Source organism: Pontibacter populi (assembly GCF_040278685.1).
Taxonomy (GTDB): domain Bacteria; phylum Bacteroidota; class Bacteroidia; order Cytophagales; family Hymenobacteraceae; genus Pontibacter; species Pontibacter populi.
The window spans coordinates 1-104692 of sequence record NZ_JBEOKT010000015.1 but is presented as its reverse complement, the minus strand read 5'-3'; the positions used below and the strand labels follow the sequence as shown (position 1 = coordinate 104692).

At 45.8% G+C, this 104692-nt stretch carries 78 protein-coding genes and 1 rRNA gene; 52 read left to right on the top strand and 27 right to left on the bottom strand.

Annotated features, from left to right (window positions below; all coding sequences use genetic code 11):
• The 3 genes from ABS362_RS15195 to ABS362_RS15185 all read left to right on the top strand — a co-directional run.
• The coding region (locus ABS362_RS15195; RefSeq protein ID WP_350413390.1) for a complex I subunit 4 family protein at positions 1 to 1416 on the top strand (1416 nt) is incomplete at its 5' end.
• A 38-nt stretch (positions 1417 to 1454) separates the two neighbouring features.
• Positions 1455 to 2837, top strand: coding sequence for an NADH-quinone oxidoreductase subunit N (locus ABS362_RS15190; protein WP_350413388.1), 1383 nt, complete (start codon positions 1455 to 1457; stop codon positions 2835 to 2837).
• An 864-nt stretch (positions 2838 to 3701) separates the two neighbouring features.
• Entirely contained in the window at positions 3702 to 4370 is a 669-nt protein-coding gene (locus ABS362_RS15185; protein ID WP_350413387.1) for a dioxygenase family protein, read from the top strand.
• Between the two features lie 198 nt (positions 4371 to 4568).
• On the opposite strand, the gene aspS is transcribed toward ABS362_RS15185, so the two are convergent.
• Complete coding sequence (gene aspS, locus ABS362_RS15180; protein WP_350413385.1) at positions 4569 to 6338, bottom strand: aspartate--tRNA ligase; 1770 nt, start codon at positions 6336 to 6338, stop codon at positions 4569 to 4571.
• Positions 6339 to 6715: 377 nt separating this feature from the next.
• Between aspS and ABS362_RS15175 the strand changes: the two genes are divergently transcribed.
• The 7 genes from ABS362_RS15175 to ABS362_RS15145 all read left to right on the top strand — a co-directional run bounded on the left by ABS362_RS15175 (position 6716) and on the right by ABS362_RS15145 (position 17190).
• Entirely contained in the window at positions 6716 to 7627 is a 912-nt protein-coding gene (locus tag ABS362_RS15175) for an ABC transporter ATP-binding protein (RefSeq protein WP_350413383.1), read from the top strand.
• A gap of 56 nt (positions 7628 to 7683) precedes the next feature.
• Positions 7684 to 11316: a M1 family aminopeptidase gene (locus ABS362_RS15170; RefSeq protein ID WP_350413382.1), complete on the top strand. Its 3633-nt coding sequence runs from the start codon at positions 7684 to 7686 to the stop codon at positions 11314 to 11316.
• A gap of 198 nt (positions 11317 to 11514) precedes the next feature.
• The gene (locus ABS362_RS15165; protein ID WP_350413381.1) at positions 11515 to 12066 is read left to right on the top strand and encodes a hypothetical protein; all 552 of its coding nucleotides are present in this window, start codon (positions 11515 to 11517) and stop codon (positions 12064 to 12066) included.
• A gap of 134 nt (positions 12067 to 12200) precedes the next feature.
• Positions 12201 to 12656 carry a nucleoside deaminase gene (locus tag ABS362_RS15160; protein WP_350413380.1) on the top strand — a complete coding sequence of 152 codons (456 nt, stop codon included), beginning with the start codon at positions 12201 to 12203 and terminating at the stop codon, positions 12654 to 12656.
• Between the two features lie 88 nt (positions 12657 to 12744).
• On the top strand, positions 12745 to 13353 hold the full coding sequence (locus ABS362_RS15155) for a superoxide dismutase (RefSeq protein ID WP_350413379.1): 609 nt from the start codon (positions 12745 to 12747) through the stop codon (positions 13351 to 13353).
• Between the two features lie 155 nt (positions 13354 to 13508).
• Positions 13509 to 15947 (top strand): DUF2339 domain-containing protein, encoded by a 2439-nt coding sequence (locus ABS362_RS15150; protein WP_350413377.1) that lies wholly within the window; start codon positions 13509 to 13511, stop codon positions 15945 to 15947.
• Positions 15928 to 17190: a hypothetical protein gene (locus ABS362_RS15145; RefSeq protein WP_350413375.1), complete on the top strand. Its 1263-nt coding sequence runs from the start codon at positions 15928 to 15930 to the stop codon at positions 17188 to 17190. The genes ABS362_RS15150 and ABS362_RS15145 overlap by 20 nt, the downstream gene beginning before the upstream one ends.
• A gap of 92 nt (positions 17191 to 17282) precedes the next feature.
• Here ABS362_RS15145 and ABS362_RS15140 read toward each other — a convergent pair whose 3' ends face one another.
• Complete coding sequence (locus tag ABS362_RS15140) at positions 17283 to 19487, bottom strand: protein-disulfide reductase DsbD family protein (RefSeq protein ID WP_350413374.1); 2205 nt, start codon at positions 19485 to 19487, stop codon at positions 17283 to 17285.
• A 671-nt stretch (positions 19488 to 20158) separates the two neighbouring features.
• On the opposite strand from ABS362_RS15140, the gene ABS362_RS15135 reads away from it, so the two are divergent.
• A complete protein-coding gene (locus tag ABS362_RS15135) occupies positions 20159 to 20386 on the top strand; it encodes a hypothetical protein (protein ID WP_350413372.1) in 228 nt (75 codons plus the stop codon).
• Positions 20387 to 20575: 189 nt separating this feature from the next.
• Positions 20576 to 21910 (top strand): hemolysin family protein, encoded by a 1335-nt coding sequence (locus ABS362_RS15130; RefSeq protein WP_350413370.1) that lies wholly within the window; start codon positions 20576 to 20578, stop codon positions 21908 to 21910.
• Between the two features lie 68 nt (positions 21911 to 21978).
• On the opposite strand, the gene ABS362_RS15125 is transcribed toward ABS362_RS15130, so the two are convergent.
• Together ABS362_RS15125 and ABS362_RS15120 are read right to left on the bottom strand one after the other, a co-directional pair.
• On the bottom strand, positions 21979 to 22497 hold the full coding sequence (locus ABS362_RS15125; RefSeq protein ID WP_350413368.1) for a gamma carbonic anhydrase family protein: 519 nt from the start codon (positions 22495 to 22497) through the stop codon (positions 21979 to 21981).
• 76 nt (positions 22498 to 22573) lie between these two features.
• Positions 22574 to 23554: a radical SAM protein gene (locus tag ABS362_RS15120; RefSeq protein WP_350413367.1), complete on the bottom strand. Its 981-nt coding sequence runs from the start codon at positions 23552 to 23554 to the stop codon at positions 22574 to 22576.
• 134 nt (positions 23555 to 23688) lie between these two features.
• On the opposite strand from ABS362_RS15120, the gene ABS362_RS15115 reads away from it, so the two are divergent.
• Positions 23689 to 24108, top strand: coding sequence for a RidA family protein (locus ABS362_RS15115; protein WP_350413365.1), 420 nt, complete (start codon positions 23689 to 23691; stop codon positions 24106 to 24108).
• A gap of 462 nt (positions 24109 to 24570) precedes the next feature.
• Here the strand turns inward: ABS362_RS15115 and ABS362_RS15110 are convergent, their stop codons facing one another.
• The gene (locus ABS362_RS15110) at positions 24571 to 26100 is read right to left on the bottom strand and encodes an AbgT family transporter (protein ID WP_350413363.1); all 1530 of its coding nucleotides are present in this window, start codon (positions 26098 to 26100) and stop codon (positions 24571 to 24573) included.
• 155 nt (positions 26101 to 26255) lie between these two features.
• On the opposite strand from ABS362_RS15110, the gene ABS362_RS15105 reads away from it, so the two are divergent.
• From ABS362_RS15105 to ABS362_RS15080, 6 genes are all read left to right on the top strand, one after another.
• Positions 26256 to 27149 (top strand): S66 peptidase family protein, encoded by an 894-nt coding sequence (locus ABS362_RS15105; RefSeq protein WP_350413361.1) that lies wholly within the window; start codon positions 26256 to 26258, stop codon positions 27147 to 27149.
• A 614-nt stretch (positions 27150 to 27763) separates the two neighbouring features.
• Positions 27764 to 28276 carry a hypothetical protein gene (locus ABS362_RS15100; protein WP_350413359.1) on the top strand — a complete coding sequence of 171 codons (513 nt, stop codon included), beginning with the start codon at positions 27764 to 27766 and terminating at the stop codon, positions 28274 to 28276.
• A gap of 128 nt (positions 28277 to 28404) precedes the next feature.
• Entirely contained in the window at positions 28405 to 30798 is a 2394-nt protein-coding gene (locus tag ABS362_RS15095) for a TonB-dependent receptor (protein ID WP_350413358.1), read from the top strand.
• 179 nt (positions 30799 to 30977) lie between these two features.
• A complete protein-coding gene (locus tag ABS362_RS15090) occupies positions 30978 to 31898 on the top strand; it encodes a hypothetical protein (RefSeq protein WP_350413356.1) in 921 nt (306 codons plus the stop codon).
• Positions 31899 to 31917: 19 nt separating this feature from the next.
• Positions 31918 to 32445 (top strand): GNAT family N-acetyltransferase, encoded by a 528-nt coding sequence (locus tag ABS362_RS15085; protein WP_350413354.1) that lies wholly within the window; start codon positions 31918 to 31920, stop codon positions 32443 to 32445.
• 53 nt (positions 32446 to 32498) lie between these two features.
• Positions 32499 to 32882, top strand: coding sequence for a hypothetical protein (locus ABS362_RS15080; protein ID WP_350413352.1), 384 nt, complete (start codon positions 32499 to 32501; stop codon positions 32880 to 32882).
• 12 nt (positions 32883 to 32894) lie between these two features.
• Here the strand turns inward: ABS362_RS15080 and ABS362_RS15075 are convergent, their stop codons facing one another.
• Positions 32895 to 33602, bottom strand: coding sequence for an endonuclease III domain-containing protein (locus ABS362_RS15075; protein ID WP_350413351.1), 708 nt, complete (start codon positions 33600 to 33602; stop codon positions 32895 to 32897).
• Between the two features lie 207 nt (positions 33603 to 33809).
• Here ABS362_RS15075 and ABS362_RS15070 point away from each other — a divergent pair, with 207 nt between their 5' ends.
• The gene (locus ABS362_RS15070) at positions 33810 to 34502 is read left to right on the top strand and encodes an MBL fold metallo-hydrolase (protein WP_350413350.1); all 693 of its coding nucleotides are present in this window, start codon (positions 33810 to 33812) and stop codon (positions 34500 to 34502) included.
• A gap of 199 nt (positions 34503 to 34701) precedes the next feature.
• Here the strand turns inward: ABS362_RS15070 and ABS362_RS15065 are convergent, their stop codons facing one another.
• Positions 34702 to 36024 (bottom strand): alkaline phosphatase D family protein, encoded by a 1323-nt coding sequence (locus tag ABS362_RS15065; RefSeq protein ID WP_350413348.1) that lies wholly within the window; start codon positions 36022 to 36024, stop codon positions 34702 to 34704.
• A gap of 125 nt (positions 36025 to 36149) precedes the next feature.
• On the opposite strand from ABS362_RS15065, the gene ABS362_RS15060 reads away from it, so the two are divergent.
• Complete coding sequence (locus ABS362_RS15060) at positions 36150 to 36791, top strand: DUF2238 domain-containing protein (protein WP_350413346.1); 642 nt, start codon at positions 36150 to 36152, stop codon at positions 36789 to 36791.
• 569 nt (positions 36792 to 37360) lie between these two features.
• Here ABS362_RS15060 and ABS362_RS15055 read toward each other — a convergent pair.
• The 7 genes from ABS362_RS15055 to ABS362_RS15025 form a co-directional block, all read right to left on the bottom strand.
• Positions 37361 to 37492 carry a hypothetical protein gene (locus ABS362_RS15055; protein WP_350413345.1) on the bottom strand — a complete coding sequence of 44 codons (132 nt, stop codon included), beginning with the start codon at positions 37490 to 37492 and terminating at the stop codon, positions 37361 to 37363.
• Positions 37493 to 37592: 100 nt separating this feature from the next.
• The gene (locus tag ABS362_RS15050; RefSeq protein ID WP_350413343.1) at positions 37593 to 38258 is read right to left on the bottom strand and encodes a YiaD family glycine zipper/OmpA-like lipoprotein; all 666 of its coding nucleotides are present in this window, start codon (positions 38256 to 38258) and stop codon (positions 37593 to 37595) included.
• Between the two features lie 310 nt (positions 38259 to 38568).
• Positions 38569 to 39327 (bottom strand): YiaD family glycine zipper/OmpA-like lipoprotein, encoded by a 759-nt coding sequence (locus ABS362_RS15045; RefSeq protein WP_350413341.1) that lies wholly within the window; start codon positions 39325 to 39327, stop codon positions 38569 to 38571.
• A gap of 260 nt (positions 39328 to 39587) precedes the next feature.
• Positions 39588 to 40484, bottom strand: a complete 897-nt coding sequence (gene accD / locus ABS362_RS15040; RefSeq protein WP_350413393.1) for an acetyl-CoA carboxylase, carboxyltransferase subunit beta — start codon at positions 40482 to 40484, stop codon at positions 39588 to 39590.
• A 158-nt stretch (positions 40485 to 40642) separates the two neighbouring features.
• A complete protein-coding gene (locus ABS362_RS15035) occupies positions 40643 to 41701 on the bottom strand; it encodes a class I fructose-bisphosphate aldolase (protein WP_350413339.1) in 1059 nt (352 codons plus the stop codon).
• Between the two features lie 273 nt (positions 41702 to 41974).
• On the bottom strand, positions 41975 to 43189 hold the full coding sequence (locus ABS362_RS15030; protein WP_350413338.1) for an amidohydrolase family protein: 1215 nt from the start codon (positions 43187 to 43189) through the stop codon (positions 41975 to 41977).
• A gap of 85 nt (positions 43190 to 43274) precedes the next feature.
• Positions 43275 to 44576: an amidohydrolase family protein gene (locus tag ABS362_RS15025; RefSeq protein ID WP_350413336.1), complete on the bottom strand. Its 1302-nt coding sequence runs from the start codon at positions 44574 to 44576 to the stop codon at positions 43275 to 43277.
• A gap of 173 nt (positions 44577 to 44749) precedes the next feature.
• Between ABS362_RS15025 and ABS362_RS15020 the strand changes: the two genes are divergently transcribed.
• Positions 44750 to 45433, top strand: a complete 684-nt coding sequence (locus ABS362_RS15020) for a hypothetical protein (protein WP_350413334.1) — start codon at positions 44750 to 44752, stop codon at positions 45431 to 45433.
• A gap of 188 nt (positions 45434 to 45621) precedes the next feature.
• Here ABS362_RS15020 and ABS362_RS15015 read toward each other — a convergent pair whose 3' ends face one another.
• From ABS362_RS15015 to ABS362_RS15005, 3 genes are all read right to left on the bottom strand, one after another.
• Positions 45622 to 46641: a M28 family peptidase gene (locus ABS362_RS15015; RefSeq protein ID WP_350413333.1), complete on the bottom strand. Its 1020-nt coding sequence runs from the start codon at positions 46639 to 46641 to the stop codon at positions 45622 to 45624.
• On the bottom strand, positions 46631 to 48121 hold the full coding sequence (gene cysS, locus ABS362_RS15010) for a cysteine--tRNA ligase (protein ID WP_350413332.1): 1491 nt from the start codon (positions 48119 to 48121) through the stop codon (positions 46631 to 46633). Before cysS ends, ABS362_RS15015 begins: the two co-directional genes overlap by 11 nt.
• Positions 48122 to 48225: 104 nt before the next feature.
• Positions 48226 to 49341, bottom strand: a complete 1116-nt coding sequence (locus ABS362_RS15005; RefSeq protein ID WP_491568582.1) for an endonuclease/exonuclease/phosphatase family protein — start codon at positions 49339 to 49341, stop codon at positions 48226 to 48228.
• Between the two features lie 332 nt (positions 49342 to 49673).
• On the opposite strand from ABS362_RS15005, the gene rimP reads away from it, so the two are divergent.
• The 3 genes from rimP (at position 49674) to infB (ending at position 54580) form a co-directional block, all read left to right on the top strand.
• Positions 49674 to 50147, top strand: a complete 474-nt coding sequence (rimP, locus tag ABS362_RS15000) for a ribosome maturation factor RimP (RefSeq protein ID WP_350413329.1) — start codon at positions 49674 to 49676, stop codon at positions 50145 to 50147.
• 7 nt (positions 50148 to 50154) lie between these two features.
• Positions 50155 to 51408, top strand: a complete 1254-nt coding sequence (nusA, locus tag ABS362_RS14995; protein ID WP_350413328.1) for a transcription termination factor NusA — start codon at positions 50155 to 50157, stop codon at positions 51406 to 51408.
• 121 nt (positions 51409 to 51529) lie between these two features.
• The gene (infB, locus tag ABS362_RS14990; RefSeq protein WP_350413326.1) at positions 51530 to 54580 is read left to right on the top strand and encodes a translation initiation factor IF-2; all 3051 of its coding nucleotides are present in this window, start codon (positions 51530 to 51532) and stop codon (positions 54578 to 54580) included.
• Between the two features lie 80 nt (positions 54581 to 54660).
• On the opposite strand, the gene ABS362_RS14985 is transcribed toward infB, so the two are convergent.
• Complete coding sequence (locus ABS362_RS14985; RefSeq protein ID WP_350413325.1) at positions 54661 to 55011, bottom strand: hypothetical protein; 351 nt, start codon at positions 55009 to 55011, stop codon at positions 54661 to 54663.
• A gap of 173 nt (positions 55012 to 55184) precedes the next feature.
• Positions 55185 to 55604: a large-conductance mechanosensitive channel protein MscL gene (gene mscL, locus ABS362_RS14980; protein ID WP_350413324.1), complete on the bottom strand. Its 420-nt coding sequence runs from the start codon at positions 55602 to 55604 to the stop codon at positions 55185 to 55187.
• A 175-nt stretch (positions 55605 to 55779) separates the two neighbouring features.
• Between mscL and ABS362_RS14975 the strand changes: the two genes are divergently transcribed.
• From ABS362_RS14975 to ABS362_RS14885, 19 genes are all read left to right on the top strand, one after another.
• On the top strand, positions 55780 to 56562 hold the full coding sequence (locus tag ABS362_RS14975; protein ID WP_350413323.1) for an enoyl-CoA hydratase/isomerase family protein: 783 nt from the start codon (positions 55780 to 55782) through the stop codon (positions 56560 to 56562).
• 31 nt (positions 56563 to 56593) lie between these two features.
• Entirely contained in the window at positions 56594 to 58093 is a 1500-nt protein-coding gene (locus tag ABS362_RS14970; protein WP_350413321.1) for an oligosaccharide flippase family protein, read from the top strand.
• A 13-nt stretch (positions 58094 to 58106) separates the two neighbouring features.
• Positions 58107 to 58556 carry a dUTP diphosphatase gene (gene dut / locus ABS362_RS14965; RefSeq protein ID WP_350413319.1) on the top strand — a complete coding sequence of 150 codons (450 nt, stop codon included), beginning with the start codon at positions 58107 to 58109 and terminating at the stop codon, positions 58554 to 58556.
• Between the two features lie 81 nt (positions 58557 to 58637).
• Positions 58638 to 58943, top strand: a complete 306-nt coding sequence (locus ABS362_RS14960; protein WP_350413318.1) for a DUF8617 domain-containing protein — start codon at positions 58638 to 58640, stop codon at positions 58941 to 58943.
• A gap of 90 nt (positions 58944 to 59033) precedes the next feature.
• Positions 59034 to 60041, top strand: a complete 1008-nt coding sequence (locus tag ABS362_RS14955) for a sugar phosphate nucleotidyltransferase (protein WP_350413317.1) — start codon at positions 59034 to 59036, stop codon at positions 60039 to 60041.
• 7 nt (positions 60042 to 60048) lie between these two features.
• The gene (locus ABS362_RS14950; RefSeq protein ID WP_350413315.1) at positions 60049 to 61809 is read left to right on the top strand and encodes a tetratricopeptide repeat protein; all 1761 of its coding nucleotides are present in this window, start codon (positions 60049 to 60051) and stop codon (positions 61807 to 61809) included.
• The gene (gene lolB1 / locus ABS362_RS14945) at positions 61802 to 62545 is read left to right on the top strand and encodes a lipoprotein insertase outer membrane protein LolB1 (RefSeq protein WP_350413313.1); all 744 of its coding nucleotides are present in this window, start codon (positions 61802 to 61804) and stop codon (positions 62543 to 62545) included. Before ABS362_RS14950 ends, lolB1 begins: the two co-directional genes overlap by 8 nt.
• An 82-nt stretch (positions 62546 to 62627) precedes the next feature.
• Positions 62628 to 63860: a murein hydrolase activator EnvC family protein gene (locus tag ABS362_RS14940; RefSeq protein ID WP_350413312.1), complete on the top strand. Its 1233-nt coding sequence runs from the start codon at positions 62628 to 62630 to the stop codon at positions 63858 to 63860.
• 661 nt (positions 63861 to 64521) lie between these two features.
• Positions 64522 to 64734, top strand: a complete 213-nt coding sequence (locus ABS362_RS14935; protein ID WP_350413392.1) for a Sec-independent protein translocase subunit TatA/TatB — start codon at positions 64522 to 64524, stop codon at positions 64732 to 64734.
• A 22-nt stretch (positions 64735 to 64756) separates the two neighbouring features.
• On the top strand, positions 64757 to 64975 hold the full coding sequence (locus tag ABS362_RS14930) for a Sec-independent protein translocase subunit TatA/TatB (RefSeq protein WP_350413311.1): 219 nt from the start codon (positions 64757 to 64759) through the stop codon (positions 64973 to 64975).
• Positions 64972 to 66408 carry an Asp-tRNA(Asn)/Glu-tRNA(Gln) amidotransferase subunit GatA gene (gene gatA / locus ABS362_RS14925; protein ID WP_350413309.1) on the top strand — a complete coding sequence of 479 codons (1437 nt, stop codon included), beginning with the start codon at positions 64972 to 64974 and terminating at the stop codon, positions 66406 to 66408. The genes ABS362_RS14930 and gatA overlap by 4 nt, the downstream gene beginning before the upstream one ends.
• A 7-nt stretch (positions 66409 to 66415) precedes the next feature.
• Complete coding sequence (locus tag ABS362_RS14920) at positions 66416 to 67954, top strand: lytic transglycosylase domain-containing protein (RefSeq protein ID WP_350413308.1); 1539 nt, start codon at positions 66416 to 66418, stop codon at positions 67952 to 67954.
• A 210-nt stretch (positions 67955 to 68164) separates the two neighbouring features.
• The gene (locus ABS362_RS14915) at positions 68165 to 70438 is read left to right on the top strand and encodes an NADP-dependent malic enzyme (protein WP_350413306.1); all 2274 of its coding nucleotides are present in this window, start codon (positions 68165 to 68167) and stop codon (positions 70436 to 70438) included.
• Positions 70439 to 71035 (top strand): Holliday junction branch migration protein RuvA, encoded by a 597-nt coding sequence (gene ruvA / locus ABS362_RS14910; protein WP_350413304.1) that lies wholly within the window; start codon positions 70439 to 70441, stop codon positions 71033 to 71035.
• Positions 71036 to 71047: 12 nt separating this feature from the next.
• On the top strand, positions 71048 to 78211 hold the full coding sequence (gene sov, locus ABS362_RS14905; protein ID WP_350413303.1) for a T9SS outer membrane translocon Sov/SprA: 7164 nt from the start codon (positions 71048 to 71050) through the stop codon (positions 78209 to 78211).
• A 62-nt stretch (positions 78212 to 78273) separates the two neighbouring features.
• Complete coding sequence (gene gcvH / locus ABS362_RS14900) at positions 78274 to 78654, top strand: glycine cleavage system protein GcvH (RefSeq protein WP_350413302.1); 381 nt, start codon at positions 78274 to 78276, stop codon at positions 78652 to 78654.
• Between the two features lie 15 nt (positions 78655 to 78669).
• Positions 78670 to 79044 carry a VanZ family protein gene (locus ABS362_RS14895; protein ID WP_350413300.1) on the top strand — a complete coding sequence of 125 codons (375 nt, stop codon included), beginning with the start codon at positions 78670 to 78672 and terminating at the stop codon, positions 79042 to 79044.
• 40 nt (positions 79045 to 79084) lie between these two features.
• Entirely contained in the window at positions 79085 to 80359 is a 1275-nt protein-coding gene (locus ABS362_RS14890) for a M28 family metallopeptidase (RefSeq protein WP_350413299.1), read from the top strand.
• Positions 80360 to 80505: 146 nt separating this feature from the next.
• Entirely contained in the window at positions 80506 to 83160 is a 2655-nt protein-coding gene (locus tag ABS362_RS14885; protein ID WP_350413298.1) for a S8 family serine peptidase, read from the top strand.
• 926 nt (positions 83161 to 84086) lie between these two features.
• On the opposite strand, the gene ABS362_RS14880 is transcribed toward ABS362_RS14885, so the two are convergent.
• From ABS362_RS14880 to ABS362_RS14870, 3 genes are all read right to left on the bottom strand, one after another.
• Positions 84087 to 84890, bottom strand: coding sequence for a M57 family metalloprotease (locus ABS362_RS14880; protein WP_350413296.1), 804 nt, complete (start codon positions 84888 to 84890; stop codon positions 84087 to 84089).
• 602 nt (positions 84891 to 85492) lie between these two features.
• Positions 85493 to 86296 carry a M57 family metalloprotease gene (locus ABS362_RS14875; RefSeq protein ID WP_350413294.1) on the bottom strand — a complete coding sequence of 268 codons (804 nt, stop codon included), beginning with the start codon at positions 86294 to 86296 and terminating at the stop codon, positions 85493 to 85495.
• Between the two features lie 306 nt (positions 86297 to 86602).
• Positions 86603 to 87484, bottom strand: coding sequence for a YicC/YloC family endoribonuclease (locus tag ABS362_RS14870; protein ID WP_350413293.1), 882 nt, complete (start codon positions 87482 to 87484; stop codon positions 86603 to 86605).
• A gap of 129 nt (positions 87485 to 87613) precedes the next feature.
• Between ABS362_RS14870 and purQ the strand changes: the two genes are divergently transcribed.
• The gene (purQ, locus tag ABS362_RS14865) at positions 87614 to 88306 is read left to right on the top strand and encodes a phosphoribosylformylglycinamidine synthase subunit PurQ (RefSeq protein WP_350413291.1); all 693 of its coding nucleotides are present in this window, start codon (positions 87614 to 87616) and stop codon (positions 88304 to 88306) included.
• Positions 88307 to 88542: 236 nt separating this feature from the next.
• A complete protein-coding gene (locus ABS362_RS14860; protein ID WP_350413290.1) occupies positions 88543 to 90081 on the top strand; it encodes a SulP family inorganic anion transporter in 1539 nt (512 codons plus the stop codon).
• A gap of 40 nt (positions 90082 to 90121) precedes the next feature.
• Here ABS362_RS14860 and ABS362_RS14855 read toward each other — a convergent pair whose 3' ends face one another.
• Genes ABS362_RS14855 through ABS362_RS14840 form a run of 4 tightly spaced genes read right to left on the bottom strand, consistent with a single transcriptional unit; the run spans position 90122 to position 96203 of the window.
• Positions 90122 to 90745, bottom strand: coding sequence for a hypothetical protein (locus ABS362_RS14855; protein WP_350413288.1), 624 nt, complete (start codon positions 90743 to 90745; stop codon positions 90122 to 90124).
• A 6-nt stretch (positions 90746 to 90751) separates the two neighbouring features.
• The gene (locus ABS362_RS14850) at positions 90752 to 91897 is read right to left on the bottom strand and encodes a serine hydrolase domain-containing protein (protein WP_350413286.1); all 1146 of its coding nucleotides are present in this window, start codon (positions 91895 to 91897) and stop codon (positions 90752 to 90754) included.
• Between the two features lie 9 nt (positions 91898 to 91906).
• Entirely contained in the window at positions 91907 to 95107 is a 3201-nt protein-coding gene (locus ABS362_RS14845) for a hypothetical protein (RefSeq protein WP_350413284.1), read from the bottom strand.
• A gap of 4 nt (positions 95108 to 95111) precedes the next feature.
• Entirely contained in the window at positions 95112 to 96203 is a 1092-nt protein-coding gene (locus ABS362_RS14840; protein ID WP_350413283.1) for an NAD(P)/FAD-dependent oxidoreductase, read from the bottom strand.
• A gap of 78 nt (positions 96204 to 96281) precedes the next feature.
• Here ABS362_RS14840 and ABS362_RS14835 point away from each other — a divergent pair, with 78 nt between their 5' ends.
• The 6 genes from ABS362_RS14835 to ABS362_RS14810 all read left to right on the top strand — a co-directional run bounded on the left by ABS362_RS14835 (position 96282) and on the right by ABS362_RS14810 (position 104336).
• Positions 96282 to 96917 carry an MBL fold metallo-hydrolase gene (locus ABS362_RS14835; protein ID WP_350413282.1) on the top strand — a complete coding sequence of 212 codons (636 nt, stop codon included), beginning with the start codon at positions 96282 to 96284 and terminating at the stop codon, positions 96915 to 96917.
• Between the two features lie 24 nt (positions 96918 to 96941).
• Positions 96942 to 97637, top strand: coding sequence for a CDP-diacylglycerol--serine O-phosphatidyltransferase (gene pssA, locus ABS362_RS14830; RefSeq protein ID WP_350413281.1), 696 nt, complete (start codon positions 96942 to 96944; stop codon positions 97635 to 97637).
• 2 nt (positions 97638 to 97639) lie between these two features.
• On the top strand, positions 97640 to 97891 hold the full coding sequence (purS, locus tag ABS362_RS14825; protein ID WP_350413279.1) for a phosphoribosylformylglycinamidine synthase subunit PurS: 252 nt from the start codon (positions 97640 to 97642) through the stop codon (positions 97889 to 97891).
• A 104-nt stretch (positions 97892 to 97995) separates the two neighbouring features.
• The gene (porU, locus tag ABS362_RS14820; RefSeq protein WP_350413277.1) at positions 97996 to 101862 is read left to right on the top strand and encodes a type IX secretion system sortase PorU; all 3867 of its coding nucleotides are present in this window, start codon (positions 97996 to 97998) and stop codon (positions 101860 to 101862) included.
• A 50-nt stretch (positions 101863 to 101912) separates the two neighbouring features.
• Entirely contained in the window at positions 101913 to 103031 is a 1119-nt protein-coding gene (gene porV / locus ABS362_RS14815) for a type IX secretion system outer membrane channel protein PorV (protein ID WP_350413276.1), read from the top strand.
• Between the two features lie 18 nt (positions 103032 to 103049).
• Complete coding sequence (locus ABS362_RS14810) at positions 103050 to 104336, top strand: M16 family metallopeptidase (protein WP_350413275.1); 1287 nt, start codon at positions 103050 to 103052, stop codon at positions 104334 to 104336.
• Between the two features lie 279 nt (positions 104337 to 104615).
• Here ABS362_RS14810 and rrf read toward each other — a convergent pair.
• A 5S ribosomal RNA gene (gene rrf / locus ABS362_RS19170) occupies positions 104616 to 104692 on the bottom strand; the annotation flags it as partial.

Below are 104692 nucleotides of genomic sequence, written 5' to 3'. Positions count from 1 at the left end.
GTGTTGCTGATAAAAGGACAAGGTGCCAAGAAAGTGGCTTTTGTGGCAGCACTTGTTGAGTTTGCCATAGCTATAGTTGCAACTACAGGTTTTAACGCAGCCGACGGCAGCACACAGTTCGAACTGAACACGCCGTGGGTAGAAAGCGCCGGTATCGGTTTCCATATTGGTATGGATGGTATCAGCTTACTTATGGTGTTGCTGACCACATTCCTGGTTCCGCTGATCATACTTTCGGCTTTCAAACACGACTACAAGAACCCGAACGCTTTCTACGCGCTGATCCTGTTCATGCAGACCGGCCTAATTGGCGTATTTGTGTCTTTAGATGCGTTCCTGTTCTATTTCTTCTGGGAAGTTGCTCTTATTCCAATCTACTTTATTGCGGCTATCTGGGGTGGTGTTAACCGCATTCCGGTTACGTTCAAGTTCTTTGTGTATACTATCTTCGGTTCGCTTTTCATGCTGGCCGCGTTTGTATACTTATACTTCCAGACTGCTGGTACAGGTGTAGCAGCACACTCTTCAGATGTGCAGGCGTTCTACCAACTGGCCTTAAGTGCTGAGTCGCAGAGCTGGATCTTCTGGTTCCTATTCATTGCTTTCGCTATTAAAATGCCGGTGTTCCCGTTCCATACCTGGCAGCCCGATACCTATACCGAGTCGCCTACACAGGCAACGATGTTGCTTTCCGGTATCATGCTAAAAATGGGTATTTATGGTGTGCTGCGCTGGTTATTGCCAGTTGTACCGATGGGTGTTAGCCAGTGGGTTGAGGTGGTGCTAGTTCTTTCCATCATCGGTATCGTTTACGCATCTGTTATCGCCATCCGCCAGCACGACCTGAAACGCCTGATCGCATATTCATCTATCGCACACGTTGGCCTTATTGCTGCTGGTATCTTTACCCTGAACGAGCAAGGTTTACAAGGTGGCGTTATCCAGATGCTGAGCCACGGTATCAACGTAACGGGTCTGTTCTTTATCATCGACATCATTTATAGAAGAACAAACACAAGAGAAATTACCAGCCTGGGTGGTATCACGCAGAATGCCAAAGCACTTTCGATCTTCTTCATGATCCTGTTGCTGGGTTCTGTGGCGCTGCCGCTTACAAATGGCTTCGTGGGTGAGTTCCTGTTGCTGATGGGCGTTTACCAATACAATGCCTGGTTTGGCGCTGTAGCTGGCTTAACTATCATACTGGGTGCGGTTTATATGCTGCGCATGTTCCAGGGTGTGATGTTCGGTACAAAGTCGGAGGTAACAGAAGCTTTCACCGACCTTACATTTAACGAAAAGGCTGTTCTTATCCCGCTGGTAATTATGGTGTTCTGGATTGGTTTGTTCCCGAACACGTTCCTGAGCATTTCGGAACCTGCCGTGATGAACCTGCTGACGATCATTAACCGCTAAGCGGATTTAAATAAAGAAATTACAGGAAATAAGACGACATGACCTCGATCATACTTCTTTCAGTTTTCGGCATCGTTAACCTCTTTGTAGGTTTCCTGAAGTCTAAGAAAATTTTATTGCCGCTGGCCCTGCTGTTCCTGATCATTGTGTTCGGCACAAACCTGCTTGGCTGGAACAATACCCAGACCTACTTCAACAACATGCTAACCATCGATAATTATGCGGTGGCTTTTACAGGCATTATGGTCTTAACGACCTTATTCATCCTACCGTTCTCGCAGCGTTACATTGATGCCGAAGACGATAACCTGGCAGAGTATTACTCTCTCCTGTTGTTCTCGCTGGTTGGTGCTATCATGATGGTGGCTTACGAGAACATGATCATGCTGTTTATCGGTATTGAGATTATTTCTATTGCCATGTATGTGCTGGCAGGTAGCAACAAACGTAGCCTGCGCTCAAACGAAGCCGCTCTGAAGTACTTCCTGATGGGGTCTTTCTTTACAGGTGTGCTGCTATTTGGTATAGTACTGATCTACGGTGCGACTGGTACATTTAACATTGCAGAGATAAGTGCAGCTAATGTGATGGCTGATGGCACCACCAACACCATGTTCACGCTTGGCCTGCTGATCTTAGTAATCGGTATTTCATTCAAAATTGCAGCTGCTCCTTTCCATTTCTGGACACCGGACGTGTACGAAGGTACTCCTACCCTGTTCACGATGTTTATGGCAACAGTTGTAAAGACTGCTGGTGTAGCGGCCTTCTACAAACTGATGCACGCAGCCTTCGGCGCGTCGTTCACAGCCTGGTTCCCGACACTTATTGCTATAACCGTACTCACACTTATAGTTGGTAACATTGGCGCAGTCATACAAACAAGCGTGAAGCGTATGCTGGCCTACTCGTCTATCTCGCATGCGGGTTACCTGCTGATGACGCTGGTGGCTTTCAATGAGCTATCACAAAGCGCGATCTTCTTTTATTCGCTGGCTTATGCCGTAGCTTCAGTTATGTCTTTTGGCGTGCTTAAGTTAGTTTCGGATGAGCGTAAAGACGAGACTTTTACAGCCTTTAACGGCTTAGGCAAAACAAACCCATTACTTGCTTTTGTGATGACGGTTTCGATGCTTTCCTTAGCTGGTATTCCGCTCACAGCTGGTTTCTTTGGTAAGTTCTTCGTGTTCTCGGCTGTAGTAGCAACCGGAAACCTGATGTGGCTGGTCGTGTTAGCTGTTATTTTGGCTGCAGTTGGTATTTACTACTATTTTAAAGTGGTTATCGCCATGTACCTGCAGCCAGCCGGTGAAAACACAAAAGTACCGGTAAGCGGCTTCGCTACATTGGTTCTGATCATCTGTACTGTACTTACTATCCTGTTCGGTTTAGCGCCGGGCTTGGTAAGCAATATCCTGTAACAGGAAACTATAGTTATTAGAAAGGCTGCTCTGATAAAGGGCAGCCTTTTTTTGTTGGTATATATCTTATAGTTTCTGCTCCGTCATCCTGAGTTGAGCCGAAGCATCCTAAGTGTCCTCTACTTTCCATTTGTCATTTCGAGCCTAAGCGAGAAATCTATCTCAGCTTATAATTGTAGTCTGTTCTAACTTGAACTAAGCTATCCTTTCAAACCACTCTTTATCCTGGGAGCTTTATTCACGTATAGTTTCATCTCTGGCTTTGGTGCGCTCACGGCCGCGAGGGCCCGTCTTTGGGCATCGCGCGGTGCGAATCTCTTTTGCTCGTTCCTCGCAATGCCTGACGGCACCAGATATTCACAAGGCGCTCAACCCAAAGACTGAGAAATTTCTCATAGCCACCTTTGTCTATAGTTTGAACTGTTAAGCTTTGATCTTTCTCGTGGTTAAAATTCCGTAGGGACAGGTCGAGACCTGTCCGCCCAATAACGTGAACTATAGAACAATAAAGCCAACTATACCTATAGAAGAAGTATCCCCTTGAGGGGAATATAGGGGTGTTAAATCACCAACAATAAAACTATAAGGAAAACTATAGCAAAGGCCGAAAAGCTCCCCGCCTTGGACTACCGAGAAGAGATTTCGAAGGTAGCGAGCGTAGCTCTGAGGGGTTGGGGGTGGTTGGACAAACGCTAACTATAAAACAGTAAATCCAAACTATAATAGTAGCAGCCGAAACTCCTCCACAATCTAAAGCTCACCTATAGCTCTCCCAGAAATAATATACCAACACACACAATCTATCGCCGAAAGACTTAACTAATTTAAATCTAACAAAGTACAACTATACAGAGCCTATTCCAGATGCTGTACTTCAGAATTATATTGCCATTTATTTTGCTGCTGACCAACTGCAACGGCAAGGTACAAGTAGATGTGCCAACAGGGTCAGAAGTTCGGGAACAAACTACGCCAAGAGTAGGTGGCCATTGCGAAACCTGTGAGCTGATTTATGTAGGGATGCCTGAAACTATAAATGCAACCGATACCAGTGCCGGCTGGCAACTGCCAGGACCAAAGCTTATAGTAACAGGCACTGTTTACAAACCAGACAAGAAAACGCCGGCACCTGATATTATACTTTACTACTGGCAAACTGATAACAAAGGCATTTATGCCAACAAGGAAGGACTTGACCCAAAAGCTGAAAGGCACGGCTACATCCGGGGCTGGGTGAAGACGGATAAGAACGGCAAATATACCATTTACACCAACCGCCCTGCATCCTACCCAAGCAGGAACGCCCCCGAACATATCCATATGCTGGTAAAAGAACCAACTATAGATAATGAATACTACATCGATGACATCATGTTTATGGATGATCCACTGCTGCCAAAAGGCACAAGAGATGCTGCTACTATAAAAGGTGGAAGTGGAGTTGTAAGAGTTACCAAACAGGATGGTGTGCAACGAGCAACACGGGACATTATACTTGGACAGAATATCAGCAACTATCCAAAGCAGAAGTAAAAAACTATAGTTAGGACGTTCTAACTGTTCTAATAGGCTATAGTCCACCCAGATCTCACCTATTGTCGAGATGACAACGATTAAAAGATAAAATGAACCCTGTCAAACCTTAACTCCTGTAAATCCAGATTCAGACAAAAACAAAAAAGCCTGTAACATTACTGCTACAGGCTTTTTTGTTAAACTATAGTTGTATTACTACTTCTTCTCAGGTGTAGCAATATTTCTCATTTTAATATGCAGCTCATCTAACTGTGCATCCGCAATCGGAGAAGGTGCATCGATCATTACATCGCGGCCTGAGTTGTTCTTAGGGAAGGCAATGTAATCGCGGATAGAGTCGGAGCCACCGAAGATGGAGCAAAGTCTGTCGAAGCCGAAGGCAATACCACCGTGTGGCGGCGCACCATATTCAAATGCTTCCATCAGGAACCCGAACTGTGCTTTTGCTTCGTCGTTGGAGAAGCCTAACAAACGGAACATCTGCTCCTGCAAACGGCGGTCGTGGATACGGATAGAGCCACCGCCCACTTCTACGCCATTGATTACCATGTCATAAGCATTCGCACGGATATCACTCGGGCGATCATCAATCAACTCCATATCTTCCGGCTTAGGCGACGTGAACGGATGGTGCATGGCATGGAAACGGCCAGACTCTTCATCCCACTCCAGTAACGGGAAATCTACTACCCATAGCGCTGAGAAGGTATCTTTATCACGCAGGCCAAGTCTTGTTCCCATCTCCAGGCGAAGTTCGTTCAGGGCTTTACGGGTTTTGTCTTTACCGCCAGCCAATACAAGCAGCAGGTCGCCAGGTTTGGCGTTGAAAGCCGCAGCCCACTCAGCCAGGTCTTCCGGAGAGTAGAACTTATCTACAGATGATTTAACAGAGCCATCTTCGTTTACACGTGCATACACCAGACCGGTAGCACCAATCTGCGGACGTTTCACAAAATCTGTCAGCTCATCCAGTTGCTTGCGGGTATAGCTTGCAGCTCCTGTGGCATTTATACCAACTATAAGCTCGGCATCATCAAATACTTTAAAGCCTTTGTTCTTTACCAGGCTGTTCAGCTCCACAAACTGCATCCCGAAGCGGGTATCCGGCTTATCGGAACCGTACAAACGCATCGCATCAGCATAAGTCATGCGTGGCATCTTCGGCAGGTTCACGCCTTTCACTTTCTGGAACAGGTGGTGGATCAGCCCTTCAAATGTATTCAGGATGTCTTCCTGGGTTACAAACGAAAGTTCGCAGTCTATCTGGGTAAATTCCGGCTGGCGGTCGGCACGTAAATCTTCATCTCTAAAGCATTTTACGATCTGGTAATACTTATCGAACCCAGACACCATCAGCAACTGCTTAAACGTTTGCGGCGATTGCGGCAGGGCGTAAAACTCGCCTGGGTTCATGCGGCTTGGCACTACAAAATCGCGGGCACCTTCCGGTGTAGATTTAATAAGTACAGGGGTTTCTACTTCGATGAAATAATGGCCGTCCAGGTAATTGCGGGTCTCGCGCATAACACGGTGGCGCAGCTCCAGGTTACGACGAACCGGGTTACGACGCAGATCCAGGTAGCGGTACTTCATGCGCAGGTCGTCACCGCCATCGGTCTCGTCCTCTATCATAAACGGAGGCACTTTGGCAGCGTTAAGTACTTCCAGCTTGGTAGCTTTCAGCTCTATCGCACCGGTTGGTATCTTATCGTTCTTAGATTCGCGCTCAATAACTTTACCAACTACTCTTATCACATACTCCCGGCCCAGCTCACGAGCCTGATTCAGCAGGGCTTCCGGGGTTCGGCCTTCTTCAAAGCTTAACTGAGTTATACCATAACGGTCGCGCAGGTCTATCCAGAGCATGCCGCCTTTGTCGCGCAGGCGCTGTACCCAGCCAGTCAGGATAACTTCTTCGCCTACATTGTCTATTCGTAGTTCGCCGCAAGTATGAGTTCGGAGCATAGTAGTATTTCTAAGTATATAGCGCAAAAGTAATAATTGTTACGTTAGGTTGCAGCTAAAATAGCAGGAGCTTGCCAGATCTTAGTGAGTAAAAGTATACGCAGCTATAGTAAATCAGGGTCTCCCCTATTTTCAATACCAGTTTATTAGAGCAGTTAACAATAGCTCTTAACTATAAACCTACTCATCCTCAAAACTAATGGCCTATAACCCACAATAAATTAACAAGATACAACCAAACTATAGTTACTTAAAGCTGATAAGGCAACTATAGGTTAGGTTTGTCGGGAAAAAGGGGGCTTTAGTATAGTTTATTTTGAATAGGTGAACAGATTGATTTTATTTATATACAGTTATTTCACCTTAAAGTATAAACTATGGAGCTCGTAATACAGAATCTTTCTAAAACCTACCCGAACGGCACACAAGCGCTAAAGAACATTAACCTGACCATACCGAAAGGAATGTTTGGTTTGCTTGGTCCTAACGGTGCCGGAAAATCATCGCTGATGCGAACTATAGCTACGTTGCAGGAAGCAGATACCGGAAGCATTATGCTGGGCGACCTGGATGTGTTGCGCCAGAAAGAAGAAATGCGGAAGGTGCTGGGTTACCTGCCACAGGAGTTCGGGGTTTACCCTAAGGTGAGTGCTGAAGAAATGCTGGACCACTTTGCAGTGCTGAAAGGCATAAGCGATAACAAAGAACGCAAAGAAGTGGTAGCTGCCCTGCTGCAGCAAACTAACCTGTACGATGTGCGCAAGAAAAACCTAGGTGGTTACTCGGGTGGTATGAAGCAACGTTTCGGTATTGCGCAGGCGTTACTGGGTAATCCGCAGTTGATTATAGTTGATGAACCAACTGCCGGCCTCGATCCTGCGGAGCGTAACCGTTTCCATAATTTGCTAAGCGAGATCGGAGAGAACATCATCGTGATCCTTTCTACACACATTGTGGAAGACGTAACCGACCTTTGCCGCAATTTTGCCATCATCAACAAAGGCGAAGTACTTTTAACCGGCGACCCACTGGAAGTGATCAACAAACTGAATGGCCGCATCTGGCGCAAGTTCATCCATAAATCGGAACTGGCGGCGCACCAGCAACAGCATGATGTTATTTCATCACGTTTGTTTGCCGGCAAAACTATCATACACGTGCTCAGCGATGTGCAGCCGGGTATGGATTTCGAGCCTGTTAACTCAGACCTGGAAGACGTGTACTTCAGCAAGATACACGAAGCGAGCCGACAGCAGAAAGAGAATACAGAAGAACTTGTTGTGAATTAGAAACTGGCCTATCCCCATTTCTAATTTTTATTTTCTAATTCATAATTAAAAGATCCATGTTCAAGGAAATCTTCTTATTCGAACTCAAGTACCGGATGAAGCGTCCGGCTACCTATATATACTTTTTCATCCTGTTCCTGATGGCGTATCTGGCCATGCTGGCAATTGGTGGCGCTTTTGGCGGTGGTGTGGTGATCGGTGATGCCAGCGGCGGAAAAGTATTTGCCAACTCCCCTTACCAGATCAACTGGATCGTAACGCTGCTAAGCTGGTTTGGTGTGCTGATCACTTGTTCTATGATGGGCACGCCTATTTTCCGGGACTTTGAGCATAAAACACATTCGCTGTACTATACCACGCCTATTTCAAAAGCAGGTTATATTTTTGGCCGTTTTACAGGTTCGTTCCTGGTAACGTTGTTTGTATTTACAGGTGTGGCGCTTGGAGCCATGTTTGCCACTATTATGCCGTGGATGGAGCCTGAAAAAGTAGGCCCGTTCAATTTGATGTGGTACATACAGCCGTACTTAACCATCATCATCCCGAACCTTATACTTACCGGTGCTATCTTTTTTACACTGGCAACGCTTACCCGCAGTGCACTTTCTATTTATGTAGGCGGCGTTATCTTCTTAGTGATGTACGGTATTGCCAGCAGTCTTACCAGCGACCTGGATAACGAATTCATCGCCAACCTGACTGATCCGCTGGGCGCATCAGCTATCTATTTTACACAACGCTACTGGACAACCGTCGAGCGTAATACCCTGATGCTGCCTTTCAGCGATTACCTGCTCATCAACCGTGGGTTCTGGCTAACTATAGGTTTAGGTTTACTAGCGTTCTGCTACTATAAATTCAGTTTCTCGTTTGCCAATGCAGGTATAAAGTTATTCCGTCGTAAAAACAGCGCCGAAGCAATTGGTGCATTTGTGCCATCTGAGCGCCTGAACCTGCCAAAAGTAGCGCAGCATTTCTCGTTTAACCTGAGTCTGAAGCAGTATTTCAAACTGAGTAAACTGGAGTTCAATGGTATCATCAAAAGTGTTTACTTTATAGCTATAGTTACAGCAGGCATTATCTTCCTGTTTGTGTCCGGGGCGCAGGTGGGCAAGATGTACGACACCAATACCTTCCCGGTAACGTCGGAAGTGGTGCAGGTGCTGAACGGTACTTTTGCACTGTTCTTCCTGATCATCATTACCTTTTACTCCGGCGAACTGGTGTGGCGCGAGCGCGATAACCACTTGAACCAGATCTACGATGCGCTGCCAATCCCGAACTGGGTGCCGTTTGCTTCTAAAATGACTGCTTTAATGCTGGTGCAGGTAATATTGCTTTTCGTGATCATGATCTGCGGTATCATCATCCAGACGTTTAAAGGTTATTATAAGTATGAGCTGAATGTATACCTGCAAGGCTTGTTCGGCATTAACCTGATAGACTACTTGCTGCTGTGCGTGCTGGCGATGCTGATACAAGTGATCGTGAACAATAAGTTTATCGGCCATTTTGTGATGGTGGTGTATTACCTGCTTAACATCTTTAAAGGTCAGTTAGGCTTCGAGCACACGCTTTACTCCTATAGTTCCGACCCAGGCATCACCTACTCGGCCATGAACGGCTACGGGCACTTTGTGTGGCCATTTACGATCTATAAAATTTACTGGGGAGCTTTTGCTTTGCTGCTGGCTATAGTTGCCAACATGCTATGGTCGCGCGGTTCGGAAAATATGCTGAACTGGCGCCTGAAACTGGCTAGCATGCAGCTTACAAAATCTACGCTTTTCGTAACAGCAGCCGGACTTATCGTTTTCCTGATAACAGGTGGTTTTATTTTCTACAACACCAACATCCTGAACAACTATAAAACATCTGACGAACAGGAAGAACGCCAGGCTAACTATGAGAAGACTTACAAAAAGTACGATGGCATTCCGCAGCCCCGCATTACCGATGTAAACCTGAACGTAGATATTTACCCGGAAGAGCGTATTTTCGACTTTAAAGGTTATTTCTGGATAAAGAACACACATAACCAACCTATCGATTCGGTGCATATTAACCTGTCGGATGAAGCGGAAGTGCGCAAGCTGGAATTTGAGCAGCCAGCCAAACTTGCCCTGAACGATGAAGACTTTGGTTACCGCATTTACAAACTGGCTAAACCATTGCAACCCGGTGACTCTACGCGCTTGCTCCTGGACCTGCACTATGCAACCAAAGGCTTCCGGAACAGTGGTTCTAATACCGGTATCGTTTACAATGGTACATTCATCAACAGCCAGTATCTGCCAACTATAGGTTACAACTCCAGCGCTGAGCTGAGCGAAGATGACCTGCGCAAAGAGCACGACCTGAAACCTAAACCACGCATGGCTGATGTGAATGATTCTGTAGCCCGCATGAACACTTACATCAGTAAAGACGCCGACTGGGTGAATTTTGAAGCTACTGTAAGCACCATCCCAAGCCAGATCGCGATAGCCCCAGGCTATTTGCAGAAAGAGTGGACAAAAGACGGCCGCCGTTATTTCCACTATAAAATGGATGCACCTATCCTTAACTTTTACTCTTTCCTGTCTGCAGATTACCAGGTAAGGAAAGACCACTGGAAAGGTAAGAATGGACAGGATGTAGCGATAGAAATCTATTACCACAAAGGCCACGAGTATAACCTGGACCGTATGATCAAATCGGTGAAGAAATCGCTGGATTACTTTACCGAGAATTTCAGCCCGTACCAACACAAACAGGTGCGCATCCTGGAGTTCCCGGGTTACCAGTCGTTCGCCCAATCTTTCCCGAATACGATTCCTTACTCTGAGTCTATTGGCTTTATTGCCGATGTGGATGACAAAGACCCGGAGGATGTAGATTACCCGTTTTATGTAACCGCTCACGAAATTGCGCACCAGTGGTGGGCACACCAGGTTATCGGTGGCGATGTACAGGGTTCTGTGCTGATGTCGGAAACGATGAGCCAGTACAGCGCCCTGATGGTGATGAAGCATGAGTATGGCGAAGAACGCATGAACAAGTTCCTGAAATACGAACTGAACTCGTATCTGTTGGGCCGTACTACTGAGCGCAAAAAGGAAATGCCGCTTTACCGCGTCGAGAACCAGGGCTACATCCACTACCGCAAAGGCAGCGTGGTAATGTATGCGCTGGCAGACTATATCGGGGAAGACAACCTGAACAAGGCGTTGCAGAAGTATATCCAGAAAGTGGCGTTCCAGCGGGCTCCGTTCACGAACTCTGTCGAGTTTCTGGGTTACATCCGCGAAGCTACGCCAGACTCGTTGCAGTACATGGTGACCGATATGTTTGAGAAGATAACGCTGTACGAGAACAAAACCACCGATGCTACTTACAAAAAACTGGCAGACAACAAGTATAAAGTAACCTTTACCGTGGATGCCAAGAAACTATATGCTGACAGCCTTGGTACCGAAACAACTGCCAAAATGAACGACTGGGTAGATGTTGGTGTAATTGCCCGTAACAAAGTTGATGGCCACTGGCAGGATAAACCACTCTACTTAAAGAAGCATAAGATAAAAGCCGGTACTAATAAGTTTGAGTTTATAGTAAACGAAAAGCCCGAAAAAGCCGGCATCGACCCTATGAACAAACTCATTGACCGCAACCCAACCGATAACACCAAAACCGTTACCGAAGGATAAAAGAGCCTATAGTTTAGTTTAAACACAGAAGCCATACCCATTCAGGTATGGCTTCTATTTTATAGTTCAGGTTTATAGTTTTATACTTTAGCCTTTTGCACCAACCTTAAACTTTTGGCAAAGAAATTGCACTACTTCAGCTTACTCCCTGTTATTTGATCAATAATTTATAGCTTTGTCTACACAACCTCTATGAACATGCGTTATTTTGCATTCCTGCTTATCATTCTTATTGCCGGCGTAACTTTTGCCGCCCCAAAACTTAAAAAGGTAAACCTTACCAAAGATATCAGCATCCTGTTGCCAAAGGATTTTACGCCTATGTCGGATAACGACATCGCCCGCGAATATCCTGCAACCACGAGACCTGTAGCTGCTTACACTAGCCCGGATGGCAATATTGACTTCAACTTAACCCTGAAGCGCTCAAGGTTCCAGGCCGATGACCTGGATATGCTGCGCGAATTTTATAAAGCCAACCTGGTAGAAACGTTTACCAACATCGACTTTATCCGGCAGGAAGTAACAGAAGTTAAAGGACAGAAATTTATAGTTTTCGAGTTTGTATCCAGGCTCGCCGATACCCGAGGTGCTTCTAACCTGAGACCTGTACAGACCTACAGCATCATCCAGTATACTATTATCGGCAACCAGCTCCAAATTTATACTTTGCACGTACCTTTCCAGCTCAAAAATAACTGGCAGGACACAGCCCGAGAGATAATGGGTTCTGTGAAAATCAAAAAGTAATATCACTTATCTATAGTTTAAAAGCCTTTCCTTTACCCGGGAAGGCTTTTTTTATTTCAGTAAAACCTATACGCAACTATAGTTAAACCACTTTATACTTGATTTCGCCCCCCTTACCGGGTACCTTTACAACCATGGCTACAGACTTTTTATCAATCTACAGCGACGAGCACTTTATGCAGCAGGCTTACCGGCAGGCGCAGCAGGCATTTGAAGAAGGCGAAATACCGATTGGTGCTGTTATAGTTGCTAACAACCGTATTATAGCTAAAGCCTACAACCAGACCGAGAAACTGAACGACGTAACGGCACACGCCGAAATGCTGGCCTTTACTGCGGCATCAGAATACCTGGGCAACAAATACTTACATGATTGCACGCTTTATGTAACTGTAGAGCCCTGCATAATGTGTGCAGGTGCCAGCTATTGGGCGCAGCTAAAAAGAGTGGTTTTCGGAACAACCGAGCCCAAGCGCGGTTATAGAACTGTAGGCAATTTGCTGCACCCTAAAACCGAAATGGTGAGCGGCATAATGGCGCAGGAGTGTGCCGACCTGATGGCTTCTTTTTTTGCAGCCAAAAGAAAATAGCTAAATTTGAAACTAACAGTTTAAACACATACGTACCCTATAAGATTGCTACGTATGTTATTTTCCACATATAAAAATATATAAAACTATGGCTTTCGAACTTCCGAAACTACCTTACGCTTACGATGCCCTGGAGCCGCACATTGATGCACGCACCATGGAGATCCACCATACAAAACACCACCAGGCCTATACAGACAACCTGAACAAAGCCATTGCCGGCACAGATATGGAAGGCAAGAGCATTGAAGAGATCCTGCGTAACCTGGATGGGGAAAACAAAGCAGTTCGTAACAACGGTGGCGGTTACTACAACCACAACCTGTTCTGGACAGTACTTTCTCCGAACGGTGGTGGTCAGCCAACCGGCGAACTGGCAGATGCGATCAACTCTACTTTTGGTTCTTTTGACCAGTTTAAAGAGAAGTTTAACGCTGCTGCAGCAACCCGTTTCGGTTCTGGCTGGGCATGGCTTTGCGTTAAGGGTGGTAAGTTAGAGATCTGCTCTACTCCTAACCAGGACAACACGTTAATGTCATTCTCTGAAGGTTGTGGTGGTACACCGATCTTAGGCCTTGATGTTTGGGAGCACGCGTATTACCTGAACTACCAGAACCGTCGTCCGGATTACATCAACGCTTTCTGGAACGTAGTGAACTGGGAAGAAGTAACAAAACGCTACAACGAAGCGAAGTAGTTTTCCAGAGTTCCTAACAAAGGACTTTTAGACAAAAGAGTTCTTTAAACTATAAAGCCCCGACCAGAAATGGCGGGGCTTTTCTCATATATAGTAAGCTCCTTTTATATTCAGAAGAAAATATCTAATATAGAGTTTAAATAAGCACCTGCTCTATGGAATTAGCCTTACTGCTTCTGATAGCCATTTCAGTTTTATGGTACGGAAAGCAACTATTAAACAAGCTTGATAACAACCAATTCGATCTTCACCATCTCCATAAAGAGATCATTGACCTGCGGGAACAACTAGAAAAACAAACTGCCAGATCTGCACCGGATGTAGCTGCCGGTGCACCTAAATCAGCTCAGGAGCAACCACAGGTTATAAGACCTGTTGCACCACCAGCACCCACACCTCCACCTGTTATACCAGTGCCTCTTCGTCCGGAGCCTGCCATCAGGCCTGAGCCACGAACGCAACCACTGGAGCAACCTGTTCCGGTTACTACGGCAGCTTACACAGAAGTACCTACACAACCAACAGAACCATCTATCTTCGATAAGTTCCTGGAAAATCTGGATTGGGAAAAGTTTATCGGCGAGAACCTGATCAACAAATTAGGCATAGGTATACTGGTACTTGGCATTGGTTTCTTTGTGAAATATGCTATTGACCAGGATTGGATAAATGAGATTGGCCGTGTTGCCATAGGCATACTGGCGGGCGGTGCATTGCTTGGAGTAGCCCATAGATTGCGAAAAACTTACCAGGCTTTCAGTTCCGTACTTGTTGGCGGCGGTATGGCCGTTCTATACTTTACTATTGCCATTGCCTTCCACGAGTACCAGCTCTTTAGCCAAACAGTTACTTTTCTCTTGATGGTACTGCTCACCGGCTTCTCCATCTTCTTATCTATAGCTTATAACAGAATTGAGTTAGCTATACTTGCCCTGGTGGGTGGGTTTGCAAGTCCGTTTATGGTAAGTACCGGAGAAGGCAACTACATCGTTCTGTTTGTTTTCATTCTGATCCTCAACCTGGGCATTCTGGTACTGGCTTACTTTAAGAAATGGAGCCTGTTGAACATTATCGCTTATGTGTTCACGATTATACTTTACGGTGGCTGGTTAAGTACAAGAGTAGTAGATGCAGATAACCCGCCATATATAGGAGCATTAGTATTTGCCACCCTGTTTTACCTGGTGTTCTTTGCCATGAACATCATCAACAACATTAAAGAGCGAAGACACTTTACGGGTCCCGAAATCATGATCCTGCTCAGCAATACCTTCCTTTACTACTCGGCAGGAATGTATGTATTGCAGTATGTGGCAGGCGGTAACTACCAGGGTTTGTTTACAATATCTATAGCAGTATTTAATTTTGTATTCGCGTATCTGCTTTACAAAAGCCAGAAGGCAGACAAAAACCTGGTGTATCTGCTCATAGGGCTTGTGCTTACTTTCCTGAGTTTAACAGCTCCTGTGCAGCTAAAAGGCAACTACATTACTTTATTCTGGGCGTTAGAGTCGGTGCTTCTGTTATGGCTATCTCAACGTTCAGGTATAAAGCTGATCAGGGTGGCATCGGTACTGGTACTAACGCTCATGTTCTTCAGCCTTATAATGGATTGGAGCCTTTACTATAATCAGTTAGCACAGCCTGAGCCTTTAGCTATAGTTCTGAATAAGGTATTTATAACTGGTATAGTTGCTGTTCTGGCACTCGCCGCGAACCTATGGTTACTACAACGCGAACACGACCTGATTTTGATAAGGTATTTACCAGCGGAAATATACCGGGCTATTGTAGGCTTTATAGTTGTGCTAACACTATACCTTGTACTTTTACTAGAGCTCCAATACACACTCGATATACTAGGAGTAAGCTATGCCACAGTATATTTTATAGTTGGATTCTATAATTATATGTACCTGTTTGCATTGCTGCTACTGAGTGCACGCCAACCGAACCAACTGCTGCAAAATGGTGTAGCAGTGCTGTCACTGATCGGCATCTTTTTATACTTTACCATCTTGCACCCAGCTACTTATGAAGCCCGTAATGCCTACTTATCAGGAGAAGGCGAAACCTTCGCTAGCTTCCTGCTGCATTACCTGCCTTTAGTCTTGGTTCTACTTATAGTTGTTCATCTCCTTCGTTTGGTGGCACAGCAGTTTGGTTTTAACTCTCAATTAGGAAAAGTAGCCTTGTGGTGCGCAAGTTTTGTAGCCGTGTTCCTGGCAAGCGCGGAGTTAGAGCATCTTTCTGTGTTGTTGTTCTATAATCCTGGTGATGACCTGCAGGCCTTGGTTGCACAGATCCGTAAAGTTGGTTTCCCTATACTTTGGGGAATAAGCTCTTTTATTCTGATGATGATTGGGATGCAGCATAAGCTCAAAACGCTGCGTATCGTGTCGCTTACACTCTTCTTTGTAACGCTTCTTAAGTTGTTTATTTTTGATATCCATGGTATTTCGGAAGGTGGCAAGATTGCCGCGTTTATTTGCCTAGGTGTACTGCTCCTGGTTATATCTTTTATGTATCAAAAGCTTAAGGTGTTAATTCTTACTGATGACACGGCTACTACGAATGAAGTTAATAACGCATAGCCTGAAGCTTCTGCTTCTGGTAGTATCTGCTGTTATGACCAAGACAGCAGATGCGCAGCAGTTTACCTGGCAGACACATGTGGCGAAACCCCAGCAGGAAGGCTTTAATCGTATATTGCTTAGCCCACAGGTTACAGGCAGGCTGCAGGCAGACTTTTCTGATATCCGGCTTTATAATAATGCTGGCCAGGAAGTGCCTTACCTGCTTCGTACGGAACAACCGGTACAATACAAGCGGTTATTTAAGGAGTATGATATTCTTAGCTATACGCACCAGAAAGGCTGCTGCTCGGAATTGCTTATCTCAAACCCGGACAAGCACAAGCTCAACAACATTAGTTTACTTATCAGCAATGCAGATGTCCGTAAAGATGTAAAACTTAGCGGGAGCGATAACCGACAGGACTGGTATGTACTAAAAGATAAGCACACGCTATATGCTATTAACAATAACCAAAGCACGGCAGAAGTTAAGCTCCTGGACTTCCCGCTGAGCGATTACCGTTACTTTCGCCTGCAGCTAAACGACTCTGCAAGTGCACCGCTAAACATCCTTCAGGCTGGCTATTACGATACCTACACTGAGGCTGGCAAGTATACATCTATTCCTGTTCAGAATAATACCCGCAAAGACAGCGCATCTGTCAAAAGCACTTATATAACTCTGCGCTTTGCCCAGCCTGTTTATCCCGATCGCCTGGAGTTTAGCATCGTTTCGCCGCAACTATACCACCGGAATGGCTATGTGCTGTTAGGCAAAGAACAAGTAATGCGTAGGCGCAGAAGCAAACGAAAAAGGCAACAGAACCAGCAGCGATCAGTACCATTTGTATTAAGTTCTAATGCGCCTGCTATAGTTGAGTTGCCTCGCCTGGCAATAGAGGAGTTAACGATTGTCATACAAAACGCGGATAACAGGCCACTGGAATTTGATGAAATAAAGCCTCTGCAGCTTAACCGTTATCTTGTAGCTGACCTCTCGCGAGACCAGGATTACACGTTAAAGTTCGGAAACTCAAAGGCGGAAGCACCTGAATATGAACTCCAGTATTTCCAGGACAGTATCCCCGCTGATTTACCTATACTCCAGACAGCGGAGCTAAAGCAGATCCGGAAAGCAGAAAAGCAAAAGGACAACACAACTACTATCATTATCTGGGCTGCTATAGCAGTTGTTATTGCCGGCCTTACTTACATGACCATAAGATTGTTAAAAGAAATGGATACCAAAAAGCAGGTATGATCAGCACAGGTTCTTTACCAAACTATAAAAAAGCCTCACCATTTATGGTGTGGCTTTTTTATAGTTTATGACCGAGGTCTTAATTGTAACAATTACTTCTGCGCGATCTGTTTTGCTTTATAAGCTGCCACCCCTGCATCCAGGAACTTCACGAAGTTATTTACATTCAGGTCGTAGGCTATAGGCTTAACCAGCACGTTTTCGTTTTCATCCATCAGCACATAGTAGGGCTGGGCGTTTACATTGAATTTCGTGATCTGGTAATCGGCGTACTTTTTACCTAAGGTCTTCTTCTCCTTGCCGTCGTACTTGCTGGTATACCATTCGTGTTCCGGTAATTCCGACTTATCATCTACATACAAAGCAGCAATCACATAGTCTTCGCGCAGGCGTTTAAGCACAGCAGGGTCCGACCACACATTAGCTTCCATCTCGCGGCAGTTTACGCAGCCGTGGCCGGTAAAGTCTATAAAGATTGGCTTACCTTGTTCTGCAGCGCATTTCTTTGCTTGTTCCAGGTCAAAGTAGCCCTGCAGCCCGTGTGGCAGATGCAGGAAGTCGCCGTATTTTGGAGTTTCGCATAGTTGGTTTGAGGCTAAGCCTACTGTGTTATTACTGCCATTGCCCTGACGTGCAATCGCATTCAGGTCAAAGTCCTGGGTAGTTTGTGGTGGTAAGTAACCCGATAATGCTTTGAGCGGTGCACCGAACATACCCGGAATCAAGTAGATCACAAAGCCAAACGTAACTATAGCGAAGAACAGACGTGGCACACTAATGTACTTCAGTTCGGAGTCGTGAGAGAATTTGAGTTTACCTAGCAGGTAAAAGCCCATCAATGTAAAGATTACGATCCAAAGTGCCAGGTAAACTTCGCGGTCCAGGATGCCCCAATGATATACCTGGTCGGCAATACTCAGGAACTTAAGTGCAAGAGCCAGCTCTATGAAGCCCAAAACTACTTTAACAGAGTTTAACCACCCACCTGATTTAGGCAAACCGCTCAGCCACGATGGGAAGATAGCGAACAAGGTAAATGGCAAGGCAAAAGCTAAAGAGAAGGCAAACATCCCCATAATAGGGCGTATCATTTCGCCGCCTGCCGATGCTACCAGTATGCTGCCAACTATAGGCCCGGTGCACGAGAACGAAACCAGCGCCAGCGTGAAGGCCATAAAGAACACTCCAATCCAACCACCACGATCTGCCTGCGCATCAACTTTAGTTAACCACGAGCTTGGCAACGTGATCTCGAACATCCCGAAAAAGGACATTGCAAAGACTACAAATACCAGAAAGAAAAGTACATTCGGTATCCAGTGCGTACTGATAAAGTTAGCGCCATCAGCACCAAACAAGCGGGCAACTATAGTTCCGATGATTGTATAAATGGCAATGATGGAAAGACCGTAGACCAAAGCTTTGAAAATTGCCTGTCCACGGCTGCTACTGCTCCCTGTAAAGAAGCTTACCGTCATGGGCACCATCGGAAATACACATGGTGTTAGTAACGCTACTAATCCCGAGCCAAAGGCAACCAGCATAAATGTCCACAAATCATCTTCATCAGTTGCCGGGTCGGTCAGGGTTGTATTTGCTGTAGTTGCCTGTACAGTTGCTGCATTTTCAGGGGCAGTTACGGTATCTATAGTTGCAGCACTGTTTGCAAACGCAGGCTTTGTAACAGTATCTATAGTTTCAGAAGGCTGTGCTATAGTTTGCGGTGCATCAGCAGCAGGTTGCGCATCTTTAGTTATAGTTGGTGTAGCAGCTGGTGTTGTAGTTGTAGTTGCTGCTGCTTTGCCAGTTACCTGTATCTGTTTGTTAGTAAAGGTAAATTCATCATCGAACGGAATGCAGCGGCCATCGATGTCTGTACAAACCTGGTATTCGTAAGTGCCTTTTACCAGTAGCTCTGGTTTCAATACTTTAATTTTCTGGCGGAACTGTCCTGTTCCAACAAAGTAGGTGTATTCGCCACCCCACAGGTCGTCGTATTTCTTTTTGGGTTTAACCGGTACAAGTTTACCAACCAGCTCGTAAGACGGATGCTTCTCGAATTTAAACTCGGTTACCATTGGTCCCAGGTCCGGGTCAAAGTCAGAAGAGTACAGGTACCAGTCTTTATCTATACGGGCATTAAAGATCAGTTCTACTTCTTCGCCTACAGCTACCTGCTTCTTCGAAACGTCGTAGCTCCATGTAGCAGGTTTTAAAACTTGCGCAACGGCACTAAAGGCAAACAGCCAGAGCATCGCTACTGCAAAAAGGGTTTTAACAGATTTATTAGTAAGCATAAGTGCTTTTTAGTTTTGTAAACGCTGTCAGCGTTTTGCTCAAATATAACTGCGTAACGGGTGCTATGTTAGCAACTATAATACAAAAGTAAAAAATATATTACTGCCTTGTGCAATCCGTTATTTATAGTGAGATGTAAAGCAGCCTTAACTATATATACTGCAACTCTAAAACGACTAAAACCCACCTTCTCTGATGCACAGCTATCGCGGTAATAAACTATAGTTCTTGTTGCTCTAAATACGCTTTGCAAAGCTCACAAAATTGCATGTATCAAAGCCTTAGCATTGTTTATAGTTCGTAAATAAAAACCCATTAAAATTAACCTAATGCAAATTTTTATAAAATAATTAAAAAATTATATATAATAATATAACTTTTATCAAATATAATCAGTATATTATACAAGTAATTCAAACTACAAAAACATCATTTATACTATAACTTTTACCCTTAATTTTTGCACATATACCAATTCAGCAGCATCGTTCACTTGGAACTTAGCTGTAGTGCATAAACCGAAGGAATTTTAAATTAATTTTGAATGTAGAGTAAATAAGAAATAATATAACTCAACTAACAAAGCGCAATGAACCAAAGTCTACAGCATACAGAAGAGCAACTACTGAAGACAGAATGCGGACGAGTTTTTGACTACATCTTTAAAGCTATGAAACTTGTAAGAGACGAGAAGCATAACTTTCATGTAGTTTATAAAACCATGTCGGATGAGTATATTTATTCCTTTTGTAATCCCTTCCTCGATACGCTGGCTCCAAACACATACAAACTGATCTCAGAAGATGAGGCCAAGAAGATATTTCTTCCGCGCTTAACTTCTGCTAATGCCCACGAGTTGTTTACAACCGCCAAGGCATCTTATGTGCTGCATGCATAGTTTGCTGCCAGAGTATCCATAATATAAAGGTGCCTCCTACAGGCACCTTTATGTTTTTTAGGCCTTATCTACTTATCGCTCAGCGCTTTTATGGCCGACAATATTTTCTAAACTATATACATTTGTAGGTTAACATCGTATTTTAGTTAATTTTACAGCTGTAGTAGCTTTAGCTTCCTGATATAAACTATGATATTTAATATTTTCCTGACCATATTCCTGGTATTTCTAAACGGCTTTTTTGTGGCCGCTGAATTTGCTATCGTAAAGGTCCGGTCTTCTCAGATTGAACTGCGCGCCCAGGCCGGCAACAGAATGGCTAAAATGGCGCAGCACATGATCTCGCATCTTGATGCTTACCTGTCGGCTACACAGCTGGGTATTACACTGGCTTCGCTTGGCTTGGGTTGGATAGGTGAAAGCGTTGTTTCTGAAATCATTATAAACATTATGTCGGCTTTTGGTTTTGAGCCAAGCCCGGAGGTTGCCCATAGCATAGCGCTACCAATTGCCTTTGCTTTGATCACGGTGCTGCACATTGTTTTCGGTGAGCTGGCTCCAAAGTCGCTGGCTATACAACGCCCTGAGTCTACAACGCTGGCTATTGCGCTGCCACTTCGTTTCTTTTATATCGTGTTTATTCCGTTTATCTGGTTACTGAACGGCTTCTCCAACTTTATACTCCGCTCTATTGGCATCCGGGCGCTGCATGGCTCCGAAGTACACTCTGCCGAAGAACTACGCCTGCTGTTTGAGCAAAGTGCCGAAGGCGGTGCCATACATGATTCGCAGCACGAACTGATAGAAAATGTGTTCCAGTTTAACGAGCGCATGGTAAAACAGATTCTGGTGCCCCGTACTAAAATGATCGCTATCGACATCAACATTTCGGAGCACGACCTGATGGAGATCATCTTTAACGAAGGCTACTCACGCCTCCCGGTTTACGATGGCAGCATCGATAATATAGTTGGTGTACTGTACGTGAAAGACCTGCTGAGCATTATCCGACTGGGTGAGCCTGTGGTACTGGAGAAACTGATCAGACCTGCCTACTTTGTTCCGGAAACCAAGAAGATCAACCGCCTGCTGAAACAGTTCCAGCGACGCCACATGCACATAGCTATAGTTACCGATGAGTTTGGTGGCGTGTCGGGTATTGTTACCATGGAAGACATTATTGAAGAACTGGTTGGCGAGATACAGGATGAGTACGATGAGGAAGTGCCGTTGGTAGAGTTGGTCAGCGATTACGAATATAAAGTAAGTGCCTCGGCCCCAATTTCTGATGCCAACGATTATTTGCCTTACCCATTACCCGAAGGCGAAGACTACGAAACGGTTGGCGGATTGGTAAGTGTGTTGTACGGCCAGATCCCGGAAGACATCAGCGACACCATAGACTTTAACGAGTATGAAATTAGTGTGCTGGAAAAGTCAGAAAGAAGCCTGATATCGGTGCTATTCAGAATAAAAGAAGATATGCGTGAAGGCAGCATACAGCGCGAAATGCCGGAGCATTAAGCCTAAACTATAGAATAACAGACGCCTGCGTTGCTAACTATAAACTGGCAGCGCAGGCGTTTTTATTTTTACTCTTTACCAGTAAACCAGCCGCTGTACATTACATAGTTGTTGGCTACCTTATCCAGACCTTCAATCTGTTCCTGGCTCAGCTGCTTTACTTTTCTAGCTGGAATGCCTGCATATATCCAACCAGATTCACACACGGTATTTTCCAGAACTATAGCGCCGGCGGCAACTATACAATTCTTCTGTACCAGGGCATTATCCATCACGATCGAGCCCATACCTATCAGCACGTTATCTTCTACAGTACAGCCGTGCACTATCGCGTTGTGGCCAACAGACACATTACTGCCAATCGTTGTAGCGGCTTTCTGGTAGGTGCAATGTATCACTGCGCCGTCCTGTATGTTTGTCTTGTCCCCGATCCGGATCGCGTTCACATCGCCCCGGATCACGGCATTGAACCATACCGAGCATGCGCGGCCCATTACCACATCGCCAACTATAGTTGCATTTTCTGCTACAAAGGTTTCTTCACCTATCTGTGGCATCACGCCTTTAACCGGAAGTATAACTGGCATATATTTAATTGTTGATTGTTGATCTGGTAAAGTTAAAGACTAATCCTGCTAATCCTAAAATCCTGTAAATCCTGATTCAGACAAACAACCGTTTCCAGGTGCCTTTGCTATAATTGTATTTGAGGGTGCTGGGCAGGGCTTTCCAGAAGTACTTGTTGATGTTAACGGCGAAGCTGGGTTGCATGTAACAGTTTATAGTGCAGCCTTCGCAGGCGGGCAATTTACCTTCCAGTTGCTTTAGTTTTTCTACTTCGGGGCTATAGTATAGTTGCTGCAGGTTTCCGTTTATCGGGTAACTTTTAGTGCCCAGGTGGTAGCAGGGCAGCACCAGTTCGTTTTCCGGGGATATAACGATAGTGGTGGTTGCTGCTTTACAAACAGGGTTATTAATATGGTTACCGCCATCTTTTCGGAGCTGTATAAAACCTTCATTCAGGTACACGCCATTCCGCTTACCAAACTGTGTCAGGTAGTCCAACTCTATTTCTGTTAGTCGTTCGCCTGTCTCTACGGTGTTGTACTCAAAAGCCGGGTTCAGGATGAGCACAAGTTTGTTGGGCTGGGTTATAGTTTGGTAAACCTCTTCCAGTTCGTGCAGGTTATGCCGGAACACTGTAAAAAGTATATCCGGCCGCTCACCCAGTTCTTTTGCCACCGTTATAGACTCCATCACAAAATCGTAACAAGCTACTCCCCTGCCGGTGTCGTGGGTTTCCTTGTGAGCAGAATCGAGTGAAAAATGCAGCATATCTACTTTCCCTTTCAACCGGCTGGCCAGTTTAGGGTAAAGCATGGCATTGGTAGTGAGGGTAGTAATAAAGCCCATGTTATGCGCCAGAGCCAACATTTCGTCTATCTGCCGGTGCAGCAGCGGTTCGCCGCCGGTAAAGTCTATCACCTGCACACCCAGTTTTTTAAGGTCGCGCAGGTTTTGCTGCACATCATCTAACGTTATGTAAGGCGATGGTTTTTCCCAGATATCACAGAACGAGCACTTTGCGTTACAACGGTAGGTAACGTAATAATTGCAAAGTACAGGTTTGGTTCTCAGGCGCATCAGTTGGGGAATTATGAATTCAAAATTATGAATTATGAATTAGTATAGATTACGAATGATCAGATGAATTAACTAAACTATAGAATTTCTACATTTATACTTCATAACTCACTAACTCTTAAACTCTAAAGTTTATGAACAGGCAAAACATCTCATCCGGTGCCGTATGGGAAGACGTGATCGGTTACAGCCGTGCTGTGCAGGTAGGCAATATTATTGAAGTGGCCGGAACAACTGCTACCGATGGCGACCAGGTTATTGGCAAAGGCAATGCATACGAACAGACCAGGTTCATACTCCGGAAAATAGAAAAAGCGCTGCACCAGGCCGGCGCAACAATGGAAGATATAGTACGAACCCGCATGTTTGTAACCGACATAAGCCAGTGGGAGGAAATTGGCAGGGCTCATGGCGAAGTATTCCGAACAATAAAACCAGCCTCAACTATGGTGCAGGTAAGTGCCCTCATCAACCCCGATCTTTTAATTGAGATCGAGGCCACCGCCATACTCGATGCAGATCACCCACACCAAGATGGTTTCTCGCTTAGGTAAATTCAGTTAATGAACTATAGTTCTATAGCTCAAGTCTGTCGCGCGGACAGGTCGCGACCTGTCCCTACGGAAATACGACCACGATAAATATCGAAGCTTACTGGTTCTAATTATAGAGAGGCGGCTGCTATGAGAAAGTTCACAGTCTTTAGGTTGAGCGCCTTGTGAATATCTGGTGGCGAAGCCATTGCGAGGAACGAGCAAAAGAGATTCGCACAGCGCGATGCCCAAAGACGGGGCCTCCCGGCCTTGAGGGCACCAAAGGTTATTTGAAACTATAGGCAAGTAAAGCTCCCAGGATTAGAGGTGATTTGAACCGATGGCTTGGTTTAGGAAAGCATTAATATCAACTATAGAACTCAGGTTTCTCCTTGTGTTCGAAATGACAAAGAAGGTAGTTACAAAACAAAAACGCCGAACAGCTATTGGCTATCCGGCGTTCTTTATAGTTCAGTTTATAGTTTACTTCGGCATATATAACTCTGCTCCAGGCCCAATTGGCAACTCCAGCAAAATCCAGATGATGAACAGTATGACCCAGCCGATCAGGAAGGTGATAGAGTAAGGCAACATAGTTGAAATTACTGTACCGATACCTGCTTTTTTATCATAACGCTGAATAAATGCTACGATCAGGGCAAAATACGACATCATAGGCGATATAATATTGGTAACACTATCGCCGATGCGGTAAGCTACCTGCGTAAATTCCGGCGTATAGCCCAGCAGCATAAACATCGGGATGAAAACCGGGGCCATAATAGCCCATTTTGCAGACGCCGAGCCCATAACCATGTTAATGGTGGCTGCCACCAATATAAACATGATCATCAGCGGAATTCCACTCAGGCCCATTGTTTTGAGCACTTCGGCACCATTAATGGCCAGTATAAGCCCCAGGTTTGTCCAGTTAAAGTAAGCCACGAACTGCGCTGCAAAAAACACCAGTACAATATAAGAGCCCAGCGTCTCCATCGATTTGGCCATGCCACGCATTACATCACTGTCATTTTTTATAGTTTTGGCACCTACACCGTACGCAATACCAGCTACACCAGCCAGTATAAAGATAAAGGCAACTATACCCGACATGAATGGCGAGTGCAGTATCTCGTCTGTCTCTGGATCGCGCAGGTAACCGCCTTCCGGAATCAAGCCACCCAATATGAAGGCAACCATCAGCAGCACTGCTATACCAGCGTACAGTATACCCCGTTTTTCCTGCGCATTCAGGCGGTCAATACTTTCAGGTTTCTCATCGCCTGTATATTCTCCTAATCTCGGTATTACTACTTTTTCAGTAACCCAGGTACCTAAACCAGCGATCAGGAACGTAGACACGAACATGAAATAATAGTTGGCAGCGGGGTTAACAGCATAGTTAGGATCAATGATTTTGGCAGCTTCAGTAGATAGACCAGCCAGCAACGGATCTATAGTACCAAGCAGTAAGTTAGCACTATAGCCACCCGACACACCGGCAAATGCAGCAGCCAGACCAGCCAATGGATGGCGCCCTGCCGCCAGGAAAATTACCGCAGCCAAGGGCACCAGCAATACATACCCAACTTCAGAAGCCGTGTTAGAAAGTACCCCTGCAAATACGATCACAAATGTTAGCAAACGTTTCGGCGAAGCCAGTACCACTAATCGCAGTACCGCACCTATCAGACCGGTACCTTCGGCAATACCAATACCAAGCAACGACACCAGTACCGTGCCCAGGGGCGCAAAACCTGTAAAATTGGTTACCATACGCGTCAGGATCATGTGCAGTCCTTCAGTAGAGAGCAGGTTAAAAGGTGTTACTGTTTCGCCGGTGCCGGGGTGCGTAACCGCCATATCAAACTGGCTGGCAACCCACGACAGGATGATAACCAGCAAGGCAAAACCGGCAAATAGTGTGGCAGGGTGTGGCAGGGCATTTCCGATACGCTCAATAACAGACAAAAACCTGTCGATACCGGACTTTTTCTTCTGAAGTTCAGTCATAAATTAGGGTGCTTTACCTTTGGCTTAAGCAGGAAAAAGTAAGGTGCTTAAACAGTTAGAATTTAGTTTGATGCTTGAAATTGCTTAAAAACTGCGATACCTGCAAACTTTACAAGAAATCCCTAACTTGGCAGCCGCTTAAACTTTTCACTTTTATGATACCAGCACTTCAACCCGGCGACCGCATCGCCATTATTTCTACAGCCCGAAAAATAACCACTCCCGAACTAGAGCCTGCCATCAGGTCCTTCGAAAGCTGGGGCCTGGACGTGGTGCTTGGTCAGACGATAGATGCCAGTTATAACCAGTTTGCCGGCGATGATGCCTTACGTTTGCAGGACTTCCAGAAGATGCTGGACGATGAAACTATAAAAGCTATAGTTTGTGCCCGCGGCGGCTACGGCACCACCCGTATCATGGACCAGGTAGATTTCTCGAAGTTTAAAAAGCAGCCCAAATGGGTGATCGGGTTCAGCGACGTCACCACTATCCACAGCCATATCCATAACCTGGGTATCGAAACGATTCACGCCATTATGCCGGTGCTGTTCGGACGAGAAGGAACTATAGAGTCAGTGGAGACCTTGCGAAAAGTATTGTTTGGCGAGAACATAAACTATAGCTCGGCACCACATGCGTTTAACCGCACCGGCACCGCTAAAGGCCAATTAGTTGGCGGAAACCTATCGATGCTGCACACGCTTACCGGCACTAAATCAGACATCAATACCGAAGGCAAGATTCTGTTCCTCGAAGACCTGGACGAATACCTGTACCACATCGACCGCATGATGGTGCACCTCAACCGTAGCGGCAAGCTCAGCAATCTGGCCGGCCTTATAGTTGGCGACATGAGCGACATGAGAGACAACGCCATCCCATTCGGCAAAACGGCTTACGAGATCATAATGGAACATACCGGCAAGTATAATTACCCCGTTTGCTACAACTTCCCGGTTGGCCACGAGCCGCTGAACCTGGCGTTGTTGTGCGGTAGAAAAGCGGTGCTTGAGATTAGTGAGTCGGGTGTAGAATTGAGGTATATTTAGAAAAGCTGAGCGCTATAACAAATCATATACCAGTAATCTTAAGCGTATCTTTAGTTAAAGTACTTGTCTATCTTTAAGTAAGAATTAGGCTACTATATATTTTATCTCTAAAATAGATTATTCCAATATTCAATCATATTCCCCATCAAATTTATACCATCTGCTTTCAAATTCCACTCCACCACTATTATCTAATTAAAAACAAGTTAAATACAATACCAAACTCGTATAAACTATATAAGTAGCTAAGGTCTGATTTCTAAGACTGTATAGTTTAACAGCAGAAACTATAATCAGCGTTGCTAAGCGTTTCTGCCTAACATCTTCCCTCTATAACTATACCATTATTGCCAGCACTACCTTACAGGGTAAAAGCATTTTTTCGGGTATTTAAACTTCTAATTCTGAAAGGTATGATTGAGTTTACAAATTCCAGCTGATGTACTGAACAAAGATTATTCTTAAAAGCATACCGCTTTACTATTCATAACTAATTAAGCTTTTACCATTAGCTGATGAGCTGCAAAATCATTAGCCTGCCCTCGCTTTGCCTTTACAAATCAAATACCACAATACTTAAATCCAAATAATCTTAACATTAAACAATTACTATTATGAAAGCAAGAATTTTAAGTTTCGCCATCGCGCTGATCGCGCTGTTTAGCTTTGAAGATGTATATGCGCAGCATCCTCATTTTAACAAGCAGAATCCTCCATCTGTTTCTGTAGAAATTGTGTGTAACGGAGAGAAAAGTTCTTATTATGAGATCACAGTTTCCGGAACAGTATATGGCCTTGGAGCTGCTTCAGGCCAATCAGCACACGTGGAATATACCTATAATGCCAATTTCAACTGTTACAACCGAGGTAAGGATGCTGGCCCAGTACCTGGACAGTCAGGCAACGTTAGTGGCGAAACTGATGAAAAACCTTTAGATGTAAGAAATGGCCAAGCCTATTTTAGTGCTACTTTCACTATTGCGGGCACTTGTAAAGGCAATGCTTTATCATCTGCAGTAACTGCCTTGGCACTAACTAAGCTGGACCTTGTTGTAAATGGCGACCAGGTAGCAACACCAAGTTTAATCACTTTCTGGGATAGAGTTGTACCAACCACTTGTCCATGATATTTCCATTCAGCCGGAGCTTAGTCTCCGGCTACTTCCTTTATAACATGGTTATATATCTCCTACATCTAAATTCTAAATCAAGAATAAGTATAGGGGATTAGATCTATTCATCTTCTCCCTTTAACATGCCTGTTCCGCGAAAAATAAATAAAAATGGAAGGCGATCATTAGCGATAGCTTTTCTTTGCTATTTCATAGTTTCAATTGCCCACGCGCAGACTTCTCCAGTCAAAATCAAAGGTACAGTTGTAGACTCCACTGATCAGGCAGCACTTTCCTATGTAACTATAGTTGTGCAGGAAAAACGAACAAACCAGGTTATAAAGCACACGCTCACTTCGGATAAGGGCACTTTTGAGATAACAGGTCTTGCATATAAAGAGTACCAGTTAATACTTTCTTATGTAGGCTACAAAACCAAAACTATAGACCTGCCCGCTTTTACCTCATCAACTATAAACCTTGGGGTGATACAACTTACCTCTACAGTTACCCTCCTCGATGAAGTGCAAGTTATTATACAGAAGCCTCTCGTAGAGCATGATGCGGACAAAATCACTTACAATGTGGAACTTGATCCGGAGAGTGCAACTCTAAACGCACTGGATTTGCTTCGTAAAGTCCCCCTGCTTACAGTAGATGCTGACGACAACCTGCAACTTAATGGCAATAATTCTTACCAGGTATTGGTCAATGGCAAAAGATCATCTTTGTTTACCGGTAACCTTCGCGATGTGCTGAAAGGATTACCGGCCAGTGCTATTAAAAAAGTAGAGGTTGTTACTAATCCGCCTGCCAGGTATGAGGCCGCAGGAGTGGGCGGAATTATTAACATTGTAACACACCGCAAAAGTATAAGTGGCTATAATGGTGCTGTAAACTTAGGAGTAAACACCCCAAAAGGTTATAGTGCAGGTAGTCATATCACGGCCAGTGCCGGTAAATTAAATTTCTCTGCCCGCGCCAGTACTGGCACCAACACCAGCCCCGGAACCAGGAGCTTTTTTTTCAGGGAAGACCTTACCCGCCAGAACAAGCTGGAACAAACAGGAGAAAGCAATACTAAAAACAGGTCTCAGAGTGGAGGCACCGAACTAAGCTATGACCTGGGCCCACACGACAACATCACGGCATCTTATAGTTTGAGCAGCATAACAGGTAACAATAAGTATAAACAACTGGTCGAGCAACTAAATACAGCCGGCAAACAGACTGAGGCCTACCGCAACCTGAACTCAAGTAAAAATGAAGGAAGTGGCTATGATCTGAGTTTAAGCTACCAACATACATCCAGGAAAAATGAGCAGCAGCTACTCTCCCTATTATTTAACCTGGCAAACAACCAAAACAACAGTACAACAGACTTTACGCTACAACCCATTTATAACTATACAGGCCGCGAAAGCAAAACAGCTTACAACGATAGATCAAGAGAGTATGCGCTGCAGGCTGACTATATACAACCACTTGGGAAGCAGACATTGGAGTTTGGTGTAAAATCTGTACTAGAAGAGAACAGCAGCGACTATTTTTATAAGACCCGCAACCCCGAAACTGGTGAATTTATACTTAATGCAGACCAGAGCAATGATTTTGATTACAACCAGGATGTGCATGCCGCCTATATTTCTCTGAACCTGAAAAAAGGTAAATGGGGCCTGAGGAGCGGTGTAAGGGCAGAGCAGACAATATTAGACGCCAGGTTCAGATCATCTGGTACTGAAGTAGATCAGAATTACCTTAGCCTGTTCCCTAATATTATGCTGTCTTTTATGCTGAAAGGCTATAGCTCCATTAAGTTTTCCTACACCCAGCGCATAGACAGGCCCGGACTCTATTACCTCGACCCTTACGTGGACCTGACCGACCCTTTAAACATCAGTTATGGCAACCCCGATCTGCACCCTGCTACCAATCATACTATGCAGGCAGGGTTTGATACGTTCTTTAAAGGCACATCTATCAATGCCAATGTGTTCCATAGTTTCACCAACAACTCTATAGAACAGCTTACCACCTTAGGCACCGACTCCGTTGCGCGCACCACCTTCGATAACGCAGGCCAGAACCGGAACTATGGCCTTACCCTGAGCGCTAATACAACTTTGTTTAAAAAGCTTAATCTTAACCTGAATACCGGCACTAATTACATCACATTTACCAGCCAGCTGGAAGGAAAGCCACAAACCAATAACGGCTTTACTTATTATGGGCACGGAAACGTAAGTTTCAGGTTTAACAAGAGCTGGCGTGCTGGAGGTAATGTAGGGTATAATTCTCCTAACATTTTATTGCAGGGCAAAACCGGTGGCAATACCTGGAGCAGCCTCTCTGTAAATAAAGACTTCCTGAAAGATAACAAAGCAAGTATGAGCCTCGCCGTCAGGAGCCCATTCCGAAAAACCCGCCGTACCTCAACAGAAATCACAAATGCTACCTTTTACCAGCGCCGCGAGTCCTACACCGAAATGCGCCAGTTCAGCCTGTCTTTTAATTATCGCTTCGGGAAGCTGAAATAACGGTTCATACCTTAGCTACCTGCGTTTACTTTGCGGTTTGGAACGAGCTGCTAAACCTGGCGTTGGTTTGTGGTAATTAGTTTGGCGATAAACTGGAGTATGTTTTATAGTTGTAATGAGTTATATTGTAACAGGAAAGGGTATACAAACCCTAATAGCCTAAGAGTTACGTTTAAAGCATGAACAAATTCTTTAGTTACCTCTCTCCTGATTACAAAGTAGAAAAGATTGATCTACGTAGTACAAATCTTGTTGATTGGTTCAGAGAGAAACCATGGAAGCAGGTTTCAATAGTATCTGGTACTGTGGGAGAAGCAGCAAATCCTGAGATAACTATACCTGTTACAAACTGGCACTCCCTAACTATAACGGTCCACGATAACCACTATTCATTAAGATTGGCATCAGAACTGCTTTTCGGCATATCTTTTAAGAGTATAGCTGCTACTACTTCATCTGCAACAGATTTAGATAAAATTTTGCAATCTGCTCAGGCTGGTGATAAAGAGAGTTTGATCTCACTGTTACGTCCTCTTGCTATTGATTCAAGTTTGTCAGTTAAAATCAATACAGTAACAGCAATAGCTCTTTTTCTGATGTCTTTAGTTGTCTCATTTGAGTCATATCAGGGTAGCCAGACTTATAAACCCATATCTTCAGTTCAGGAGCTACAGTTGCTGGATGTTAGCCTGCTGCATGTTAACTACCAAAAGGGAAACCGGAACAGGGGCAGTATATTTCATTTATCTACTTTAGAGTATCCTTCTACATTTTACCCCTCATCAGGCTTTCCGTTAGAGTTGCATAACCCTGAATCTGAAGTGGCAACTATAGTTAATTCGGATTGGTCAACCCAGGCGCAGGTTCATATCCCAAAATCCTATCAGGATAGCTTGGGCAACGCAAAGTCACTCATTCCTATTTATTCTTTAAAATTAAACTCAAAGGAATATATCTCTCCTGAATTCGCTGTCAAGGTCGATGTGGCCTTTAAAGATGAGCTCTTACCTTTTAATGCATGGTTCTCGGCATGTGTAGGGCTATTTGCAGCTTTAATGATAAGGCATCGGGCAGCTGGTAACTTTTTCGGAAGTTTATAACAAATCCTTAATCAAAAACATGCCCAACTATAGATCATTCGAAACAGAGCGACTGCTGCTAAAACCAAGTACCGAAGAAGATGCTGCTTTTGTACTGGAACTGCTGAACACGCCTAAATGGCTGCAGTATATTGGCGACCGGAAAGTGCATACCCTGGAAGCTGCAAAAGAATATATCCAAAACCGCATGCTAACCCAGTATGCAAAGTTAGGCTACGGCAACTATACCGTTACCCGGAAAGCTGATGGTGCAAAACTGGGCAACTGTGGCCTCTACGACCGCGAAGGATTGGATGGGATAGACATTGGGTTTGCGTTTTTGCCTGAACACGAAGGTAAAGGGTATGCCCTGGAGGCTGCCACAGAAGTAAAGCGCGCCGCCATAGAAGTTTTTGGCCTGACACGTATTGGCGCCATCACCGTAAAAGAAAATACCGCTTCGCAGAAGCTACTGGAAAAACTAGGCCTGAGATACCTGAAAACGGTGCAGCTACCCAACAGCGACGAGGAGCTACTATACTATGAACTTATAGTTAAACCAGCTTAAGTTATAGTTCAGAATTATGATATGCCATTTTATGTAACCTTCTAAGCTATGCCATGCTAAAATATTTCCTGTTATGGTTCCCGATGATTGTGCTTGCAGTGTTGAATGGTACTGCAAGAGATCTTTGGTTTAAGAACTATACAGGAGAGCTGGCTGCCCGGCAAATTTCAACTATAACACTTATCTTACTTTTTGCGGTTTATATCTGGTTTGTAATTAAAAAGTACCCGCCCGCCACTTCGGAGCAGGCAATTACAATAGGAGTTCTGTGGCTGGTTTTAACCCTCGTTTTCGAGTTTGGGATGGGCTATATGTCTGGTAAAACGTGGGCGCAGATGCTCGAAGACTATAACATTTTGAAAGGGCGCATCTGGGCACTTATCCCGATCTGGGTTGCCATTGCCCCTTATCTGTTCTTCAGAATTCTAAAACAGTAACTATAGTTTGCCTTAAGCCGCTTTATCAATTCCTTTTACCCGCACATCCTGGTAATAATTACAGGTGTTGTGCAGCACGCATTCCTCGCATTTAGGGCTGAAAAACGTACAAACCCGCTGGCCGTGGCGCAGCATATGCACATGGAAGTTAAACAGCTCAACTGGCTCTTCGGGCAGCATGTGCAGCAACAGGTCATGGGCTTTGTTTGCAGTAACTTTGGCGCCTATCAACCCTACACGCTGACTTATCCGGAATACGTGCGTATCGACGGGCATTACCGGTTTGTAAAAGTTAAAAAGCAAAAGTAACGTTGCTGTCTTTGGGCCAACGCCGGGCAGTTTGGTCAGCCAGTCCATCGCTTCCTCTACGGGCAGGTCCTCCAGGAAATCGATGTTAAATTCGCCGCGCTCTTCTTTTATTAGTCGCAAGGTTTGCTGTATCTGTGGCACCTTCTGGCCGGGGTAGCGGGTGGTTTGAATGGCATCGGCCAGTTCGTCAAAGTCGGCGTTCATCACGCCCTCCCAATCCACGAAACGCTCCAGCATGGTATAAAAAGCCTTTTCTTCGTCTTTGTGGTTGGTGCGGTGCGATAGCATGGTAGAGATAAGCTCGTGCATGTGGTCGCGGCGCTTCTCCAGTTTCAGGCGTTTGTATGCCTTGTTAAGCAGCTCGTGCGTGAGCAGTGTTTTCTCCTGCGGCAGTAGTTCGTGTGCATCCATAAGCAAAATCGTTTTGCACAATTTCTTACGCGCTCACAGCTAATCAGTTAATCCCGAACCAGTTACTTTGCTTCAAAACATTTGCTAACGGCCTGTAACTATAGTTTACACCCACACTCCTCTTAAACTTTTAATACAACTATTTGCAGATTTGTACGCTATATGTGATAGGATTTTTGGCAGTGTGGCTTCACGAACAGACTTTGTATGCAGACAAAATTTTTAGGGACCGGCGGCGCATTTGATGTAGATTACCTGAACTCGGCAGCCTTGCTCAGGTTCAGGGAGAAAAATATCCTGATTGATTGCGGCTTTACCGTTTTCCCGGCGCTGGTTCACAAAAACCTGATAACCAAGGTGGGCCATATTATGCTGACACACCTGCACAACGACCACATTGGTAGCCTGCCAACCTTGCTGCTCTACAAAAGCATCATCGAAAAAGCCCCAAGACCAGTTATCCTTTACCCTTCCGAACCCTTTAAGCAGCAACTCTTTTCCATATTGGAGCCACAGGTAAAAGACCCCGATAAATACGCTGAGTTTGTACCCCTGGAGCAGTTTACAGGCATTAACGCCATCGACACGTTTGGCCAGCACTCTGAAGGCATGCAAACCTATGCGTTTGTGTTTGATGAAGGCGGGAACCGCATTGCTTACTCCGGAGACCTGGGTAAACCCGAAACACTTTTCGACAGGCTGGATAAGATGAACCCGCTGCGCACCTGTGTGTTTCATGAGATAACCTTTAACGCCGAAAACACCGGCCACACCTTCTACAAAAAACTGCTGCCTTACCTTACCAATTACGAAGTCTTCGGTTACCACTGCGACCCAACCCAAAACCCACTGGATAACCCGGTACGACTGGTTTTTTACGAACCTGATTTTATGGCTTAGACTATAGTTGGCTTATAGTTTCATTGCCCTCGCTCGCGTCCCGCGAGTGTGTGTTACATGTGGCGTCCCGACACGTTAATTAAATCTATGGTTACACAGCAAGGTAAACATTGAGGACACTATAAACTATAGTTTAAAGCGGCCAGAGTCCGCAGGTAACACACACTCGCCAGAGGCGAGCGAGGGCATCAACTATAGTTTACTTCAGCTCCGAAGCTTTTATCTCTTTCTGCCAGATCTCGGCACCTTTAGCGTTATAGATGGTTACTTTAAAAGCACGGTCTGTTGCCGGACCCGATACGCTAACCAACCCGAAGTTATGCTCGCGAACCAGCGTGCCCGGCACGCGCAACGTATTTGGTTCATCTTTCGGGTTAGACACACCGGCTGTAAGTGGAGATATGGTGAAGTCGTAAAGCGGGTAAGTGCCTTCGCGATCCAGTTTGGTAAGTTCAGTAAAGTGGCGGTCGCCATCCATAAAAATCACACCCTTAATTTTGGCTTTCGCAATGGCATCTAACAACTTCTGGCGCTCCTGCGGGTGGTTGCTATAGTTCTCCTTTTCTTCGGCCGGGTTCAGTACCTGCCCGCCCACACAAATAACCTTAAACGTAGCCGAGCTGCTGTGCAAGGCATCTATCAGCCAGTTAAGCTGCGCTTCGCCTAAGTAAGCTTTGTCGGTTGTTCTGGAGTTCGGGCTTTTAAACCAGCGGTCATCCATCAGGAAAAACTGCACATCGTTCCAATGGAAGGTCCCGGTTATTCCTGCATCTTCAAAAATATAGTTCGGGTTCGCCCAGAAAGTTTTAAAAGCATCCAGGGTCAGGTCTTTTTCCCAGAAGCTGCGGTCGGAGTTATTCGGGCCGTAATCGTGGTCATCCCAGATGGCATAGTTGTGCGTTGAACCCAATAGTGGCTGCAGTTCAGGAACTGAGCGCGTATGCGTGTAACGGTATTGTATCCCTGTTTTAGTATTCCAGTCCGGTTCGCGCAGGTACGTGTTATCGCCGATCCAAAGCATAAAGTCCGGCTTCTTCTGGGTTATCGATGTCAAGATCTCGAAATTGGTGTTACCATATGGTTTGCCCGGGCGGTCGTAAGGCGTGTCGTTCACGTAAAAGCAGCTGCCCACGGCAAACGTAAAATCAGGAGCATCTTTGCGGTGCTGCCATAGTTCCTGCGTCTTAAACTCTAAAGGGTAGTTGCGTTTTACTTTTTTGTTGTTGATGTACAGTTCGTAACTATAGCTTTTGCCCGGCTCTACTTTATCAGCAATTAAGTGCGTAGCGTGTGCCTCTTCAGCTATAGTCTTTATTTCCGAAGTAGCGAAAACTTTATCAGGGTTATCTTTTGCCCAGTACTTTATCTTCACTTTTGCCGGTTCTTTGGTCTGCACCCATAGTTTTACTTCCCGCATTTCGGAGTAACCCACCATCGGGCCAGCCTGCAAATATTTTTCCTGGGCTACAGCGGTAAGGCTCCAGCACATAAGGTACAGCACTGCCAGTAATCGTAATTTCATAATTCTGATATTTAAAGCAACTATAGTTTGCCTGTAAGTTAACTCCCAAAGATACACGCCCTGCATCAAAATTGTAAAAACACAGGTATTAGTTTTAAGCACAAAGCAGAACCTGCTCCTAACACATGACCGTAACCACCAGGCAAACTATAGTTCGTAAACCTTTTCTGAGGCAACCGCTGCACATGGCGTACATCAGTATGTTCCTGGTTTTCTGGCTTTATTCTGCGCTTTCCACACCCGACCTTACAAACTGGCTAACCGAGAACATCCTCACCTTATCGCTGCTGATATTCCTGGTTGCTTTCTACAACATCTTCCGGTTTTCCGATACCAGCTACACGTTGATCTTCCTGTTCCTGCTGTTACATGTATTCGGCAGCCAGTACCAGTACTCCGAGAATCCCTTCGGCGAATGGCTGCAGCACCAGTTAAACCACTCCCGCAACCACTACGACCGCCTGGTACACCTCGGCTTCGGCTTGCTTCTTTCCTACCCCATCCACGAAGTGCTTTTACGCGGTTTCAACCTGAATCTGATCTTGAGTTACCTGTTACCGATAGAGCTGGTCCTGTCGTTAGGAGCTGTTTATGAGTTAGCTGAATGGGCAGTAGCCGACCTCCTTTACAATGGCACCGAACAAGGCATGGATTTCCTGGGGATGCAAGGTGACATCTGGGATGCCCAGAAAGACATCGGTTTAGGCTTTTTGGGAAGTGTAATTACTATCAGTGTCACGTTTCTTGTTCGTAAGGTTAGAGGGTAGATTTCTCTATCGTCACCCCGAGCGTCAGCCGAGTGATCTTAATTGTTCTATAGTTGAAGCTGCTTACAACCCGTAACAAGACGCAAAGTATTGCGTCTCTACAATCCGATCCTGTAGGGACAGGTCGCGACCTGTCCGCTCGAGAGGCTGTGGCTATGAAACTATAAATCCAACTATAGCAATAGCAGAAGTATCCCCTTGAGGACAAGTGAGAACGGGAGTTCGAAACTTGCGAGCATAGCTCAATAGGGGTGTTAAATCCCCAACTATAAAACTATAAATCTAACTATGGTAACAGCCAGCAAAGCTCCCCGCCTTAGACAAGGAGGGGTTGGGGGTGGTTTGATCACGGTAACTATAAAACTATAGCCAGAGCTACTACTAGCCTTGTCCCTCCCGGGCCAGTTGAGTCGGGAGACTCAACACGATAATTAGTCACGAGTCTGATACTCGCGCCAGCAGAAGATGGTAACTATAAACTATAGCTTGATCCTGACAACCCTGATCCAAATAAAAAAAGGAGAAGCCTGCGCTTCTCCTTCTCCCAACTTACATACAGCAGTTGAATATTATTTTACAACCGGGTTAGTAACCAGCGCTTGCTGGCTAAGTTGTAAGTTACTTTGGCTCATGCGCTCACAGGCGCTAAACACAAGCGAAATGGCTGCACTCAGAAAAGCCATTTTTAAATATAGTCTCATAAAAAATTACTGAAAAATAAGGGGAAGTGCCTGGCGAAAAAAACAGCCGCACCCGAAAGTGCGGCTGAAAAAATCACCAAAATTACACTTTAATCAAGTATTATAATTCGCCACGCTCAGCGGCTTTCTTCATCTTCTCGTTCGCGAAAATTGCGATCTCTACACGACGGTTCTGCTGACGACCTGCTGCAGTGCTGTTATCAGCAATTGGCTGGTCAAAGGCATATCCCTGGGTAGTCATACGGTTGCGGCTTACACCCTGGCCAGATAAGTAGCTGGCTACAGACTCAGCACGACGTTCAGACAACGCCTGGTTCAGCTCACGTGTACCGGTGTTATCGGTGTGGCCTTCTATTAGGATGTTCGTGTCTTCGTATTTCTTAAGTGTAGTGGCAAGTTGTGCGATCTCTGTCTGTGCGTTAGACTGCAACGCATCCGAGTTTGTAGCGAACAGGATACCAGAGTTAAACGTGATCTTGATACCTTCACCAACACGCTCTACTTTGGCATTTTCAAGGTCTCTTTGCAGTTCTTCTGCCTGCTTGTCCATGTGACGGCCAATAAGCGCACCAGTTGTACCACCAACGGCAGCACCAATAATAGCACCTGCCGCAGTGTTACCGGCAGCTTTACCAATTACACCACCAACCACAGCGCCGGCACCGGCACCAATTGCACCACCTTTAGCCGTTCTGCTGGCATTACAAGATGTAAATAGCAAACCGATGATGGCAAAAATGGATAAATAAATTCTGATACTTTTCATATGCATTCTATTTTAGTTCTGATTTACGAATCGTGAGATTCAAAGCTTCATACTGCTTATTTTTAAAAATGTTCCGGCATTGTACTCACTTTATAGTGGCCTTTAAAACAGCAAATAACCAGCAAACTATATACCTTCTTGATTATTACCATTTTATATAGTCAATATAGTATACTTTAACGACCAAAATATTTAACAGGTTTTTAAATAAAGTGTACATACTGGTTTACAGGGTAAAAAACTATACAAAAAAGAGCGCCTGCCAACCGAAGCTGACAGGCGCTCTGTAAGGCAACTATAGTTTATAGTTTTACTTTATTTCACCGCTCTCGGCAGCTTTTTTCATCTCTTCGTTCGCGATAATGATGATCTCTACACGACGGTTCTGCGTACGGCCTGCAACTGTGCTGTTATCAGCAATTGGCTGGTCGTAGCTATAACCTTTAGCCTGTAAACGCGATCCATCAACACCTACGCTTTTTGCATAGTTTAATACAGACTGCGCACGGCGCTCAGATAATTTCTGGTTCAGTTCGTAGCTACCGGTATTGTCAGTGTGACCTTCAATAATTACGTTGGTACCTTCATACTCTTTCAGTGTCTGGGCAAGCTTTGCAATGTCCTGCTTGGCAGATGCACTTAACTCAGCAGAGTTCGTCTGGAAAAGGATACCAGAATCAAAGTTGATACGGATCGCTTCGCCTACACGCTCTACGTTTGCATTTTCCATGCTCTTCTCAAGCTCTTCAGCCTGCTTGTCCATACGGCGACCAATTACGGCGCCTGTTGCACCACCTACTGCAGCACCAATAATAGCACCTGCAGCAGTGTTACCCATTTTGTTACCGATGATACCACCAATAACAGCACCAGAGCCGGCTCCTATAATACCGCCTTTGGTAGTTTTATTCATTCCTTTTTTATCAGAGGTATCTGTTGTTTGTGTACCTGTTTGGGAAGTTTCTGTAGTTGTACCTGAGTTATCAGCTGTCGGACGTGTGCTCTGGCAAGACGTGAACAGCATAGCTGCAGCTAGAAACGAGGTTAATGATAATTTTAAAGCTTTCATGTTTCTTAAAATTGGTAAAGGTTTGGTTTACGGTAATTGTACTGTTTATGATAATTTAAATTTACTGGCCTGCGCCTGCAAAGCCTATTGCAATACAAGTGCCAGCTTTACACAAACGCCCATAATCCTTAAAACTATACAAGTAAGAGCTAAAAATATTTAGCTTTTTAAATATATAAACCTCACATTACCATTATTGTCAATAAAAAAGCCTGCCATTACAACTAATGGCAGGCTTTAAAACTTTATATTTCAGTTTATTACGATGCTTTGGTTGCTTTGCGTGTTTTAATCTTAGCATTATCAGCATCTTTCTCGCAAACCATGCTCAGCAGGTTCGTCAGTTTATCTTTCAGCTCTTTGCGGTCAACTATAAAGTCCAGGAAGCCGTGCTCCAGTACAAACTCTGCACTCTGAAAACCTTTTGGCAGGTCTTTACCAATTGTTTCTTTAATTACACGCGGGCCGGCAAAACCGATCAACGCACCTGGCTCAGCAATGTTAAAGTCACCCAGCATAGCATACGATGCCGTTACACCTCCGGTAGTCGGGTCAGTCAGCATGGAAATATAAGGCAGGCCTTCTTCTGAAAGTAATGCCAGTTTAGCGGACGTTTTAGCCATCTGCATCAGCGAGAAGCCGGCCTCCATCATTCGTGCACCACCCGATTTCGAGATCATCATGAACGGTGTGCGTGTTTTGCGGGCGTGGTCAATGGCGCGGGCTATCTTCTCTCCTACCACCGAGCCCATAGAACCACCAATAAAGTTGAAGTCCATACAGGAGATAGTGATCTCGCGGCCATTCATTTTACCGTAAGCGCTGCGCACAGCATCTTTCAGGCCTGTCGATTTCTGGGTAGCAACTATACGATTCGGGTACGGCTTAGAGTCCACAAAGTCCAGCGGGTCGCCGGAAGTAAGGTTGGCATCCAGTTCCGTAAACTCGTTGTTGTCGAAAAGGATGGCAAAATACTCTTTAGAGCCAATGCGATCGTGATGATTACACTTAACGCAGGTGCTTAAATTTTTGCGGTGCTCTGCCATGCTACTTACAGCTTTGCAGCTAGGGCACTTATACCACAACCCGTCCGGTGTTTCCTTTTTCTCCTCTGTAGGGGTATGGATTCCTTTTTCTACTCTTTTAAACCAAGGCATCATAGTTTAAAGCGTGCGCCAGGCACATAAAATGTGATAAAATACTTGCAGCCAACCGGCCGGGTACATCAAAAAAATGACCTGCCTTTCAGGTCTCCGGAGAGCTTTACAAAAGGCAGGTCACAAAATTATGTAATTATCAGCAGTTCTGCTACAAATTAAGCTAATGTAATCTCGTTATTCAGATATACGTCCTGTATGGCGTTCAGTAACTCCACACCAACTTTCATGTCTTTCTGGAACGCTTTACGGCCAGAAATTAAGCCCATGCCGCCCGCACGCTTATTAATAACAGCTGTACGCACAGCATCTGCCAGGTCAGACTCGCCCTTAGACTCACCACCAGAGTTGATCAGACCGGCACGGCCCATATAGCAGTTGGCCACCTGGTAACGCGCCAGATCGATCGGGTTATCGGTAGTCAGCTTTTCGTACATCGCCTTATGCGACTTCGCAAAGTTGATAGCTGTAAAGCCACCGTTATTCTCCGGAAGTTTCTGTTTGATGATGTCGGCCTGTATAGTTACGCCCAGGTGGTTAGCCTGCGCTGTAATGTCGGCAGCTACGTGGTAATCTACACCATCTTTTTTGAAGGCGTTGTTACGTGCATAGCACCAAAGTATAGTTGCCATACCTAACTGGTGTGCTCTTTCAAATGCCTCCGCTACTTCCATTATCTGGCGAGAAGATTCTTCAGAACCAAAGTATATAGTTGCACCAACAGCAGTTGCACCCAGGTTCCAGGCCTCATCCACAGAACCGAACATGATCTGGTCGAACTTGTTAGGGTAAGTCAGCAGCTCGTTGTGGTTAATTTTTACGATGAACGGAATTCTGTGCGCATATTTTCTGGACATCATGGCCAGATTACCGAACGTTGTGGCAACCGCGTTGCAACCACCTTCCATAGCCAGCTTAATGATGTTCTCAGGATCGAAATAAATTGGGTTTGGCGCGAACGATGCACCGGCAGTGTGCTCTATGCCCTGGTCAACCGGCAGGATAGACAGGTAACCCGTGCCACCTAAACGGCCATGGTCAAACAGCTGCTGCAGGCTGCGCAATACCTGTGGGCTGCGGTTGCTCTGAGCAAAAATTCTGTCCACGAAGTCCGGGCCCGGCGCGTGCAGCTGCTCTTTTGAGATTGTTTTGCTTTCATACTGAAGCAGGCTTTCTCCTTCAGAACCAAGTAAAGAAACGATGTTATCGTAATTCATTTGTCTTTAAAATTTTGTGATAGAGACACTTTAGATTTGGTGATACAAATATAGCAAGGGATATATATTTTTAATATTCTTTTGGACTGCTTTCTGTTTCAGATTATAAACTCTAGGATGGGTAATTTTTATAACACAGACAAGCCCATCAGAACACCCAACACTTACTTTGCAGGCACAAAAAAGTTACTATAAAAAACAGCGCCTGACTAAAATTTTAGTCAGGCGCTGCACATCGTTATCTATAGTTTGAGAACCTATAGTTGCGGGCTTCTACATACAAGTTTCGCTTACTACTTTGCCATCCACCAGTACAGTGCAAACATGCGAGGTATACTCAAACGGATCTCCGTCAAATAACACGATGTCGGCATCTTTGCCTTTCTCCAGAGAGCCAATGCGTTTGTCCTGGCCAATTATTTTGGATGGAGCTATAGTTAGCGCGGCCAGTGCCTGTTCCGGTTTCATGCCATTTGCTACGGCCACACTTGCCTCAAACAACAACACACGCGCCCTTGGCACATAGGCCTCAAAACCACTTTGTATGGCTACCGGAATACCGGCTTTGGCAAGTATAGCTGCTGTTTCGAAAGATATATTTTTGTTTTCGCCGTAAGCCCGCGCCATAGTCGGGTGAACTATAACCGGAATACCGGCGGCCTTTATCTCATCTACTAACAAGTAACCTTCCGAAGCACCATCCAGCACCATGTCCAGGTTAAACTCTTTTGCCAGGCGCAGCGCTGCCATTATATCCTGGGCTTTGTTGGCTGTAACTAATGCCTTGTATTTTCCGGAGAGCACTTCACTTAATGTCTCCATTTTCAGGTTACGGTCGGGGCGCTTGGAGGCATCCTTGTTACCCGATTTTTTAGCGTAAGCCTGTGCCGCCTGTAACTCCGAGCGAAGCATAGCAATACCTTTTGCCGTAGTTTTTGGTGAGTTATAGTTATCAGCCACCGAATTTCCTACTGTAAAAGCCACCATCGTTGTCGTATCGAGCAGGTTATTGAAACCATCAGCAGAAGTTTTTAACGCCATTAGCTTTCCGCTGGCCAATGCGCCTGGAGCATGCCCCGTGTTTATAGTTGTAACGCCATGGCTGCGCACCCAGATTATCAGTTCCTCGTTGGGGTTATAGGCATCTATAGCGCGAAGCTCAGGCTGTACGGGTGATGTTTTCTCGAGTTGCTGCTGGTCGGCAGGCACGTTGTAAATACCGGCTAACCCAACCGAAGTGTGGGCATCTACAAAACCGGGCGTTACCACTTTGGCGTTATAGACCTTATAGTTCTGCGGCACCTGCAGGTTAGCTCCTACGGCCTCAATTTTGCCATCTTTTATAAGCACAACACCATTCTTGATAGGCGTGCCGGCCATGGTATAAACCGTTTCGCCTTTAACAGCTATCTGTGCCTGCACCTGTCTGGCGCCAACTATAGCCAGGCCCGCAACTATAGCCGCTGCTATTTTTATATGTTTTTTCATGTTGGTTCTTCTCAGAAGTTGATTCAGTATAAGTCGAGATTATAGGAATAAACTCTCTGACTCATCACTCTTAAACTCTTACTTATTAATGCGTGTGATAATGAACATCGGTCTGGTAGGTATTGTAGCCACCGGTCGCAAACTTTTTGTCTTCAGGGTTGCTGATGTCGAAGCGCTTTTTACCTTCTACCCAAGTCTGTTCTATAGTTGTGTACACACTGAACGGCTCGCCATTCAGAACTATAAAATCAGCATCTTTGCCTTTCTCCAGGGAGCCAACGCGGTTATCCAGTTCCAGCATTTTGGCACCGGCTATAGTCAGCGCTTCCAGGGCTTTTTCGCGACTCATACCGGCACGCACACCCAAGGCTGCACTTCGCATAAATAACCTTGAATCGGTAATGCCATCATCGGTATGGAAAGCAGTGAGTACACCTGCTTTTTCCAGCACAGCGCCGTTGCTATTTCTCACCTCCACGGCTTCCGATTTACCGCCCGGAGAATCCAGGGTGATAATGGAGGCAGGAATACCGGCTTTGGCAATTTCGTCGGCTGCTTTCCAGGCTTCGCTTACGTGGTGCAATACCATCTTAAAGCCAAATTCTTTCTGTAATCTAAGTGCGGTCAGTACATCGTCGTAGCGGTGTGTATGGAAATGCACAATGCGCTTGCCCTCCAGTATCTCTACCATTGGGTCTAGGTTTGCTTTGCGCTCCGGCATTTTATCGGCTTTGCCTTTGGCTGCTTTTATCTTGCTTTGGTATTGCTGAGCATCTAAAAATAATTGCCTTGCCATAGCCGCCGACTTAGCACGCGTACCCGGAAAAGGATTTGCCTTCATGGGGTTTGTACCGTTGGCCATTTTCATGCCGCCACAGATGCCGTTGGTCACATCCTCGCAAAAAGTAAGATCGCCAATCGTGTTGCCTTCGCGCATTTTAAGGTACACGGTCTGCCCGCTCATCAGGTGGCCCGAGCCCGGCATTACGTTTACGGTTGTTATTCCGCCGGCCAAAGCACGCTTAAACGAATCGCTGATCGGGTTAATGCCATCTATAATGCGCACATCGGGTTGCAACGGAGCAGATGCATCAGCACCAGCACCTTCGCCCAAATGTGAGTGCGTATCTACCAAACCCGGCATCAGTACTTTACCAGTTAGGTCAAATTCGGTGGCTCCTTTGGGTATTTTCACATCGCTGGCAGCGCCAACGGCTGTTATTTTGCCATGTTGCACCACCAGCACGCCATTTTCTATGGGTTTGCCGGCTATAGGAATAATGCGGGCATTTTTGAACACATGCGGTTGTTCCTGGGCAAAGGCGTTGCCGGTCAGCAAAAAGCCGGACAGGCCAAGCGCTGCAAGCAACAGTTTATTCTTTCTCATCAGGTTTAAGTTGAGGTATAGATCAGGTTAGTTTTTAACACCTTTAACTTAAACATTTTAACCTGCATTTAAAAACATTTCCCGGTCGGGCAGCAACTATAGTTCTCACTTCTCCCGCAACATCTAAACAAAACCAAAATCGTTATTATTAATACACTATCTATCTTACCGCTATGAGAACTAGAAAGAATTTTGCGCACCACAAGCTCCCACCGACACTAACTATAGTTTCCCTCGCATTTATAGTTTACGCCTGCGTCTCCTCAACCCAACTTACCGGCTCCTGGAAAAGCCCCGAAGCAACCGGAAAAACCTATAACAATATTGTAGTTGCGGCCCTTACCGAGAATATACTTGCCCGCCAGGAAGTGGAAAAAGACATGCAGAACCAGCTGTTGCAACGCGGCATAAAAGCTACCAAAAGCATCGATATTTTTCCGCCAACCGGTGCCACTAAGGAGGGCCCTGATGTAAACTTGCTGTTAGAGAAGATGCGCGGCGCAGACTACGATGCCGTACTGACTGTTGCGCTAGTAGACGAAGAAACAGAAACCCGTTATGTGCCGAGCAATGTTGGCTACCGTCCGGTTACGTATTTTTCCTGGTATGGCAACTTCCGGAGATACTATACTTACTGGCAACCTATCCTGTACGAACCCGGCTACTATACCGAAGACAAGATCTATTACCTCGAAACCAATCTTTATGGTGTAGAGAACGATGCCTTGGTCTGGTCTGCACAGTCGCACTCACATAGCCCATCGAGTATGCGTAAAGCCGCTGAGAAACTGGCCGAGCTAACTATAAATCAACTCGCCAAAGACAACCTGATACAACCTCAGATTATGCAGGAATAAAAAAGAGATACGTTTGATGCGTCCTTTCATAGTTTAACCAGTTACATATAAAGACTATGCGGTGAATACAAACCCTATTCTCCGCAAATCTGCGGAGAATTAACAACTATAAATCTAAAGCTCACACCCACAAAAAAAGGACACCCTTTTAAGAATGTCCTTTATTATAGTTCGCTATAGTTACGTTACTACTCATTATACACCACATGCAGCACTGTTTGCCCCACGGCTTTCAGTGTTTTCGGGCTGATGATGGACATGCTGTCGGAGTGGCGGTGGTGGTAATCTCCGAAATAGTCGCCATCAATACTGCTCATATTGTACTCTATAATATCGATCATCGGGATCTTGGCAATAGCGTTGATATATGAGTGATCGTCAGTAATGGCAGGGGCATTTACATATTTAAAGTAATCCGAATAGCCTAGCTTGTTGCCTGCCTTCCACACTTTATCAACTATATTTTTAGCATACTGCATAGAGGTTCCTTCGCGGGCAAACCGAGCGTTGTTGGCTCCTACCATGTCCAGCAGTATACCATACTTGGCGGTATAGTTCGGGTTATGCTTGTTGCGACTCCAGTATTGCGAACCTAAGCACCAGGTGTCATCCTTGTAAGGTAATTCGCTGTCGTCCGGCTGGCCATAGTCTTCCCCGTCAAAAAAGAACAGGTCTACACCCACATCCGGTTTCTGCTGCGCGGCTTGTAGTGTTCTGGCAATTTCCAGCAGTACCGCTACACCACTTCCACCATCGTTAGCACCGTCTATTGGCTTTTTCTGGTTGTTAGTGTCTTTATCGGCATACGGGCGGGTATCCCAGTGAGCGGCCAGCATAATGCGCGTACCAGCCTCCGGGTTATAGGATGCTATAATGTTACGCAGGTTCAGCATAGTGCCATCATAAGCACGCATCTGAAACTCCTGCACTTCTACCTTAGCACCATATTCTTTTAACTTACTGATGATCCAGTCGCCGGTAGCTTTGTGCGGCTCTGTGTTTGGCACACGCGGACCAAAAGCTACCTGCTTTGCTACAAACTTGTAAGCAGAATCAGCATTAAATTCCGGTGCTTTCACTCCTGCCGGTTCGGTTTCAGTTTCGTTTACAGTGGTTTCCTGCTGCGCGCCTTTCTCTGCTGAGTCGCAACTATAAAGTGCCAGCGTACCGCAGAAAAGTATAGCTATCAGGTTCAATTTATTCTTCATAAGCCCAGTCAATACCGGTTTTTAAATCTTTAATTACAATACCCTGCTTCTTCAGTTCAGCGCGAATGGCATCTACTTTATCGTAATCCTTAGATTCCTTCGCTTCTTTATAGAACGTCAGCACTAAGCTTAGCATTTCTTCCTGATCGCCGAGCGGTTCTTCTTTCAGGCCCAATATATCTAGCACCAGCGTACGGTAAGTTTCTCTTATGGTATCAAATGTTCCACGTGTGAGATTCCCGATCTGCAGCTGACCTAGGTATAAACTGTTCACTTTTTTAAGCAAGTTGAACAGCGAAGCTATAGTTCGTGCGGTGTTCATGTCATCATCCAGTCCACGGAAGCAGTCTTCAGTCAGTTTCAGCAGTTCTTCGTTCAGCTTTTCGTCCGGTGCAACACCTTCTTCCGGGTACTGCATCTTCTCCAGCACACGCAGTCCGTTCATTAGCTTTGTGTAGCCTTTTCGTGCTGCCTGTAGTGCTTCGTTACTAAAATCCAGGGTACTTCTATAGTGCGCCTGCAGAATAAAGAAGCGGATCGTCATCGGGCTGTAGGCCTGCTCCAGCATCTCGTGGTTGCCGCTAAACAATTCGCTCAGGTTTATAAAGTTACCCAGCGATTTACCCATCTTCTGCCCGTTCACTGTGATCATGTTGTTATGAACCCAGTATTTGGCAGCATCCGAGTGGCTGTGGCTAGCCTGGCTCTGCGCTATCTCGCATTCGTGGTGCGGGAACATCAGGTCCAGTCCGCCTCCATGTATGTCAAAGTTCTCGCCCAGGTATTTTCTGCTCATGGCCGAGCACTCCAGATGCCATCCCGGGAAACCATCGCTCCACGGCGAAGGCCAGCGCATGATATGCGACGGGGAAGCTTTTTTCCAGAGTGCAAAATCCAGCGGAGATCGTTTTTCGCCCTGCCCTTCCGTATCGCGGGTGTTGCTCAGCAGGTCTTCTATAATTCTGCCCGACAGCTTGCCATAGTTGTGGTCCTTATTGTAAGCCGGCACATCAAAGTATACTGACCCGTTCACTTCGTAAGCAAAGCCGTTTTCCAGTATCTCCTTTATCATCTCTATCTGCTCAATGATATGGCCCGATGCACGTGGTTCGATGTCCGGAGATAAGGTGTTTAGTTTTTCGAGGTCGCGGTGATATACATTGGTATAGTGCTGCACTACTTCCATCGGCTCCAGTTTCTGCGCTTTGGCAATTTTCTCGATCTTATCTTCCCCTTCGTCGGCATCGTTCTGCAGGTGTCCAACGTCGGTAATGTTGCGCACAAAACGCACCTTATATTTCAGGTATTTGAGGTAACGATACAGCACATCGAAGGTAACGGCGCTACGGGCATGGCCTAAATGCGGCTCGCCGTAAACAGTTGGCCCGCACAGGTACATACCCACAAACGGAGCGTGCAGCGGTTCAAATACTTCCTTCTTGCGTGTAAGCGTATTATAGAGGTTCAGTTTCTGTGGCATAGTATAAGTTCAGGCACCAGCGGCACCGCACTTTATAGTTTGATCAGCCAATAGTGGCCGGTTTATAGTTCAAAATTAAAAAGATTGCCTTCCAAGTCCTAACCTTACTCTTCTTCCAGCACATATTTGGCCGATATCGGGAAATGATCGGAAAGGCCCATCTCGTAATGTGTTTTAAATTCTATCGCCCGTAACCCTTCACTGTAAAACTGGTTATCGATGCGTAAGAAAGGCAAAGGTCCGTTATACGTTGCTCCTACGCCAGTGCCAGCTTTTACAAACGCATTCTCCAGGGTACGCGCCAGTTGGTTGTAAGTATAGCTTGTTGGTATATCGTTAAAGTCGCCGCACACTATAACCGGGTAAGGAGACTCGTTAATATGTTCCAGTAGTTTTTCAGCCTGGTGCCCGCGGGCTATAAAACCCTTTTTCAGGCGGCGCGCCAGGTTGCGTCCTTCTTTTTTAAAGCTTGCCTCATCACCAATAGCCGAATACGTATTCTCGATGTCCTGCGACTTGATGCTCATAGATTGCAGGTGGGCCGTATAGATGCGGACCGTATCTCCTTTCACGTTTATATCGGCCCAGATAGCACGGTTATGGTTAGACTCCCCGAAGCGAATTACGCCTTTATCAACTATAGGATAACGCGTAAAGATCACGATACCAATATCAGCCTTGTTGCGGTCTACAAACGACACAGAGAAATAGCGAAACTTGTCATAACGGTTACCAATGCGGCTTACCGTATTATAAGTATTGGAGCCCCGGTTGCTATAAAACTCCTGCAAACAGTACACATCGGCTGGGTGCGTGGCTACCCAGTCAATCATCTCGCTCGATGCTTCGCGTTCTACGCCATCTTTATCTGTGTAGGCATTAAAAACGTGCACATTATAACTAAGCACCTGCAGCGTTTTGGCGCCATCAGGTTCGCCGCTGCTAAAGTTAAACGCCATCATGCGGCTATAGTATCCCCAGCCAAGCACAATTACCAGCAGCGGCAGTACTACAAACCAAGACCGTTTAATGAGCCAGTAAACCAGGAAAAGCCCGTTAAGAATAAGTGCCCCCGGCAACGACAGCGCAACAAAGGCAGCCGGCCAGAACTCATGAGGCGGAACACGCAGACATAGTACACCCAGCAACACCCAGAACACAACGAGGATGTTTAAAATGAGCCAAAAACGGCGCCTTATTTTTTTGAATGTGCCAGACACGAAACAAACATACAAAGAAACGTTTGATGTATACTATGCCTTAACCATAAAATGACATAGCATAAACACCAAATCACAACTATAAAAACTTCTTAAGAACTATAGTAACTTTCCCGTTGTTGCATAGAAACACATTGCTCAGCAAGCGGCAATCAGGTTACCCCTCCATACCTATAGTTACACTTCCATAACACAGCCGGAAACTATAAATTAATACAGCCATTAGCGGACTGTATTGTATATATAATGTTTTTGTTGTAAATTTGTGAAATTATTTCGCAGGAGATGAGGGGACACGAAGTCCCCTTCTTTATTTCTTATACTTGTAAACAATGGCACTAAGCGCAACAACTATACGCGAGTTTGCGGAAGCAAGTCTTCCGGATAGCGACCTGTTTCTGGTAGATGTAACGGTTTCGGATTCAGCGGTTCGCCCTAAAGTAACCGTGCTGGCCGATGGTGAGCAGGGAATTACGATAGACCAGTGCGCTACGCTTAGCCGCCGTATCAGCAAGAAAATTGAGGAGAAGTACGGTGAGGAGCTGAGCTATACCATAGAAGTAAGTTCGCCTGGTGTTGACTTTCCGCTGACACAGCCGAAACAGTTTATCCGTAATATAGGTCGCAACCTGAAGCTGAAACTGCAGGATGGCACCGAGAAAACCGGCAAACTGGAAGAAGTAACCGAAACCGGAATTAACCTGACCGAAGAAATAAAACAAAAAGGCAAAAAGGCAACGTATGAGCCTGTGCAAATACCTTTCGGGGAGATTGTAAAAGCAAATGTTGTAATATCATTTAAATAAAAAGATAATGAACAGTTCAGTCCTGATCGAGTCGTTCGCTGAATTCGCGAAATTCAAGAACATAGACCGCCCGACCATGATGCGTATCCTAGAAGATGTGTTCCGCACCATGATCCGTAAAAAGTGGGGTACCGACGAGAACTTTGATATCATCCTGAACGTGGAGAAAGGTGACCTGGAGATATGGCGTAACCGCGAAATCGTGGACGACAACTCTGAGGACATCTGGGATCATGATAAGATCGCCTTATCGGATGCACAGAAGATAGAGCCAGACTTTGAGGTTGGTGAAGAAGTATCGGAAGAGATACAACTGGAAGACTTTGGTCGCCGCGCTGTACTTACAGCCCGCCAGACGCTTATACAGCGCATCAAGGACATGGAGAAGGAACTGTTGTTCCAGAAGTATAAAGACCTTGTAGGCGAGATCATATCCGGTGAAGTTTACCAGGTTTGGAACCGCGAAGTGTTGTTGCTGGACCAGGACGAAAATGAACTACTGATACCGAAGAACGAACAGATACCAAAGGACCGTTACCGTAAAGGCGACGTAGTTCGTGCTGTTGTTCAGCGTGTTGAGATCGTGAACGGTAATCCAAAGATCATCCTTTCACGTACATCTCCTGCATTCCTGGAGCGTTTATTTGAGAACGAAGTACCTGAAATATTCGATGGACTTATCGCGATCAAAAAAATCGTTCGTGAGCCGGGCGAGCGTGCTAAAGTTGCCGTAGAATCTTTTGACGACCGTATTGACCCGGTTGGTGCCTGCGTAGGTATGAAAGGTTCACGTATACATAGTATAGTACGTGAGCTTGAGAACGAAAACATTGACGTAATTAATTATACCGATAACCTGGAACTATACATTCAGCGTGCCCTTAGCCCGGCTAAGATCACCAGCATGAAGATAGACCAGGAAAACAAGCGTGTATCGGTGTTCTTGAAACCAGACCAGGTATCGTTAGCGATCGGTAAAGGTGGCCAGAACATTAAGCTTGCAAGCCGTTTGGTTGATATGGAGATCGACGTATTCAGAGAGTCTGAAGTGTACGAAGAAGACATCAGCCTGGAAGAGTTTACAGATGAGATCGAAGACTGGGTAATTGCAGAATTACGCCGCATTGGTCTGGATACAGCGAAGAGTGTGCTGGCAGTTACAAAAGAAGACCTGCTGCGCAGAACTGAACTGGAAGAAGAAACCATCGACGACGTGCTGGCTATCCTGCGCGAAGAGTTGGAAGAAGAAGACAATCAATAGTTGTACGTTGTGCCCCATTCGCTTAATTTTGAAAGAAATTAGCGGAGGGGCATACCGCATTACCTGCTTACAGGCAACTAATAATTTACATTAAGAATAAAAGACAGCATATTAGAACAAAATGGCAGAAGAACAAACAAGGAGGCTTAAACAGGTTGCAACTACTTTGAACATTGGTACATCTACCATTGTGGACTACCTCTCTGCTAAAGGTTTTGACGTGGAAAACAGACCCACTACCAAGATCACGGCAGAGCAGTTCAGTATGCTGGCTAAAGAGTTCGCTTCCTCTATGAAAGATAAAATAGAGGCAGAAGAGCTTAATATTGGCAAGAAGCCACAAACCAACCAGGTTGTGGAATCGGAAGGTCACCATCACGAAGTAAAGAAAACTGCAGAACCTGAGCAGGAGATCTTTATTAAGACGGTACACCAGCCAAAAGGCGAAACAGCCGAGCCGAAAGCACCTGAAGCTCCGGCACCAGCTGCACCAGCACCTGCTCCGGAACCCAAATTGCCAGGTATAAAAGTATTAGGCAAAATAGAACTGGATGCAAAAGGAAACCCGGTACCTAAGCAGGCTCCAAAGCCAGCCCCGGCACCAGAGGCTCCAGCCCCAGCTCCAGCTGCTGAAAAACCTGCTCCGGCCCCTGCGCCAGTGGCAGAAAAACCAGCAGCTCCGGCACCAGAAGAAAAACCTGCTGCCCCTGTAAAACCAGTTGAAAAGCCAGCTCCCGCAGCTGAAAAACCAGCAACGCCAGCGCCAGCGCAACCGGCTCCTCCTGTTGCTGAAAAACCTGCGGCTCCTGCAACACCAACACCTGCTGCCCCTGCGAAGCCTGCAGCAGAAACCAAAGCACCTGAGCCTACGCCAGCTGCACCCGAAAAACCTTCGGAACAAGAACAAGGACCAATAGAAACAATTACAGCAAAAGCCGACCAGTTAAAAGGCCTTACTGTACTGGGCAAGATCGAATTACCAGACAGCTCACGCAGAAAAGGCACTAAACCTGTAGCCTCTTCCGATGATAGGAAGGGCGGCAAAAAGAAAAAGCGCAAGCGCATTATAGTTCCAACTGAAGGTGGTGGCCAACAGCCAAACCAACAGCAGAGTATCCAGAACCAGAACCAGCGCCCGGTTACGCCGGCAGGTGGCCGACCTCATGGAGGCGGTGGACCGCACCAGGGAGGACCACGACCGCAGGGTGGTGGCAGAAACCAGCAACGCGGAACATTTACGCCACGCCCTGAAAAAGCGGAGGTTACCGATAAGGAAATTCAGGAGCAGATCAAGGCTACACTTGCCAAGCTAAGCGGTGGTAAAGGTGGCGGTGGTAACCGTGCCAAGTATCGTCGTGAGAAACGTTCGGCTATAGCTGATGCTACCGAAGAACGCAGAATGCAGGAGCAGGCAGAATCTAAAACACTGCGTGTAACTGAATTCGTATCGGCAAACGACCTTGCGTCACTGATGAACGTGAGCGTGAACGATGTTATTAAGGTGTGTATGCAGCTTGGCATGTTCGTTTCAATTAACCAGCGCCTGGATGCAGAAGCAATTACTATTATTGCAGATGAGTTCGGTTACGGAATTGACTTCATTACAAGTGAAGACGAGCAGGCACTGGAGCACATAGAGGCCGATGCAGAAGAGGACCTGGAAGAACGCGCTCCGATCGTTACGATCATGGGTCACGTTGACCACGGTAAAACTTCCCTGCTTGACTACATACGTGATGCGAACGTAACTGCCGGTGAGGCCGGTGGTATTACGCAGCACATTGGTGCTTATAAAGTAAAAACAGAAAGCGGCCGTACGGTTACTTTCCTGGATACGCCTGGTCATGAAGCCTTTACCGCGATGCGTGCCCGTGGTGCCAAAGTAACGGACGTTGTTATTATTGTGGTAGCCGCCGACGACTCGGTGATGCCTCAGACAAAAGAAGCGATCAACCACGCACAGGCAGCCGGTGTACCAATTATTATTGCACTTAACAAAATAGATAAGCCGGGCGCCAACCCTGATAAAGTTCGTGAAGAACTTGCTCAGCTGAACATACTGGTTGAAGAATGGGGCGGTAAATACCAGGCTCAGGAAGTATCAGCAAAAACAGGACAGGGCGTAAACGACCTGCTGGAAAAAGTATTGCTGGAAGCTGAATTACTGGAACTAAAAGCCAACAAGAACAGGAACGCTATAGGTACAGTTATTGAAGCCGCTCTTGATAAAGGCCGTGGTTATGTAGCAACTATGCTTGTACAGACAGGTACCCTGAAAATAGGTGATGTTGTACTGGCAGGTTCTCACTACGGTAGAGTAAAAGCAATGACCGACCACCGTGGCCGTAAAATGAAAGAAGCAGGCCCATCTACCCCAGTTCAGTTACTGGGTCTTGATGGCGCACCACAGGCCGGCGACAAATTCCTGGTAATGGAATCGGAGCGTGAGGCACGTGAAATTGCATCTAACCGTTCGCAGGTACAGCGTGAGCAAAGCTTACGTACCCGTAAACATATTACCCTGGATGAGATCGGTCGTCGTCTGGCTATCGGTACATTTAAGGAGCTTAACGTGATCGTAAAAGGTGACGTGGATGGTTCAGTTGAAGCACTTTCTGACTCCTTACTAAAACTATCGACTCCTGAAGTTCAGGTTAGCATTATCAACAAAGGGGTGGGTGCCATCTCCGAGTCTGATGTGTTGCTTGCATCTGCTTCTGATGCGATCATTATCGGTTTCCAGGTTCGTCCATCGCAGAATGCGCGTAAGCTGGCAGAGCAGGAGCAAATTGATGTGCGCCTGTACTCTATCATCTACGATGCGATAAACGAAGTGAAGGATGCCATGGAAGGTATGCTTGCTCCTACCCTGAAAGAAGAGATCACTGGTAACGCAGAAGTGCGCGATGTGTTCAAGATCACGAAGGTGGGTACTATTGCAGGTTGTATGGTGACAGACGGAACTATACAGCGTAACAACAAAGTACGCCTGATACGTGATGGTATAGTTGTACTGGATGGCGAGATCCTGGCACTGAAGCGTTTCAAAGACGATGTATCGGAAGTGAGACAAGGCTTTGAGTGCGGTATCAGCCTGAGAAATTACAACGATATCCAGGAAGGTGATATCATTGAAGCGTACACTGAAAAAGAAGTGAAGCGTACACTATAAGTATAGCTTTAACCATAAAAAGAGAAAGCCCCTGGAAATTTCCAGGGGCTTTCTCTTTTTATGGTTACTATAAACTATAGTTATCGTCTTCTGTTGTTGCGGGCAAGCATGCGCTTATCTTTGCGGTGCTTTTTGTGCATTTTCTTCTCTTCCTTCAGAATAGCTTTCATTTTCTTGCTGTTCTTAATGCGCTTCTTATCAAAAGAAGATCTTTTTCCATTCTTGGTCTCGTAGTCGTTAAAGCGTTTATCTAACCCGGATGCGCGCTGACCAACTTCATCAGTAGATGCGCCTTTTGTCTGTGTTTTATTCGTTCCCCAGAATTCATCTTTAGAACTTGACCCCATGGTGTTGGGAGCAGTTTGGGCAGATGCCTCAGAAACTACAAACAAAAAGCTCAGGCAAAATATCGAAAGAAGTAATTTTTTCATGCGGTTAACGTCTTAGTAGTAAAGGTATAACGGTGGTGAACCTAAAAGTTATATATTATTTTGTTAGCAACAGCGAAAAAATGCACAAAAGTTCGATAAATATAATTTATATGTAAGCCTAAAACTCAAGCAGTTTTACAACTATAGTTTGAAATATATCAGCTTGCGTTGTCTTAGACGTCGGACTTCTGTTTCAGGATATCGCGTATTTCGGTGAGCAGCACTTCTTCTTTGTTGGCGGGTGGTGCAGGAGCTGCAGCCTCTTTCTCGCGGAGGCGGTTAATGGTACGTACCAGTAAAAAGATGGCAAACGCAATGATCATGAAGTTTACGACTGCCTGCAGAAACAAACCATAGTTGATAGCTACTGCCGGCGCAATCTCTTTACCGTTCTCGATCACGGCATCTTTTAAAACCACTTTAAGCGCACTAAAATCGACATGACTGATAAGCAAACCAAGCGGCGGCATGATCACATCATCTACCAGCGATTTAGTGATACCACCAAATGCAGCACCAATAACTACACCTACAGCCAGGTCTATCACGTTACCTTTAACTGCAAACTTTTTAAACTCAGTAAGAAAACCCATTTCTGTATATTGATGATCGGAAAAACCACAAATATAGTATAAAATGCTTTTTGCTCCATATTCAGACCTGCTTATAGCTGTGCCGTATACTTGGCAGTTGCAAGTCAGTTAAATTAAATCAAATCACTATATTTGTGGTTTAAATAAAGAAATTCAAAAAGAGCTGAAATTAACTATGGGCACTTACGAAAACCTGCTGCTAAGCCTTCAGGAAGGCATCCTGACAATAACTATAAACAGAGCTGACAAAATGAATGCGCTGAATATAGACACTGTTCGGGAGATAAAAGCAGCCATGCAGCAAGTATATGATGATGCAACTATTAAAGGCGTGATCATAACGGGTGCTGGTGCCAAGGCTTTTGTAGCCGGTGCCGACATAGCCGAAATTGCAGAGCTAAGCGAAGTAAATGCCCGCAACTTTGCCGAGCGTGGCCAGGAGATATTCCGGATGATAGAGCAGTGCAACAAGCCTGTTATTGCAGCCATTAATGGTTTTGCACTGGGTGGCGGTTGCGAACTGGCTATGGCCTGCCACATGCGTGTAGCAACTACCAATTCAAAGTTTGGTCAACCGGAAGTTAATCTTGGCCTGATACCGGGTTACGGTGGTACACAGCGTTTGCCGTTACTGATCGGCAGAGGAAAAGCACTTGAAATGATGCTGACCGGCGATATGATCTCGGCTGATGAAGCAAAAGTGCTTGGCCTGATAAACCATGTGGTAGCTCCGGAAGAGCTTTTTACGACCTGCGAGACTATCCTTCAGAAAATAATGGGCAAAGCGCCTCTTGCTATCGGGCTGGTAATTGAATGCGTAAATGCCGTGTTTGATAAAGAAGAGAACGGTTTCCAAACGGAAGCTAATTCATTTGCCCGTTGCTGCGCCTCCGAAGACTTTGTGGAAGGCACCAACGCCTTTCTTGAAAAACGCAAACCAGCTTTCAGAGGCCTATAGTTTTATTCCCTCCCCGACCTAAAAAAGTAACATGAGTATAGCCAAGAAATTGGTCGGGCAAACGGCTGCCTATGGTTTAAGTAGTATAGTGGGCCGCATGCTCAACTATATGCTTGTTCCTATTTACACTGATGCATTTCTGCCTCCGGAGTTTGGTGTAATGTCGTACCTGTATGCTTTTGTCGGTTTTTTTAATGTGCTGTATACCTATGGTATGGAGACGGCATTTTTCAGGTTTGCCAATAAGCCCGGCGCCGACAAGCATAAACTATACAACCAGGTCTTAAGCATTATTCTGAGCAGCAGTGTTGTGCTTACGGCCATACTAATGCTACTCTCCGGCCCTATTGCAGACTATAAAGATTACTCTGCACAGGAGCAGAACTATATTATCTGGCTGGCAGCCATTCTTGCCATTGATGCTATAGTTGCTATACCGTTTGCGTGGCTCCGGTTACAGAACAAAGCTGTAAAGTTTGCCTCTATCAAAATGGCAAACATCATTATAACTATAGTTGCCAACCTGTTTTTCCTGTGGTTCTGCCGCGAGATATATAACGGTACTTTCCTGCAGGGCCTGCGCCCATTTGTAACTACTGTTTATGATCCTGATTTTGGTATTGGGTATATTTTCATCATCAACCTTGTTGCCAATGCGTTGCTGATACCAATGCTCTGGAAAGAGTTGCGTATTTTCAGGTTTGAGCTGAATTCAGAAGTATTGCGCCCGATGCTGGTGTATGCCTATCCCCTGATGCTGATGGGAATGGCAGGTATGGTGAACGAAATGATTGACCGTATTTTGCTCGAAGATTGGTTACCCGAAAGCCTTTATCCTAACCACAGCAATAAAGCTATAGTTGGTATCTATAGTGCGTGTTATAAGCTTTCTATTTTCATGACGCTGGTGATACAGGCCTTCCGGTATGCTGCCGAGCCATTCTTCTTCTCGCAGTCCGAAGACAAAAACTCGCCGCAGACCTTTGCCCTAATCATGAAATGGTTTGTGATTGCTTGTGCCTTTATATTCCTGTTCATATCCGTTTTCCGCGACGACTTTGGCTACATTTTCCTTCGCAGACCGGAATACCGCGAAGGCCTGATGGTAGTACCAGTTCTACTACTTGCTAACCTGTTCCTGGGTGTTTACTATAACCTGTCAGTGTGGTTTAAGCTTACCGATAAAACAAAATTTGGCACTTACATCAGCTTTGGAGGCGCGGCTATAACTATAGTTGGCAACCTTTTACTGATACCTGTGTTGGGTTATATGGGTTCGGCTATTGCTACGTTGGTTTGTTACTTTAGCATGGCACTGGCCAGTTACCTGCTGGGCAACCGCCACTACCCTATTCCTTACCCAGTTAAAACAATGGCCGGTTATATTTTGCTGGCTGCGGCCTTAGTCTGGGCAACTATAGTTATTGATATTGAGAACTGGTGGGTACGACACGCTTTTCATTTAGCTGTAAGCGTTGCTTTTTTAGCTATCGTTTGGTTATTCGAGCGCCGTCGCCTGCTTAAACTATAAATCTTTACGAAAGATGAACAACAAGAACCTGGCGGTTAACGTCATTAATCAATCGAAGCACGCGTTGCCTCATTACCAGACCGAACACTCAGCTGGTATGGACCTGCGCGCCAACCTGGAAGCACCTGTTACGTTAAAGCCCCTTCAGCGTGCCCTTATACCTACTGGTTTATTTATAGCATTACCGGAAGGCCACGAAGCACAAATTCGCCCACGTAGCGGACTGGCATACAAACACGGCATTTCTATCGTTAATACACCGGGAACTATAGATGCGGATTACCGTGGCGAGATAAAAGTATTGCTCGTAAACCTGTCGGACCAGGATTTTGTGGTAGAAGACGGTGAACGTGTAGCCCAGATGGTAGTTGCAAAATACGAGCGCGTAGCCTGGCAGGAAACCGAAGCCTTATCTGATACTGAGCGCGGTGCAGGTGGCTACGGAAGTACGGGAACTAAGTAGTTGTTGGTTGTCAGTTTTGCCCGTAACTATAAACTTACATGTCCATTTTAGTTTATAGTTATAGCAAATTAAAATCATCAAATGAAAATCAAGTGTAGTTGTGACAATGTAATTGTTAACCAAATAGATAACCTTAGATATAAGGGATACATCATTTCAGATGTTGATTGGAGTGCCTTCTGGGATTCTATCGATAATAAGATAAAGAACTCAGTAAATACAAAAGCAGAATCTGAAACGGTGCAATTAGAAATGCAGAAGATGTTCAGAACAGCTTGGGAATGCAAAAAATGTGGGAAACTACATATTCAAGCTGAAAATGGACAGCTATGTCATTATACACCTGATAACGATGAATATAATCAGGTATTGAATAAAACAGAATAACTGCTTTCAAGCATTCAAAACTATAAAAGCTACCGCACAAAGCGGTAGCAATATCTATAACTTATATTTTAATCAAACTATAACATAGCTATGAGGATAATTATACCGATGGCAGGCATGGGCAAACGCATGCGCCCACATACACTAACTGTTCCTAAACCACTTATACCAATTGCAGGCAAACCGATCGTTCAACGCCTTGTTGAAGATATTGCGAAAGTTTGCCACGAGCCTATCGAGGAAGTAGCATTCATTATCGGTCATTTTGGCGAACAGGTTGAGAACGATCTGAAAGAGATCGCGACTAAAATAGGTGCCAAAGGAACTATAGTTTACCAGGAAGAAGCCCTCGGAACAGCCCACGCCATTATGTGCGCCAAAGATTCCCTGGATGGGAAAGTAGTGGTTGCCTTTGCTGATACACTGTTTAAAGCAGATTTTACACTTGATACAAATGCAGATGGCACCATCTGGGTACAGCGCGTAGAAGATCCTCGTCCGTTTGGCGTTGTAAAGCTTAACCAGGAAGGGCAGATTACGGATTTCGTAGAGAAGCCGCAGGAATTTGTTTCTGACATGGCCATTATCGGTATCTACTACTTCAGAGACGGTGCTTACCTGCGTAGCGAACTGCAGTACCTGCTGGATAACAACATCATGGACAAAGGCGAGTACCAACTGACGAACGCGCTGGAGAACATGAAGAACAAGGGTACCAAGTTTGTGCCTGCTGTAATTTCTGAGTGGCTGGATTGCGGAAATAAAAATGCAACCGTATATACTAATCAGCGCTATTTAGAGTATATAAAGGATGAGCAAGGCCTGGTGGCTTCTTCGGCTAAACTGGTTAATTCAGTAGTTATTCCGCCGGTGTATATTGGAGAGAACGTAGTGATAGAAAATTCTGTAGTGGGACCGCATGCATCTATCGGCAACAACAGCAGTTTAACTAACTCAATCGTAAGCAACTCCATTGTACAGGAGAATACTTCGATCAAAAACGGAAACATATCAAACTCAATGCTGGGCAATTTTGTTTCCTATGAAAGAAGCCAGTCGGACCTGAGCCTTGGCGACTACAACACGCTTTTAGAATAGGATTATCATGATACAGTTCAGAAACATCGTTCTGGCTACGTGCTGCTTCGCTTTTATAGCGACCGGTGCTGCCAATGCCCAGTCGGGCAAGAAAAGAGGCAAAGCACAGCAGGCAACTGCCACGGAAACTCCGGCCCAGGCCGCCCCTTCCGAGCAGGAGCAGCAGATCAGCGAAACGTTATTTCTGGATGGAGTGAAATTTTTTATGCTGGAGGACTACGACAAAGCCCTCCAGCTTTTTCAAAAAGCTTATACTTTAACGCCCAACAATGCGGCAATAAACTATAAGCTGGCTGAGACTTACATGGTGCTCAAAAACCCGAAGTCGGCCACACCTTTTGCACAGGCTGCTATCGCCAAAGAGCCTAAAAACGCCTATTACTACTTACTGCTTGCCCAATTACACACCGAGCAGAGACAATTTACCGAAGCAGCCCAGGCCTACAACGACCTGATGCACAACGTTCCGGACTCGGATCAGTATCTTTTCCAACTGGCTGATCTTTATTTATCGCAGGCAAAATACAGCGATGCCCTGAAGACCTATGACCGCATCGAAAAGCAGTTTGGGCCAATGGAGCAGCTCAGCGTTAACCGTCAGCAGATCTATCTTCGCCAGAAAAACGTACCGAAAGCTATTGAAGAAGGAGAAAAACTACTGGCAAATAGTCCAAGCGATGTGCGGTATTTCCTGGCACAGGCCGAACTATACAATGCCAGTCAGCAAACCGACAAAGCCATAGTTACCCTGCAGAAGGCCCTGCGTATGGAGCCTGGCAACCCGTATGCCCACCTTATGCTGTCAGACCTGCACCGCCAGAAAGGCGAGCGTGAGCAGTCTGAAAAAGAAATAAAAAAAGCTTTTGCCAGTCCTGAGCTAGATATAGATACCAAAGTGCGTATCCTGGTTGACCTGATCCGCCAGTTACCAAACCGTGATATTGAAGATGTATCGCTGGAGTTGGTTGACCTGACAATACAAAGCCACCCTGAAGAAGCAAAAGCCTATGCCGTAGCCGGCGACCTGCAAACTATAGTTGGCAAAAAAGCTGATGCCCGCAACAACTATATTAAAGCCGTTAAGCTCGACGATTCCCATTTTAAGATCTGGCAGCAAATTGTGTTGCTGGATGCTGAACTAAATGAATCAGCAGCACTGGTAAAACACTCCGAAGAAGCATTGGAGCTATTCCCGAACCAGGCCATTTTCTGGTTTTACAACGGCACCGGCCACCTGATAGAGAAAAGCTACGACAAAGCTGTAAAGTCACTGGAGCATGGTAAAAAGTTGTCGCTTGCCGAGCCTGAACTGGTAGCACAGTTTAACATGCAGTTGGGTGATGGCTATAACTCCCTGAAAGACTATAAAAAATCAGACGAATCGTATGAGGCGGTGTTGGAGCATGACTCTAATAACGAGCATGTACTGAACAATTATAGTTACTTTTTATCGCTGCGCAACGAGAACCTGCCAAAAGCAAAAGAAATGGCTTTGCGCCTGGTTACCAAATTCCCGAATAACCCGACTTACCTGGATACTTATGCCTGGGTGCTGTACAAAGCCGGAGACTATAAGGAAGCGCTTAAATACCTGGAACAGGCCATTGCCCTATCAGATGATGCAACTATAGTGGAGCATTACGGGGATGTACTTTTCAAGCTTGGCAAAAAAGAAGAAGCCATTGCCCAGTGGCAGCGCGCCAAACTAAAAGGCGAAGCATCAGCCTTCATCGATAAAAAGATAAAAGACAAAAAACTTTATGAATAAGACCCTTCTGTATGGCCTGCTAAGTATAACCCTGCTGGCAGGTTGCAAAAAAGAAGTAGTGCCTGCCGCCGCCGAAACTGTTACCGAAACAGTTGGCCGCGTATCTGTACAGAACATCGAATTTAATTACCTTACTGCCAAAGGCCAGCTAAAACTTGATGAGACGGGCGAGTCCGTATCATCGGGCTATTCGCTGCGCATCAAAAAAGACAGCGTGATCTGGATCTCGGTGCAGCCGGGCCTGGGCATAGAAGCGGCCCGCCTGAAAGTAACCCAGGATTCCGTTTTCATGATCAACCGTTTACATAAGGAGTTTTTAGCAACAGACTATAGTTACCTGAGCGAGAAGTTTAAAGTGGACATGAACTACGATGTGCTGCAGGCCATACTTCTAGGCAACTACCAACCACAAGGGCAGGAAAAGGTAATGGATGCTGAGCAACTGCAACACATACAGCAACTACGCACAACCCTCCTGTTCGATTATTTTATTGGCCGCGAAAGCCAGAAACTACAGCAACTGAATGTAAAAGATCAGCAGACAAGCAACTCCATTACCGTAAGGTATAACAACTTCCAGGCAGTTGGACAGGTACCTTTTGCGCACGAACTTATAGCCGAAGCACTTAAGTCGGGGCAGCCGGCAACGTTTACCCTAAACCACAGCAGAGTAACCACCACCGACGAAATACTGGACTTCCCGTTTGCTGTTCCTGCGGATTACAAAAGGCTATAGATTAATAAATTGCCGGTGCAGTTGGCACTTAGCATATAGTTTTGCCATATTTGTAAATTCAGAGCAGAGAATCCCATAGTTCATGAAGGCCCTTTACAAATTAATCCTTCTCTTGCTTATAGTTGCGACCCCGTTTGCTGCCGACGCGCAGAAAAAGAAATCGAAGGCACAACTTGAGCGGGAAAAGAAGGAGAACCTCACCCGTATTAGAGAAGCAAGCAGAATTCTGAAGCAAACCAAAGCGCAGAAGGAGGCCAGTATTGGGCAATTAAATGCTATCAAAGAAAAGATAACCGTACAGAAAGGCGTTATCAGCAATATCTCCCGCGAAATAAACTATATCGAGTCGGATGTTCAGGAAACCGAAGGTATAGTTGGTGCTTTGCAGGCTGACCTCGAAAAACTGAAAGCTGAATACGCCGACATGATCTATGCGGCGTCCAAATCATCGAGCAACTATAATAAACTCATGTTCTTGTTTGCGGCAGAGTCGTTTAACCAGTTGGTAATGCGCATGCGTTACTTAAACCAGTATTCGGAAGCACGCCAGAAACAGGTAGAACAGATTAATAAGGTACAAGCCGTGCTTTCGGGCCAACTGGATATACTGGAGCAGAAAAAGCGCGAAAAGAAGAACCTGCTAACGATTCAGCTTACCGAGACCAAGAACCTGCAAAACCTTAAATCGCAGCAGGATAGCGTGATAAGCCGACTGAGCAAACAGGAGCAAAACCTGCAACGCGAAGTAGCCCAGCGCCAGCAGGCCGTTAAAAAACTCGATAACCTTATCGCTGATATTGTGCGCGAAGAGATAGCCCGTGCAGCCAGAGCGGCACGTGCAGCCGGCAACAAGACCAGCGGCAGCAACAAAGTAACGCTTACCCCCGAAACAGCCCTTATCTCTTCGTCGTTTGCAGGTAACAAAGGTCGGCTGGCATGGCCGGTAGAGCGTGGCTTTATTTCACAGCGTTTTGGCCGCCATAACCACCCGGTACTGAAAGGCGTGGTAGTTGAGAACAAAGGTATTGATATACAGACGGCACAGGGAGCAGCTGCCCGGGCCATTTTTGAAGGCAAAGTGGTAACAGTGGCCAGCGTACCAGGCATGAACAACATTGTAATGATTCAGCACGGCGAGTATTTTACAGTGTATGCCAAGCTTAAAACCGTTAGTGTACAAACCGGCCAGACTGTAAAGCTGAAGCAAAGCATAGGTACTGTTTACACCAACTCAGATGGCACCACAGAGCTACAGTTCCAGGTCTGGAAAAACAGCTCAACCCTTAACCCGCAATCCTGGATCAGTCCGAAGTAAGAGACACAACTATAAAAGCAAAAGCCGCAACTGTAAACTATAGTTGCGGCTTTTGCTTTTTGGCTATTTTAAAAACAGAATGGCCCTAAAATAAAAAAACACCCTACAGTGCAGGGTGCCTTTCCAAGCTATGAAAACAAACTTAATTTTATATATCTAAGCCGAAATAAGATAAATCTTAAAACTGCCAGAAATACCATACGAAGATACAACTTTCACTATACTTCTGCAAGCCTCTTTGTTACCACCAGTTATAAATATACCTGAAAATGAGACTTGTAAAGTTAAACCGGAGCATTTCTATCGGTCGTGAGCAAAAGATGCCTCTCTATGTTATTTTACATTTCAATTCGGATGCCAGAAATGCAAAAACGGCTAACATACTGATTAGCAATAGGAATATACGAATAGCTAAATATAAGAGTTCCCAAATATGGAAAGATTTTTACCACAATGGGAAATAAAATTCTCTAACTCGTTGATAACAGGCTTTTAAAGTCTCTGAATATTTTTTTGAAAAATATTTTTTACCCTTACCTGTAACCTAAAAAAGCAGCTAGTCACCACAAACATGGCGCATAATAAACTAATCTGCTTTGATGTGAGTTTATTTAAAATATAAACTTTAATTTTGTGAGAATTTACTTTTAAATCTAATATGATGAGTATTACCACTGTTTTCTGCTTTTTAGGAGGCCTGGGCGGCACTGAGGTTGTTTTGATTGTACTGGCAATCCTGTTGTTCTTTGGTGCAAAGCGTATCCCTGAATTAGCGCGTGGTCTTGGCAAAGGTATCCGTGAGTTTAAGGATGCTACTAAAGAGATCAAAAACGATGTAGAAGGTTCGATGAAAGACGAGCCAACACAGAAGTAGTTACAATAAAACACTTTAAGCTATGAGCTTGGGTATAATTTTCCTTTTCCTGGGCGACCTGGGCGGAGGAGAGATGATGGTTGTCATGATGGCCATCTTACTACTTTTTGGAGCAGATAAAATTCCGGGTATGGCACGCGGCCTTGGTCGTGGTATCCGTGAGTTTAAAGATGCTACCAACGAAATCAAACACGAGCTGGAACGTTCCATAGAGGACGATAACAAACCTAAGAAAGTTTGAGACCTTACAACTCCCTACGCGACATACGCACCGACATTGCCAACGGGCAGGTTACGTGCAACCAATTAGTTACGCATTATCTCCAGAATATTAAGGAGAAAGCGTCACTTAATGCCTTTTTAGAAGTTTTTGAAGAAGAAGCCCTTGCGCAGGCAGCTATAGTTGACCAGAAACTGGCCAATGGCACTGCCGGCAAACTGGCGGGCATGGTAATTGGCGTAAAAGACGTAATTGCCTACAAAGGCCATAGTCTGCAGGCTTCGAGCCAGATTCTGAACGGGTTTAAATCATTGTATACTGCCACTGCCTTAGAGCGCCTCATAGCTGAGGATGCTATTATTATAGGCCGCCAGAACTGCGATGAGTTTGCCATGGGAGCCTCAAACGAAAACTCATCTTTCGGACCGGTACTGAATGCCGACGACCCTATCCGCGTACCGGGTGGTTCTTCCGGTGGTTCTGCTGTTTCGGTTCAGGCTGATATGTGCCTCGCGGCCATCGGTTCTGATACTGGTGGTTCTGTACGCCAGCCGGCTTCGTTCTGCGGAGTGGTTGGTTTAAAACCTACCTATTCCCGTATTTCGCGCTACGGCCTTATCGCTTACGCTTCTTCTTTCGACCAGATCGGTCTGTTTACCAAGAGCGTGGAAGATGCCGCTTTGTTGCTGGAAGTAATGGCCGGTCCGGATGAGTACGACAGCACTGCCAGCCATCAGCCGGTTCCAAACTATAGCACTCTGCTAAAGTCCGACAAAAAGTATAAGATCGGCTACATCCGCGACTGTTTCGAGAGCGAAGGCCTTGACACGGAAGTAAAAGATGCTATACTTGGCGTAAAGGATCTTCTTAAAACAGAAGGTCATGAAGTGGAAGCTGTGGAATTCCCTTACCTGGATTACATGGTGCCGACTTACTATATTTTAACTACTGCCGAGGCCAGCTCTAACCTGGGCCGCTACGATGGTGTAAAATATGGTTACCGCAGTCCCAATATCTCCGACCTTACATCGTTGTACAAAAAAACCAGATCCGAAGGATTTGGCAAAGAAGTACAGCGCCGTATCATGCTGGGCACTTTCGTGCTTAGCGCCGACTATTATGATGCTTATTACACAAAGGCTCAGAAAGTTAGAAGGCTGATAAAGGAGAAGACAGATGAGTTGCTTCAGAAATATGATTTCCTTATATTGCCTACCGCTCCGACGACAGCCTTTAAAATCGGAGAGAATACAGCTAATCCGTTAGCGATGTATCTGGCTGATATTTTTACAGTGCAAGCTTCTTTGGCTGGTGTTCCGGCAATATCAATTCCGGTTAGCCGCGACACCAACGGCCTTTCCATCGGGTTGCAATTAATGACCCGCTCATTCGATGAAGCAGCTTTGCTGGCTTTCTCGAATTATATACTGGATAAGATTCCCGTTGAAGCATAAATAAAAAATGACGTATTCTAAACTCTTTACCGTAGTTGCGGCTATAGTTGGCAGCATCTGGGCAAACTATGCCCTCGCCGCACCAACCAGCTTCAAATATGATTTCCTGATCACCAACGACACCTTGCTGGCGTTGGGTGACACTACTGAGCTTTCGCCGGAAGAACTGGCGTTACTGGTAGAGTACATCCCCAACGAGCCGAACGACGTGATCCAGGACCGGTTAAGTTGTATAGAATCCGAGATACCGCTTACTTTCAACCCGTTTGTAAGAAACTTCATCGATTATTTTACCATTCGTAACCGCAAGTACAGCCGCACCATGCTGTCGCGCCAGAATGTGTATTTCCCGCTTTTCGAGAAATACCTGAAGAAGTACGACATGCCGGAAGAGATGAAGTACCTGGCCATAGTTGAGTCGGGGCTTAACCCGAAGGCGGCTTCTTGGGCAAAGGCTGTTGGTTTATGGCAGTTTATTCCGGTAACAGGTAAAGAATACGGCCTGGACCAGAACAACTATATAGACGAGCGCATGGATCCGGAGAAAGCTACTGATGCTGCCTGCCGTTTCCTGAAGCGCCTGCACAAAACTTACGGCGACTGGGAGTTGGCCATGGCTGCTTACAATTGCGGTCCGGGTAACGTAAACAAAGCGATCCGCAGAGCTGGCGGTGGCAAAAAAACTTTCTGGGAGATCTTCCCTTACCTGCCAAAAGAAACACGCAGTTATGTTCCGTCCATGACGGCCGTGATCTATACTATGAACTATGCACCGCAGCATAATATCTTTACCGACTCGGTACTATATGCGCACGATGTCGAAACGATAACTATAAACCAGGCCATAGACCTGGAAAAATTGGCCGAGGAACTGCACGTTGACACGAAGACCTTGCTTACCCTTAACCCGGAGATCAAGAAAAATGTGTTACCGGCAAGCACCCGTAACTATAAACTGCGCGTACCAGCCGAGCGCTCACAGCTTATTGCATCAACAGCTGACCTTAGCTGCATGATAGCAGCTGCCACACCAATGGCTGCTCCAAAACCGGAACCTGTGCAGGAACGAGAGCCAGCCAAGGCGCCTGTTCTGCTGGCATCTACCACTACAGTACCTGCCGCTACCACGCAAACCGATACCACAGAAAAAACATTTTATACGGTACAGCGTGGCGATAACCTGACTGCTATAGCTGCAAAGCACAATGTAACCGTAGAGCAACTGAAAGACTGGAACAACCTGCGTAAGTCAACTATAATGGCTAACCAAAAACTAACTGTTTACCAGCCAAAAACTGCAGAAGCAATTGCTATGGTTACTCCTGCCGAAGAAGCAGAAACGAAATCTATAGTTGCTAAAAGATCGACCAAGCCGGTGCTTAAAATTTCTGAAAAGCAGCAGGAAGTTATTCATCATGTGCAGCCAGGTGATACTCTGTGGACCATCTCTCAGAAGTATAACGGCATCAGCGTGGAGCAGATAAAGAAACTGAACAAATTAAAGTCGAACCAGATAAAGCCGGGCCAGAAACTTATACTTGGCTAACTTTTAGTAACTATAATAAAAACAGCACCTTCTTAACCGGAAGGTGCTGTTTTTATTATATTACATTCGAATTCAATGTACTTTAACGCAACATAGCCGTATCTTTGGCTCGGTTTTTTTGATAAGCAACAAATTCTTTTCAAATTGACTTTTTACAAGCAACAGAAATAACAGAGGCCCAAAACCTCTACCCATAAAATCCGATTACCTATGATCAAAGTCAACAAGCAAGATGCCCTGAATTACCACATGGAGGGTAAGCCTGGCAAAATTGAAGTAATTCCTACCAAAATGGTGAGCACCCAGCACGACCTGGCCCTTGCTTACTCGCCAGGTGTTGCCGAACCCTGCAAAGAAATAGCCGCTGATAAAGAGAATGTATATAAGTACACTGCCAAAGGTAATCTGGTAGGTGTTATCTCGAACGGTACAGCAGTACTTGGCCTGGGCAATATCGGCCCGGACGCATCGAAGCCGGTGATGGAAGGGAAAGGTGTATTGTTCAAAAAATTCGCAGGTATAGATGTATTTGATATCGAGATCGACTGCACCGACCCAGCCGAGTTTGTTCGCATCGTAAAATCGCTGGAGCCTACGTTTGGCGGTATTAACCTGGAAGACATAAAAGCACCGGAAAGCTTCAAGATCGAGAATGCGCTGAAGGAGCAGATGAACATTCCGCTGATGCATGACGACCAGCATGGTACGGCCATTATCTCAGCTGCTGCCCTGCTGAACGCGCTGGAGCTTGCCGGTAAAAAGATAGAAAAAGTAAACATCGTGATGAATGGTGCCGGTGCTGCGGCCATTGCCTGTGCCAAACTATACGTGGCTTTGGGTGCTAAAATGGACAACATCGTGATGTTCGATAAAGAGGGCATCATCACGCCGGAACGTAACGACCTGGATATTTATAAAGCCCAGTTCGTAACCATGCGCAAACTGAAGAACCTGGAAGAAGCCATGACCGGTGCCGACGTTTTCGTTGGTTTATCTGCAGGCAATGTGCTTAACCCGGAGTTTGTGAAACTGATGGCTGCCAACCCGATCATTTTTGCATTGGCTAACCCGGATCCGGAAATTCCTTATGAAGTGGCGATGGCTACACGTGAAGACCTGATCATGGCAACCGGCCGTTCTGACCATCCTAACCAGGTAAACAACGTGCTTGGTTTCCCTTACATTTTCAGGGGAGCATTGGATGTGCGTGCCACCGAAATTAACGAAGCCATGAAACTGGCGGCTGTTCGTGCCCTGGCCGCACTGGCAAAAGAACCTGTTCCGGACATGGTACACAAAGCTTATGGCGATAACACGATCTCCTTCGGCAGATTTTACCTGATACCTAAGCCACTGGACCCACGCCTGATAACTACAGTTTCGCCGGCAGTAGCCAAAGCCGCCATGGAAAGTGGTGTGGCCAAATACCCGATCACGAACTGGGAAGCATACGAACAGGAGCTGCAGGAGCGCATCGGCATCGACCAGAAGCTGATGACCCGTATCACCAACCAAGCCAAAAAAGATCCGAAACGTGTGGTATTTGCCGAAGCAGATCATTACAAGATCCTGAAAGCAGCCCAGACGGTAAAAGAGCAGCTTATCGCCCAGCCTATCCTGTTGGGTAATCGCCAGCGCATTAAAGAAATGATCGAGGAGTATAAACTTGACCTTGGAGATACTGAAATCATTGATCCTTTTGAAGAAGATGCCAAGCGCGAAGAATTTGCCCAGATACTATACAAAAAGCGTCAGCGCAAAGGCCTTACCCTATTCGATTGCCGCCGTTTGGTTCGTGACAGGATTTACTTTGGTAGCCTGATGCTGGAAACCGGTGAAGTAGATGCGTTGATTTCAGGCCTCACCCGCGATTACTCCAGAACTATACTGCCGGCCATCCAGGTGATCGGTGTAGAAGAAGGCGTAAACAAGGTGGCAGGGATGTATATCATCCTGAACAAAAAAGAACCTTATTTCTTTGCCGATACTACTGTAAACGTAAACCCTACAGCCGACGAGCTGGTAGATATTATCGGCCTGACAGCACGTACGGTTCGTTTCTTCGATACGGAACCACGTATGGCGGTACTTTCGTATTCTAACTTCGGATCAGTGCAGGGCGATATCCCGAACAAAGGCTCTGAAGCTGTACGTAAAGCAAAACAACGCTACCCGGACCTGTTGATCGATGGTGAGATGCAGGCAAATACAGCGCTTAACCGCGAATTGCTGCGCGAGCATTACCCGTTCAGTGAACTGGCTGACAAAGGTGCCAATACCCTGGTGTTCCCGACGCTGACATCCGGTAATATTGCTTATAAGTTGTTACAACAGATAGGCGGTGCCGAAGCTATTGGCCCGGTACTGATGGGAATGCGTAAACCTGTTCATATTCTGCAACTTGGCAGTTCTATCAGAGAAATTATAAACATGGTAGCCATTGCTGTCGTAGATGCACAGAACTATAACAACAAACATATATAGATGATAGCCTATATAGATGGCAAATTAACTTATAAAGATCCGACCTATGTTATCATCGATGTGAATGGCATAGGGTACCAGATCAAGATATCGCTGGGCACGTACTCCGCCTTACCAGATGGGGAGCGTTGCAGGTTGCATACCTTCCTGCACATTAAGGAAGATGCCCACACCCTTTACGGATTTATGACGGCAGCAGAAAAGGAAACTTTTCTGCACCTCATTTCCATTTCCGGGGTTGGGCCAAACACGGGCTTGATGATCCTCTCGTCGTTATCGGTGGAGGAAGTGCAGCAAGCTATAGTTAGGGAAGATGTGCGCACTATACAGCACGTAAAAGGCATTGGGGCCAAAACAGCGCAGCGCATTATACTCGAATTGAAAGATAAGATGAAGAAGGAGGTGTTACTCTCAGATGCCGGCATCTCAGGAACTGGAGTATCGCACAATACGAACAGAGCCGAAGCGTTATCTGCATTAGTTACCTTAGGTTTCGCTAAGAACGTAGCAGAGAAGACCCTTGACTCTATTATTAAGCGCGAAGGCGGAAACCTAAGTGTAGAAGAGCTTATTAAATTTGCATTGAAATCGTCTTAGAATTATACCCATTTGATCTGGAAAAGTAAACAGAGCAACCTGTTCCTTGCATCGGTTGTTACTATAACTATGCTGGCCTGGTGGTCGCAGGCTGAAGCTTTGCGTTCTCCCGGCTGGCATAACTATAGCAATATCACAACTTTACTTTTACAGGATACTATAAAACAGGATACAGGCTATATTCCCAGCCGAAGGCCAACGTTTACGCCATCCGACAGGCGTGGCAATCCATTCAGCTCGCAGCAGTTCTCGTCTCCCCTTCTTCTGGGCCAGCCCAGCAATATTAAGCTTAATGTAGAGTACGACGACAGCCTGCAACTATACAACATCAACGAAACTATAGGCGACAGCATTCAGTACCGCACGCCTTCGTCGATGACCCTGAAGCAGTTTTCGGAATTGCAGCAACGGCAGGCCATACGCGATTACTGGCGCACCAAATCCGGAGGGTTAGATGGCGAAGACCTGACCAGCAGCCGCAGGTTGGTACCCAAGATCTACATCAGCCCGGTTTTCGACCGTATTTTCGGGGGTAATTTTGTCGACATTCAACCGAACGGTAACATCTCGCTTAAGTTTGGCGCCCGCTTTAACCGTAACCAGAACCCAACTATACCACTTCGCCAGCAGCGCACCGGCGACTTTGAATTCGACCAGAATATCTCTCTAAACCTTGTTGGTAAAGTAGGTGAAAAACTGGCCATAAACTTTAACTGGGACAACAACGCTAACTTCGACTTCGAGAACAACATGAAGCTGGATTACACCGGCTACGAAGAAGAAATAATTAGAAAAGTAGAGGCTGGTAACGTAAGCCTGCCGCTCAACAACTCGCTGATAACAGGTGCCCAGAACCTTTTCGGGGTAAAAACACAACTACAGTTCGGTCGCCTGGGTGTTACAGCCATTGCCTCTAACGTGCGTGGACGTAACGATGAAGTAATCATTCAGAACGGGGCGCAAAATCAGCCTTTCGAGATCCGAATCGACGAATACGACAAAGACCGCCATTACTTCCTGTCTCATTTCTTCCGCGACCGTTACGACAGATCCTTGGCTAATCTGCCATTGGTGAACTCAGGTATTGTAATCCGCAGGCTGGAACTATATGTAACCAACAACAACCGCTCTACAGAGAACCTGCGCAACATGGTGGCTTACATGGACTTAGGCGAACCAGATCCGTTCCGAAACCAGTTTGAGCGTGTAACTACAGCACCAGCCAGCAATGCCGTGAACACACTCTATAGTGTAGTGGCTAATAACCGAAACAATGGTCAGATAGATGAATTTTTACGTGGGCAGGGTTTACAGAAAGGCGTAGACTTTGAGCATGTTCGTGCCCGCAGGTTGGACCCGCGTGAGTATAAGTTTAACCCGCAGCTTGGTTATATATCGCTTAACACCGCCCTTTTACCGGACCAGGTGCTTGGGGTAGCGTTTGAGTATACCTACAACGGCAAAACCTATAAGGTAGGTGAGTTGATGGAGGATTACCAGAACCTGCAGGACCAGGACGTGATACACATGAAGTTGCTCAAGGCGACCAACCCATCGCTGGAATATCCGACCTGGGACCTGATGATGAAGAACGTCTATAGTTTGGATGCTACCCAGGTAAACCGCGAAAATTTCCAGCTGCGTATAGTTTATAAGGATGACCAGTCCGGCGTAGATATTTCAGCGCTTACAGACCAGAGCCCGATACAGGGTGTGCCGCTGGTAGAGGTATTTAACCTGGATAATGTTAATACTAACAACGATAAACCAAACGACGGTAACTTCGACTTTTTGCCGGGCATAACCATAGATCCTGAAACCGGACGCATTTACTTCCCGGAAGTGGAGCCTTTTGGCGACTACCTGCGCGATAAACTGCAAGGCGACCCGGAACTGTCTGAGAAGTACGTGTTTGAGGAACTATACAACCAGACACAGACCGATGCACAGCAGAACAACTCCAAAGCTAAATTCTTTTTAACAGGCCGTTTACAGGCTACCTCAGCAGATGAGATTACACTTCCCGGATTTAGGATTGCAGAAGGTTCGGTAGTGGTTTACTCTGGTGGTACACGCTTAACAGAAGGTACCGATTACCAGGTTTTCTATGACCTTGGCCGCATCAAAATTCTGAACCCGAGTTACATCAGCTCTGCAAGCGACCTGCGTGTAACCTACGAAAAAGCCGAACTGCTTAACATACAGCCACGCGCCCTGTTAGGAGCCCGCTTCGATTACCAGCTTACCGATGACATTAACCTGGGTGGTACCGTACTTCACCTGAGTGAGCAGCCTTACATTAACCGCGTAAGCATCGGCGACGAGCCAAGCAACAACACTATTTACGGTGTAGATATTAACCTGCAGAAAGAGTCACGGTTCCTGACCAAAATGACCGATGCATTGCCGTTGCTGCAAACCAAAGCACCATCCAGCATCACCTTCAGCGGAGAATTTGCACAACTTGTACCGGCCGCTACTAAATCGCCAGCCAACGAAGACGGCACTTCCTACATAGATGATTTTGAAGGATCGGAGACGCCTTATAGTTTGGGAGGATTCAGTAATAACGGCTGGCGGCTTGCTTCCACTCCTGCCCCGCTTGTACCCGGCGAAGGCTTAGCTTATAGTTACAATCGCGCAAAACTGGCCTGGTATACCATAGATCAGATCTTTTACCGCGATGCTGACGGCCTGAAACCGGACAACATTACCGACGAAGAACTGAAGAACCATTATGTCCGCGGTGTATTTCGAACCGAAGTATTCCCGAACCGTGACCCGGAAGTATCTAACAGCTATGAATATACATTTGACCTGGCTTATTACCCGCGCGAACGTGGTCAGTATAACTATAACCCAAGCTTAACATCGCAGGGTTTGCTTTCCGGCGACCCTCGTGATAACTGGGGCGGTATCAGCCGAGAAATAACCTTTGATACTGACTTTGACAACGCCAACATAGAGTACATCGAATTCTGGCTGATGGACCCGTTCATTACAGGTAAGTATGGACGCAAAGATGCGCAGGGCAACCCGATCGCTAACAATACAGGTGGAGAGCTGGTACTTAACTTAGGCAGTATATCAGAAGATATTTTACGCGATAACCAGTATGCTTTTGAGAACGGCCTGCCAACTACAGCAAACAGCCTGCAGAATGTTACCGAAACGATATGGGGCCGCATGACCACACAACAGTTCCTGACCGATGCCTTTACAGGTATACCGGGGGGCCGTCAGTTCCAGGATATTGGTCTGGATGGTTTGAACGATGCCGCTGAAGCAGATTTTTTCAGAAGCTCTTTCCTGAACCAGATACCGGGCACGCCACCGCAAATTGTTGTAGATGACCCGTCGGCTGATAACTTCCTGCACCACCTCGACCCAATTTACGATCAGCAGAACGCAGGCGTACTGGCACGCTACAAGAACTATAACGGCATGGATGGTAACTCCCCGGAGAACAGCCAGTTTGCCAACTATGCCTTCCCGGATAAAGAAGACCTGAACCGCGACAATGTGATAAGCGATGTGGAGCAGTACTACGAATACAAAATAAACCTGCAGCCGGACCAGCTGAATGTCGGCCAGAACTATATCGTAGACCAGGTAACCAATACAGATTCAAGAACCGGCGATGAAGTATCGTGGTACCAGTTCCGTATTCCGGTGCGTCGCCCTACAGGTAATGTAGGTAACATCAGCGGTTTCAAATCTATCCGTTTTATGCGTATGTACATGACTGAGTTCCAGGACCCGGTTGTATTGCGCATGGTGCAGTTCCAGTTTGTGGCAAACCAGTGGCGTGCGTTCCAGCAGCCGATTACTGAAGGCCGCCCTTGCTTAACCTGTACCGACGATGCCCGCTCTTTTACGATCTCGACAGTAAATATTGAAGAGAACGGGGAAGCAAGCGCAGGCATCATTCCCTACAGAGTACCGCCAGGCATTGAGCGCTTACGCGACTACGCCTCAACAAACAACCGCCGCCAGAATGAGCAGTCGCTGCAGTTGTGCGTGGAAGACCTGAAAGATTCGTTCTCGAAGGCAGTTTATAAGAACGTGTCGATTGACATGCTGATCTATAAGCGCCTAAAAATGTACATCCACGCCCAGACACAGGACCCGAATACACAAACCGGCGATGTGCAGGCATTTGTAAGGTTGGGCACAGACTTTACCCAGAACTATTATGAGTATGTAGTGCCGTTAACTATAACCCCACAGGGTAGCTCTACCACCAACGAGATCTGGCCACAGGAGAACATGGTTGATATTTCGCTGGAAGAACTGGTGAATGCAAAGGTTGCCCGTAACCGCATTGCCGGTTATAATAAAACCATCCCTTACGAAGTACAACTTGGCAATGGCAAGATCATCCGTATAGTTGGTAACCCTGATTTCAGCGAAGTGCAGGGCGTGATGATCGGTATGCGAAACCCTTCTCAGGCAGGCTCTGATGCCAGACCACACTCGCTTTGTATGTGGGTAGATGAGCTGCGCGTAACAGACTTTAAAAACAGCAGCGGCTGGGCAGCCAATGCAAGAGTTAACACCAAACTTGCCGACTTTGCCAACCTTACCGCTACAGGTGCTTACACTACAGTAGGCTTTGGAGGTTTGCAACAGAAAATAGCGCAGCGTGCCCGCGAGAATACTGCCCTGTTTGATGTAAGTGCCAATATAGTTGCCGATAAGTTCCTGCCAGAAAAATCCGGCGTTAAGATACCGTTGTCGGTACAATACGGAACCTTAAACAGCGAACCGCAGTTCGACCCGCTGGATAAGGATGTACCTCTGGAGCAGTCGCTGTCACGGTTTGATTCAAAAGAAGCGCGAGATGAATACCGAAAGGAAGTAACTACCCGCGAGACCCGCAAGAGCTTTAGTTTACTGAACGTACGAAAAGAGCGCACTGACCCGAACGACAAAATACGTCCTTACGATATCGAGAATATCTCGCTGAGCTATGCCTATGCTGAACGCCTGTTTACAGACATTGAGACGGACCGCGATTTCACGAAGACCTACACTGGGGGCATTGCTTACACATACAACAACACCACGGCTAAGAACTATGCGCCTTTCGAGAAGAGCCAGGCACTGAAATCGCCATACCTTCGCCTGATAAAGGACTTTAACTTTACGCCACTGCCAAGCAGTTTTGCTTTCCGTGCTGACCTGGACCGCCGTTACAACGAAACGTTCCTGCAGCGCCGCGACCCTGTTACCGGCCTTACCACTACCCGCGGTATCGAGCCAACCTTCCAGAAGTATTTCTACTTCAACAGGATCTATGACATGAAGTGGGACATTACCAAGAGCCTGTCGCTGGACTATACCGCTACCAACCGCGCTGTAGTAGACGAACCGGATGACCGTATCAACAATGAAATAGACTCGCTGCAGTATAAGAACGACATTATCTGGGAGAACCTGAGCCGTGGCGGACGTACCACTAACTTTAACCAAACTATAGCTGCCAACTATAAACTGCCATTAGATAAATTTCCGCTGGTAGACTGGATTGGTGCTGAGACCCGCTATGCCACCACTTATATCTGGACGGCAGGTTCTACGGCATTGAACAATGATGCTGATTTCAGATTAGGTAACACTGCTGAGAACAACAAAGAATTTACTGTTAATGGCCGCCTGGACCTGGTTAAACTATACAACAAGGTAAAATTCCTGAAAAGCGCCAACACACCTGCCGCACCGGTGCCTGTACGCGCTGCTAATGATACAACAGCCAAAGCAGCACCGAACAATAAAGTGGTGAACTCTATTGCCAGGTTCCTGATGATGGCCCGCTCTGTTAACTTTACTTATCTGCAGAACAAAGGCACCATGTTACCGGGCTACCTGCCAAGCACCAGGTTCCTGGGTTTTGAAGAAGGTTTTGATGCACCGGGTCTGCCGTTTATACTTGGCAAGCAATACGACCTGGACCAACTATACAACCGCGCAGCAAGCAACGGCTGGTACACGGACAGCAGCCAATACCTGAACACCCCACTTAGTGCTATAGTTACCGAATCGTTTACGGCACGCGCCAATCTGGAGCCTTTTAAAGCTTTCAATATTCAGGTGGATGTAACACGAAACATGTCGGAGATAAACGAGGTTTTCTACCGCAAGGAGTTTGACGACTTTGGCAATATAAGTGACGAGGCACAGCGCCAGAATCCGATCACGACAGGCGCATTCAGTACATCGTTCATGGCACTGGGTACTATTTTTGAATCTGGTGAGGCGGGAGTTTCGGAAGCGTTCGAGAACTATATCCGTTACCGTTATGCCATACAGGATAAGCTGGCCGCTGCTAACCCGGCGGCTGGTACTGAGGGCTACACCCTGAACTCGCAGGATGTGTTGATGAATGCCTTCCTGTTTGCGTACCAGGGTCGTAACGTAGATGGCTACAAAGCAGAGTCGAAGAGCCCGTTCAGCAGGCTGCCGATACCAAACTGGCGCGTAGACTATAACGGTTTGTCAAACCTGCCTTTCTTCCAGCAATGGTTCAGCCAGGTAAACTTAACCCATGCATATAGCTCAACTTATAACATTACCAACTTTACCACCTCGCTGGCCTACGAAACAGAACCAAACGGCTTCCCGACGCAGGTAAACGAATTTGGCCAGATAGTGCCTTATTATATTGTGAGCCAGCTTACCGTGGCCGAAAGACTTGCGCCATTGCTGGGGGTAAACTTTAGAACTAAAACAAACCTGACCGGCCGCCTGGAATACAAAGTAGAACGCAACCTGTCGCTTAACCTGACCAACGCACAGATAACCGAAACCAACGTGAAAGATTATGTGATCGGCCTGGGCTATGCCACTACAAACTTCAGAATTCCGATACGTATTGGCGGCCAGCGCAAAGTTCTGGAAAATGAACTGAACATGCGACTGGACTTCTCGGTTAGAGATAACCAGACCGTGCAGCGTGCCATTGCCCGCGACGATCAGGGCGTGGAAAGCAGCCAGAACCAGATCACCAACGGAACGCGCCAGCTGCAGCTTCGCCCAACTATAGATTACCTGATAAGCGAGCGTGTAAACATCCAGTTCTATGTGTTGCGCACGGTATCAGACCCTAAAATATCTACCTCTTTCCGTAACAGTGTAACCGAAGGCGGTATTCAACTTAGAGTTAGTTTGCAATAAAATTTTAGCATTACAAAAAACACTGTATTTTTGAGCCAGTCATTAACAAACAGATAGAAGCAATGAATTTACCTGAGAACCTTAAGTATACGAAAGACCACGAGTGGGTACGCATCGAAGGTGATGTAGCTATAGTTGGCATCACTGATTTTGCACAAAGCGAGCTTGGCGATATAGTTTATGTAGACATCGACACGGTTGACAAGCAGATCAACAGAGAAGATGTATTTGGTACTGTAGAAGCAGTTAAAACGGTATCTGACCTGTTCAGCCCACTGAGCGGTACTGTACAGGAGTTTAACGGCCAGCTTGAAAACAGCCCTGAGCTTGTAAACTCTGACCCGTATGGCGAAGGCTGGATCATTAAGATGAGCATTGACAACACCGCTGAGGTGGATGAGTTACTTACAGCTGCTGCTTACCGCGAGCTGATCGGCCAGTAATTTACCTTACAAGGTTTGATACTACGCTACAACCTTTTTACAATAATTTGGGCAGCAGTAATTTTACTTACCACGCTGCTGCCCTCATCCTCCATGCCTTCGGTTTCCGTCTGGGACCTTATTTCTTTCGATTCTTTTGCACACGCCAGCATGTTTGCGGTGCTATGCTTCCTGATGATCGTAGGCCTTACCAAGCAATATACTTTACCGAAACTGAAGCATTACGCCATCAGGATGTCCTTATTCGTTTCCACGATGTTCGGCATTGCCATTGAGATATTGCAGTTTAGTGTGGTACCGGGCCGCAGCGCCGAGATAATGGATATCGTAAGCAACAGCATTGGCTGCCTGATCGGTATCGTATTCTTTCGCTGGATCTATACCTGGTAAATAAGCCTGAATTTCGGCTGAGCCTTTTTATATTTAGGCCATGAAGCCACTTTTCCTGATCCTTATAGTTTGCCTGTTTGCCCTGCCGATGCAGGCGCAGGATATGCCGCGTGTACGCCAGACCCTCGATACGCTTACAAGCCCTTATTTTCATGGCCGTGGGTATATTTTTGAAGGCGATGCGAAAGCTGCCAACTATATTCGCGGCAGGTACAAAGCAGCCGGCTTAAAACCTATCTCTGGCTCTTATTTCCAGGAGTTTACCATGCCTGTTAACCGGGTAACGCAAACTCCTGAACTTATAGTTGATGGCACCAGGCTTATACCCGGAACAGACTTTGTAGCCAGTGCGAACACAGCCAGCGGGAAAGGAAAAGCAACTATAGTTTGCCTCGATACATTAGTGTTTACAGATGCTGCTGCCGCTCAGAAATTCTTCTCCCGGGATCTCCGAAAGAAAGCATTAGTATATCCTCAGAAATTCAGGAAGCAACTATGGGAACTGCCGGAACCTTACTTGCAGAAAATCTTAAGTGCGAAACTTCATATTATACTTCAGCCCAAGAGCCTGCTTACAACTGTAGCCGCCACCCCTGCCCCGGTACCTCTGCTGGAAATAAAAGAAACTGCCTGGCCCGCAAAAGCACGAAAAGTAAAATTCAACATCAAAGCTGAGTTTACGCCAGCCTACCAAACCCGAAATGTGATCGCTATTATTCCCGGTACGGTTCAGCCAGATTCTTTTATAGTTTTCACGGCGCATTACGATCACCTTGGCGGGCAAGGCAAAGACATTTACTTTCCGGGGGCAAATGATAACGCCAGCGGTACCAGCATGCTTTTAGAACTGGCCGAACACTATAGCAAACCAGAGAACAGACCCAACTATAGCATCGCGTTTATGGCTTTTGCGGCCGAAGAGGCTGGCTTGCTGGGCTCATTCCATTACACCAATAACCCGCTTTTCCCGTTACAGAATATCCGCTTTTTAGTTAACCTGGATCTGCTGGGTACCGGCGACGATGGCATGATGGTAGTGAACGGAAGCATACACCCTAAAGAATTTGAACTGCTGCAAACTATAAACAAACAGCAGAGTTACCTGCCACAGATAAAAATGCGTGGCCGCGCTGCCAACTCCGATCACTTTCCTTTTTCGGAAAAAGGTGTGCCTGCATTCTTCTTTTATACCTTAGGTGGAACAACTTTTTACCACAACACCAACGACCAGCCAGCGCAGCTTCCTCTTACCAGGTTTAAAGAAGTTTTCAGGCTGATAACTGATTTTGCCGGGGCCTTGCAGGGCAAAAAGTAAACCGCCAAACTATAAACCTGTTGTTACAACATTAAGATTATAGCCACTGACAGCTGTTTTAAATTGTAAAATTGATTGCCAATGATTACATTGTATACCTCAAATTAATAAAGTGACCCGGTTGTAACAGTTTTTACGAAGTGCCTGTGAATAAGCGTTTGAAATGCCCGTTAAATGTGCTGCAGTTGGTTACATGTGTTGGCTTGCTATTTTGTAGTGCGCAGCTAAATGCACAGCAGATCTCATCTCAGAAAACAGGTGTTACCAAACTGAAACGTATCGCGCCCGGGCTGGAAAAGAGCATTCAGGAATCCGGAAGTAAAACAGTGCGGGTACAGGTTAAAAATAAAGCCCAGCTCCTGACCTGGCTCGCCGAGAACAACTATAACGGCACGATTACACAAACCACGTCATCGGCACAGATCTTTACGCTCACTAATATTTCTGGTAAAACGCTGTTGCAGTTAGCTAGTTCAAGGGTAGTTACCTATATCGACAAGCCAAACAGACAAGCCAAAGTAGAAATAGAGTTGAAAGACGCGGATTTTACTGTTAACAACATCTATGCTATCCGCAGCTTATATCCACTGCTGAATGGAAGTAACATGGCCGCTTCGGTAAAAGAAGAAGCTTTTAACCCCAACGATATTGACCTGAAAGGACGTGCCCTCTCCCCTGAATCTTTCGGAGGTTCCTTTACAGCGCATGCCACCACCATGGCTACCATTATAGCAGGCGCAGGCAACTCAGGCCCCAGGGGTAAGGGCATAGCCGACCATGCCAAACTTGCTTATTCTGATTTCGTAGCCCTTTTTCCGGATAACAGCCAGGCTTTACTAAACAAAGGCATCAGTTTACAGAACCATTCTTACGGTGTTGGTGTGGAGAACTACTATGGCCTGGAGTCTGCAGCTTACGACCGCGAAACGTTTCAGAACCCTACGTTGCTGCACGTTTTTTCGTCTGGTAACAGCGGCAACAAGGCTGATGAAGAAGGTAACTATGCAGGTATAACCGGCTTTGCCAACTTAACTGGGCAATTTAAAACATCTAAAAACACACTGAGTGTAGGCGCCCTTGAGCCAACCGGGAAAATAGGTTTGCTAAGCTCTAAAGGTCCTGCTTACGATGGCCGTGTAAAACCTGAACTGGTAGCATTTGGCAAAGGCGGTACGTCGGAGGCAGCAGCTGTAGTATCGGGGGTGGCCTTACTGGTGCAACAGGCCTATAAAGAACAACATAGCGCATTGCCTTCAGCAGCACTGGTAAAAGCAACTTTAATAAACAGCGCTGACGATGCCGGCAGGCCGGAAGTTGATTTTGAAGCCGGGTTCGGAAACACAGACGCCGCCGGAGCCATCAGAACGATACAGGAGAACAGGTTTATAGTTGGTGAAGTAACAGATAAAACCACGAAGCAGCATTCGATCAGTGTTCCGGGAGGTACGCAAAAGTTAAAAGTAACCCTTGTGTGGCACGACGTTGAAGGTAACCCGGAAGCATCTAAAGCTATAATCAACGACCTCGACCTGACACTTACAACTATAAACGGCCAGGTTCTGAAGCCTTGGGTACTGAGCAGTTACGCACACGCCGACTCGTTGCAATTACCCGCAAAACGCCGTGAAGACCACCTGAACAATGTAGAACAGGTAACTATAGAACTGCCTGCAGCCGGCACTTACCAAATAAATGTATCTGGTTATGATGTGCCGCAAGGGCCGCAAAACTATAGTTTGGCGTATGAATTTGAGACAGGCACAGAATGGGTTTATCCAACTATAGGTGTAAGTCTGCAGGCTAATAGTGTTAATCGCATCCGCTGGAAGCATGCAATACCCGGCGAGAAAGGCAAACTCGAATACAAACTAAATAACAGCACAGACTGGCAACTGATAGCTGACAACATTGATCTGGCAACTGCCTTTTTTGACTGGAATGCACCTGATGCCATCAACAAAGCACAGTTACGACTTACTACGCCCAACGCAACTATACTATCCGGCGATTTCTTACTGACCAAGCAGCTGAAGCTAAAAGTAGGCTATAACTGCGATGACCAGGTAATGCTACACTGGGCCAAATTGCCAAATGTAGCACAGTACAAATTATACCAGGTTGGCAGCACGCACCTCGAACCCTTCCTGACCACAGCGGATACCCTGGCTTTGCTGAACAAGAACCAACTGCAAGCCTTGCCCGAGTTCATAAACGTTGCTCCTTTTATAGACGGCACCCAGGCTGAGGGCAGCGAAACGGTAGCTTTTAACCAGATGGGCATTGGCTGCTATATCAAAACGTTCCTGCCTTACCAGTTCGTAACCGATTCTGTGGACCTTCAACTAGAGCTAAGCACGCTTTATAAGGTTGCCTCGGTTACTTTGGAACGTCTTGTTAATGGCAATTATACAACAGTCCAGACTATAGCCCCCGTTATACAACTAGCTCATACATTACATGACAACTCCCCCGCTTTAGGCAAGAACCTGTATCGTGTAAAAGTTACTACTGCTGATGGCAAAAATTTCTATAGTCAACCCGAGGAAGTAGTTTATGCTGATGCCAACTTTGTTCAGGCCTACCCCAACCCAATCCCTGCCGGCGAAACCCTGTCCGTTGCTGTAGCCAGCGGTGTAGCCATCGTGCAGTTTTATGATCAGTTAGGTAAGCTTGTGTATGAGTCGGAAGAATTTGGCATGATAAAGCAGGTTCCAACTGCTGGTCTTAAGAGTGGCTTGTATATTCTGCGTTTGAAGACCGAATCTGGTAATTATGTTGCCGGCAAGGTCTTAGTTCTATAGTTTGTCTTCCTGTCATTTCGAGCATTAGTCGAGAAATCTTATGTGTTCTTCAAGTTTTCTTTTGTCATTTCGACGTTAGGAGAAATCTGAGTTCTATAGTTAGACCTGTTCTGACTTGAACCAAGCTATCCTTTCAAATTAACTATAATCCTGGGAGCTTTACTCACCCATAGTTTCAATCCAGCTTTGGTGCTCTCGGGCCGAGCGGCCCCGTTTTCCTGTTCAGCGCTGTGTACATTTCCTTCGCTCCTACGTCGCGATGCCTGCGGCACCAGAAATCTACAAGGCGCCTCACAGAAAAACTGATATCTTTCTCATAGCAACCGCCTGTTTTTAGTTTTAACCGGTAAGCTTCGACATTTATCGTGGCTGTATTTCCGTAGGGACAGGTCGCGACCTGTCCGCTCTAAAGGCTGTAACTATAAAACCATAGTTTGGGAATTGGTAAGAACCAAAAATTCCCCTCTTGGGAGGGGCTAGGGGTGGGTTATTAGGCTGCTAACGTAAAAGCATCCCCCTACACCCCCTTCAAAGGGGGACTTAAATCTTTGCCAGAAATCCCCGCCTTAGACAAGTCTAAGATCCCGAACTTGTTTCGGGGGAGGGGTTAGACCACGTCAGCTATGATACTATAGCCAGCGATATTGGCAATTCTTGTCCCTACCGGGCCAGTTGAGTCAGGAGACTCAACGCCATACCAAGTCACGAGCCTGGAGACTCGCGCCGGCATTATCAACTATAAAACTATAATCTATATTAAACTCCCTTTCCAGTTTTGGGTTAGGGGCTCTCTTTAAAATAGAGGGTTGGGGTGAGGAAATGTCACAAAACCCACACATAAAACCCCTATAAAGCAGAAACAGCTCCCGCCTTTCGGCAGAAGCTGTTTCTGTTGTTTTAAGGTGTAGTTAGAGTGAACTTAAATACTAGTATAAGTAGTTAAGAGCAGTTTTGTCGTTTGAGTTGAACGGACGGTTCTGGCCAGATCCGATACAAGCAAGCATCCAAGAGTTTGGATCCTGTGTAGTTGGAGTACCTGGGATGTGAACAGCACCTACAGTAGAAGCACCTTCGTTAGCATAAGAACCACCACAAGAATAAGAACGGTCCATGTAATCCGTGTGACGGAAACCGATGCAGTGACCGATCTCGTGTGCAAGGATAGTAGCGAACCAAGCCTGGTTAGGGTTTTCACCAATGTAACGGGTAGCTATCTTGATGTTGTTATGAGGATTACCATTTGAAGTTGGGAAACCAGCAGAAGCCAGGTAACGAGCTGACTTAGGAGCTGCTTCAAGATAGATATCACCACCAGAAGATACACGGCTCATAGTGATTGTTAAGTTCTCAGCATTGTAACGAGCGATAGCTGCATCCAGAGCTGTTACATAAGTAGCAGGAAGGGTAGGATCGATAGACAAAGTAATGTTACGACCTGTACCTGCATTTACAAGGTTAGTAGTGCGGTACTGCTCAGACTCACCAACGCGAAGCGCTTTTGTGTTATGTGCACCAGTAAGGTCACCTTCAGATAAGAAGATATCACCTTCTACTACATAACCGCCTTCAACTTTCTCAACATTCTTGTTGTAGAAGCCAAGCTCAGAGATTCTGCTCAGTGTGCTTTCAGATACTGTGTCCTGAGTTGTTATTTCTTCATCCTGCTGGCAAGATGTGAAACCAAAGGCTGCTACCAGAGCGCCAACAATTAGTAAACGATTTACTTTCATAAAAATTTTTAGGTGTTAAAGTTAAACATAATTGAAATGTAGAAATTCAATTATTACACTCCAAGCATTTAAACCAATTTTTTAACGTGTTTCAACATCGATCTTACAACATTAAATTAGTTATATCCTATATTTACAAATAGTATAATTTTAACAATAATATCTGAGTTAAAACATCAAATAAATGCTATGCTTCGGCAATCTTGCTGTTTAAACACCTACATTTTTGAGCTACATCGACTAATAACCTTCTTTGTATGCTTTCTGAAACTTGTGTATTGGAGGATTAGCTGTTGTTTTAAAGACCGGCTATACCAAATTTCTTCGACTTAAGCCGAGTTTGCCATCTCGATAAGAGGAGAGATCTATTTAGAACATCCATAAAGACACCTTAAATAGATATCTAACTTAAATAGGCCCTCTACCCCAATTCGAAATAATAAGCTTAGAAAGTAAAAAACCTTGAGTTGATGGCATTGCATCTATATATGTTGTAACAAGCAAAGAGGTACATTATAAGTTAGCTGTACCAGCCATAAAACAGAAACAGCTCCTACCTTGTGGCAGGAGCTGTTCCTTTATTTAATACCAGCAACTAAGCTCTAATATAAGTAGTCAAGCGCAGTTTGGTCATTTCTATTAAAAGGGCGGTTATCGCCAGAGCCTATGCAAGCAAGCATCCATGAGTTAGGATCAGCACCTGTTGGCGTGCCCGGGATATGGATAGCACCTACTGAAGAAGCACCTTCGTTAGCATAAGAACCACCGCAGCTATACTGTCTGTTCATGTAGTCTGTATGGCGGAAACCGATGCAGTGACCGATCTCGTGGGCAAGGATAGTAGTAAACCAGCCTTGGTTAGGGTTGTTGCCAATATAGCGGGTTGCTACTTTAATGTTGTTATGCGGATTACCATTTGTAGTCGGGAAGCCAGCGGAAGCAAGATACTGGGCATTTCTGGGTGCAGCCGTGATGGTGATGTCAGCACCGGAAGACACACGACTCATTGTAATTGTTAAGTTCTCAGCATTGTACCGCGCAATGGCTGCATCTAATGACGCTCCGTAAGAAGAAGGCAATTTGGAGTCTAATGATATCGTGATGGTACGACCACCATTTGCATTTACCAGGTTAGTAGTGCGGTACTGCTCAGACTCGCCCACGCGAAGCGCTTTTGTGTTATGCGCAGCAGTAAGATCAGACTCCGACAAAAAGATATCGCCTTCTACTACATAACCGCCTTCAACTTTCTCAACATTCTTGTTGTAGAAGCCAAGCTCAGAGATTCTGCTTAGTGTGCTTTCAGATACTGTGTCCTGAGTTGTTATTTCTTCATCCTGCTGGCAAGATGTGAAACCAAAGGCTGCTACCAGAGCGCCAACAATTAGTAAACGATTTACTTTCATGGTGTTTTAAGGTGTTAAAGTGAGAGATAAAAAAATCTAAGGCTTACATATGCATCTATAAGTCTTTAGATCAATACATTACGCATTAATCCTTAAAAGAGACAAAAAATAAAAAATTAATTTAAGACTAACCAGTTGAATAATTTCAACAACAAATTAATGTTTAAACACGCTGTAACCGGAATTCTGCCACTGATACTTGCTGGGCCATATTGTATACATAAAGCCTGAAAACTTACGCCAACAAAAAAAGCAGCCTGCCGCTTACAGTTGCGACAGGCTGCTTTCAGTTACCAGAAACTATAGTTATAGTATGTTGTTGATCTGCTCTTTTATCTTCTCCAGTTCTTCTTTCATTTCTACTACGTGGTGCTGTATGGTAGCATCGTTTGCTTTAGAGCCGATCGTGTTTATCTCGCGGCCAATCTCCTGCGATATAAAGCCCAGTTTTTTGCCGGTTGGCTCAGGCAGGTAAACCGTCTCGGTGAAATAGTGCAGGTGGTTTACTAGTCGTACCTTTTCTTCAGCAATGTCCAGCTTCTCCATATAGTACACCATTTCCTGTTCAAAGCGGTTCTGGTCATAGATCTCTGAGGATGACAGTTCTGCCATGTGCCCTTTTATGCGGTTACGGATCTGCTCCATGCGCACCGGGTCGTGCTTCTCTATTTCGGCCAGCAGTATCCTAATCTTATCTATATACGACATGATCTCGGCGGTAAGGGCTTTACCTTCGTCGTTCCGGAAATTTGTGATCTTTACTAATGCTTCCTGCACCAGTGGCTCTACCTGCTCCCACTCCGCGTCTCCGCCTGCTTCTTCAACCTGGTCCTGTAACAATACATCCGGCATGTGCAGCGCCAGCCTGAACAGGTCGTTCTTAGAACCACCTACAGCATCGGCAGCCTCATTAAGCTCGCGGTAATAGGTCTGCAGCAACTCTTTATTTATAGTGTTTTTAGCTTTCTGGGCTTTATTCTTCACATAATCCACACTCACGCTCACCTTGCCCCGTATAAGCGCCTTTTGCATCAGGTTCCTGATCTCGTATTCTTTATCTGACAAAAACCTCGGTAGTCGTACACTCAGGTCCATGCTTTTAGAGTTTAGCGATCTGATCTCTACTGAAATACAATATTGGTCTGTGTCGAGGCGGGCACTTCCGAACCCGGTCATGGATTGCAACATAAGCTAATTGTGTTTGTATGAAGGCAAATTAACTATAAATCTTCGTTTTTACGTCAGTTATAGTTTAAAAGCTACCGAAAGGCTGCTGCGCAACTATAACTTGTATCTATTTTTATTTACCTTTGATGTATGAAATTTGGTGTAGTCGTTTTCCCGGGGTCCAACTGCGACCAAGACCTGGTAGATGCCCTAAGCGTGGGTATGCAGCAGGAAGTTGTAAAACTATGGCACAAAGACCACGACCTGCAGGGTTGTGATTTTGTACTGTTGCCAGGCGGATTTTCGTACGGTGATTACCTGCGTTCAGGCGCTATTGCCCGCTTCTCTCCTATTATGCAGGAAGTGGTGCAGCATGCCAACCGCGGTGGTTATGTAATGGGTATCTGTAACGGTTTCCAGATACTGACCGAGGCTGGTTTATTGCCTGGTGCGCTACTGCCTAACGTAAACCAGAAATTTATCTGCGACAACGTATACATAAGGCCGGTTACTACTAACCTGTTGCCCACACGCAATTTGGACCTGGATAAAGCCTACAAAATACCGGTAGCACACGGCGATGGCCGCTACCATGCCGACAAAGACACGCTGCGCAAACTGGAAGACAACGACCAGATTATGTTTAAATACAGCAGCAACATTGCCGACACCCACGAGATCTACAACATAAATGGTAGCTTACTGAACATTGCCGGCGTAGCCAACGAAAAGAAAAATGTATTTGGCATGATGCCACACCCTGAACGTGCTGTAGATCCTGAATTAGGAAACACCGACGGCCGCGCCATTTTCGAATCTATTCTGAATATGGTGAACGCGTAAATACAGCAATTAACTAAACTATATTTACAGAAGCCCCGCTTGCTACAACAGGCGGGGCTTTTTATACCTGCTACTACACTAGTTTTTCCGATAAAGTGTTTAGCCACCCCTAACCCCTCCAGGGAGGGGAATTTTCTGTAAGTAGCAATTTATTCCCCTCCTCGGAGGGGTTAGGGGTGGGTTACTGCTACATAGTAGTCAAGTTTGGATTTTTACCGCGCAGTACAAATTTCTTCATGAAACAAGTTTTAAGGCTCTTCGACTTCCGCCAGAAAGTTGATTATAAAGTAGAGATTCTGGCGGGGCTTACCGTGGCCATGACCATGATGCCTGAGTCGCTTTCGTTTGCCATACTGGGTGGTTTTCCGCCGCTGGTTGGTTTATACGCCGCCTTTATTATGGGCTTGATCACCGCTATTTTTGGCGGACGCCCCGGCCTGATCTCTGGTGGCGCCGGCGCTACAGTTGTGGTACTTATTGCGCTTATGCAATCGCATGGCATCGACTATGTTTTTGCTGCCGTGGCGCTGGCGGGTATTCTTCAGATCCTGGTAGGCCTGTTCAAGCTTGGTAAGTTCATCAGGCTGGTGCCGCAACCGGTTATGTATGGCTTTGTGAATGGCCTGGCTGTTATCATTTTTATGTCGCAGCTGGAGCAGTTTAAAACAATAGTTAATGGCCAAACTACCTGGCTCACCGGCGAACCACTTTGGATCATGCTTAGTCTGGTAGCATTAACTATAGCCATTATTGTTGTTTTGCCCAAATTAACCAAAGCTGTTCCTGCCTCCCTGGTAGCTATTATAGTTGTGTTCCTTATAGTGCTGGGCTTTGGTGTAGATACCAAAACCGTGAAAGACATTGCATCAGTAAGCGGTGGCTTCCCTCCTTTCCATATTCCGCAGGTGCCATTTACACTTGATACACTTCACATCATTTTCCCTTATGCCTTAATTATGGCCGGCGTAGGCTTAACTGAAAGTTTGCTGACCCTGAACCTTGTAGATGAGATTGTAGGCAACCGTGGCAACAGTAACCGCGAAAGTATAGCACAAGGCAGCGCCAACGTTCTGAATGGTTTCTTCTTCGGGATGGGAGGTTGTGCCATGATTGCGCAGACGTTGGTTAACCTTTCGGCTGGGGCAAGAGCACGCTTGTCTGGTATAGTGGCGGCGTTAACTATACTTTTAATTGTGTTGTATGGCGCACCGGTTATAGTACTGGTACCGATGGCCGCATTGGTTGGCGTCATGGTCATGGTTTCGGTAGGCACGTTTGAGTGGATCAGTTTCCGGATAATTAACAAAATGCCGAAGCATGATATTTTTGTAGGCATATTGGTGGCGCTTATCACCATCTGGCTGCATAACCTGGCATTAGCTGTACTGATCGGTGTTATTATCTCGGCATTGGTTTTTGCCTGGGAAAGCGCCAAACGTATCAGAGCCCGCAAGTATACCGATGAAAAAGGTATCAAGCATTATGAGATCTACGGACCGCTGTTCTTTGGTTCTGTAGCTGCTTTCTCCGAAAAGTTTGATGTGCAGACCGACCCTGAAGAAGTGATCATCGATTTCAGGGAAAGCCGCGTGGCCGATATGTCGGGGATTGATGCGCTGAATAAACTTACGGAGCGTTATCGCAAAGCGGGTAAAAAACTGCACCTGCGCCACCTCAGCGAAGACTGCCGTCGCCTGCTGACAAATGCCCAGGATGTGATTGATGTGAATATTGTAGAAGACCCGAGTTATACAGTAGCAGCGGTTAAACTATAAACTATAGAGGCCCGGGAGTTTTAAGCTTCCGGGCCTCTAGTTATAGTTTGAATGTAAAGTTCTCTATAACTGGTAACTTTGACAGGTCATCAAGTCCATATCTATAAGACCTGATATGATAAGATAACTGTATAGAATCTTCTTTTATAGTGTAGTTAAAATCACCTATAAAGCCTTTGGGAATACGGGGATTTAGTAATGCTACACTATCCAGCAACTTCTTCTGTAACTGTAGTTTTTCGTTGTAAACAAGTACATCCCAATCTGTAGTGAGTAGAAGCTTATCTCTATACTTTATTATATGAAAAACTTTTCCTTTCATGTTACGATGAGAGGCTTCTCCATCAAAATTTATCTTATCTAAATTTGACCGATACAATATCTGACCATCATTTAGAGAGACTGCAAGCAGTTCTTTTACATAGTTATTAATGTAAAGCACTTGGTTTAATGAGTCTATGTCAAAACCAATCATTGAATTAAGCTCGAATTGTAGTTCTGCAGGGAAAGTTCTCTCATTACTAATCTTCCGGATTGCTCTACCATTCTTATAAATAGTAATGTCCTTTCCGAATTCATCAACATCAACCTTAATTTCTGGAAATTCTTGTGTACAGCTTAACAGCACAAGACAGCCAAGTATAAACAGATATTTTACCTTCATAAAACCTTACTCCACCACTTCAATCACAGCATCGATCATAGCCAGCACCTCAGTTAGGTGGCCGTTTACACGTTCGCCGCGCTTTTTGCCAAGGCGCACAATTATAGTTTCTTTTTCGGGGATGACGATAATGTACTGACCCAGAATACCACGGGCATAAAAGATGTTCTGACCTTTATAGTTAGGGAGCAACCACCATTGGTATCCATAGTCGGCAGGTTTGCCAGAGTTGGTTAGCAGGCCATTTGGAGTTAAAGAGTCGCGCACATAAGCTGGGTCAACTATAGTATCGCCTTTCCAGATGCCGTTATGCAAGTATAGTTTCCCGATGCGAGCGAAATCGCGGGCATTGCTGAAAAAGCAGCAGTAAGCCTTCTCTATTCCGGTCGGGTTATCAACGCTCCACTCGGCATCGTGCTCAGCTCCCAAAGGTCTCCATAGTTTCTCCTCGGCATATTGACTCAGCGATCTACCGGTAGCAGCTTCCACAACCATGCCTAATATCTGGGTATCGCCGCTTTTGTAGCTAAACCGTTGGCCTGGTTCTTCTACTGCCTCCAGCCTTTTAATTACCTTTTTAAGGTTGGTGCCATAGTATGCTTCAGTGGTTACAGATAGCGGGTTGGCATACGATTCGTCCCAGTTCAGCCCGGAACTCATCATCAGCAGGTGTTTTATAGTTATGTTACGCTTATCTCCTTTCTTAAACGACGGCAGGAAATCGGCAACAGGCTGGTCTATCGTTTTGATGTCGCCATCACGCATCGCAGCACCTATTAAGATACTTACAATACTTTTAGCCATCGAAAAAGAGTTGCTCAGCGACTCTTCCGAGTAACCACCCCAGTATTGTTCATGCAGGATAGAATCTTTATGAATCACCAGGAAAGCTACAGACTCCAGCTCTTCGTGTAATTGCTGCAGGCTGTCGGGCCAAACTATAGTGTTATAGTTGGCAGCTTTGGGCCATAGTTGCGGTTTGGAGGGAGCATCAATCTCACGCTGGTCAAAAATCAGGTTATCGTCTATGTCGGCAAAGTTATAGACCAGGGCTTTGTACACATAGTTCTTATCGCCCATGTGCACCCATGCAGCCACAAGACCTAGCAACAGTACTCCCCCGAAAGTAAATCTTTTTGCTTTCCGGTTCATGAGCGGTTTTTAGAAGTCGTAGCCGAGCGTAATGTATAGTTTAGGTCCCTGGCTTCCCATGTCTTCTTCGCTCCAGGCCACATCCAGTTTACCATACACCCCGAACAGCGTAGAACGGGCACCAAAACCATAGCCAACCAGGAACGGGTTACGGTAGTTGATCACAGTAATCTCGAACGGGTTACGCTCTGTAGGGCTTGTGCGGCCACCAACTATACGCGTGTTAATAGAGTTATTTCCGGTGAACGGGTTAGAACCGTTGTAGGCAGAACCGGCATCGGCAAAGGCGGTTAGCTGCAGGTTACGGAAGAAGCCTGAGGCAATGGCACCATTATACAAGTATTGTAAAACCGGAATACGCAGCTCTGCATTAGCCAGCAGATGTTTGCTACCTGTGCGGGTGTTATAGTTAAAACCACGCAACGGTAGCGCATATTCCAGGTAAAACAGGTCCGGGGCCGATTGTATGTTCACGTCATTTCGTTCGGTAATATCGTCTTCGCCGGCAAACAGCCAGTTATCCATGCCACCTATCAGGTAGCTTTTAGGAGAATTGCCGAAGAAAGCGCCATAACTTAAGCGGGCTGCCAGTATAATTTCGCGGTGGATCTTCTGATAACGGCGCAGGTCTACATAAAACTTGTTGAAGTTGGCATTGCTGTTCTCGAAATCACGCAACGACAGGAAGCCTACTTTCATGCGAGTACCTTCCATCATGTTCACGCCTGTTACCACCGAGTTATCATAGACCAGTTCCACGTTACCGCCATACATGTTGTTTACACTATCCGGGGTAGAGAAATCGCTGATCTGGGTAAAACGGGTACTTACCAGACGCGGCTGCGCACGGAGGCTGGTACTATAGCTTAGCGGGTACACCAGTAGTGGCGCTATCTCGTTTCGGGCATTGCGAACTATAGCTCCCGGAGATTCCAGCACAGAACTTACCAATATATCTCGGCGAAACTGTACCCCCAGGTCTACACGGTTTTTCAGGTTCATGTATTCGGCAAAAGCACGGCTGGTTTCCAGGTCGGTACGCAGGTATGCAGTGCCTCGTATATGGTGGTTCTCGAAAAGGTCGCTCATGTTCACGCCTGCCACTAAGCCAAACCCAAGTTGCGGGTCAGCATAAACAGACGTAATAATTTCGTGCACACTAAAGCGGGTATCATACTCCAGCGGCCCCGATATTCTGAACTCAGGCGCTACGCTGGCTTTTGGTGTTGCGGCAACAGGGGCTGCTACTTTGGTAGTTGTGTCAGTTTTAGCCTGCTCTGCACCAAACTCATAGTTCTCTATGTTTACCTCTCCTTCTTCACGCTTATCCTGTACTTCCTTAGTTGTTTCGCTTTCTATGATCTTGCGTGTAGAGTTGGTAGTTTGCGGCACACGGGCACGGGTTTCGAGTATGATCTGGCGGGCTGTTTTGGGCAATGTAGCCTGGCTAACGAAACTATAGTCTGGTATCAGGTAAATAAAATCGTGTCCGTTATCTTTTGCGGCAACTGCCAGCGTATTGTTAACAGCACTGTAATCGTAGGCTTCGATGTTTTGTACAAAGTTAGAGATAGGAGTGCTGGAGTTTGTGGCCATATTGTATGTATACAAACTCCGGATACCATTTTCTTCGCTTAAAAACACAAAGTTACCATTGGCTGTGGCACGTGGCTTAAGTTCGCTGGCAATGCTGGTTGTTAGTTGCTTTACAGTTACCGGGGCTGTTCGCTGCAGCAGGAAAATATCATAGTTCTCTACTACATCCCTGAAAGTAGCTTCCTGCACACGGCCCGTAGAATCTACCCAGCGGTTAGAGCTGAACACGATACCATTGCTGCCTTTCAGGAAAACAGGACTGATGTCATCGTAAATATCGTTGGTAAGCTGGCCTATTATTTTGCCATTGCTTTGTAGCAGGTACAGGTCGGTCTGGCCACCATCTACAGCGCTTATTACCAGTTGGCTGCCGTCTTCGGAGTAGCTCATGTCGCGCACCTGGCTAAAGCGCTCCAGGGTAGCCGCAGATTTTGTCAGGTCGTCGTAAAATGGCAGGAACGAGCTTTTGCTTTTTGCATTTACCTGTCGGAGCAGCATCTTCCCTCTTCTCGATTCTATAAAGCCCAGCTGTGTATTGCTGCGCCATGCCAGTACCGGCAAACTATAGTCTGTCGGCTGATCCAAGGTTTTATAGCCTCCTCTCCAAACAACACGACTGCCTCTGCCTTTCACATCTTTTACAATGATCCTATAGCTGCCGTGGTCATTTTCGGCATACGCCAGGTAGTTACCATCGGGGCTGAGCACGGGCTCGGTATAGCTAAGACCACGCTTATTTTTATCGAACAGTTTCTTATCATCCGGCATCGACACGAACGGGTTGTCGGAGCGGGCATTTATTTGCTGGTAGTAGTTCAGCCAGTCCTGCAGAAAACGCTTATAAGGAATGTTTAAGCTGCTGGTAATGCCTATTTCTACGTCGCGGGTAATGCGGGTAAGGTTGAGGATGTTTTGGATAGAGGTATAGCCGTAACGCTCTGCAATATAATTCCATACTGACTGGCCGGTCTGTTCCGGGTAGCGCATCAGCATTTGTTCCGGGCGCAGTTTGTTACCATCCAGCAACAGGTCCCGGATATGACTGTCCATGTCCAGGCTCCAGCCTTCGGCGGTATATGCGGCCACACCGGTTACAAACCACTCCGGCAAACGCAACAGGTAACTACTTTGCAAGGCCTCTTTTAAGCTGCCGCCATACATCATATCGTTCAGCAGCAGTTCGGTAAGTTTGTAGCTTAGTTCAGTCTTAAAGTCGGTCTTGGTACCATCGTAGGCAAGCTCTAACTTATTTTTCATGAACAGGGTCTCGCCACCGGTCTGAAACTGGTCGCTGTACAAGCCAATGTTGCTCTGACGAAGATCTGTAGGAGAATTATAAAGTATAAGCGTTATTTTGGAGTAAGGATAATACCCGATCAGGTTGGTAATGCGTTTCAGTTCGCGCTCTGCGTAATCGGCAGCGTCTTTGGCAGTCTGATCGCCGCCTTTATAGAAATACAGGTTAAAGTTCTGCGTATTATATAGTTTCCAGTCGAAGTTCTTGTATTGAATGCGGCTTTTACCGAACGGATCGCGGCCAGGTTGCGCCTGTAGGGCAGTACCCGACAGTATGCAGCAAACAAACAGCAAAAGTAACCTTGTATAGAAACGCATGCGCTTAGGGTTGTAGGTTTTGGTGTTTTATGTAGTCGTAATATAACGAAAAATATCGCGAAATGTGTATGTCAGGCATTAATTCTGTTTGCCCGGCCAGTGCATCAGCAAAGTGCTGCGACAGGTAAGGTGCCATTAATACGCCTTTCGAACCCATTCCGTTAAACACACTTAGTTGCTTATAGTTTGGGTGCGTGCCTGCCAGTGGTTTTCGGTCGCGGACAGCGGGCCGTATACCTGCCCAGTGCCCTGTTACTTCAAAATCCTTTTTGGTGATCTGCCTGAACTTTTCACTCAGTTCTCCTGCTGCCGGTTCGGTTATTTCTTCATCCGGATTTCGCCAGTCGTAAGTAGCCCCGATTATAAAGCGGCCCGCTCCTTCCGGAACAACGTAAACGCCTTTGTTATAGATGCATTCCGGGCTGAAATTCTGTTCGGTCTGCACTTCCAGCACTTCGCCTTTGGTTGGTTGCAGCGGCAGCCATGCAAAATAAGGATTATTAATGACCTGGTAACCTTCGCAGAACACCAGGTGTTTCGCCTTTATGTTTTTATAGCTTACACCTTCCTCGGTTAGTTCCAGTTCCTTCATCTCGAACCGCTCCGGCAGCATTAAGTTTTGCTGCAGAAGCTCTTCGGCCAGCAAGTCCAGCATATCATACACATGCAGGAAACCGCCTTTCTCGATCATGATGCCCCCGAACGGATCTTCGATGCCCGGCTGGTTTATAGTTTGCGTGTGAGTTGCCGAAATATAGTCGTTCCAGGTATCATCAGCACTTTTAGCCATCCAGGTATTCTGCTCTTCTATAGTTGAGAATATCTTATAGATAGGCTTGTGGAAGAATAATTCTCTGCCGTAACGCACTTCCAGGGCATCATAAAAAGCATCGGCAGCAGGAACAAGTGTATCTACTAACCACGATTTAGCAAACCGTTTCCCGGCAACAGGGTTTAACAGACCAGCCGCTACCCGCGAGGCAGAATTAGCTTTCGGTTCGTCTATCACCAGTACTGTATTTCCGCGACTGCGTAAGGTTTCTGCTAAAATGGCGCCTGCAAGCCCGTGGCCTACAACTATAAAATCATAAATCATGGGGGCAAGTTACGAGATGTACCCGTTAAATTTGTAACTTAGAAGCCGATTTTATAGGCTCCGGCCACAACTATACCTATGAAAATTACACGCTTTACGTTTAACCCCTTTGCCGAGAACACTTACCTGCTGCACGACGACACCAACGAGTGCGTAGTAGTAGACCCGGGTTGTTCGGATGCCAGAGAAAAAGAGCAGCTAAAGAATTACATAAAAGACAATAATCTGAAAGTAGTTCGCCTGCTGAATACGCATTGCCACATAGACCATGTACTGGGAAACAAATTTGTAGCCAACGCCTATAATGTAGGCCTGGAAATACACGAAAAAGACCTGGAAACACTGCGCGCCATTCCGGTTTATGCGCCGGTTTACGGCATCAACAATTATGAAGAGCAATTGCCGGCAGCCTATTTAAAAGAAGGCGAGCAGGTAAAGTTTGGCAATACTACTTTGGAGATCATTTTTGCGCCAGGGCATGCACCGGGTCACGTGGTTTTCTATCATAAAGAAGATAAGACCCTGATAGCCGGCGATGTGCTGTTCCAGGAAAGTATTGGCCGAACCGACTTGCCGGGCGGCGACCACGAAACACTAATAAACAGTATCAGAACCAAACTTTTTACGTTACCTGATGATGTTACCGTTTACCCGGGCCACGGGCCGGAAACAACCATAGGTCACGAGAAAAAGTACAACCCATTTTTGCGGTAACACCCGCCGCAAACTATAGCTTTCATGAAGAAACACATACCTAACTTTATAACCTGCCTTAACCTGTTTTCGGGTTGTGTGGCGCTGTACTTTATTTTCCAGAACGAGCTGGTGTATGCCTCTTACCTGGTTGGACTGGCTGCCGTTTTTGATTTTTTAGATGGGATGGTAGCCCGCGTGCTGGGTGCTTACTCTGAAATTGGCAAGCAACTGGACTCACTGGCAGATGTGATCTCGTTTGGCGTGGTACCGGGCGCGATGATGTTTATGTTACTGAAGCGTGCAGAAGGTGATTTCATTTTCTCTGAGCTACTTCCATTTGCCGGTTTTATCATCACAGTTTTTTCGGCGCTGCGTTTGGCCAAGTTTAATATTGATACGCGTCAGACTACGTCGTTTATTGGTTTGCCTACGCCGGCCTGCGCTATATTTGTGGCTTCGTTGCCGCTTATACTGGCCAGTGGCGAACTGATGGCTTTTGCGATCATACTGAATAAGCTTGTACTGCTGGCAACTACCCTTATCCTTTCGTTTTTGCTGGTGGCCGAGCTGCCTTTATTTGCGCTAAAGTTCACAAACCTGAGCTGGGCCGATAATTCTATCCGGTTTATTTTTGTGGGTCTTTCGGTTATTTTACTGGCTCTTCTTAACTTCGCAGCTATACCACTTATCATAGTGCTATACATAGTGTTATCTTTTTTCAAAAAACAAACCGCGTAACTATGAAATTCGTTGCCGAAATTAATGTAATGCCCCGCCCGGAATTGTTAGACCCACAAGGTAAAGCGGTTTTGCTTGGCCTGGAGCACCTTGGCCTGGACCAGGTAGAAGATGTGCGTGTTGGCAAACGCATTACCCTGCAGTTGGAAGCCGAAAATGAAACGATAGCCCGCGAGAAAGTGGACAAAGCCTGCAGCAAACTGTTGGCTAACCTGATCATGGAGTCGTACGAATACGAGTTGCAGCAAGTATAAATTACTGGGCACAATAAGCTACCTCTATTTTTGTTATCTTTATAAGGTGATGCCTTCCTGGTTCAGGTGGGCATTATCTGCTTATTTAGTTCTGTGCGTTGCCTATGCAGTCACGTTTACATTTCCTGGTATGCATGCTGCTTTTTTTAAGCGTTATGGCTGGCACAACTGTAGCTCAACGTAAGGCCCCGGAACCCATTACACTTACCTGGGATAAGCAGGAAACCGTTTTCCCGGTTCAGGGACACGAAGCTCAAATTCCTTCCTTCAAAGGCGCAACTATAGATCTGCTGCAACGCCTGCCCTATTACCAGTTATCTATCCCCAACACCCACATCAGTGGTTTTAAAGTAACAGAAGCTGTATTTGCACCTTTCTCAGGTAAAGAACAGGAACAGTTTAAAGGTATTACTTTCGGCAATGAGGTGAAGGTTGAGTTCGTGAATGCCAGGCAAAATAAGCAACCGGCAACTATAGTTTCGATCCTGCCGATCCGCAGAAACCCACAAACCAATCAACTCGAAAAACTTGTCCGTTTCAGCTATAGCTATAGTTCAGCAACTATAGCCACACAAAGCACAAATCGTACTGCCAGCAACTTTACAAACAACTCGGTACTCAGCGCCGGCGACTGGTATAAACTGGCTGTTACGCAATCCGGAGTTCATAAAATAGACAAAGCTACCTTACAGACACTTGGTATTAACACCCAGGGCTTAGATCCTAAAACGATACAGCTTTTCGGGAATGGCGGCGGTATGTTGCCTCAACCGAATAGTGCACCGGTTGTGGATGATCTTCAGGAAAATGCGATCGTTGTAAGCGGCGAGCAGGACGGGCAGTTTAACGATAACGATTTCATCCTTTTCTACGGGCAGGGGCCGCATACCTGGCACTATAACCAACAACAGGATAAGTTTGAGCACACGTTTAACGTTTACTCTGATACTACTTTTTATTTTTTAAGAGTGGGTTATGCACCAGGAGCACGCGTGCAAGCCCGGAATCAGGTGACCGGGGCAACACAAACTATAACTACGTTTAACGAACGGGTTTTCCATGAGCGCGACCTGATGAACGCTGTCCACTCGGGCCGCGAATGGTACGGCGAAGATTTCAGCACATTTACACCAACCCGCGACGTCATGCTACCTGTTACCGGCATCGTTCCGAACTCCTCGGTAAAGCTAACGGCAGCGGTTATGGGCAATTCCTCTACTGATTGTTCTTTTGGTTTTAAGTTCGGAAGTCAAACGATCGGCACAGTTCCTGTAGCTGGGCGTGGCACCTATAGTTACCACCCCGAGGGAGTAGAAGGCAGCAGGACCTTTACCTTTAACCAGCAGCAGTTAGGAAGCACTACAGAAGCAAAGGCAACTATAACGTTCAACATGCCTTCAGATGGCGCAGCAACCGGCCACCTTAATTACCTCGAACTGAACTATAACCGCCAGCTCAAACTATACAGCGACCAGACCAACTTCAGGGCCACAGCAACTATAGGCAAAGGCGTTAGCAACTATAGTATTTCGGATGCACCAGCCACCGCTATAGTCTGGGATATAACCAATCCACTTCGCCCGTTGCAACAGCAAACAAGCTATAGTACTACTTTACAGTTTACAACTATAGCCGATGTGCTGCGCGAGTTTGTTGTTTTTACCGATAACAACATCAGCTTAAAGCCTATAGTTAAAGGCAAAGTTGCCAACCAGAACCTGCATAGCCTTAACTTGGATGGTCGAATCGATCATGTCATTATCGCGCACCCTTCACTGCAGCAGCAGGCACAGCGCCTGGCAGAGCACCGGAAATCCAAAAGCAACCTGAACAGTATCGTAGTAACTACCACGCAGGTTTATAATGAGTTCTCTTCAGGCGCTCAGGACGTAACGGCCATCCGTAATTTTATGCGCATGCTGTATAACCGTAGCAACAAACCAGCCGGTGAGCTGATGTACGTGTTGCTTTTCGGAGATGCCTCTTACGACTATAAAAACCGCCTGCCAGCTAATACGAACCTTGTTCCGGTTTACGAATCGCGCCAGTCGCTGCACCCAATTTCCAGTTATTCTTCCGAAGATTATTATGGTTTCCTGGATGAAGATGAAGGCGAGTGGGCTGAAAATAATTTAGGTGATCATCTGTTGGACATCGGGATCGGGCGTCTGCCGGCAAAAAACATACAGGAAGCTACTACACTGGTAGATAAAATACTGGCTTACGAAAGCAGCAATCACTTTGGCAAATGGAGAAGCCAGGTAACACTTGTGTCGGATGACGGTGATTTTAACGAACACCAGGCCGATGCCGAATTCCTGGCAAATTTTCTGGAAACCAAGGCTCCCAACTATAGCACCAACAAACTATACCTTGACCTGTATCGCCAGGAAGCCGTAGCCAATGGCCAGCGTGCCCCCGATCTGAACCGCGCCCTTACCAATGCAGTAGAACAGGGATCTTTACTGGTAAACTATACCGGCCACGGCAACGAGGTAAGCTGGGCAGCCGAGCAGATACTGACCTTGCCACAGGTAAAGGACTGGCAAAACCAGAACAACCTTACTTTTATGCTTACTGCTACCTGCGAGTTTGGCCGCTACGACGATCCGGCGCGCGTATCCGGGGCTGAGGTTGCTATGTTGCACGACCAGGGTGCAGCGGTTGGTTTGGTTACCACTACCCGCCCTGTTTACTCCAGCAGCAACCGGGTGCTTAACCGTAATTTTTTCGAGGCCGCTTTTACACCAACATCAGGTAAAATGCCGCGCTTAGGCGATGTAGTACTTCAGACAAAGAATAAAAGCATAACAGATAATATCAGCGGTTCGCGTGGGGTGTATAACCGTAACTTTACCTTGCTCTGCGACCCCGCCCTACAACTGGCCTCTCCCAATTTGCAGGCTGAAATCACACACATTAACGGCCGACCTGTTGCAGCCGATACCTTAAGCGCGCTTGGCAAAGTAACTATGCAAGGCAGAATTGCAGGAACTAACGGAACTATAGCTACAAACTATAACGGAACGCTGCGCACTACCATTTATGAAAAACAAACTATACAGCAAACATTCGGAGATGAGAAAGCACCGGTTGTGCCTGTAAAACAGCGCCAGAATGTGTTGTATGAAGGCACAGCAACTATAAGCAACGGTCTGTTCACAATCAGCTTTGTTGTTCCGAAGGATATTGCTTACCAGTATGGGGCCGGAAAAATAGTACTGTATGCCAGTAACCAAACGCAGGATGCCCTTGGCTCCAATACAACTATAACAGTGGGCGGAACGGCCCGGAATATTACAGCAGATAACACACCACCAACTATAAACCTGTTTTTAGAAGACGAGTCTTTTGTGTTTGGAGGCAGTACCAGCCAGAACCCATCCTTGTTAATAAAGCTGTTTGATGAGAACGGAATTAACACGGCAGGCTTAGGTATTGGGCATGAACTGATAGCTGTTCTGGATGGCGACGAAGAAAATCCGATTGTACTTAACGATTACTATAGTTCGGATAAAGACAGTTACCAGCGTGGCAAAATAAATTATGCATTAAAAAATTTAAAACCAGGTCCGCATTCGCTCCGTTTTAAGGCCTGGGATACACATAACAACGCTTCCGAAGAATATATAGAGTTTTTTGTATCTAATAATGAGGATTTTTCGTTAGACCATGTGCTTAACTATCCTAACCCGTTTTCTACAAAAACAACGTTTCATTTTGACCATAACCGCGCAGGAGACGACCTGGATATACAAGTGCAGATTTACACTATTTCCGGAAAGCTGGTAAAAACTTTACAAACTATAAGTATGGGTTCGCCAGCACATGTAGCAGCTTTATCCTGGAATGGTCGTGATGAGTATAATGATTTGCTTGCACGCGGCGTTTATGTATATAAGGTCAGGGTTCGTTCCCGACAGGATGGTGCCAGTGTATCGAAATTTGAAAAACTTGTCATATTAAACTAAAACAATACTGTAATATCCCTATATTTGATATAGTTATCAATACCCAATCTATGTACAGAAAAAGTATACTCTTAAAGGTCGCAGCTTTTGCATTAACCTTTATAGCAGCACCTGCTGCCTACGCCCAAACAACTATAGGCCAGGAAGGGCAGGTATTAACTACTGCAGTACCGGTTTTACTGGTAGCTCCAGATTCCAGATCAGCTGCTCTTGGTGAAGCGGGCGTAGCCTTATCTCCGGATGCAAACTCACCTTTCTGGAACCCTGCCAAGTTGGGATTTGTGCCAAACGACCTGAGTGTAAGCTTCTCTTATTCGCCGTGGCTGCGAAACATCACCGACGACATGTCGCTGAACTACCTGTCAGGTTATAAAAAGATAAACGAAACGTCGGCTATCTCTCTTTCTCTAATGTATTTCGATTTAGGAGATATCCAGTTTATAGATGAGAACCGCCAGCCAATCCAGGATTTCAACCCGAAAGAATACGCTATTTCAGTAGCGTATGGTCAGGCCCTGAGCGAATACCTGAGCTTAGGTGTGGCAGCGCGTTTTATACACTCTAACCTTGCCGGCGACGTAAATGTGAGCAGCAGCACAAACACTGAAGCTCAGCCAGGCAACACTGCTTCGGTTGATGTGGGTGTATACTATAACCGCGACCTAAATCAGAACATAAACCTGGGTTTAGGTGCCAATATCTCCAACATAGGTGGTAAAATTGCTTACTCTGAGTCTACTGCCAAAAGCTTCCTGCCAACTAACCTTAAGTTAGGTACAGCTGTAAAATATAATATGGATGCCTTTAACTCGATCACTTTCCTGTTAGATGCAAACAAATTACTCGTTCCTTCTCCTTCTGCTGATCCTGATCAGTCTGTAGTAGCAGGTATCTTCTCATCTTTCGGAGATGCTGAAGGTGGAGCAAGCGAAGAATTTAAAGAAGTAAACTTTAATACTGGTTTAGAGTACTGGTATAACAACTTATTTGCAGCGCGTGCCGGTTATTTTTATGAGAATGAAGAAAAAGGCGGTCGTCAGTTCTTCTCGATGGGTCTTGGCCTGCGTTACCAGAAATTTGGTGTAGATGCCGCCTATCTTATCCCTAACGACCAGAATAATCCGCTAGCACAAACTATACGCTTCAGTATCGCGTTAAACCTGGATTAAGCTTAACCAAAATAAAGAATGCTTGACAGAACAAAAGCACCAGAAATAAAAGAAATAGATGCAGTTTCACTTCAGGTAGCAGAGGTATCGCACCTGTCTAACGGAGTAAAACTACACATCATAAAAAGCGAAACCCAGCCCGTAATAAGGCTGGATTTTGTTTTTAAGGCCGGTAAAGTTTACGAAACCGTAAAAGGAGCTTCAGACTTATCAGCTAAAATGCTCTTCGAAGGCACCACCAACTATACAGCAAAACAAATAGCCGAGACAGTAGCTTTCTATGGGGCTTCTTTCGATAACAACCACGGTTACGACAGGTCTGAATATACCTTATACTGCCTGTCTAAATATGTACCAGACCTGTTGCCTGTAGTTCTTGATGTATTGCAAAACCCGATCTTCCCTGCCGAAGAGTTTGCCATATTAAAGAACAGGAACCAGCAAAACCTGAAGATACAGCGTTCAAAGAACAATTACCTCGCGACGCACTCTTTCACTAAGCTAATTTACGGAGACGATCATCCCTATGTATTTGGCTATGATGAAAGTGAACTGGATGCTATAACATTAGAGGATGTAAAGTTATTTTACAACAATAACTATAGTTTGGAAGGTTTAGAGATCTTCGCATGTGGAGACATCTCAGATGCTGTAGAAGAACTGTTGATAAAAGACTTATCAGAACTTAAGGCGCCATCAAATGCTTTAGGTAATGCCAAATTTGAAACAACAAAAGCTAAAGAGAACGCTGAAGCATTCGAAGAAATAAAGGATAGTTTACAATCCTCTATCCGAACTGGTTTAATGTTTCCTCACATCACACACCACGACTTCCATAAGCTAACGGTGCTTAACGAAATATTGGGTGGCTATTTCGGCTCCAGGTTGATGCGTAACATTAGGGAGGAAAAAGGTTATACCTATGGCATCTATTCTACCATATCTCCTAAAGAGAAGGATAGCATGTTTTATATCGGTACAGATGTAAACTACGAAGTAACAGATAAGACTGTAGCTGAGATCAGAAAAGAGATAAAGTTATTGCAGGATGAGCTTGTTGATGAGGAAGAACTAAAAACAGTTCAGAGTTATATGATCGGTAAGTTCCTGAACAACATTGCTACCATATTCGAACAGGCTGATAAATACAAGCGCATTGTATTATTTAGTTTACAGCCAGAGTTTTATTCAAACTATATAACAACTATAAGAACTATAACCCCTGAAGAAATTCAGGAGTTAGCTGTAAAGTACCTTAGCCTCAACAATTTTAAAACAGCAATTGCAGGGCGAAAAGCAGAGTAGGAATAAATCCAATTAAAGCACAAGGCCAGAGCTAACATTAGTTCTGGCCTTGTGCTTTATATATAAACGATGAGCACTCAATAAACTTAGCTCCTGCTAACCATTTGTCTGAGTAGCAAGTTAAAAGACACAAAAAATTGCGCAGATATTTGAGAATGAACAGGCTTTAATTTAAACTATAGGTAAACAGATCATTCACTAGGGTTAAATGGCTCCCTACACCTTTGCCTCAAAACGCAAAAGCCCTGTCCTCTTTAGAAGGACAGGGCTTAGGTATAAGGTTGGCGGCCACCTACTCTCCCGGGTGTGACCCCAGTACCATCGGCGCGTCCGGGCTTAACTTCTCTGTTCGGGAT

Coding starts and splice junctions, on each gene's coding strand:
- ABS362_RS14960 (WP_350413318.1), top strand. CDS start 58,638: ATGAAAATCAAGTGTAGTTGTGACAATGTAATTGTTAACCAAATAGAT.
- ABS362_RS15185 (WP_350413387.1), top strand. CDS start 3,702: ATGCTGTACTTCAGAATTATATTGCCATTTATTTTGCTGCTGACCAAC.
- gcvH (WP_350413302.1), top strand. CDS start 78,274: ATGAATTTACCTGAGAACCTTAAGTATACGAAAGACCACGAGTGGGTA.
- ABS362_RS14930 (WP_350413311.1), top strand. CDS start 64,757: ATGAGCTTGGGTATAATTTTCCTTTTCCTGGGCGACCTGGGCGGAGGA.
- ABS362_RS15100 (WP_350413359.1), top strand. CDS start 27,764: ATGAAAGCAAGAATTTTAAGTTTCGCCATCGCGCTGATCGCGCTGTTT.
- ABS362_RS15190 (WP_350413388.1), top strand. CDS start 1,455: ATGACCTCGATCATACTTCTTTCAGTTTTCGGCATCGTTAACCTCTTT.
- ABS362_RS15055 (WP_350413345.1), bottom strand. CDS start 37,492: ATGAGACTATATTTAAAAATGGCTTTTCTGAGTGCAGCCATTTCGCTT.
- ABS362_RS15130 (WP_350413370.1), top strand. CDS start 20,576: ATGATATTTAATATTTTCCTGACCATATTCCTGGTATTTCTAAACGGC.
- ABS362_RS15150 (WP_350413377.1), top strand. CDS start 13,509: ATGGAATTAGCCTTACTGCTTCTGATAGCCATTTCAGTTTTATGGTAC.
- ABS362_RS15140 (WP_350413374.1), bottom strand. CDS start 19,487: ATGCTTACTAATAAATCTGTTAAAACCCTTTTTGCAGTAGCGATGCTC.
- ABS362_RS15135 (WP_350413372.1), top strand. CDS start 20,159: ATGAAACTTGTAAGAGACGAGAAGCATAACTTTCATGTAGTTTATAAA.
- cysS (WP_350413332.1), bottom strand. CDS start 48,121: ATGCCACAGAAACTGAACCTCTATAATACGCTTACACGCAAGAAGGAA.
- ABS362_RS15125 (WP_350413368.1), bottom strand. CDS start 22,497: ATGCCAGTTATACTTCCGGTTAAAGGCGTGATGCCACAGATAGGTGAA.
- ABS362_RS14955 (WP_350413317.1), top strand. CDS start 59,034: ATGAGGATAATTATACCGATGGCAGGCATGGGCAAACGCATGCGCCCA.
- ABS362_RS14890 (WP_350413299.1), top strand. CDS start 79,085: ATGAAGCCACTTTTCCTGATCCTTATAGTTTGCCTGTTTGCCCTGCCG.
- ABS362_RS15170 (WP_350413382.1), top strand. CDS start 7,684: ATGTTCAAGGAAATCTTCTTATTCGAACTCAAGTACCGGATGAAGCGT.
- ABS362_RS15145 (WP_350413375.1), top strand. CDS start 15,928: ATGAAGTTAATAACGCATAGCCTGAAGCTTCTGCTTCTGGTAGTATCT.
- ABS362_RS15030 (WP_350413338.1), bottom strand. CDS start 43,189: ATGAAAAAACATATAAAAATAGCAGCGGCTATAGTTGCGGGCCTGGCT.
- pssA (WP_350413281.1), top strand. CDS start 96,942: ATGAAGAAACACATACCTAACTTTATAACCTGCCTTAACCTGTTTTCG.
- ABS362_RS15160 (WP_350413380.1), top strand. CDS start 12,201: ATGGCTACAGACTTTTTATCAATCTACAGCGACGAGCACTTTATGCAG.
- ABS362_RS14935 (WP_350413392.1), top strand. CDS start 64,522: ATGAGTATTACCACTGTTTTCTGCTTTTTAGGAGGCCTGGGCGGCACT.
- ABS362_RS14860 (WP_350413290.1), top strand. CDS start 88,543: ATGAAACAAGTTTTAAGGCTCTTCGACTTCCGCCAGAAAGTTGATTAT.
- purQ (WP_350413291.1), top strand. CDS start 87,614: ATGAAATTTGGTGTAGTCGTTTTCCCGGGGTCCAACTGCGACCAAGAC.
- ABS362_RS14975 (WP_350413323.1), top strand. CDS start 55,780: ATGGGCACTTACGAAAACCTGCTGCTAAGCCTTCAGGAAGGCATCCTG.
- ABS362_RS15095 (WP_350413358.1), top strand. CDS start 28,405: ATGCCTGTTCCGCGAAAAATAAATAAAAATGGAAGGCGATCATTAGCG.
- ABS362_RS15165 (WP_350413381.1), top strand. CDS start 11,515: ATGCGTTATTTTGCATTCCTGCTTATCATTCTTATTGCCGGCGTAACT.
- ABS362_RS14970 (WP_350413321.1), top strand. CDS start 56,594: ATGAGTATAGCCAAGAAATTGGTCGGGCAAACGGCTGCCTATGGTTTA.
- ABS362_RS15050 (WP_350413343.1), bottom strand. CDS start 38,258: ATGAAAAGTATCAGAATTTATTTATCCATTTTTGCCATCATCGGTTTG.
- lolB1 (WP_350413313.1), top strand. CDS start 61,802: ATGAATAAGACCCTTCTGTATGGCCTGCTAAGTATAACCCTGCTGGCA.
- accD (WP_350413393.1), bottom strand. CDS start 40,484: ATGCCTTGGTTTAAAAGAGTAGAAAAAGGAATCCATACCCCTACAGAG.
- ABS362_RS14950 (WP_350413315.1), top strand. CDS start 60,049: ATGATACAGTTCAGAAACATCGTTCTGGCTACGTGCTGCTTCGCTTTT.
- ABS362_RS15035 (WP_350413339.1), bottom strand. CDS start 41,701: ATGAATTACGATAACATCGTTTCTTTACTTGGTTCTGAAGGAGAAAGC.
- ABS362_RS15080 (WP_350413352.1), top strand. CDS start 32,499: ATGCTAAAATATTTCCTGTTATGGTTCCCGATGATTGTGCTTGCAGTG.
- purS (WP_350413279.1), top strand. CDS start 97,640: ATGAAATTCGTTGCCGAAATTAATGTAATGCCCCGCCCGGAATTGTTA.
- ABS362_RS14810 (WP_350413275.1), top strand. CDS start 103,050: ATGCTTGACAGAACAAAAGCACCAGAAATAAAAGAAATAGATGCAGTT.
- ABS362_RS14870 (WP_350413293.1), bottom strand. CDS start 87,484: ATGTTGCAATCCATGACCGGGTTCGGAAGTGCCCGCCTCGACACAGAC.
- ABS362_RS14920 (WP_350413308.1), top strand. CDS start 66,416: ATGACGTATTCTAAACTCTTTACCGTAGTTGCGGCTATAGTTGGCAGC.
- ABS362_RS14845 (WP_350413284.1), bottom strand. CDS start 95,107: ATGCGTTTCTATACAAGGTTACTTTTGCTGTTTGTTTGCTGCATACTG.
- ABS362_RS15070 (WP_350413350.1), top strand. CDS start 33,810: ATGCAGACAAAATTTTTAGGGACCGGCGGCGCATTTGATGTAGATTAC.
- ABS362_RS15175 (WP_350413383.1), top strand. CDS start 6,716: ATGGAGCTCGTAATACAGAATCTTTCTAAAACCTACCCGAACGGCACA.
- rimP (WP_350413329.1), top strand. CDS start 49,674: ATGGCACTAAGCGCAACAACTATACGCGAGTTTGCGGAAGCAAGTCTT.
- ABS362_RS15020 (WP_350413334.1), top strand. CDS start 44,750: ATGAGAACTAGAAAGAATTTTGCGCACCACAAGCTCCCACCGACACTA.
- ABS362_RS15045 (WP_350413341.1), bottom strand. CDS start 39,327: ATGAAAGCTTTAAAATTATCATTAACCTCGTTTCTAGCTGCAGCTATG.
- porV (WP_350413276.1), top strand. CDS start 101,913: ATGTACAGAAAAAGTATACTCTTAAAGGTCGCAGCTTTTGCATTAACC.
- ABS362_RS15120 (WP_350413367.1), bottom strand. CDS start 23,554: ATGCGCCTGAGAACCAAACCTGTACTTTGCAATTATTACGTTACCTAC.
- ruvA (WP_350413304.1), top strand. CDS start 70,439: ATGATAGCCTATATAGATGGCAAATTAACTTATAAAGATCCGACCTAT.
- ABS362_RS14850 (WP_350413286.1), bottom strand. CDS start 91,897: ATGAACCGGAAAGCAAAAAGATTTACTTTCGGGGGAGTACTGTTGCTA.
- ABS362_RS15075 (WP_350413351.1), bottom strand. CDS start 33,602: ATGGATGCACACGAACTACTGCCGCAGGAGAAAACACTGCTCACGCAC.
- ABS362_RS14840 (WP_350413283.1), bottom strand. CDS start 96,203: ATGATTTATGATTTTATAGTTGTAGGCCACGGGCTTGCAGGCGCCATT.
- ABS362_RS14915 (WP_350413306.1), top strand. CDS start 68,165: ATGATCAAAGTCAACAAGCAAGATGCCCTGAATTACCACATGGAGGGT.
- ABS362_RS15155 (WP_350413379.1), top strand. CDS start 12,745: ATGGCTTTCGAACTTCCGAAACTACCTTACGCTTACGATGCCCTGGAG.
- ABS362_RS14835 (WP_350413282.1), top strand. CDS start 96,282: ATGAAAATTACACGCTTTACGTTTAACCCCTTTGCCGAGAACACTTAC.
- dut (WP_350413319.1), top strand. CDS start 58,107: ATGAACAACAAGAACCTGGCGGTTAACGTCATTAATCAATCGAAGCAC.
- ABS362_RS15060 (WP_350413346.1), top strand. CDS start 36,150: ATGACCGTAACCACCAGGCAAACTATAGTTCGTAAACCTTTTCTGAGG.
- nusA (WP_350413328.1), top strand. CDS start 50,155: ATGAACAGTTCAGTCCTGATCGAGTCGTTCGCTGAATTCGCGAAATTC.
- ABS362_RS15110 (WP_350413363.1), bottom strand. CDS start 26,100: ATGACTGAACTTCAGAAGAAAAAGTCCGGTATCGACAGGTTTTTGTCT.
- ABS362_RS15085 (WP_350413354.1), top strand. CDS start 31,918: ATGCCCAACTATAGATCATTCGAAACAGAGCGACTGCTGCTAAAACCA.
- ABS362_RS15065 (WP_350413348.1), bottom strand. CDS start 36,024: ATGAAATTACGATTACTGGCAGTGCTGTACCTTATGTGCTGGAGCCTT.
- ABS362_RS14985 (WP_350413325.1), bottom strand. CDS start 55,011: ATGAAAAAATTACTTCTTTCGATATTTTGCCTGAGCTTTTTGTTTGTA.
- ABS362_RS14880 (WP_350413296.1), bottom strand. CDS start 84,890: ATGAAAGTAAATCGTTTACTAATTGTTGGCGCTCTGGTAGCAGCCTTT.
- ABS362_RS14855 (WP_350413288.1), bottom strand. CDS start 90,745: ATGAAGGTAAAATATCTGTTTATACTTGGCTGTCTTGTGCTGTTAAGC.
- ABS362_RS15115 (WP_350413365.1), top strand. CDS start 23,689: ATGAACAGGCAAAACATCTCATCCGGTGCCGTATGGGAAGACGTGATC.
- ABS362_RS15090 (WP_350413356.1), top strand. CDS start 30,978: ATGAACAAATTCTTTAGTTACCTCTCTCCTGATTACAAAGTAGAAAAG.
- infB (WP_350413326.1), top strand. CDS start 51,530: ATGGCAGAAGAACAAACAAGGAGGCTTAAACAGGTTGCAACTACTTTG.
- ABS362_RS14875 (WP_350413294.1), bottom strand. CDS start 86,296: ATGAAAGTAAATCGTTTACTAATTGTTGGCGCTCTGGTAGCAGCCTTT.
- ABS362_RS15015 (WP_350413333.1), bottom strand. CDS start 46,641: ATGAAGAATAAATTGAACCTGATAGCTATACTTTTCTGCGGTACGCTG.
- ABS362_RS14940 (WP_350413312.1), top strand. CDS start 62,628: ATGAAGGCCCTTTACAAATTAATCCTTCTCTTGCTTATAGTTGCGACC.
- mscL (WP_350413324.1), bottom strand. CDS start 55,604: ATGGGTTTTCTTACTGAGTTTAAAAAGTTTGCAGTTAAAGGTAACGTG.
- porU (WP_350413277.1), top strand. CDS start 97,996: ATGCAGTCACGTTTACATTTCCTGGTATGCATGCTGCTTTTTTTAAGC.
- ABS362_RS15105 (WP_350413361.1), top strand. CDS start 26,256: ATGATACCAGCACTTCAACCCGGCGACCGCATCGCCATTATTTCTACA.
- aspS (WP_350413385.1), bottom strand. CDS start 6,338: ATGCTCCGAACTCATACTTGCGGCGAACTACGAATAGACAATGTAGGC.
- ABS362_RS15025 (WP_350413336.1), bottom strand. CDS start 44,576: ATGAGAAAGAATAAACTGTTGCTTGCAGCGCTTGGCCTGTCCGGCTTT.